Genomic DNA, 109301 nt, shown 5'->3' with positions numbered 1-109301 from the left:
CGGAAATCTTGCGTTGTCCACCGCACACCATTTCCGTGCACTTTCGGAGCCTTTGTAACTGTTGCACGTCCTAAAAGCAACGTATTGCCCGAGTATTTGGCCTATTGGATGTCCAATCCCATATTCAAATCTTGGTGTTACAAGGCATCATCCAATACAACGAATATCTCCAATCTCCGCGTATCAGAGCTTGAGGAAGTCGGTTTCCCATTGCCTGATTTCCATGAGCAAAAACGGATCACTGGGATATTGGCGGAAGCTGACCGCCTCCGCCGCACCCGCCGCTTTGCGCTTGAACTCAGCGACACTTTCCTCCCAGCCGCCTTCCTCAAATTCTTCGGAGACTCAAATCAATCGGCAAAGCGTTGGGGCCTGGAAGAGCTTGAAAACCTTGGGGAGCTTGACCGGGGGAGGTCAAGGCATAGACCAAGGAATGCCGCGCATTTATATGGGGGGCCATATCCGTTTATTCAGACCGGTGACGTCACGAATGCAAACCTTTACGTTAGGAAGCACTCACAAACCTATTCCGAAGAGGGATTGAAGCAGAGCAAGCTGTGGCCGACGGGAACATTGTGCATTACCATCGCCGCGAACATTGCGGAGACTGCCATCCTTACCTACCCCGCGTGTTTTCCCGATAGCATTGTTGGATTTACCCCTGGGAATCGCGTTCGAGTTGAATATATCCAGTTCTGGCTACGGTTCCAGCAAGAAATGCTTGAACGAACGGCCCCTGAGTCCGCGCAAAAAAACATTAATCTTGAGATTCTGCGGGAACTCCGATGTCCGGCTCCACCCCTTGCCAAGCAAAACCAATTCGCCGCCCTGGTAGCGGGACATGAGCGGCTGAGAGCCCAACAACGCGAAGCCCTCCGTCAAGCTGAACATTTGTTTTCCACCCTTCTTCATAATGCCTTTTCTCAATCATAAACCATGAGCTCTCAAAAGATTGTCGTGCCTGACAATCAGGGCCTTTGGGACGGACTAAGTTTCGTTAAATCACTATGGGAGCTGCCTGTTGCCGATGAATATTTAGTGGATTTTGAAAGGGTGAAATTCATTAAACCGCTTGCGATGATCCACTGGGCAAGTGAACTAGAGCGGTTTGCCAAAGAGCGGCGAGGTGCTCGGCTATTGTGCAATAACTTCAAGCATCTCACGTATCCGGCACACATGGGTTTTTTTAAAGCGTTTGGGCTTGATTTCGGGAAAATGGCAGGGGAAGCGGGGGGAAATCAGAACTATATCCCCGTGACAAAAAAAGATTGCCGCGAGATCGAACACGCGGCCAGCCAGGCACGGCGGACTGACGTAGAGGTATTGACTGACTTTTCTAAGGGCCTCGCGGGTGTTCTATGCAGGGCGAAAACAGGCCCATTATTTGATGCAATCGTTTATTCCCTCGTTGAGGTGTTTAGGAATGTTTTGGAGCATAGCCGGTCTTCGGATTTCTGGTATTGCGCTCAATATTGGCAACATACTGGAAAAGTTGAGATCGTTATTTTAGATCGGGGTAGGGGCGTGAAGGAATCCCTATCCGCGAACCCGAATCTCAAGATTTCCTCGGATGACGATGCCTTGCGGCTGGCGATATTGCCGGGTGTTTCTGGCGTTGCATATCGGGGGCGAAGTCAAGCATTGAAGGCAACGCCAAATTCTGGTTATGGCCTATACATGATGCATCGCCTCTGTCGAACCGGAGGATCATTTTTCGTTGGGAGTCGGTCTTCAGCAATCTTTCTGGCAGGGGACAGGATCATCCAATATCCAGCTTGGTTTGCTGGGACAGGGCTTCGCTTGATTTTAAATGAAAAGTCACTGGATGAACTCAGGAAGATGTTGGATCGCTTTCGGGGAGAGGGACAAGCTTGTGCTACTAAGTTTGGAAACGCTGACAAGCTTTCGACATCAACTACAGCGAGTTATTTGCAGGGATTCGGGGGCCCCGTTAATAAATGAATGAGGCCAATAGCAGACCATTTTTCTGCTCGGAACTCCTTCGGAACTTTCCAAATTCCCCTCAGTTATGAGTTGGGACGATCTAGATTTAGGACTTGCTTGGCGAAGATCGAAAGCAGATCAGAAAGATCGGTCGTTTGTAAGTCATCCTTTTCTTAATTTGTGGTTAGAGTCTAACTTAGATGGCTGGATTGGCAGTATCCGATCTAAGCTCGAGAAAGGATACTCTCCCCACGACAATCGGATTTGTTACGTGCCCAAACCCGGATGGATGGTGCGACCTGGGTCTGTTCTGGACTATAGAGACGAGGTGATTTTTAATGCACTTCTTGGCGCTATTTCTAGCCAATTTTGGGAGATACTAAAGGGCTCACAGGGTGTAACGGATATGGCGTACCAGATGAATCCTCCTACGGACGCCGTGGAGTGGATGCAGCCAGCATTCCTGGGCTGGAAACAGTGGACTAAAAAATCGCTGGAAATGTTGCAATCTGGAGCGACTTATGTAGTGGTTGCTGATATTGCAGGATTTTACGACAACATAAACCTACCGCTCTTTTCTCAAAGTTAAATGCTCTTGGAATTCCGGGGCCAGTATTTGAACTATTGAGAAAATGTCTTTACCGATGGTCCCGTGCCCCCGGGAAAGGAATCCCGCAGGGCTATTCAGCAAGCGATTTGCTTGCGAAACTTTATTTCGCCTCAGCAGACCAAAGTCTTGTTAATTTAGGATATGCGCATGTGCGTTACGTCGACGATATTCGAATCTTTTGTCGGACTCATCTGGAGGCCCGGTGTTCTCTTATTGACCTGACCGATATTTTGCACAATCTTGGACTTACGTTGCAGGCAGCCAAGACACAAATCCTTACTGCAGAAAAGGCAAGACTTAGATTTGACGGGATTCAACCAACTATCACAAAATTCAATCAACTCAAAGACCAATTTGAGGAGCATCTAATAGACCGCGATCCTTATATATCTGCTGATAAAATCGAGGAACTTCTCGAAGAACATGCCGACGAGATCTCCGCTGAAACATTTGAGCAAGTTTTTCGAGACCGATTTTTAAACGATGCCTCCGACAAATTTGATAAGACGCTCTTTCATTACTTGCTGTCTAGACTTGGCAAGGTAAATTCAAAAATCGCTTCAGACTATTGTATTGACACAATTTCACGGCGACCCGAAGAGATGAAATACATCTTAAAGTATCTTGGAACCATTGATGTGCGCGCAGAGGAAGAAAATAGGATGCTAAATTATATTGATTCTCCCGAAGGTATCTATGATCATCAAACATTCGAGATTCTGCGATGGTTCTTCGAAAGGGCTTCATTCCCTGAAAGACTCATTACTTTTTGTCGTCATTCTTGCTTTGATGCGAATCGTGCGCCATGGCTAAGAGCGTATGGCCTCGCAATTCTTGGGTCGGCTGGTTCCCCAGCAGATATTGATAGGATATTGTCAGCATATACAACTGCTGAAAGTGACTTAGAGAAGGCGCAGATTGTTGAAGCGCTAAAAAGAATGGAGCTTTCAAGAAGAAATTCCTTTTACGGTAAAATTCGAGATGATTCTGACCTTGTAAGACGGGCTGTAATCAGGGCCCAATCTGCCGGAACAGCACAACCTAAATAAATGAAAAGGAAATCGGATTCCAGCGGACCATATTTAATTCGTGTAGGAGGTTCTTCATGGCTGACGGGGGGTTTGTGGTTAAATTCGACGGGAAGGTTGTGAAGCGGTGTTATTCGGTGGCGTTTGATTACGACAAAGGCGAAGTTAAATACAATTTTGACGATCCGGTTCCCTTCCCGGTTAAACTAAAGATGATTACCGTTGAGTTGGAAAAGAACGGGCGCTGAGTGGGGGGGCATTCCCGTGGCGCAACCCCTTAAATCAGCGGCACCCCCCGCCAGAATCCACCGGCACCCCCCACCTGTATCCTCCCCCTCAAGGGGGGAGGAACAAGATTTAGGAGATGGAAAAGTACGGGCGATGAACGGGGGGCATTCGCGTGGCGCAACTTCTAACCTCACCGGCACCCCCCACCTCTATCCTCCGGCACCCCCCTCTAGTGAAATCCCAGTGGGGGAGGCCATTCAGGCCTCGCCCCTACCTCACGGGGAGGAGGCAGATAATAAGCGATGATTTTTAGATGAGGATTAGATTTTGGGTTGCGATGTTGGTGTTGAATCAAATATCCCCGCCGTTATTCGCCTACCGGGGGGAGGTGGAGAACATTCCGCCGCGGGCCTATTTTGAAACCGCGCAACGGGAAATGGCGCGGGCCAAGAAATCGATTTCGCTGTATATGTATTTGCTGTCCTTCCGACCGAACGACTCCCAATCCCACGTATTTCAATTGCTGAAAACCCTGAAGGACGCCCACGACCGGGGGGTGAAGGTGGAGGTGGTGCTGGACAAGAACTACAACTTTGCCGGGGAAGAGGGGGCGGCGGGGGAGGGGAAGAATTTGGCGGCGTACGCGTTTTTGAAAGCCAGCGGGATCTCGGTGTATTTTGACGAGGCGGGGACCTACACCCACGCGAAGGCGCTGATCATTGACGGGGAAACGGTGGTCACGGGCTCCTCCAACTGGACGCGGGCGGCGCTGGAGTTGAACGAAGAGGCCAACGTGTTGATACGGTCCAAAGAAGTGGCCCGGGACATGTTGAAAACCCTGGAGGGCATTAAACGGGAAGGGCCGGCCGAGGCGGGCCCGGCGGCGAAGGTGTCGGCGGCGTTTCTGCTGGACCCGAACCTATTGGGGCGGATGGCGAGCCAGCCGGACGAGAGGGCCTTTGACGTTTATTTGTATTTGGTTTGGCGGGCGGGGCCCCGAATTGTTTTGGATTACCAACAGCTGGCGGAGCACCTGGGCATAGCCTCCATGGGGAAGCACGCTTATGGGCGGCAGATCAACAAGACCCTGGGCAAGTTGGAAGAGCGGTATGGGCTGATAGGGGCAACGACCACTTACGGGAAGGAGGCGGAGGTGACGTTGCTGCCGCTTGATGGTAGAAGCCACCCCCCACCTCGGTCCTCCCCCTCAAGGGGGGAGGATGAAAGGCCTCAAGATTTGGGAAATGATGGGGCCAAAGGGGGGGAGGAAGTGCTTCAGGTGCCGGTGGGCTATTGGGCGTGGGGGTGGAACAGGCGGCTGGGGTTTGCGGGGAAGGTTTTTTATTTGATCAACCTGCGGGAGGGGGCGGTGTCTCCCATACAGCCGCGGTGGTCGCAACACATCCAGACCCTGGCGGGGCGGTATGGGGTGTCGCCCTGGTTCATCACCCGGGGGGTGACGGAGTTGCGGCGGGCGAACCTATTGGAAGTGGAATACGACGCGGTGGGCCCCACGGGGCCCAGCGGGCGGGCGCCCAATGTGTATAGCCTGAACCCCCTATACGACCCCGGGGCCTTCGACCGGGCGCTGGAGGAACTGAAAAAGCGGGTGGGGGCGGACAAGGTGGATAGGGCCCGGCGGGCGGCGGCCCTGGTGTATGAGGACAGCTATTTGCATGGGATAGAACAGCTGATTGAGCTGGAAGACCAATACGGCCCCGCCCGAATCCAAGAGGCCGAGAGGATTTTGGGCGCCAAGAGCCCGGACAACCCTAAAAGGAAGATTGGGTATCTTATCCGCACGATTCAAGGTTTGAAATGAGAACATTCGTTATTTTAAAATGCGGAATAGCGACCCTATGGCAGAAATAGAAATTAATCGAAAGAAGTTTAAGTTTGAAGACAAGGGGTCTTGGGAGACTCCTCTACAAAATGCGATGAGCTTGAAGTCATTTGACGTTGTTGCCCACACGGAGAATGATTCATTCTTCTTCCAAATGTTCAGGGATGGGGGAAAGGACTGCCTTCTCCAATGTCGAGCTGACGGTTACCAACTGGAGGCGGCCCTGCCGGAGATCACGGGCTCGCAGGCAAAGAGGTGGATTGATCTCTATTGCTCGAATGACATGCGGTTTGAAAAGGTTGTCGATTGGAAAAAAACAAAAACTTCTAAATTAGCGGATAGGGAGAAGGCATTCTACAAGAAGCTCTCATGGGGAAAATCAGTGATATTGACCTTCGGGGGTCTTTTGTTAGGCATGGGGTCATTTTTTCTCATGGGCAAATGGGACCTTCTAACGCGAATGCCTGAGCTTAAACCGCTTGTTCCCATTGGATTCCTGACCGCCGTTGCTATTCTTTCCTACGACTTCAGATGGCAAAGAATTCACAATAAGAAGCTGGGGATTCCCTTCTCGGCGCAGGAATTAAAGGGGATCATGGTGATCGTGGTTTTCCTTATTTTTGCGATCTTTTCGTTGTTGCCTGATCCGGACTGGTTCTGGCAACATCGCATTAACGAAAGACGACGCAGCCGCGGACAAACAATTATAAAATTCCAGTGAATTCAGCGGATGCCACACGTTATTCGGGTGAGGAAGAGGCCAATAACGTTGGGGACTCTCTGAACTATTAAACTATCCGAGATTCAAGTGTAAGGCCCTCCATTAACCGCCTCGCCAATTGACTTCCCTCGGAAACCTGTTAAAATATCGATACTTCTTTAGTTAATTCCGCACCAAAAGGCTTCTATGCGCCGGGTTTGTGGTTTTGACACCTTGTCCGCGCACCTCGTCCGAAAAAGCCTTTCCCTGTCCCTGAGCGTTGCGCTCGGGGTTTTTCCCATGGGCACGGCCTTTGGTCGGGAGGATGAGCGATATTCCTACAGCGCCAACAACCGATACCAGGATTACCAAAACCAATACAAGCCGGAGAAGAACTACTCCGCCTCGTCCCAACTGGACCGACAAATCAGAATGCAGAACACGGCCCTGGCGTTGCGGTTCCAGGCGCCGACGGCGACGTCCCTGGGGCGGATGGATGCGCCAAAGCCCACGTTTCAAACCCCCACGATAAAATTCGACTTCCTGGGGAAAAACGCCCCAAAATTCCCAACGCCCTGCGGGCGACGCCGGAGGCCCTGACGGCGCCCATCAAGCCGGGCCTGTTGAACACCATCGGCAATGCCTTAAAAGCGGTGGGGCACGTTATGGCCTACCCCTTCCAAAAGATTGGGCAGGGGATTGCGGGCTTGATACAGCGGGCCTTTGGATCTGGCAACCGGGCGACGACCCTGACCGACAGCCAACGGGCGACCTTGAGCGCCTACCGCAACATTCAGCCCACAGGCGATGGGACTTTCAAGGCCACGGGGCAAACCGTGGCCTTTGGGCGGACCTGGGAAGAGGGGGCGACCTTTAAGGTGGAGGGGGATCAACTGCGGTTGATCCAGGGCACGAGCTTTGAAAAGGCCTTCGGCGGGATGGAGCGGAAAGACGGCGGGCTGATGCCTCTAAAGATGGCGGAGGTAAACGGGCATATTCAACCAACGGGCCTGGACTTTGACCGCCTGGCCCCCAACACGGCCCTGACGATCAAGTCGCCCATGACCATTGAGGGGTTTGGGGAGCTGAAGGCGGGGGAGATGACCTACCAGGGGGCTTGGAAATCCCCGGACGGGCAGACGACGGGGGGGCGATTCAAATTTGAAAACACGCTCTTGGACCTGAACAAAGATCTGGCGCACGGGATGGACATGAACAACCCCGTGTCGCTCCGGCAAGCGACCTTCGCCCTGCAGGCGGGGCTGATGCGGCTAAACAGCGCGGTGGTTGAGAAAGGCGCGGGCAGATATTTTGTGAGCCAAGAGGAAGGCCCCGTGGACATCGCCCGCCTGGAAAAAACCGCCGGGGAGTTGGACAAGGGGAGCGAAGCCAGCCTGCGCGCCATTGAAACCACAAAGCAGGACATGGCCCACCGGACGGAGGCCCTGGGGGCGTCCGCCAAAGCCCTGGCGGAGAGGACGGGCCAGGGCGGGGCGGTTAACATAGACATGAATGGCCGTTTAGGCGATTTGGAAAAGGAAGCCCTGGCGGTGCGGGGGGAAGCCAACCGAATCGGCCAGGCCCTAAAGGCCGGCGACTACGCCGGGCTGGACACAGCGACCAAAGACCTGGCCCACCGCCAGGAAGCCCTGACGAAAAAGACCGAAGCCCTGGCCGACCAGGCCGCAGCGATAAAGGAATTGCAAAAGGGCTATCGAGGGATGGAGTTGGGGCCAAGGCGTTGTCCCAAAAGACCGAAGGCCCGGTCGCGGCCCAGGAGAGCGAAAGCATTGAAGCCTCCGCCCAGATCGCCATTGCGGCCGCCAAGGTGTTGGTGGGCCAAGGCGCCATAACCCCCGAGCAAGGCGCCCAATTGGGAATGCAGATCAACGCCCTTCGGAACCAAGTGCAGGGCGCAGACCCAATCAATATATCATCGGAAAAAATGAATGGCACAGAGGGGGCAACAAAGGTACTAGAAAATAATATCCCTCAAGTCGAATATATTGGATGGGGAATGCGGACCGCAAAAAGCCACTTAGAAGTCGGGAAATTGTTAAGGACAATCTTACCTGATGGGAATTCGGATTCGAAGCCTCTTAAGATGGACCAATCAGATGGACATTTCAATAACAAAGAAGATTCGAAAAAATTTCAGATCGGCGGAATTGTTCCATCCTCCCATAAAATGCAACAAATGACTATCGGTTTGATTCCTGGCGGGAAAGCAGCTGAGTCCTTGAGTAGTTCTTTTCAAAAGTCTGTTTCTTGGGTAAAAAATATTTCGCTGCGGGCGAGCAATAATGCAAAAGAGGCTATTGTCGCGCGTGTCAACCAGGCAAAAATGATCGCCGAATTTGGCGCTGAAAAAGTTCTAGACATGGGGCATGGAGTTTATAAGGGCTTCCAATTTGCCGCTCAACAGCCCGTGTCGGAAAATGTTTCTGATTTAGGCACTTCGTTGATCCGCTCTTTTGTGACTAATAAGGATCCAGCCCAAGCCATAAAGATTATTGTTGGTGTTCCTTTTAGTGTCCTTTCGGGGGATATTTTTGACAAACAAGTGCCAGCCGCGTTTGATCGAGATCCGGGGTCGCCAGCGGTAGTTGTCATCACTGGGATGGCCTGTCGGCCCGCAGACCTTTACAACATGGATAAGATTGCAAGCGATGCTCTTGGAATAAGACGCTGCGCACAAGTGACAAACTTTACTCACATCAACCTTCCGCGCATGGGAAATACAATAATTGATCCTGGGTTTGGAGACATATTTTCCCAGATGATCGGCACTGAATATTTCAATACAGTGGATATTACAGTGGTCCATGCAGCCGAGGCCATGCGACGAGGAATTGCGGAAAAGGGTTTTGTCTTGGCAATTGGCCACAGCCAGGGAACAGCGATTGCAAGGCGTGCGTTGAGCTTATTGACAGCGGAAGAACGAAAAAAGGTTCACATTTATGGGGCCGGGTCCGAATGGTACATTGATGAGAAGAGAATCGGTGTCGGTAGTGCTTGGAACGCGCGCAATGTGGAGGATCCAGTTCCGATCTTGGGAATGATGACAGGCATGGCGAGTAATGTTTTGCCTTGGAATTGGGACAGAATTGCAGATGCGGGGCGCGGATGGCGCGTTTTTAATTCAACGCAAAATCAAACTCCGAAAGGTGAAAAGGGAAACAAGCACGATTTCGGAATTTATTATTTAGAATCACTCAGGGATTGGGCTACAGAAATGCGGAGGAGGGGAATATTAAAGTGAAAAAGTTTTCAGTGGCTTTAATTTTTGTTGGGACTTTTTTTCTCGCGTGCTCGGCGCAGAGAACCGAGACGGATGTCTCGAGTGATCCAACCTTTTCTTCTGTGGTGGGACGCGAGTTTAAAACAAAAGGTGACTTCGTTTTATTTAAATTTCGTAAGAACGATAAAGAGATTCAATTGGATGAGCCGGGTGTTTCACGTGTTCCATATCTGGAAGAGATCGGTCGCCAAAAATTCCCCTTCGAATATCAAGGCAATTGGATATTGGGAGTTCTTCCTACTGGGAGCCAATTCAAAGTGAATCGGGCAATTCTTGTTCAAGGTTCTCCTTCTAGCTATGTTTTTTTCGATGCCGAAATTACAGTTGGCAAAGGTTTTGAAGGATGGCAGATTATTCCGAGTTGGCTTGGCGGTGGTGGCCTTAATCCGAAAATGAAACCCGAGTTGGTTCAAGATGTGACTGAATGGGTTGGAAAAAACAAATAAACTGTTTTTAGTGCTTTTCAATTTAAAAATTGCCCAATAGGCGTTGTTAATCAATAATTCGGAATTGTTTTTAGAGAAGCCCCTCCTGATACTTCGAAACTTCTGGATTTTCTTTCTCTTGACCCTGATTGGCGGGGCGGCGGTTTGCGCCCAGGCGGACCGATCGCGAGAGGAGGAACTTTCCTATCTTCGGGTTGCGGTGGCGCCGGATTTGCTTCCTTACGCGCACATTGAAATCCCCGCCATGGAGAACGTCAAGATCTACGAGGACGGGGAGGGGCGTTCCCTTGGCCTGAGGACCTACCACGGCCAGAAGCTTAAGAACAACGGCATTCGGGCGGAGGTCACGGTTGACGCTCCGACGCGGGAAGGAGAAACCGTCACCTACTCTTGGCGGTTTATGATCGGCAAGGATTTTCCGTCCGACGCGCCGGAAAATCGTTGGTGGTTGTTCAGCAATTGGCACGACCAGCCCAACCGGGATCGGGGGGAAAGCTGGGAGGGCTTTCCGTCCCACAGCCCGCCCATCGCCATCGGCTACGGCGTATTGAACGGCGTGGACCAACTGGCTTTGACTTACGGCTCGCCGGATTCGTCCACGGTGGGGTTGGTGCCTTTCACGCGCGGGGTGTGGCACAAGGTGACGGTTCGCATTGTCTGGTCCCGGGGGGCGAAGGGCCGGGCGGAGTTGCGCTTGGACGACTCGCCCAAGGCGGTTGTTGCGGCGCGCGGCCCGAACATGCACAACGACTTCCAACATTATTTGAAAGTGGGCATGTACCGGCACCCCGGAATCGGGGGGGACAACTGGATTTACCTGAGGGACATCGCCATCAAGAAAACGGTGATAAAATGAAATTAATGGATTTGTTTTCCAATGGAGCAAACCGGGTATTCCGTGGGCTGTCAGCGGATTGGAAAACATCGGCGGAGGCGCGGCGACGTTGGTCGCGTCGGCAAAGTCGTTCGCGTGGCGAGGGGGGCGAGCGGTGGCCCATGAACTCTCTTTCCACAAATCCCAAAAGATGAGGCATTAGAAAACATGAATGCAACCCTCGCATTTACGGCCGAAAGAGTGCGCATGGAGGTGGAGGAAGGCCTGGAGGCCGTCGAGTTTGAAAACGAGGCGGAAGGGTCGTCCTTCGCTTTTACCACGGAGACCCAAGACAAGGTCCGTAAGAAAAACCCCCATTTGGTCCGCGCCTGGTGGCGCCAGGCCGGCCGAGGGGCGGACGAGTTCATTATCGCCTTCACGGATATTCGGATCGGGCTGGGGCGATTCAAAGCGAAATTTACCGTTTCGCCCGCCTCCCGGGCGGCCGTCCCCTTTGACGACGTCGACATTTCCTACCCGGAGATCGACGCCCAGGAGACGGCGGGCCTTATTGCGATTTTTCGGTCGATGTTCCGGGATAAGACGGACCTCATTGCCTTGGATATCCCGGGCATGCCGGAGAAGTTGCCGAAATTGCCGCGATAAGGCGGAACCCCTCTTAAATTAACCGGGGACGGTTGTCCGATTTGCCATCCTCCTCCTGGCCCCGATCTCCCGAGTATCACCGCGCCATTGACCCGCCCATACCCCGTTTCACCAATCGAATCGCTTTGACCGGTAAATTCGCCTCCCGCGCGTAACCCTCGGGACGACCCTGCTGTCCTACCAACGGGAGGAATGTCGTTCCAATTTTTCCCAAGGACGGAAGGGGCCGCGAAGGGGTGGTCGGTCGATGCGGGACCGGGGAACATTCCCGAGATCTTGCCCACTGTCCTCGCCGGTTTCAAAACCACGAGCTAGACGTTCAATAAAACATTTGGAGGTTTGGTGAAAAACAATATTGGTCACGAGGCGCCGGTGAATCTTGCCTTTCCCCCGACGGCCTATTTTGTTTCAACGTCCAAAATTCGCGGCTGGTTTCTGTGGGCCGCCACGGCGGGGTTTTTGGCAGGGTGGGTGATGGGGTCCATGGGCGGGTCGCCGGCGGCGGTGAACCGGGAGACAAAGTGGGGCAAGGCTCCGCCCATGGCGCTTGGCCCGCCATTGGTGGCCCCGCGGTGAGGAATGAATCCTTTTGTGCGCGAGATATTGCTGAGGGGACCCCCTTTGGCTGTGGGTGAAGGGGAACCCCGCCGACCCGGAAATCAACGTCCTGGCGATTAAGTCGATCGCGAGCCCCCTCTGGAACACCATCGCCAACGTCTTTCGACTGCCGAAGACGCTTGTGCAAGAGTTGACGGGGAAAAAATGAGGCGGGGTTCCGGTGCCGCTGGTGATAGGGAGCAGCAAACGTCGGTCATTTTTCGGTGGGATTGGCGAACCCTTTAAAGAGTCCCCCAGGGTTTCGGTGGAATCAACGTCGAGAATGGCGTTAATCGAATTTCTTCGCTATTTGCCTCTGTTTTCTTCCTCGATATCCTTCAGCAGCATGTCCAAAGTCCCGACCGATATGAATATCTCGACAAGGGAAAACACCAGAGAAACAATCATTAAAATCAGGGCCAGGGCGAAAACAAACTGGCCGGCGACTTGCATGCCCTTGAAGAGAAAAAACATGCAGAGCGTGCACAAAAGAAGGCTGGCGATGCCAAAGAATTGCATGGCGCGAACGAGTTGAATCCGATGGCGCAAATGGTTGATCTGGGCCAGGTGAATGGGGGTCGGGTGGGCGCGATAATCGGCGTGCAAACGACGAATAACCGCCGCCAAGCCCAGGAATTTGTTGGTGTAGGCCAGCATCAACAGCGAAACGGCCGGGAACAACAATGCCGGAATGTTGAGCGTCATTTCCATGAACTCCTCCGTCGATCGGCCCGATCACCGCTGGGCATGAACGAACCGCGGACCCGGTACAGAAAAGCCGGCGCGGACAGGAATGTTGAAGAGGCCCATGGAATGGACAGGGAACCGTCCGGCCGGGATTTCACGTCTTTGGCCCCGGGAACCGGGCGTTGTCTATGCGGGCGAGGCTCTGTTCTTTGTGCGACCGTTCGTCCACGCCGATTTGCCGGAAAAGATCGGCCAGGTTCGCGAAATTTCCGTAATCCGCTGTGAATTCGCTCACGAAAGGTTCGGTTTCCAGGGCCGGGTTTTCCCGGACGAATTCCATGTATTCGTGCTCCGCGTGGTCTTCGAAATCGGCGTTCAGCCCGTAACTCCGGGCCGGTTTGATCACGTAGAGAAGCCAACTGATATGGTAGTAGGCGAAAGCCATGAACTGGGGAAGAACGCGCGCGAAGAAAAAGGATTCACGCACCCCCTTTCGCTGGACCAACTCTTCCAATAACAGAAGGTGCCATTGCTCGTTGTCCTGCTGATGGCGGCTCTCCTGAATAAAATCGAAAATTCGACGGGCGAAATGGGGTTGGGCGTAGGTGTGGGTCATGGCGATGTAGGCCACGTGCTCCCAGGCTTGGTAGGGCACCCGGGCGATGATTTCCAGTACTTTGAATTTGCTCAAGGTCCGGCGGCGGCCGTAAACCAGGTCCATGGTCAGAAACAACAGGCGCGCCAGCAGGCCATACGTTCGGCGGGGGGTGGAGAGGGTTTTGGCTTGTTCAACGGCGAGATCGTTCATGGGGCCATTTTACCATTTGGCTGCGGGCGGGCCGGGAATCCAATGGGCGGCGGGCCGCGTATAGGTATCTGAGGGGGCGCGTTGCCCCCGGGGAACGGATGACATAAACTGGAGGGGACTAATGAAAACCCAATGGAATTTCGGCGTTTGGGCGCGGGGCGCTCGCGGGGGCCTGTTGGCCGCGGCGGCGGTTTTGGCGGTCCCCGCCATTTACGGAGGCGAAAAGATGACGGCGAACCCGGCCACTAAGACGGAAACCGCCCTGGCGACCTTTGCCGGCGGGTGCTTTTGGTGCATGCAACCCCCCTTCGAAAAACTGAAGGGCGTGGAAAAGGTGGTGGTGGGCTACACCGGCGGCAAGAAGGCCAACCCGACCTACGACGACGTCTGTACCGGGACCACCGGCCACGCCGAGGCCGTGCAGGTGACTTACCGCCCCTCGGAAATTTCCTACCAGGAACTGTTGGACGTCTTTTGGGTGAACATCGACCCCACGGACTTTGACGGGCAGTTCGCCGACAAGGGCAGCCAATACCGCACCGCCATCTTTTACCACGACGAAACCCAGAAAAAGCTGGCCGCGGTTTCCAAGGATAAGCTGGTCAAGTCCAAAAAGTTCGACTCGCCGATCGCCACGCGGATTGACCCCGCCGAAACCTTTTACGCGGCGGAGGAATACCACCAGGACTATTACAAGAAGGACCCCTGGCGGTACAAGGCCTACCGGGCCGGCTCCGGCCGGGCGGGCTTTCTGCAAAAGACCTGGGGCGCGGATCACTGATTTAAGGGCCCTTTTTTTCCGTCGGGAGTCTCCGGCCATTACGGTCGCGGTCATGTGTTGCATTTTTTTTATTCGAACCTATGCTTAAAGTATGAGGGGATCGTCCTGTTGTGGGCGAGGGTTTACCTTGACCTGCTGGGGCCACGCCGCGCCACCCGGCCGGCGGCCCCCCCCCCCTCCCGCCCCCCCCCGCCTGCGCAAGCCCCCCGGGTTACCCGATCGAACTCATGCTCGTTGTGGCCATCATCGGGCTGCTGGCGGCCATCGCTTTGCCCAAATTCGCCAATTTGGTGATCAAAGCCCGGGAGGCCCAGGACCGGGGTTCCCTTGGGGGAATTCGAAGCGCCATTTCCATTTACTACGCCGACAACGCCGTCATGCCGCAAAATTTCGCCTGGTTGGAAGATTTCTTGGTTCCCAAATACCTCGATCGCATTCCCTCCGCCGACTTAAAGCATATTGATTCCCACGGACGCTCCTCCGGTAGTTACAGCACCGCCGCGGTGCCTCAGGACAACAAATGGACCGGGAACAGCACTCCCTGGGCCGAGGAAGTCAACGGCGGTGTTTTGGTGGAGGTTCGAATTTCCTGCACCCACACGGATTCCAAAAACGTGGCCTGGACGGTCTATTAGTTAAAAACTGCTTTTTCGGCCGCCCCGGACTGTGGGACCCCCCTCTTCCCTTGAAATTGAATTGAAGAAATGGTAATTTCTCGCCTATTCGCATCAGTCGGTGGGCAAAACCGAATCAGCGCGGACGCCCGCGCTGTTTTTTTTCCCATGATCCAATGGCTTTTGCTGGGATAGCTCAGTTGGTAGAGCACACCCTTGGTAAGGGTGAGGTCGTCGGTTCAATCCCGATTCCCAGCTGATTTTTTTTAACCAAATTCATCAAACGCACACAAGGAGATCTCACACCATGGCGAAACCCAAATTTGAGCGCACGAAACCGCACGTGAACGTGGGGACGATCGGACACGTGGACCACGGGAAAACGACCTTGACGGCGTCGATTCTCCAGGTGTTGTCGAAGCAGGGCAAAGCGCAGATCAAGTCGTACCAAGACATCGCCAAGGGCGGCACGGTGCGGACGATTCAAAGATCGTGACGATCGCGGTGTCGCACGTGGAGCGAGTCGGACAAGCGGCACTACGCGCACATCGACTGCCCGGGCCACGCGGACTACATCAAGAACATGATCACGGGCGCGGCGCAGATGGACGGAGCGATTTTGGTGGTGTCGGCGGCGGACGGGCCGATGCCGCAAACGCGGGAACACGTGCTGTTGGCGCGCCAGGTGAACGTGCCGAACCTGGTGGTGTTCTTGAACAAAGTGGATTTGGTGGACGACCCGGAACTGTTGGACTTGGTGGAGATCGAAGTCCGGGACTTGTTGAAGAAATACGAATTTCCCGGGGACAAAGTGCCCGTGATTCGCGGCAGCAGCATGAAGGCGATGCAGGGGGACCAGAGCGAGATCGGCGAGAAGTCGATCCTGAAGCTGATGGAAGCCCTGGACAGCGCGATTCCGGACCCGAAACGGGAACTGGACAAGCCGTGCCTGATGTCGGTGGAAGACGTGTTTACGATCACGGGGCGCGGAACGGTGGCGACGGGACGGATCGAGCGGGGTCGCATGAAAGTGGGCGACAACGTGGAGATCGTTGGGATCCAGGACACGAAGAAGACGGTCGTGACGGGGATCGAAATGTTCCGGAAGGTGATGGACGAGGCGCAGGCCGGGGACAACGTGGGCGTGCTGTTGCGGGGGATTGAAAAGGACCAGATCGAGCGCGGGCAGGTGATTTGCGCGCCGGGGTCGATCCAGCCGCACAAGAAGTTCAAGGGGCAGGTTTATATTTTGACGAAGGAAGAAGGCGGGCGGCACACGCCGTTCTTCAACGGTGCACGGCCGCAGTTCTACGTGCGGACGACGGACGTGACGGGGAGTTTGAAGTTGAAGCCCGGGGTGGAGATGGTGATGCCGGGGGACAACGTGGAAGTGGAAGTGGAGTTGATGGTGCCGGTGGCGCTGGAGAAGAACGTGCGGTTCGCGATCCGCGAAGGCGGCCACACCGTGGGCGCCGGCGTCGTCACCGAAATTTTGGCGTAAAAGGGGTAACGTGCCGCCCCAACGCCGACGGGTTGAACGTTTCGTTCTGCTCGCCGCGGCGCTCCTGGGCGGCGCCTCGCTGATGGCCAAGGAAAAGAAAGCTGCGAAGGGGTTCCATCTCGGGAAGGACGTTCGGTCCGTCGTCGTGACCCGCTATGAGAAACTGACGGATTCCCGGGATTTCCCCGAGAAGAAGAAAGTGGCGGTCATCCGAAAAGCCGACACGGTCGCCCGCCTGGTGGCCCTGGTCAACTCGCTGCCCGCCCACGGGACGGCCATGATCAAAATGGGGGACGTGGAGTTCATCCACGCCGATTTCCACGGCCATTACGACAAGCCGCCCGTGGCCATCGAGCTGTTTCACGGGTGGGTCCAGGCGCCGGACACCTCGTTTTACGAAGGGCTTCCCGCGGAAAAAGAAATTCACGAGATCCTCTCCCGGGCCAAGCCCCAGCCCAAAAGCGGGCTACGCCTGGAACGTGCCAAGTCCGTGCGGGTGGAGGAATACGACCACGCCGCCTACGCCAACGGGGACAGCGGCCCGAACCGATCGGTGGAAATCACCGACGCCGAAACGGTGTCGGCCCTGTTGGAACTGCTGAACCGGTTTCCCTTGAAGGGCGAAATCTTCGCGTCGTTCTCGGCCATGATGCCGTTGACGCAGGTGTTCTTTGTGGAAGACAACGGCGACGAGACCGTGGTCAATTATTACGGAACCGGGGTGTCCACCACCGACGGGTCTTTTTTCGCCGGCGGAGAGGGCGGGAAGCTTCAAACCGAGTTTCGGAAAATTTTCATGGCGGCGCTGGCGCGGACCGCCCCGGAGCGACGCTACGCCTTTGACGCGGTCAACGCCCAGAGCGCTTCCCTGGAGCTTCGGACGAAGCTAACCGATGAACGGATCGAGGCCTCGGAACAAGTCACGGACGCTAAGATTTTGAAAAAGATTCAAGTCTCCCTGGCCAAGCTTCCCGTTCGGGGCGAAAAAATGAAAAGTTGGTCCGACGACACCGAACTTTTGTCCGTGACCTTCAGCCGGCCGGGCGCGCCGAAGACGTACATCGAATTTTACGACGGGCACCTCAAAGCGCCCGACACCGCCTTTTACGCCGGGACCAACCCGGAAAAGGCGCTTTACCAGTTATTGAAAACACAGCTGCAAAAAGGAAAGTAAAGTCATGGCCAACGATCGCTTCGTGTTTATGCTCGCTTGCACCGAGTGCGACAACCGCAATTACCACTACGTGCGGGGTCGTCGTCGGGAGAAAAAGCTGGAACTGAAAAAGTTCTGCCAAACTTGCGGCAAGCACACGCCCCACAAAGAAACCAAATAACCCCTTCGGGAGGACACCCCATGCGCAAATCCGCGAGTTTCTTCGCCGCTCTGTTGACGGCGGCGGCGGTTTCGGCCGCGCCGGTCAAAACCACCGGCAACAAAGCCGTTCTGCAGAAGATATACGACGCGTTGAATAGCAACGACGCCACGGCGCTGGAGCAGGTGGTGTCCGTGAACGCCGTCACTCACGATCTGCCCGCGGGCATGACCGCCGGCGTCCGGGGCGTCGAGGAATTGCTCGTCGTGCTCAACCGGGCCTTCCCGGACTTTAAAATCGTCGTCCAGGATATGATTGGCGAAGGGGACCGGGTGGCCGCGCGGGTTCTTTTCACCGGCACCCACGAGGGCGAGTTCCTGGGCATCCCCCGCACGGGCCGCCAAGTGGCCTACACGGGGATCCAATATTTTCAGTTCGCCAACGGCAAAGCCGTCGAAATGTGGTCCTTCATGGACCACGAGCGTCTGAAACGGCAATTGGCCCCTGCCGCCAAACCGGGCGAAGCCGTTCCGGCGAAACGCCTCCGGCGAATTAAATTTAGAAAGACTTCGGGCCCAAAGGGCCCGAACCCCTTGGCCCTTTCCCAGGGCTCTAGGACCATCGGCACTGAAAACTATTTAACTCTTCGGGCACCCACGCAGAGCTTTGGGTGCCAGCGGCGGGCCCAAAGGGCCCGAAACCCCGCTGGGGGCGTCGGTTAACTGGCAAACCACCGGTCTCCAAAACCGGGACTGAAGGTTCGAGTCCTTCCGCCCCTGCCATTTAAAATAAAAGTGATTCTTTGGGTCCCTTCCGACTAACCGGGACGTTGGCTAACGCCAACGTTGGACGAGAACCTTCACGGTTCGCGGTCGCCCCGCTTGCCCAAGGCAAGCGGTTGAATCGAGGCGGGAATCCTCCCGACCTAGGGCTGTGCCCGTTGTCCTTCCGCCCCTGCCATTTAAAATAAATAGTGATTCTTTGGGTCCCTTCCGACTAACCGGGACGTTGGCTAACGCCAACCTTGGACGAGAACCTTCACCGTTCCCGGTCGCCCCGCTTGCCCCAAGGCAATTGGTTGAATCGAGGCGGGAATCCTCCCGCCCTAAGGATGGGCCCGTTGTCCTTCCGCCCCTGCCGTGCAGGTTCATGGGCCACAAGAACAACGGAATACGCGTTTTAAGGCGCCCATCCCAACGCCCCAGGCCCAAATGGCCTAAGCCCAAAAGAAATTCGATTTCAACGGAAACGCCAGAGCCCCAAGCGCTTGGCGGGATGTATTTCTTAATTAATTTGGGGCTTTCCGGGGGGGCCCGGAGGAGGGGAAAGGGTCAGTTCGTGACGCGCAGATCGGCCACGCTGGGCTGTTCCGGCAATCCGGCCGGCAGGTTGCTTCTTAATCCGGTGTCGATTTTTATGTCGAATTCGCTGTTGTCGCTCGTCGTTATCCCCGCGTGGGCGATTCCCAGGATCACCGATCCCCGTGCGGTCACCTTATTCCCCGCATCGATGACCCGCAGGGCGTCCGATACGTAATAGAGACCGACCACGTCGTGGTTGTTGTTTCCTTTAAAAACGAGATCTCCGTCGGAAAGAACGGCCAAAACCTCCCCGCTGGAAGATTTTGTGGCGTTGGAGTGGTACGCCAATGCCCCGTTCACCGTGACCGAACTTCCCCCAACGGTGACGATCAGGACCTTCCGGTAAATCCCCGTTCCGTTTTGGATGTACAACGGCGCGCCATTCCCCAGAATGGTGGCCCCCTGCGTCGGGTCGATTGCGAAAGGCACGTTGCCAGCCCCGCTGTTGATGTCTACCCCCGCGCGGTAAACGTGATCGTGGCCGGAACCACGGTGGACGTGGCGAAGTGGGATTGGTAGTAGGTTAAATCTTGAAAGGGGTCGACGAAGGCCATCCCCCCGGTGGGGGGGAGTTTCCCCGGAGTGAGTTCGGGGGGGATGTAGTTGATGTTCTCGTTTGCCGAAGGGGTGAATCCCGCGTCGAAATTGGCGGCTCCGGAATGGTAGACCCGGGCGTTGTTGTCCATTTTAAGGCGGCTGTCGCTGATGTTTCCGTTGACGACGATGACCCCGGAAGTGACAAATTGGGAGAACGCGTAGGGCCCGTTGATTTTGAAGTCAACCGCCGAGGGGAATGAAAGATTGCCCCGAATCCAAACGGATTCGAGGGTTCTCCCATCCAGGGGGTCGTTGGTGTTGATGGCCAGCGAGTTGAAGGCGATCAATTCAAACCGCGCCAAATCGGATTTGAATTGGATGGCGCCGCCTTGGGATTTCTTGAGATCTTCTCGGCTTTGAAAGTAGCCGATGTTCCGGAAAACGAAAACGCGGTTTTTTCGGACTTCGGAGGTGCTTAAAGCGACCGGGTCGATACGGTAATTGTAGGTGGTGCTGGAAAGGCCCACGCCCGAATAGGACAACGAACTGTAATTCCAATTCCGGCGGAGTTTGTAATCTTGATAAAAATCCGCCCGATAATCCTCGGAAAACTGGCGCATGTAGTCCGTCAAGGCGTTGGAGGCGAGGCCCCGGGAGCCTCGATAGGCTTTGTCGCGGAAACTGAAGGTGTTGTGCAGGACCATTTTCTTGACCAGAAGCAAGATCAACGGAAGCAGGATGATGAAAATAAGCATCACGGGAAGAAGCGCCGTTCCCCGGGTTAAACACTCGCGATCGGGCCGGCGGACGGTCATGGAATCCTCCGTTTCAGCGGCACCAAAGGCAGTACGATTTCCGTGGTGGCGGTCGATATGTCCACGCTGGTCTTCGAATGCCGGATCCCGAGGGTGACACGAAGGATCGATAGCTTGTCCCTTTCACTCTGCAGGTCCAGGGTCCCGCTGTTGTTGCCGCCCACCGTTCCGCTGTCGATTTCCACCGCGGTGACCACGCCATCGGCGTTGTCGTCGTGCGGCGGGGACAGATAGGCCAATCCCCCGTAATAGGTCAAAGCGAAAGTGCTCACGTTCACGGCGATGGTTCTCTGGTTGCTGAAGGTCAGGGAGTCCCAATCCCCGGCGATCGCCGGGTCGGGTTGATTGAGAATGTCCTTCTGAACCAGTTTATCGCCGATCAACTTCAGAGACGAACGGAAATCGACCCGGGTGTCCCCGTTGTCGGATTCATCGTCAAGGTCGTAGCCGGTGAACCGGGCGTTGAAGGGGCTGGTGGCGATGTTCATGGCGTCGTTGTCCTGGTCGGTCTTGAGGTAATTGTACGCTCCCCCCGGCACGCGATGGGAATTGCACGCGAAAACGATGGTCTGGGGATCGGCTTGAAGGACGTCGGTGATGTCGCCGAAATCCCGGGTGAAAATATCGAGGACGTGGCGGAGGCTGTCCTCGGCCTCGGTTTTGCGCCCCGATTTGAAAATGTCTTTCAGGGTGATTTTAAGGAAGCCTCCAATCACCGACAGTAAAATGCCCAAAATCGCCAACACCACGACGATTTCAATCACGGAAAAGCCGCCGACCGTTCGCGTCGACTTCATGGGATCTCGAAGGACCACGTGGCGGGGAAGACAGAGAAGTCGTTGGGGATCCCCGCGTGGTCCGCGATCATGATTTGAACGCCGTAGGTTCCGGTGGAAACCAGGGTGGTGGTCGTGTAGTTGACGTCGAAGGCGCCGTCTTTGGTGTAGGACGAAAGGGGAATGAAAGCCCCTGGGACCGCGTAAATCATCGTGCTGAAGAAAAGCTGGAAAACGGGCGCCACGGAAGGCGTTGAAATAAAAATTTGAAGGCTATAGGGGTCGGCGCCGCTGCCCCCCACGCCTCCGTCTGAAACATGAAATTGGATCGCCGGGTTCGTGCCCGTGACTCCCAACGGCGAAATCGGCGTGACGACGGGGGTGGACGCGTCCAGAAGATAAGCTCCTTCGTCGATGACAAAACTCCACGTGTGGCTGGACTTGTAGGTGGCCGCGTCGCCGAATTCGGCTCGCATGTTGACCTTGCCGTTGCCAGCGTTGCTTAGGAGGTGGGGCAACATCGTGGTGGTGTCGACGAAAATCATCTTGACGACGGCCGGATTTCCGGCGTTGCCTTTGGGGGTGGTCGCCTGCGTTTCGGTCTTGAATTGATTGTATTGAATGTTCCCCACCACGGCGGGAACCGCCACCGTCATGGTCGCCATGCTCATGACCGAGGGGACCAGACCGGCGGCGGCATACCCCCCGGGGGAAGGGGTGTCGATCACCACGGCGAAGGGGGGAAAGGTTCGGGTGTAGATGGTTTCGTTGGCGGCCGGTTGAAGGATGTCCGCGCCCGCGGCGGGGCAGGGGGCGCCCGCCGTGCATAGACGCGGCGGGGTGGCGTCGGTGTAGAGGGGAACGACGTTCCAGGGGGAATATTGCCCCCCCTGGTTCGCCCGGCCGAAAAGAACTTGGTTGCGCTCCAGCATCAACAGGTCTCGGAGGAGGTCGTTGGCATTGGAGGTTACCGGATCGATGGGGACTCGGTTCGTGCCGTTGGCGGCGACGATGTTGGCCCCTAGCCCCTGGGGAATGATGCCGCCCAGGAAGGTTCGGTTGGCCGGGTCCGGGTCCGGGAATCGGGTGGAATAACCGATTTCATATTGGGCCCCGGATTGGGAATACACCGACAGGGTCAAGTTTGACCCAGTGTCCACGCGCCGTGCGCCGTCCTTCCAGGTTTTGGCCGCGGGGATGGCCGTGTAGTCCCAGTAACGGAAAAAATCGGGGGCCACGGGCGGCGTGTCCAAATACAACTGGGTGGCGGCCGTTCGGGTGTAAATCCGGCAACCGCCCCAGGGATCGTCAACGTTGAATTTGAGGGGGCTCTCCCCCGAGATCCCTTGATTGCCCGTGAGTTTTTCCTGTGACAAAAGGAACCCGAGGCGGGAATATTGCTTCGATCCTTTGTAAAGAAACACATCGACCTGCTTCATGTGGGAGTCCGGGAACTCGGGCACACTCCCGCACACGTCGTTAAAATCGTTGTCCCCGTTGCAACCCTGGAACACCAATTGATTGTCGTATTCGTCGTGGGAATCTCGGTTGGCGTCGGAGAAGGGGATGAAATCAACGTAAGAGGCGTCGTTGTCGGTGTCGGAGGAGTCCCGGCGGACGGCTTGAACCTGCATTCTCCAGCGGGTAAACCCCGCGGCAATCACTTGGGCATCGATGTCGTTAAGAGTTCCCAGCATGGGCGAGGTGGCCCATTGGACCAGGTAATTCGTCGGATAGGCGGCGCCCCCGGAGACGAAGGCGGACGTCGAGGCGCAGTTCCCGGCCTTGGTGCTCGAATCGGCTCCCAAAACGTGGTAATAGTTTGCCGATTGCATGCGGTTGATGATTAATTCCGAAAGGCGGGCCGCCTCCATTTGATCGGTCGCGTTGACCGACAATCGATGGGTGTTGAAAAAAGACTTGGCGATGATCAGGGCCAAAATCCCAAAAACGGCGGCCGTGATCAAAACTTCGACCATGGTCAGTCCTTCGGTTGAACGAATCTTTTTGAGAATATTCATGTTATCCCTTTTGGTTCGTTCGCATGGACGTTTCACCCAAGTATAGTGCCGCGGATCGTTGAACGCAAGCCCCAACCCCTTTCACAAATCCACCGCGTTTTCGATGGGAAACAATATTATTCCTCCCAAAAAAAACAGGGCCTCAAAGATTCCCATTTGCCAGCGCCCCTTTCCCTGATTTCATGCGCCAAAATGGCCAATTCTGGGATTACGCGTGTTGGTTGGACCACGCGTCCTTTTCACAGAACCGCCGAAAATCAGGCCGCGTGGAGGAACCATTTCGCCGGTCCCCGGTCGACGCCCCGATTGCCCCCCCCCGGTCACTCCCACCGGAGGGGGGAACGGAACGTAGGGAAGCTGGGCCGGCTCCCGGTGCTAAGTTTCACGCGGGAAAGAACCCACTCCCTCAAAGCCCGTATTCGAGGTTGAAGGAGTAGGTGCCGCTTTTAAATCGTTGGGTTTGGACGTGGCGGTACATCAAACGGACGGCCACGCCCCAGCCGGTGAACACCCGAGCCCCGCCGCCGACCTCGTAGGTGTTGGCCGGCGCGCGCGGGGCTTCGTTGTGGTAAGTCACCCCGGGGGGATCGGACAACAAGCGGCTTTCCCACTGGACGTGATTTCGCTTCAATTCCCGGGTCCAGCCGCCGCTCACGACCAAAAGAACCGTTTCGGGAACGATGTAGTACCCAGCGTCCAAGCCCAGGGTTCCCTTTCGAAACCGCTGATGATAGGGCAACACGGCGTAGTCGGTGGCGGGGGTGGTTCCGCGCAGGGCGTAGCCGTCCACTTTGTCGTCCCGGTCCGTCAGCCGGGCCCAGGGAGCCAGCACCGTGCGGCCCGCGTCGTTTAAGGATGGGTAGACCCGGTCCACGTCGGCCCGAGGGCCGCCCTCCAAGTCCCGCAGGGTTCGGCGGGGTCGGACGGGAAATCGCGCCGACAACTTGTAGATTCGGGGGAAGGTGGGATAGACCGCTGAGCCGAAATTGTATTGCACGTAAACCGCCTGCTGGTAAGAGCGCAGGGTTTGCGCCCGCGCGTCGGTAAAAACCCCGCCGGGGCCGTCCAGCGCTTGTTCCACGTTGCTTCGGTAGGTCATGACCGAACTGGTGAGGGAGGCCAAAAAGCGGCCGCGGTCGTAATACAACCGCGCGGCGGGTTGCAGTCCCCGGGCGTGGGTGTCCACCCGCGTGTCGGGGTATTCGAAATGGTCGTTGTGCCGGGCCAGGGACAGGCCGCCGATCCAATGGGTCAAGAATCGCTGATTGTAACCGGCGGTAAACCCGTAGTTGTGGAAGTGGAAAGCCGGCTGGATTTCAAAAGGACGCTGGTCGCCTTCGTTAACGTAGGATTGGGCCCACAGGCCGCCGGCGGAGGGCCGGGTCGTCAACGGGCCGCCGGCCACGGGGCGGGCGACGCCCGCGAGAAAAACGGCGCACCACGCGAAACGGGAGGAGACGGTCATGGGTTCGGTCCTTTTTTGAAGCGACGATGGAAAAGATATCCTAACATTTCCGACGGAAAAAGGACCTCCCCGCGCGCGGGGGTAAAAGGCGGCCGGAACGTATTGACGCCCTCTTCCGAATTGTTTAATATTCTCTCGCTTTCCTAGTCAACCCCCATCCAATTTAAAAGCGGTTGCGGTTCGGGACGAAGGGTTTTCTTCGTTTATTGGCTTGGATCAAGGAGCGGACGTTCAATGCGCGAGCTGATTAAGTTTTTGAAGGAAGCCTGGAACGAGTTGAAGCTGGTTTCCTGGTTGTCGCGGAATCAAATGATCGCGTCGACTTGGCTGGTGGTGTTGTTCGTGGTGGTGTTTGCGATTTACGTGGGCCTCTTGGACATTATCGTCGCCAAGGCCTTCTCGTTGTTCGTCTAGCCCCGACGCAGAGCTTTCGGGACAACGGCGGGCCAGAGGCCCGACTTCTCCGTTAGAAAGGATCAATGTGGCGCGAGCTTGGTACGTCATTCACACTTACTCCGGACACGAAGACAAGGTCAAAGCGTCCTTGGAAAAGACGGCGGCCCAAAACGGCCTGGCCGACAAATTTCACAAACTGCTGATCCCCACCGAAGACGTGGTGGAGCTGCGGCGCAACAAGCGCCAGGTCAAAAAACGCAAATTTTTCCCCGGCTACGTCCTGGTGGACATGGACGTGGACAACCAGACGTACTGGATGGTTCGGAACACGGCGGGCGTCACCGGCTTTTTGGGCGGCGTCAAACCCACGCCCCTGCCCGAATCGGAAATTTCGTCCCTGCTGCAGCTCACGGAAGCCCCCGCGGACCACAAGCCCCGGCCGGCGGTCCTGTTCGACAAGGGCGAGAACATCCGCATCAAGGAAGGTCCGTTCCGGCACTTTATCGGCGTGGTCGAGGAAGTGAACGAAGACCGCGCGAAGTTGAAGGTCACCGTGTCCATCTTCGGTCGGGCGACGCCCGTCGAGTTGGATTACCTGCAGGTTGAAAAACTTTAACGAGGCCCCCCATGCCCCCACAGAAAAAAGTCAAAACACAAATCAAACTCCAAATCCCGGCCGGCGGGGCGAACCCGGCGCCGCCCGTGGGCCCCGCGTTGGGCCAGCACGGCGTCAACATCATGGATTTCTGCAAGCAGTTCAACGAACGCACCAAGACCATGGAAGCCGGGATGACCATTCCCGCCGTGATCACGGTGTTCGAAGACCGTTCCTTTTCCTTCATCACCAAGATGCCGCCGGTCTCCGCCCTCATCAAGAAGGCCGCCGGACTGGCCAAAGCGAGCGCGGAACCCAACAAAACCAAGGTGGGGAAACTCTCCCGGGCCCAGTTGGAAGACATCGCCAAGCAGAAGATGCCGGATTTGAACGCCCCGAACCTCGAAGCCGCCATTCAAATGGTCAAGGGCACCGCCCGCAGCATGGGCGTCGAAACCGCCGACTGATTTAAATCCAAACCCTCCCCGACACCTCGCCCCGCCGCCGTTCGACGGGGAGGAGGGAGCGTTCCGCGCGGGGGAGAAGAGAGAAAACCATGAGCCGTCGCCTGACCGAGTTGCAGAAGAAAATCGTTCCCTCCAAAAAGTACCCCCTCGAAGAAGCCGTGGCGTTGATCAAGCAGACCGCCAAAGCCAAATTCGACGAAACCGTGGAGATCCACGTGCGCCTGGGCGTCGACCCGACCAAGGGCGAGCAGAAAGTCCGCGGCACGGTGGCCCTGCCCCACGGCACGGGAAAATCCAAGAAAGTCGTCGTCATCGCCAAGGGCGAGAAAATCAAGGAAGCCCAGACCGCCGGCGCCGACGAAGCCGGGGACGCCGACGTCATTGAAAAGATTTCCAAAGGCTGGCTGGATTTCGACGTGCTCGTCTGTACGCCGGACGCCATGAAGGACCTCACCAAACTGGCCAAAATCCTCGGCCCCAAGGGCTTGATGCCCAACCCCAAATCCGGCACGGTCACCTTCGATCTGGCGCGAACGGTCAAGGAACTGAAAGCCGGCCGCATCGAATTCAAGATGGACGACTACGCCATCATCCATTCGATTCTGGGCAAGGCCTCCTTCCCCGAAAACAAATTGGTGGAAAACGCCCGGGCGCTCCTGGACGCGATCGCCGCGGCCCGCCCCTCGGCCGCCAAAGGGACCTACGTCCGCACCGTCAACCTGGCGTCCACCATGGGCCCCAGCGTGTCGGTCGTCACCGAGTCGGCCTCGAAGTAAGAGAACCTCTTAAAAGCAAAAAGGCCCATCCCCTCCGGGGGATGGGCCTTTTTTATGAAAGCGCTATTTGAGTTTGGACGACCCTTCGTAGATCCGGCGGATGATGTTTTGGTGTTGCACCGCCTCGGACAACGGCGTCAGGGGTTGACCGGCCAGGGACCGCATGAAGGAATATTTGACCAGGTCGGTGCGAAGGGCGTAACGGAAGGGAAAGGCGTAATTTTTGCCTTCGATGCCGCGGGTGAATTCCCCGGTTTGGGGGTTGGTGGTGCCGGTGACGTGGAAATCGTATTCCCGGTCCCCTTTGGCGTAGACCAACTTGAGGCTTTTGAGTTTCCGGCGGTAGCCCAGGACCAACTTCACCGGCGTCTGGCCGAAGCGCAATTCGTATTCCACGAGGTTCAAAAAGATGTTGTCGCCTTCCCGGGTAACTTTTTCCACCTTGACGGGTTCCCGCCAGAGGGCCGGGGGCAGGAAGTCCAGGGCGTGAATCCCGAGGTCTTCCAAAATGATCAGTTCGCCGATGTTACCGAAGCGGCGCCAGGGCCGGGTGCCGTGGGTGATGAAGGTGATCTCGGCCGCCTGGGCGCCTTCGAACACTTCGCCGAAGGTGGGGCTCTGGGGCTCCGCGGCGTTCAAGCGGAGGTCCTTTAAAAAGTTCGGCAGGGAGGCGTATTGCTGATTGACTCCGAAGGTGACGCCGTTCTCCTTGACCAGGGTTTCGAGGCCGGGCAGGCTGTCGGAATCGTTGACCGGGGTGAGCGGCGTTTCGCACAGGATGTTTTTCACGCCAAAACCGGTGATGAGCTCGCGGCAGATGGGGATGTGGGTTTCGGTCGGGGAGCAGACCACGACCAAATCGGGTTTTTCCTTCTCCACCATTTCCCGCCAGCGTTCGTAGCCCCGCACGTGGCGGCTGATTTCCTCGGTCGTGACGTTTTCCAGGCCGGGCATTTGGTGCAAATCGTTTTGCAGCACCTCCAGCACCAGGGCGGTGTTGCGCCGGTCGGTGTTGGAATAGCTGATGGAGGCGATGGGGGGAAACGTCAGATTTTCCCGGTTGGAATTGGGGTCGCGCAGCAATTGGTAGGCCCATTTGACGAGAAACACGCCGTAGGCCGACCCGGCGCCGAGAACGCTGACGTGCAGGGGACGTTGGCTCATAGCGCTATTTTATCACATTTGATTTTCGGGTCGAACCCCGGGCCGCCCGGGACGCGGCCAGGAATCGACGGGCTTTGTCCCCTTCGGCGCATTTGTTGCACGCGCCGCAGGGCCGGAGGCCCCGGGGGTTCAAGCAGGAAAACGCCAAATCGTAGCGCGCGCCGGGAAAGCGCGAGAGGACCTGGATTTTGCTCCAACCGCGGAAAGGGGCCACCGCCCGAAAGGGGGCGCCGAGGGCCAGGGAGACCGCCCGGGAGATGGCGCGCAGAAACGGGGGCCGGCTGTCCGCGAAGGGATTGCCTTTCAAGGCGCCGAAATACGCGACGGGGATTTTTTGACGCGCGCAATACACGCCGGCCAATCCGAGAAGCAGCAGATTGCGACCGGGCAAATACACCGAGGCGTCGGCGGAGCGGTAACCGGGCACCGGGCCCTTGGACAGACTCCAGTGGTCGCCGTACAAGGGGGCGGCCGGGGCCTCGAGGACGGTCAGGGGGCGGAGGCCCGGGCGGCGGAGGGCCGTCCACTGTCGGCGAAGCGCGGCGAGTTCGGCCTTCTCCCAGCCGAGGCCGAAACGCACGTAGACGGGATGGACCGGCGCGTGGCGCTCCAGGGCCCAAACGAGAAGGGCCGCGCTGTCGAGGCCGCCGCTCACCAGAACCGCCGCGGGATTTTTTCGCATGGCCGAGAATTTACCAAATCCGTCAACAATCAAAGTGCTAAAATTTTTCCATGCCCGCTATGGAATTGGACCGTGCGACCCGCCGCATGGGCGAGGACCTCGTGCTGGACGAATTGTTCGATCTTCGTCTCTACGAGCGTTTTCGGGACCACGCCCGGGGCCCCCTGCGCCAAATGCTCGAAAACCTCGTCGTCGTCGAGGCCGGCCATTACAAATTTTGGAAGGATTTCTTCGGCATCGACCTTCAACGGCTGGACGTGGCGCGGCGCGTAAAATTGGCCGTTCTCTCGGCCATCTGCCGGGTGGCGGGGCCCGCGGCGGTGTCCCTGGTCTTGGAGGGCATCGAGATTTACGGCATCCGCAAATACCTGGAACTCTGGGACCGATACCGGGACAAGCCCCTCGGAAACGCGGTGCGGCAGATTTTAAACGACGAGATGGAGCACGAGGACGTGATCGTTTCCCAATTCGTCAGCAAGAAGATCAGCCCCGAGCGGGTGCGCACTATTTTCATGGGTTTTAACGACGGCTTGGTGGAAATCCTGGGGGCCGTGAGCGGATTTTTCGCCGCCCTTCGGGAACCCCGCCTGGTGTTGGCCGCGAGCGTGTCGGTGGCCGCGGCCGGCGCCTTTTCCATGGCGGCGGGCGCCTACGCGGCGACCGGGTCCGAGCGGGAAATCGAGCGGACCCAGCGGCGGAAAGAGGCGTTTCTCGGGCGACCCGCCGAGTCGGACGACGGCGCCTCGCCCCGTTCGGCCGCGGCCCTGGTGGGCTTGAGCTACTTTTTGGGCGCGTCCCTTCCGGTGCTGCCCGTTTTCTTCGGCGCCACGGGCGTGGCAATCTCGGCCGTGGCCGCCGGCGCGGCGGTGACGGTTGTTTCGGCCGCGTTGGCGTTCTTGTCCGGCATGGACCTGGGCCGGCGCGTGTTGCTCAATTTGGCCATCGTGGCCGGGGCCGTCGCGATGACGTCCTTCCTCGGCTCTTTGGCCCATCGGTGGTTGGGGGTCTCCTTGTGAGCGCGCCGGTTTTGGAAAAACGGTTGGAGCGGTTTTCCCGGGCGGCCGAGGGCATCCGCCGGGAGTTGGCCAAGGCGGTCGTCGGCCAGGAGGACGTGGTCGAGCAACTGTTGATCGCGTTGTTCGCCCGGGGCCATTGCCTGCTGGTGGGCGTTCCGGGATTGGCGAAGACGCTCTTGGTATCGTCCTTGGCGTCCATCCTGGACCTGCAATTCAAACGGATTCAATTCACCCCGGACCTGATGCCCTCGGACATCACGGGGACCGACATCTTGCAGGAAGACGCCGGCACGCGCCAGCGCGCCTTCGTCTTCGCGCCGGGCCCGCTGTTCGCCAACTTGGTGCTGGCCGACGAGATCAATCGCACGCCCCCCAAAACCCAATCCGCCCTTCTCCAGGCCATGCAGGAGCACCGGGTGACCGTGCTGGGTCGCACCTACCCGTTGCCCGATCCGTTTTTCGTGCTCGCCACCCAGAACCCCATCGAGCAGGAGGGCACCTACCCCCTGCCCGAAGCCCAGTTGGACCGATTTCTCTTCCAGGTGAACATGGGCTACCCCTCCGCCGCCGAAGAAACGGACGTCCTCCGCCGGACCACCGGCGGCGCCGTGGACGCGCCGGCCAAAACGGTGAACGCCGCGGACTTGCTCGATTTTCAATCCCTCGTGCGGGACGTCCCCGTGGCCGACACGCCGCTGGCCTCCGTGGTCCGCTTGGTGCGCTCCACGCGCCCCGACGACCCCAAAGCGCCGGAGGTTGTCAAATCCTACGTGGCCTGGGGCGCCGGGCCCCGGGCGGGGCAGGCGTTGATTCTGGGCGCCAAGGTTCGGTGCCTGTTGCGCGGCCGCCTCACCGTTTCCTGGGAGGACGTGGCCGCCCTGGCCGCGCCCGTCCTTCGGCACCGGTTGCTGTTGTCCTACCGGGCGGAAGCCGAGGGCGTGCGCGTCGACGACGTCGTCCGCCGCCTCGTGGACGGCGCCGGGGGGGAATGAGCCTCGACCCGCGCTGGTGGGCGCGCCTGGCGCCCCTGGCGCTGCGGGCCCGGTCGCGCGTCGACGGCGCGTTCGCCGGGCGGCACCGCGGGCGGGCCTCGGGCGTGTCGGGCGATTTCGTCGGCCACCGGGCCTACACCCCGAGCGACGATTGGCGGCACGTGGATTGGTCCGTCTACGCCCGCACCGACCGCTGGACCGTCCGCGAAACCCAGGCCGACGCCCCCTTGCGGGCCGCCCTCCTCCTCGACACCTCCGGGTCCATGGCCTTCGCCGCCGACGGACGCCTTCCCAAAATCAACCACGCCGCCCAACTTCTTTCCGCCCTCGCCCACGTCGTCCTTCGCCAGGGGGACGCCTGCGCCCTGGGCCTTTTGGGCGACGGGCGGACGTCCTTTCTCCCGGCCCGGTCCGGCGCGGCCGCGCGCCCCCGGCTGTTGTCCCTTTTGGAATCCCCGCCAGCGGCGGGGCCGTCCGACCTGGGGCGGGCCCTGCGGGAGGCCTCCCCGCGCCTGCCCCGGCGGGGCCTGGCGATTCTCGCGTCCGATTTTTTCCCGCCGATCGAGGGGTGGATGCCCGTCCTCCGGGAATGGGCGGCCCGGGGACGGGAAATTATTGCCTTTCAGATTTTGGACCCCGTGGAGCTTTCCCTGGCCGGCCGCGGCCGGTTTGATTTTCAAGACCTCGAAACCGACGCCCGCCTGTCCGTCGATATGGAGGCCGTCGCGGGCCGCTACGGCCGCCTGGCCGCGGACCGCCAACGGCAATTGGCGGCGGCCTTCGCCGCCCTGGGCGCCGATTTCCGGACTTTCCTCACGGACCGGCCCTTGGACGCGGCCCTGGCGAATTACCTCCGTCAACGGGACGCGCGCGCGTGACGTTCCTCTCCCCCGGATTTTTGTGGACGGCGCCCGCGGCGCTGATTCCCCTGGCCCTCCACTATTGGGGCCGCCGCGGCGCGCCCCGGCGCCCCTTCAGCGACGTGGCGCTTCTTCGCGCGGCGGCGGGGTCCTGGTACCACCCCGATCGTTGGCGCGATCCGCTGCTGCTGTTGATTCGAACGGCCCTGATCGCCGCCCTGATTTTGTTTTTCGCCGGACCGGTGTGGCGTCCGGCGGGCGGCGCGGCCGCGGGCGGGGGGCGATCGCTGATCCTTCTGGACGCGTCCTATTCCATGGGCGCGGTGGAGGTGGGGCGAACGGTGTTCGACGCGGCCCGGGCCCGGGCCCTGGAAATTCTGGACGGGCTTCCGCCCGGAGAATCGGCGGGGGCGATGATATTCTCGGACCGCCTGGAGAGCGCGGCGGCGCCGGCCATGGACCGGACCGCGGCCCGGCGTTTGTTGGAGCGGGCCCGCCCGACCCACCGCCCCACCGATCTGGGCGCGGCGTTGGCGGCCGTCCAAAAAGAGTCGTCGGAAGCGCCCGGTCCCTGGACCGTCTACCTTGTTTCCGATTTGGCGGCCCACGGTTGGCGGTCCCCGCCCCCGGCCGGGCTCCCGTCGCTGGACGCCCGGTGGGCTCTGTGCGAAACGGGGAGCGACTATTCCAACGGCGCGCTGTTTCGCGCCCGGAGCGATTGGGATCCCTCCACAAGCCGCGTGCGGGGGAATCTGGAGCTTCGGTCCTGGGGTCCCGCCGGAAAACCGGAGCGGGGATGGTCGGTGACCGTGGCGGACGGGCCGCCGGTCCTGGGCCGGGCGGCCCTTCTGGGCGGCCGGGGCGAGGCCGTTTTCGCCTCCCCGTTCGTTCGTTCGCCGGTCTTGAACGTGGTCGCCCGGTTGGAGCCCGACGCGTTGCCCGAGGACGATGTTTTTTACGCCGTGGTTCCCCGGCGGGACCCGCCGTCTTTTCTAATCGTCAACGGGGCCCCCAATTTGTCCCCCGTGAGCGACGAAGCCCACTACCTGCAACCCGTCCTGGACGCTTGGGAAAGGGACGGCGCCCGGGTTCGCGCCGTTTGGCCCGGCGAGATTTCCGCCGCGTCCTTGACGGGCATCGATGCCGTGGCACTGCTCAACGTCGGGTCTTTGACCTCCGAGGCGTCGGCGGCCTTGGGGGCCTTTGTCCGCCAGGGGGGCGGGCTCTGGATCACGGCGGGGGACCAATGGTCCGAATCCGCGGCGCCGTCCTTCGCCCCTTTCCGCGCCACGGCCCCGATGGAGGTGGAGGACGTCGCGGCGCCCGCGCGATCCGATGCGGCCTTCGGAATTTTCAGAGACGGGCGGGACGTCGATTGGTCGGGGATTCGTCTTCAACGGCTGGGCGGGCTCGTTCCGGGCCCCGGCGCTTCCGTGTTGTTGCGGGGACGCGCCTCGGGCCGTCCGTTGCTCGTTTGGGGAAAAGTCGGCGGCGGACGGGTGGCGGCGTGGTCGGCGTCCATTGATCGGGATTGGACCAACGCGCCCGCCTCGCCCCTTTATCCCATCCTCTGCCGGGACGTCCTGGCCTTTTTGGCCCGACCCGACGCCGCGCCCCCGTCCGATCCGGAAATCCTGGGCGGCGCCTGGGTCGGGCGCCGTCCCGGCGCGGCGACGGCCGTTCTTCGCCGCCCCGACGGAAGTATTGAACGATGGACGGGCCGGGGGGGCGAATTCCGCGTGGAGCCCTTGGAAACGCCCGGTTTTTACCGCCTCGACTTTTCGTCGGGGGAGGGGACGGTGTTCGCGGTCAACGCGTCGCGGACCGACGAGGAGGGAAACCCCGCGCGCGTTTCCCGGGACACCGTCGGCCGTTGGCTGGGCCCCGGGCGGTTCGTGTGGATCGGGCCGAGGGACGATTGGGCCCGGAAACTCGCCGGCCGTCCGCTCCGCCCCGCCTTGATTCAAGGCCTGTTGGTTTTGTTCGCGCTGGAGACTTTGCTGCTTGTTCCACGGCGGTCCCGGTGAAACGCCGCCTGGCGGTTCTCTCGGCTCTGTTCGGCCTGGTCGGCGTCCTTCGGGCGGACGGCGACTGGCCGGGGGATCGTTTGGTTTTCGCCCAAATTCGCCACCCGGGCGAGTGGGATCCGTACCCCGAGGTTTGGCCTTCGGCGGCGTCTTTCCTTCGGGAGGCCACGAGCCTCGACCCCTGGCCCGCCCGACGGGTGGTGACCCTGGACAGCGCGGCGTTGGCCGACGAACCGTTTTTGGTTTTGGCGGGGCGGGGCGATCCCGGGATCACCGACGGGGACGTCGCCCGCCTTCGGGAGCATCTTCGGGCCGGGGGCTTTCTTTGGATCGACAACACGGCGGGCGGATCGTCCAACCCGCTGGACCGCGCCGTCTGGGCCCTTCCGTCGCGCCTTTTTCCCGGCGAATCCTGGCGTCCCGTTCCGTTGACACACGCGCTCTTCCGATCGTTCTTTCTACTTCCCCGCGCCGCCGGACGGCGGCAAACCGAAGACCGTTTGTGGGGCCTCTGGGCCGGGGACCGGTTGGTGGCCGTTTATGACCGCAACGACGTGTTGGGGGCCCTGGCGCGGGACCGGGTGGGCCAGCCCCTCTACCCCTGCGACCCCGGCGGGGAAAGCCAGCGGCGGGAGGGTCAAAAAACCTTCGCGAACATCGTCCTCTTCGCCCTCACGGGAACTTACAAAACCGACGCCGTCCATCAACCCTTTCTGGAGCGGCGATTTCGGGGGCGGCCGTGACGCGTTCCGCCGTTTTTCCGGCGGAGACCGTCGCGCTTCTGGGGGCCGTCGCCGGGGCGCTCCTCTTTTTGGCGCGCCGACGTCCGCCGCGGTGGGTGGGGATCCTTCGGGGCCTTTCCGCGGCCGTCCTGGCGTTGCTCGTTTTTCGTTGGGTGAACGGGGCCCGGGGGCCGCGTTCCATCGCCGTCGTCTTCGATTATTCGGCCAGCATGGGGACGCCCGCGGCCGCGGAGGGGGAGACCCGATGGTCCCGTTCCCGGCGGGCGTGGTCCGACGCGGCGCCCCCGGTCGGGGATTCCATTTCCGCGTTTGTTCTCGGCGACGGGCTTTTCCGTCGAACGGACGACGCCCTGGCCCGGGAAACGCCCGCGGCTCTCCGCAGCGCTTTTTCCCGATTGGGGGAATTGAAATCCCTCGCGCCCGACCTCGACGGGGTGGTTTTCTTTTCGGACGGCCGGGGCGAGCCCGGGGCGGAGGACGCCTGGCGGTCCCTGGGGATTCCCGTGCTGGCGGTGGCGCCGCCTCCGGACCGCTCGCCGGACATCGCTGTGGAATCCGTCCAGGCCCCCGCGACGGCGATCGCCGGGGCCGAAACCCCCGTGACGGTCCGGTGGCGGAAATCGACGGTCCCCCCGGGCCCCCTCCGGTGGACGTTGTGGAGTGGGGAGCGGCGGCTGGCCGAACGCTCGGTGACGGCGTCGACGGAAACCGAGGGCGAGAGCGTCCTTTCCTTCCGCCCGTCGGGCGCGGGCGCGACGCGTTTCCGGGTGGAAGTCGACGGGGCGTCCGGCGAAAAATATTTCGGCAACAACGCGCGGACCTTCTTCATGGAAATTCAGCGCGACCGCCTGCGCGTGTTGTATTTGTGCGGCCGCCCCGGCCCCCACTACGCGTTTCTCCGGGCGCAGCTCAAAACGGACCCCGCGGTGGATCTGGTCTCCTTCGTGATTCTGCGGGACCCGGAAGACGCGGTGGGACTCCCCGAAACGGATTTGTCGCTGATCCCCTTTCCCACGGCGGAAACGCTGATGGCCCAGTTGAAAACCTTCAACGTCGTGATCCTGGAAAACTTTCCCTTGACCGGCTTCGGCCTGGGCCCCCGGTTCGCCGCGGCGGTCGGCGATTACGTGGAAAAAGGAGGGGGCTTGTTGTTGGCGGGGGAGGGACGTTACTGGGCGAACGGCGGCCCCGGGCGGGGGAACGCTTTGGAAGCGTGGCTGCCGCCCGATCGTTTCCGCCCGGGGCCGGAGGGCCGCTGGTCGGCCAAAATTCTCCCCGCCGCCAAGTCCGTCCTTTTTCTGGACGGCGCCCGGTGGAGCGAGCTGCCTCCGTTGGAATCCGCGGCGGGTTCGCTGTGGCCGGACCTGTCGGGGGGCGTCCCCTTGATTGAAGCGCCGGGCGGCGCGTCCCACGCCTCGGCCCGGGCCCAGGGGCGCGGGCGGTTGATGGTCCTTTCGAGTTTGACGGACTGGCGCTGGGCCCTGGGCGCCAACACCCCGGGCCCTTGGTTGTACCAGCGGTTTTGGGAAAACGTCGTCCGCTGGCTGGGGGAATCTCCGGACCGACGCACGTTGCGAATCGACCGCCCGGAGGGACCGGTCACCGTCGGCGCTCCCTGGCCCGTCGCGGTCCGCTTCACGGGGGTTCAGCCCCCGTCGTCGGTGATTTTGACGTGGCGCTCGGCCGACGGTTCGGAGCGCCACGACGTCCGTTTGAAGCCCGAATCCGACGGAGTGTACACCGGAGCGCTGTCGTTACCGCGCTCGGGGATGTACGACGTGTCCGTTCGGTCGCCCCGGGGCGGGGACCGTCTGTGGGTGGAGGCGGCCTCGGGGTGGGACGAATTCCGGGACGTTCGACCGGCCCCGGCCGCCCTGACCCGCCTGGCCGCGGCCACCGGGGGGGAAGTGGTGGACGTCGAGTCCTTTACGGCCCGCCGGTTCCGCCGTTGGCGGAGAGGCCTGGGGCGCGCGGGCGGGCGGTTCGACCCGCCGGGGCCGGGTTGGTGGTGGGCGGTCCTGGCCCTTTGGGTTTTCGAATGGGCGCTCCGGAAACGGCGGGGGGAGCGATGAGCCCGGCCTCGGCGGAGCGTGACGTGCGTCGACGACTGGAGCGGGCATTGGCCCAAGCGCGTCTTTTGGCCTGGATCGGCGGCGCGGCGGCGGCCCTGGGCCCGGCGCTCGCGGTTTTCGCGGGAACCCTCGGGAGCCTCCGCGTCCTGGACGCCCTGGGAATTTTGTCGACGGGGGCGCGCCGATCCCTGTGGGGAGCGGGGGCCGCCGTCGCCGTCGGACTGATTGTCCGGGTCGCCCGGCGCGTTCCCTGGAGCGCCCCGGCTACGGCGCGCCGATTGGCGCGACCCGGGGCTCCGGGCGACGAGTTCTTGACGGCGTGGGAACTGTGCCGCCGGGAACCGGGCGGGGGGCTGGCGGAGATTCTCCTGGCGTCCTGGCCCGCCCCCGGGCTCCCGGAAATGACGCGAAACCTCTGGACGCCCGCCTGGCGTCGGCAATGGCTCGTCGGGATCGCCGGCTTGTCGTTCCTTTTGGCTCTCGCGCGTTTGGCGCCCGGGACGGAAAATTCGTGGTGGCCCTTCGGAGCGGACGCGGTCCCCGGGGTGCTTTCCCTCCGGCCCGGGGACGCTTTTTTTCCCCGGGGCGACACCGTGTCCATCGAGGTCCAATTGGCCGGTCCCGAGACCTCGATTCCGGAACCCTGGGTTCAAGGCGAGGGGAGCCCCTGGGCCCGGCGGGTGTGGAGCGCGGTCGACGGCGATCGATGCGTTCTTTCCTTGGAAAATTTGCGGGGAAAAACGCGCTACCGCCTGGAAGGCGGGGGCCATCGAAGCCGCGCGTACACCCTGACGCCGACCGATCCGCCGCGCCTCAAGGTTTTTTCAGCCGAGGTGCGCCCCCCGGCGGGGAGCGCGGGCGCGTCCGAGCGCGCGGCGAATCCCTTTGCCCCGGAGGCTCTTCGGGGGGGCGCGATCGTTTTCTCCGGAGAGTGGGAGGAGGACGTCGCGGAGTTTCGGGTGGGGGACGCCGGCGGGACCTATCGGTCCGTCAATCCCCCGGGCCCGCGTTTTCAATGGAGCCGGGTCGTGGACGGGCCCGCCGTGATCGGCCTCTGGGCGGCGCGGCGCGGGGACCCGGGAGCCCCGGTCCACGTGGCCGACGTGTCCGTGGCCCTGCGGGCGGACGCGCCCCCGCAAATTCGCTGGGTGGAACCCGCGGAGGATCTTCGGGTGTCCGTGGGGGAGGAGGCGCCGTTGTCGTATGAGGCCTCCGACGACCGCGGGATCGCGGCGGTGTTTCTGGAGTGGGCGCTGAACGACGGACCTTCGCAGCGCGCCTTGGAAAAATCCTTCGCCCCCGGCGCGGGCGCGGGGGGCGATCCGCTCCGGGGGGAGGTGGTTTGGCCGTTGTCCGCGATCAAACTTTCGCCGGGGGACCGCTTCGCGCTCCGCTGGCGCGTCCGGGACGGTTCGTCGGGGGTCGGCGTTTCCGAACCCCGGCGATTCTGGGTGGTCGACGACGCGGCGGAACACGCGGCGCTGCTTCAGTCGTTGGCGGAATGGGGGGACGCCTTGACTCAACGACGGGCCCAACAGGCCCGCCTGGTGGAATCCCTGCGCGGGCCCGGGGTGGATTGGTCCTCCGCCGCGGAGCGCCAGGCGGCTCTGGGGTCTTCGCTTCGGGGCGACGCGGCCCGGCTCGGGGCCCTGGCCGACGCGCTCGACCGCGATCCGCTGTCCGGCCCGATGGCCGGGGAGGCGCGGCGCGCCCTCGCCGAGGAATTGAGCGGGGTGGCCGAGACGGCGATCCCGTCGGCCGCGGCGGATTTGCAGCGGGGACAGCCGGGCGGCGCCGAGTCGGTCCAGGCCGCGCTGGACCGTTTGGCCGCGCTCAACGACGACGCCCGCCGCCAAGAGGATTTTCAGCGTTGGGCCGACGACGCGTCGGAATTGAAGCGGGCCGCGGGGGCTTTGGCCGAGACGTTGGCGGGACGGGCGGGGGCGCTGACGGAGGCCCAGCGGGCGGAACTCGCGAAAACCCTGGCCGGGTTGGAGAGGTCTTTGGCCCGGCTCAAGAAGTCGATCCAGGAAGCGCTTCCGCCCGAATCGGGGGAAAATCCCCAGGGCGGCGATCGGCGATTTCTCCGGCTGGACGACGTTCAAAAAGATTTCGCGGATCTGATGGCCGCCTTGGCCTTGGGGGACGCGTCGGCCGCCCTCTCGGCCGCCCGCCGGGCCATGGAAAAATTGGACGCGGCGGAGTCCGCTCTTCGCTCCGCGGGCGGGACGGGGGTCGACGGGGCGTTCTCCGAGGCGGCGGAGGCCTGGCGCCAACGGGTCCTGGCGTTGGCGGAGCGGCAGGAAGCGCTGATGGCCGATTCCCGGGAGGTCGCGGACCGTCGCACCGCGCGCCGTTTGGCGGAGCAGGACCAAGCCCTCGCGGCGCTGCCGACCCGGGCGGCGGAATGGCGGGAAGCCGCCGGGGCGCTTGAAAAGGAATGGCGGGGCGGGGACATTGATCGCTCCCTGTGGGAGGGGCTGTGGATCGTACGGACCCAGGTGGCCGCGTTGGAACGGGCGGGATCCTCGCCCGCCCAGGCGGTGCCGCGATTGACCGAGACCGTGGAGTCCCTGCGCCGGGTCGCCGGCGAATGGGAGCGGGCCAACGCGGCGGTCCCGCCGCCCGGTCCGGCCGCCCCCGGGGACGAGGAAAAAAAATACAATGACCGAAAGCGCTGGGGAGAGACGTTGCGCCGTATGGTCGACGAATCTTCCCGGACCCTGGCGGCCTTCGGCGCCCTGGACCGGCCGGCCTCGGACTTGGACCCGGCGGACCGGATCCGGACGCTTCGTCAATCCACGACCGAGGCCGCGTTGGCCGGCGACACGGACGCGGCCGCGGCGTCGTTGTCCGCGCCGGGGACCCCCTTGGCCGGCGCCGTCGGCCCGGCGCGCCGGGCGGGCGAGGCCGCCGTCTCCATGCGCGCCGCCGCGGAGGCCCTGGGCGAAATCCGCCTGACCGACGCCGTTCAACGCCAGGAAAACGCTTTGTCGCTCCTCCGGGAGGCGGCGGAGAGTTTGGCGCGGGCGGGCGCGCGGGCCTCGGCCCGCGCGGCGGGGTCGCGGGGGCGGTTTCGAACGGCGGGAAGGCCCGGGGCCGTGTCCTCCCCGGCGGTGCGGCTTCCGGGGAAAAGCCCGGCGGAGGCGTCGGAGGAATTTCGCCGGGCGCTCCGCCAATCCATGAAGGATCGTTACCCAAAAAACTATGAAAAAATCGTTCAAGACTATTACCGTCATTGGTCAAAATAAACGCGTCGGCGGTCTGGCGCTGGCGGCGTTTCTCGCCGCCGCGCCCGCGGCGGCGGGGCCGGCCAAGTCCGAGGCGCCGCCCACCGCCGCCCAGGCGTTGGCGCGTTCGGCCACGCCTCTCAACGTGGTGGAAACCCTGTTGGAGTCGGGAAGCGGGGACGCGGTCCAAACCTATTATGAAGAATTGCTGGCCGCGGGCAAGGCGGACGCGGCGAACCGGGTGCGATGCCTTCAGGAACTTTACGCGGGCAACGACGCGGGGGCGCAGCAGGCCTTGGAAATTCTCGACGCGAAGGACAGCTGGGCCCAATCCCGGGCGAATTATTTGTCGGGGCTTGTTTCGATTCAAAGCGGTTTCGTCGAAAGCCGGTCGGACCACTTCGTCCTGCGGGTCCCGGCGGAGGACGCGTTCCTCGGCGATTACGCCCTGCCGGCGTTGGAAAACGCCCACGCCAAATTCGCGGATCTCTTGGGCGTGCCGTCCTCCGGAACGATGGTGGTGGAGATATATCCCACCGTGGAAAGTTTTTCCTTCGCGTCGACCCTGTCGCCGGACGCCATGGCGCGGACCGGCGCGATCTCCGTTTTTAAATTTGGACGGCTTATGATTTTGTCGCCGCGGGCGACCGCCCGGGGCTACCGCTGGTTGGACGCCCTGGTGCACGAATACGCCCGAGCCGCGGTTCATCGCCTGTCGGGGTCCCGGTGTCCCGTCTGGTTGGAGGAGGGGATCTCCCGCTATCTCGCCGTCGTCTGGCGCCGTTCGGATGAATTTGTTCTGCCGCCCTACGACGAAGGTTTGCTCGCGGCGGCCGCGTCGACCGCCCCCGCGGCGGGCGCGCTCCCCTTGATTCCTTTCGCCAAAATGGAACCGTCCTTCGTCCACCTGCCGGACCCCGCCAACGCGGCCCTGGCGCAGGCCGAGACGTCCGACGCGGTGGCCTATTTGGTGGACGAGCACGGACTGAACGGTTTGCGGTCGCTTCTTTCCGCCTTGAAAGATCGCGCCCGCGAAGACGCCTTCGCCGCGGCCCTGGGGTCGAGCGAAGAGGAGTTGGAGGCCGGGTGGCGGGAATCCCTTCCGGAGGAAACCTTGGAAGGGTCGGCCGGCGCGCTATCGGGGGCGGTTCAACTAAAGCCTCTGGACGATGCCCATTGGGCGGGACCCGACCTGGAACCCTTCTTGCGCGCGGGCGATCGATTGCGCCAGCTGAACCAATGGACCGCGGCCTCCGCCCAATACCGGAAAGGGCTGGAAGCGGCGCCGAACAACGGGCTCCTGTTGGTCCGCCTGGCCCGGGGGCTTGTCGCGGCGGGGCAAACCGAGGCGGCGGTGCCCCTCCTTCGCCTCGCGATGGAGAAAAACCCGGCTTTTGCCGAGCCCTTCGTGTTGCTGGGCGATCTGTTTTTCGACGACGGACGGTACGAGGAGGCCCAAGCGGTGTTGCAGAGCGCCTTGGAAATCAACCCCTTTGATTCCAAAATCCATGAAATCCTGGGCCTGATCGCCGTGGACGTCGGCAATTTCACGGTGGCCCGCCACTCCCTTCAGTTGGCACTCCGTTTCGATCCGGAAAACGACGCCGTGACCCAGGCCCTGAAGCGCATGCCCAAACGCCGGTGACGCGGCCGCCCGACGTTCCGCTGTGGGACCGCCTGCCCCCCTTGTGGGCCGGGCGACTGGCGCGGGTGGGCGACGCGGCCGCTTCGCGCGGCCAGGCGGCCGTGCTGGTCGGCGGAAGCGTCCGGGATCTCTTGTTGAACCGCCCGCCCAAGGATTGGGACGTGGTGGTCGAAGGGGCGGCGGGGCCCGTTGTTAAGGCGTTCGCCGCGGCGGAAGACGCCCGGGTCGAATCCCATCCCGCTTTTTTAACCTTCACGGTGCATTTTAAGGACGGAACGGCTCTGGACGTGGCCACGGCCCGTACGGAAACCTACGCCCGGCCGGGGGCCTTGCCCACGGTTCGCCCCGCTCCTTTGGCCGAGGATTTTGCCCGGCGGGATTTTACGGTCAACGCCATGGCCTGCCGGGCCACCCCCGAAAACCGCGGCCGCCTCGAGGATCCCTTGGACGGCCGGGGGGATCTGGCCGGGGGTTTGGTCCGCGCGCTTCACCCCCGAAGTTTTGAGGACGATCCCACCCGGATCTTTCGGGCGGCCCGTTACGCGGGCCGCTACGGGTGGTCGGTGGAAGCCGCCACGGCCGGGTGGATCGACCGGGCCGTCAAGGAAAACCGGCCCGGGGTCCTCAGCCCCGTCCGTCGGCGGAACGAATTGTTCCACTTGTTGGAGGAAGACCGGCCGTTGCCCGCGCTCCGTTTGTTGGCGGAGTGGGGCCTGGGGCCCTTCGCGGTCCCCGCTTACGATTTGGACCGCGTTCCCGCCGCCGTCTGGGCCGAGGAACCGTCGGCGGACCGGTTCGCCCGGCGTTTGGCCGGACTCCTGGGGCCCGATCCCGCGGCGGCCGAAAACGCCCTGAAGGCCGCCCAAACGCCCGTGGCGCTTCGGCGGCGCGTCGTCGATTGGCTCCGGGACCGCCGCTTCGTCGTTGACACCTTTGGTCGGAAAAATTAATATGCCCCCGCCCACTTCGGCCACCCTTCGCCCATGACCTCTCCCTCCACCGTTATTTTGTCCGGCATGCGTCCCACCGGGAAATTGCACCTGGGCAACTATTGGGGCGCCCTCTCGCCCTGGCTGGATCTGCAAAAAGACCCCGCCAAAAAATGTTTTTTCATGGTCGCGGACCTGCACGCCCTGACGACGGGCTACGAGGAAACCGCCGGTATTAAAGGCAACATCGAGGACATGGTGTTGGACTGGTTGGCGGCGGGGCTGGACCCTTCCAAAAGCGTCCTGTTCATCCAGTCCAAAGTGCCCGAACACGCGGAATTGGCCCTGCTGTTGTCCATGATCACGCCCTTGGGCTGGCTGGAACGCATTCCGACCTACAAAGACCAATTGCGGGAGCTCGCCGGCCGGGAAATCGCGACCCACGGGTTTTTGGGGTATCCCGTCCTTCAATCCGCCGACATCATGATTTACAAAGCGACGGCCGTCCCCGTCGGGGAAGACCAGTTGTCCCATTTGGAACTGTGCCAGGAGATCGTCCGGCGGTTCAACCGGCTTTTCGGCCCCGTGTTCCCGGAGCCCAAGGCCATTCTTGGCCGAGCCCCCAAAGTGCCGGGGTTGGACGGGCGCAAAATGTCGAAATCCTACGGCAACGCGGTGGAATTGTCGGACACCCCCGAGATCTTGTGGTCCAAAATTCAAAAAATGTACACGGACCCCAAAAAGGCAAGGGCCAACGACCCCGGGCACCCCGAGGGATGCGTTGTGTTCGCCCTTCATAAAATTTATAATCCTTCCGTCGAGGAACGCGCGGCCGAATGCCGCGATGGGAGGATCGGCTGCGTGGCGTGTAAAAAGCATTTGCTGTCCCTCATGGAACCCCTGAAGGAGATCCAGGCGCGTCGGGCCGTTTTGGCCCAAAAACCCGGCCGGGTGCGCGAGATCTTGGACGAAGGCACCCGGGTCGCCCGCGCCGTGGCCCGGGAAACTTTGGACCAGGCCAAAGCCGCCATGGGGCTCCCGTGACGACCGCCGGAAACAACGTCAAGCTGGACGTGTTCGAAGGTCCCCTGGACCTTCTCTTGTATCTCATCAAGAAGAACGATCTGAACATCCACGACATCCCTTTGTCTCAAATCACCAACGATTTCCTCCAATACCTGGGGTTGTTGAAGGATCTGAATTTGAACATCGCGGGGGAATTCCTGGTGATGGCGGCCACGCTCATGCAGATCAAAGCGCGGACCCTTCTTCCCGCCCCGTCCCGCGACGAAGAGGAAACCGTCGATCCCCGGGCCGACCTGGTCCACCGTCTTTTGGAATACCAGCGGTTCAAAGAGGCCTCCCGCCACCTGGAAGGCCGCCTGCACGCGACCAAGGACATCCATTTCCGCGGAGCGCCGACCTTCGGCGAGACCGATTACACCATGGACGCGTCCCTGTTCGATTTGTTGGACGCCTTTCGGGACGTGCTCAAAAACCTGCGCCCCCGGGTGCGGGAAATCGAATCCGAGGACGTGCCGATCGAAGTCAAGATCAAGGACGTTCTCGCGTTTTTGGCCGGCCGCCCGTACGCGACCTTCCGCGAAATTCTGGAGCGGGAAACCACGCGGCGGGGCTTGATCATCACCTTTTTGGCCATTTTGGAATTGATCCGGCTCAAGGAAATCGCCGCCCGTCAGAGCGAAGCCTTCGCCGAGATCCGCGTCTACCGGCGGGAGGCCCTGCCGGAAAATCTGGAAACCGAAGGCGCCGCGACGGAGCCCGAACCCGCGCCCGCGGCGCCCTTGCCCGAGGGGGAATAGATGGATTTGTTGGAACGACGAAAAGTCCTGGAACTGCTGCTGTGGCTCACGGACAAACCGCTCAAAACCACGGAACTGATCGCCGTGCTGGGCGCCGACGCCCCCACGGAATTGGAACTGCGCGAGGAATTGAACGGCCTCGCCCGGGAATTGGACGAGCGCGCGGCCCCGTACCATTTGATGGAAATCGCCCAGGGGTTTCAGTTCGCCTCCCGCCCGGCCTTCAGTCAATGGGTGCGCCGCCTCTACAAGGAAAAAACGGCCCTGCGGTTGACGCCGTCGGCCCTGGAAACCTTGTCCATCGTCGCCTACAAACAGCCGCTCACCCGGGGCGAGATCGAAGAAATTCGCGGCGTGGACGTGTCGGGCGTGTTGGAAACCCTTTTGGAACGCAAGTTGGTAAAAATCGTCGGACGAAAAGAAGCCCTGGGCCGGCCGCTGCTCTACGGCACGACCCTCGACTTCATGAAGCAATTCGGCCTGCGCTCCCTGGACGAACTGCCGCGCCTGGAGGAATTGGTTCCCCCCGAGGAACCGCCGGCGGTGAACGCCGAGCCGGCCCCCGAGGCCGCCGGACCCGTCGAAAGCGCGGCCGCGTCCTCGGCCCCGGAGGCTCCCCATGCCTGAACTTCGACGCGACCCCGTCATCGGCCGGTGGGTCATCATTTCCACCGAACGCAGCCGCCGTCCCGGCGGATTCAGCACCCAGCGCGAAACCCAGGGGTCCGTCCCCTGCCCCTTTTGCGCGGGCAACGAGGAGAAAACGCCGCCCGAGATTTTGGCGTTCGCCCCCAAAAACCGCGCGGCCAACGCCCCCGGTTGGTGGGTGCGCGTGATCCCCAACAAATACCCGGCCCTCCAGATCGAAGGCGACCTCCACCGCACCGGCGAAGATTTGTTCGATAAAATGGACGGGCTCGGCGCCCACGAAGTGATCGTGGAAACCGAGGACCACAATCGCCAATTGGAAGACCTGGACCCGAGCCGCGTGAAGGACGTGCTTTGGGCCTACCGGGACCGCATTTTGGATTTGAAAAAGGACCCGCGTTTCGAATACATCCTGGTGTTCAAGAACCGGGGCTCGGCCGCGGGGGCGTCCCTGGCCCACGCCCATTCCCAGCTGATCGCCACCCCCATGGTGCCCATCCGCGTGAAGCAGGAGTTGCGCGGGGCGGAGGAATACTTCGAACAAAAGGGGCGGTGCATTTTTTGCCAAATCCTCCAAGCCGAGGTGGAAAAAGGCGAACGGGTCATCGAGGCCAACGAGGATTTTGTGGCGTTGGCCCCCTTCGCCAGCCGGTTCCCTTTCGAGATGTGGATTCTCCCGAAAGTGCACAGCTCCGATTTTGAATCCATGTCGGAGGCGCAATTCGCTTCGCTCAGCGTCCTTTTGAAAAGCGTGCTGGGGCGGTTGAACGCCGTGCTGGATTTCCCGCCGTACAATTTCATCGTTCACACCTCGCCCTTGAAAACGAAGGGGCTGGCCCACTACCATTGGCACATCGAGCTGATGCCCAAAATCGTGCACACCGCCGGTTTTGAGTGGGGCGCCGGCTTCTACATCAACCCCACCCCGCCGGAACAGGCGGCGCGCTATCTCCGGGAAGCCCCGAACGGAACGTCGACCGCGGGATGAAAATCCTCTTCGCGGCCAGCGAAGCGGTTCCCTTCTGTAAGACCGGCGGTTTGGGCGACGTGGTCGGCGCCCTGGCCGAAGCCCTGAAAACCCGGGGCCACGACGTTCGGCTGGTCCTCCCCCATTATTGCCCCCCGGGCAGCGACGACGAGCCCCCCGGCTCCGGCCCCCTCTCCCTGACGATTCCCGTCGACGGCCGGGACCACCCCGTCCGCGTGTGGGAAACCCGCTTCGGCCCCGACGTCCCCGCCTATTTGATCGACAGCCCGGGTCATTTCGCTCGGGAGGGCCTTTACCGCGATTCCCGGGGCGTCGACTACGCCGACAACGACCGTCGATACATCCTGTTCTGCCGCGCCGCCCTGGAAACCGCCCGGGCCGTCGGATTCGCGCCCGACGTGGTCCACGCCCACGACTGGCAGACGGGACTGCTTCCGACCTATTTGGCGACGTTGTACCGGGACGATCCTTTTTTTAAAAACACCGCGACGGTCTTCAGCATTCACAACATCGCCTACCAGGGGCATTTTCCGAAAGAGACGCTGCTGGCGGCGGGATTGGATTGGTCGTGGTTTACCGCGGACCGGCTGGAATATTTCGATGGGTTTAACTTTTTGAAGGCCGCCCTGGTGACGGCCGACGTCCTCTCCACCGTGAGCCCGACCTACGCCGCCGAGGTGCAGTCGGGGGAGGAATTCGGGCGGGGGATGGAGGGGGTTCTTCAAACGCGTTCCCGGGATTTTTTCGGCGTGTTGAACGGCATCGACAACGCGCTGTGGAACCCGGCCGTCGACGCGATGATCGCCCGGCCCTTCACGGCCCGAGCCCTCCGCGGGCGCGCGGAATGCAAGCGGGATCTCCAGCGCCAAACGGGGTTGACCGAGGACGAGAAGGCGCCCCTCCTCGGCATGGTGTCGCGGCTGGACCCGCAAAAGGGATTCGACATCCTGCTCGACGTCTTGGAACCTTTTGTGGAAGAAGGCGCCCAAGCGGTTTTCCTGGGCCAAGGGAGCCCGGTCTACCAGGCGACGTTGCGCACCCTCTCCCGCAAGCACCCGGGGCGGGTCGCGAGTTCGACCGACTTCAACGAAACCCTGGCCCACAAAATTTACGCCGGCGCCGATATTTTTCTGATGCCGTCCCGATTCGAACCCTGCGGCCTGGGCCAAATGATCGCGCTCCGCTACGGAGCCGTGCCCGTGGTGACCCCCACGGGGGGACTCAAAGACACGGTGATCCCGGTGTCCCGGGACGGAAAGAAAGGCGACGGGTTCGTGGCGGCCGCCACGGAGACCGCGGCCTACCGACGGGCGCTGGAAACCGCCGTTGATCGCTTTCGCCGGGACCCGGCCGGGTGGAAGCGGATTCTCAAACGGGGCATGGCCCGGGCCTTCGACTGGGCCGACTCCGTCCCCAAATACGAGGATCTCTATCGCCGGGCTCTGGCCCATCGCACGGAAAGGGTCGAGGCGCCGTGACGCCCTGGGCGCGGGGGCGACGATGGGCCCGGCGGTGGACGCGCCCCCAGGTGGGCGCCGCCCTCCTCGGCCTGGCGCTCGGGCTCTTCGGGGTCCACGCGCTGGTGTCCCGCCTGCAATGGGAACGCGACCGCGTGGTCGAAATCGCCGTCGACGGCGAAGAGGTCCGTTCCCTGTCCGACGCGGACGACGAGCGCACCAACGCGGCCCTGTCGGATTTGGCGGACGCGGGGGTGTCGGGGGTCGCGATCTATTGGGACCCGTCCTATCCCTTGCCGGGCGTTTTGCGCGAATGGGAAACCCGGGTGCCGGACGGGTTGACCGTGACGCTCCGGCCGGAGGCCTCCCCTTTTTCGGATTGGCGGCACCGTTGGCCCCGGGCGGCGCGCCTCAACCGCGTGTCGTTTCCGCCCGTGACCCACGCGCTCTTTTCCGGCCCGTCTGTGTTGGGATTTCCCGATAGGACGCCCGTCGAGGCTTGGATCGCCTCCTCCACCCTCACCTTGCCCTGGTTGGAATTCTCCCGCCAGCGCGGCACCTCGGGGTTGCTGGCCACGTTTCCCCGGCGCGCGATCCGCGCCCACACGTTGAGCGAGGAGGAGATGGCGCAGGCGGGGCCGGACCTCGTCGTGGCCCGCTACGTGCGGGCCGTTCGGGAGCGCGGCGCCCGATTTCTTTACGTGCGTCTTTTCCCGGGCCTTTCTTCCGATGACAACCTGGCTTTCGTGCGGCGGTTGGCCGACGCGCTGCGGGAAGAAGGGTTTGAATTGGGCCCCGCCCGTCCCCGCTACGCCGATTTTGCCCCGCCGCTTTGGCGTCTGCCCTCGGCGTTGCGCCAGCTCCTGGCGTTCCTCCTCGCGGTCGCCGGTCCGTTCTTCGCCTTCCGCTGGGCGTGCGAGCGGCCCGTGACCTGGGAATCGCCGGCCCAATTGACGGGCGTTTCCTTGGCCGTCGCCTTCGCGATCGCCGCCCTGTTTTCGACCCCCGATTTCACCTTGGGGTTTGTCGGTTTTCGAGGGGTGAAGCTCGCGCTGCTGCTGCCCCTGGCCGCCTCGGTGTTTTATTTCTACCGCGCTCGGGAAATACGCCATTTCCTTCAAGAGCCCGTGAACGTGGAACGACTCGTGCTGGGGGGAATTCTGGTGGGTTGCGTCGGCTATTACGTCCTTCGAAGCGGGCACGGGACGGCCCTGGACGCCGGCGGCACCGAGCTCCAAATCCGCGGGTGGCTCGAACGCGTGTTGGGCGTACGTCCGCGCTTTAAGGAGTTTTTCATCGGCCACCCGGCGCTGATATTCGGGCTCTATTTGCGGGCGCGGTTTCCAACGGGCGGCGACGTTTTCCCCGATCGCCCGGGCCCCTGGGCCCAGGCCTTGCATTTTGTTTTCCACGACCCGCGCCCTTTTTTGCTGGTGGGGTTCGTCGGGCAGTTGTCCATCGTTAACACCTTTTGCCACGCCCACACGCCCCTGGGCGTTTCCGCTCTCCGCACCTTCCACGGGTTGTGGCTGGGAGGCCTGCTTGGGGCCTCGCTCATCGGGGCGTTCCGGTGGGGGCACGCGCGTTGGTCGAACCCCCCGGCGTAGGATCCCCCGCGAAGGCATTGCTGATCGGCTATTTCGGTCACGGCAACGCGGGGGACGAATGGATTTTGGGCTCTCTTCTCGCGGCGCTGGGCGACCGGTCGTGCGCGGTGGTCGTCGGCCCGCGTCCGAGCGATTTGGGGGCCGCCGAAGCGATTCCCCGCGATAATTTTTTTCGCCTCTGTCGATGCCTCCGATCTTTTGGCGCGGTGGTGCTGGGGGGCGGGGAATTGTTTCAAAACCGCACCAGCCGCCGAAGCCTTCTTTACTACCTTTTTTTTCCTTTTTGGGCGCGCCTGCGCGGACGGCCCGCGGCCGCCCTGGGCGTGTCGGTCGACCCGGCCCTTCCCCAACGTTGGATTCGAGCGGTTCGCGGTTTTCTGCGCGGCGCCCGCGTGTGGGCCCGGGACGCGGCCTCCGCCGCCGCGCTGACCGTTTCCGGCGCGGAAACGCCGGTCGGCGTCGATTCCGTCTGGGGCCGCGGCCTTCAAATCGCCACCCCGCCGCCCGCCTTGAAGCGCGTTCTCTGGGTGTTGCGGGCGCCCGCGTCCCCGGAGGCGCTGGCCGCGGTCGTCAATGGACTTCAAGCGCGCGAGCCCTGGGACCACGGATTTCTCCTGTTTCATCCCGCCGCGGACCGTCCCGTCGTCGCCGCCCTGCGGGCCCGCCTGACTTTTCCGCACCGCTTGGAAACTTGGGAAAAACCGGACGACGTTTTCGCGGTGTTGGGGCGGTACGACCTGGTGGTCTCCATGCGGTACCACGGGTTGGTGGCCGCGGCGCTGACGTCCCGTCCGTCGGTCGCCTTGGCCGCCCACGGCAAAGTCGAGTCCTTGGCCCGGGAATTGAACGTGCCGGTGGTTTCCGGAGAGGCCTCGGTCGACGACTGGCGGAAGGAACTGCGGGCCGGTTTCGAACGCGGGCCCGTTTCCCCGGGGGAACGCCCGGCGGTCGCCCGTCGGAACCTGGCGGCGCTGGCCCGATGGCTTTCCGACGCCGGAATCCCGATTCCCGCTCGAAATTTGTAAAATGACGCCGTGAAATTCCACGTTCGGCCCGGTCGATGAGCGCCCCCGCTGTATCGACGGCCCCTCGACGCCCCCCCTCCGCCTGGCGCCTTCACTGGCCGTGGCGTTGGCCCCTTCCCCTCGCGCTCGGTTTGCTGTCCGCCGCGCTCGGTTTTTCCATTTCCTTGCTGATGCAGGAGCAGCGCCTGTTGTCGGTTTTCTCGGCCGCCGAATCGAACTCGTTTCGTTGGGTGGTCTTTTTGAAAAGCGGCGCCGATCGTCCGTCTCTGGAAGAACGGCTGAGATCCTTGCCGGGCGTCCAACGGCTCGAATTCACGACAAAAGAGCAGGCCCTCGAAACGGCCCAACGGGACCCCGCCTTGGCCGACGCCCTGAAACTCACGGTGCGAAACCCGTTTCCCGAATCTTTCGACGCCGAGTGGAACCCCGATTTCCTGCGTCCGGAATATCTCGGTCCTCTGTCGGAGCAAATCACGACCTGGGACGGCGTCGACCGCGTGGGATACGACGCGCCCCGGTTGGACCGCATCGCGTTGTTGGCCCGCTTGCGGTCGCAGCGGCGCGCGGGGATTTCCGTGGCGGTCTGGGGCGCGTTGGCGGTCGGGGTCCTTCTGGCGGGCCGATGGCTCTTTTTTGGACGCCGCTGGCGCGTGGGCGAGACGCTGTCGACGGCCGCCGTGGGCGCCGTGGGCGGCGCCGCCGGGGCCGTGGCCGTCGCGGGGTGGTTGGGCGAATTTTTAATTCACGGAGCGGCCGCGGGGCTGGCCTTGGGCGTGTTGACGGCCCTGGGCCGCGCGGTGGCCGACGAGTGATGGGCTGGAGACGTTCCGCGGCGGCGGCCCTCGCGGTCGTCGCGGGGCTGGCCGCGTCGCCGGCCGTTTCGGAAAACCGGATCACGAAGGGTCGGGAAGAGTTGGAAAGAATCCAATCCAAACTTTCCGATAAGCGGAAGGAAAAAGAAAAAACGGAAAAGCGGTCCCGGGAGCTTCGGGCCGAAGTGGAGCGGATTTCCCGGGAATTGACCGGGGCCCGGCGGGCGCTGGGCCAAACCAACGCGCGCTTGGCGGCGTCCGAAGAAAACCGATCGGCGGCGGAGGCCCGTTTGTGGGCGTCCCGTCAGAGTTTGGGCCAATGGCAGGAGCGCCTGGCGGCGGCGATGGGCGCCTATTACCGCCGGTCCCGGCTCGGTGCGGAGGGGGAATTCGTGTCCGTTTCCTACGAACGGGTTCTCGTGGCGGACCAAGCCTCCAGCTTGAACTTCGCGCTGGAGCGGCATCAGGACGTGGTCGTGTTGCGGGACAATTTGCTGGCGATTGAGGAGCAACTGCGGGATTTGAAATTGGACCGCGAGCGGGACGAGCGGCGCATCGAGGCGGCCGGCCAGCGCATGCGGGAGCTTCAAAAAACCACCGAAGGGCGCCGCGCGGTGCTGGAAAGCGACATTCGCGCGCTGAACGCGTCGGCCCAAAAATTCGAACGGCTGATTTTGGATTTGATTGCCAAACAAAAGGCGGACGACGCCCGCCGGGCCGCCCGGGCCCAGCGGGCGGCGCCGGCGCCCGTCGCGCAGGAGGAAATCGCGCGACGATGGCGCGGACGCCTGCCCCGTCCGGTGGAAGGCGCCCTTGTGGAAAAATTCGGGCGGACGCGGAACGCCGAGGTCAACGCCGACGTCTTTTCCAACGGGGTGAAGTGGCGGACGGCTCCCGACGCGAACGTCGCCGCCGTGGCCGACGGCGACGTGCTCTACGCGGGCCCGTTCATGAATTACGGTTTGATGGTGTTGGTCGGGCACGCCGACGGCCTTCATTCAATATACGCCCATTTGAGCGAAACGCCGGTCGCGCGCGGTCAAAAGATCGCGGCGGGCGCTTCGGTGGGGCGGAGCGGCCGCGACGAGCAGGGGCGGCCGCTGGTCTATTTTGAGCTTCGCGTGCGCGGCACGCCGGTGAACCCCCAGGACTGGGTTCGCTGAGGGCAACACCACGATAAGGAGAGGGATATGAAAACGCGCAATCGGATTTTAATTCTCGGGGCCGCGGCCGTGGCGGGGGTTTTCGGCATGCCGTCGGTTCGGTCGGCCGTCGATACCACCTACGAGCAAATCAAACTCCTGGTCGACGTGCTCCAGTATATCCGCGAGCAGTACGTGGAATCCGTGGATCAAAAAGCCATCGTGTACGGGGCCGCGGCCGGCATGACGCGGGCCTTGGATCCCTTCAGCCAATTCATGGAACCGGACGCGCACAAGGAAATGAAAACCGAAACCCAGGGCCAGTTCGGCGGGTTGGGCATTCGGATCGCCGTTCGGGACGGCTGGCTTACCGTCATCACCCCGATGCCGAACACGCCGGCGTACCGTCTGGGCATTTTGCCCGGCGATAAGATCGTCAAAATCGAAGACGAGGTGACGCAGGGTTTGAGCGTCGAAGACGCCGTTTCCCGCCTTCGGGGCAAGCCCGGCACCAAGGTCTCCCTGTCCATCGCGCGCGAGGGGGACAAGGAACCGCGGGTCTTCTCGATCACCCGCGAAGTGATCAAGATTCAAAGCGTCAAATCGGCCCTGCTGGACGGCGGCATCGGCTACCTGCGCTTGAGCGAGTTCATCGAAACCTCGAACGCCGATCTCTTGAAGTCGGCCAAGGAACTCAAGGACAAGGGAATGAATTCCCTCATATTGGACCTCCGGAACAATCCCGGCGGCCTGCTCACCTCGGCCGTCGACGTGTCCAAATTGTTCCTGGGGGACAACAAGCTCATCGTCTACACCCAGGGCCGCGCCCAGCCCCGGGCCGACTATCTGGCGGACGCCAAGGCGCCCTACGGGAATTTGCCCCTGGCCATCCTGGTCAACGGGGGGTCGGCGTCGGCCTCCGAAATCGTGACGGGGGCCCTGCAGGACCAGCGGCGGGCCATCATCGTGGGGTCGGAGACCTTCGGCAAGGGCAGCGTGCAGTCCGTGATCCCCTTGGAGGACGGTTCCGCCTTGCGCCTGACCGTGGCCAAATATTACACCCCGTCGGGCCGTTCCATTCACCGCGATGAAAAAACGAAAAAAGGCGGCATCACCCCCGACATCGTGATCGCCGTGCCCCGGGAAACCGAGGCCAAACTTCAATCCCAGTCCGAGGAAATTTACGCCAAGGACAAGGCCCCGCAATCCACCGTGAAATCCGAGGAGCGCGTGAAAGACGAGGTGCTGGAGCGCGCCATTGAGATCTTGAAAGCCGAAGCCGTCTTCAAGGGGATGAACCGTTAGCCGCCGCGCGGTCCGCAACGAACGGGGGGGCGTCCTCCTCGACTTGTTTCTCATTCTCGTGCTGACGGCGGCCGGCGTGGCCGTTTGGCGGGCCCGGGACGCCTGGCGGCCCCTGTGGGATCGCGCCACCGGCGGAACGGGCGCCCCTCCGACCGCGGCGTTGGCGGATTTGTCGAGCCAGAGCGTGTGGCTCCAATCCCGCGTGCGGGACGCGCTGTCGGCGGCCGGCGTCAGGGAGGCCGACGTGCTTAAGTCGGTGAACGAGGAGCGGGCGGACGCCACGGGCCGCTGGGTGGAATCGACGTTGGAAGTCCGTCCGCGGGAGCCTTTTCACTCCGGCCGATTTTTGCAGCGACTGGCGCCCGTGATTCACGAAGGCGGGCTCGCCATCCAAAAAGATCAAAAGGACGGCGACCGGTGGGTCCTCGAATTGGGCGACCGGGAGCGGGTGTTTCAGCGGCTGGTGGTGCATCCATCGCCGGCGCCGCGTGGCGGCCCATCGATAAAGGGGAAATTTCATGTCTAAAATTATTCGGGTGTTGGGAATCGAAACGTCGTGCGACGAAACGGCCGCGGCGGTCGTGGAAAACGGACGCCACATTTTGTCGAACGTCGTGGCGAGCCAGGTGTCGCTCCATCAGCCGTACGGCGGCGTTGTGCCGGAGATCGCCAGTCGCGCCCACGTGGAGAGCGCCCAGGCCGTGGTCGAAGCCGCCCTCAAGGGGCAGGCGCCCCGGGGCCAGGCGCCCTTTCCGAAAAACCTTCCCGTGGACGTCATCGCCGTGACCGTCGGGCCCGGCCTCATGGGGTCTCTGCTGGTCGGCAAAGTGGTGGCCGAAATGCTGGCGTGGATTTACCAGAAGCCCCTGGTGCCGGTCAATCATTTGGAAGGGCATTTGTTGTCCATTCTTCCGGGCAATCCGGAATTGGAACCGCCCTTTTTGGCGCTGGTTGTTTCCGGCGGGCACACGGAACTGGTGCACGTCCTGGATTACGGCCGCTACCACATCCTCGGCCGCACCCGGGACGACGCCGCCGGCGAAGCCTTCGACAAGGTGTCCAAATTGCTGGGCCTGGGCTATCCCGGCGGCCCCGCCATCGACCGTTTGGCCGCCAAGGGCAATCCGAAGGCCGTGGCCTTTCCCCGGGCCTTTCTTCCCGAAGGGTGGGATTTCTCTTTTTCGGGATTGAAAACCTCCGTGGTGTACCATTTGCGCGACCATCCCGAGATTTTGGCGACCAAGAAAAAGGTCGCCGACGTGTGCGCGTCGTTTCAGGCGGCGGTGGTCGAGGTGTTGGTCAAAAAAACCATCGCGGCCGCCGAAAAATTGAATTTGCGGCACATCGTCGTCTGTGGCGGCGTGTCGGCCAACACGGGCCTTCGCGAAGCCTTCGCCGAACACCACAAAAAGCACCGCGTGCACACCGCCGCCCCCGCCCTCTGCACCGACAACGGCGTCATGATCGGCGTCGCGGGCTACTACAAATATCTTCGGTCGGCCAAAAAACGGTTTTCCCCCGACGCCCTGTCGGTGGATTCCACGCTCGCCCTCAAGAACTGGTAACCGCCGTTCCGCGTCCATGACGTCCGCCGCGCCCTTGCCCCGTCCGACCATCGGGGCCCTGCGGTTGGACAACCCCTTCGTGCTCGCCCCCATGGCCGGGATCGGCGACCCGCCGTATCGGCGCCTTTGCCGACGGGGCGGCGCCGGACTGGTGTGCGCCGAAATGGTGTCGGCCAACGCTCTCCATTACGGGGACGAAAAATCCCGCCGGATGCTCCAAACCTATCCCGACGAACACCCGGTGAGCCTTCAAGTCTTCGGCAACGATCCCGATCGGTTGGCCCACGCGGCCCGGGCGGCGGAGGAAGCCGGGGCCGACATCGTGGATTTGAACTGCGGTTGCCCCGTGCCCAAAATCGCGAACAACGGCGCCGGCATCAGCCTGCTGAAAGACGAATCGCTCTTTGCCCGGTGCCTGGAAGCCATGGTGAAGGCGGTGAAGATCCCCGTGACCTTCAAAACGCGCTTGGGATTTCGGCGGGGGGAAAACGTCGCCCGGCGGTTCGTTCAATTGGCGGAGTCCGTCGGGGTGGCCGCGGTGGCCATTCACGCCCGGTCCAAGGAGGATTACCACGTGGGTCCGCCGAACAACGCCGCCCTTCGGGAAATCGTCCAGTCGGTCAAGATCCCCGTGTTCGGCAACGGCGGCGTCAAAACCTTTGCCGACGCCAAACGAATGATGGACGAATCCGGGTGCGCCGGCGTGTTGATCGGCCAGGCGGCGGTGGGCAACCCCTTTCTTTTTTCGGAGCTTTCCCAAGCGGCCCGCGCGGGCGTCGACGCGCCCTTGCCCGTGACTCATCGGCTGGCCCTCTTTCGGGAGCACGCGCGCCTCATCGCCGATTTTTACGGCGAAGACCTGGGGGTCCGCCGCTTCCGCAAGTACATTCCATCCTACGTTCACGGGCTTCGAGGCTCGGCCGCTTTTCGTTCCCGGGCCAACGTCACGGGCACGCTCGATTCCCTGCTCCGGTTGATCGACGAATTTGACGCCTCCCTGCGGGATTTCGCCGCCCCCACCGTCGAGATTGACACGCCATGGCCCGTGTGCTAACATGGGCCCGATTCTAAAACGTCTCTAAAAATAAGGGTTTTTATTCAATGAGCATCAAGTTCGGCACCTCGGGCTGGCGCGCCATCATGGCGGACGAATTCACCTTTGCCAACGTCCGCATCGCGGTACAATCCATCGCCGATTACCTTCGCGAAGAGCGCCTCCACAACAAGCCGATCGTGATCGGCTACGACACCCGGTTTCTCTCGGAAGATTTCGCCCGAACCGCGGCGGGGGTCCTCGCGGCCAACGGCATGGAATCCCTGCTGTGCGGGCGGGACACCCCCACGCCGGTGGTGGCCTTCGAAGTCCTGCGCAACAAGGCCGCGGGCGGCATCATCATCACCGCGAGCCACAACCCGGCGACGTACTCGGGCCTCAAATTCAACTCCTCCTGGGGCGGACCCGCCCTGCCCCAAATCACCCAAAAAATCGAAGCCGGCGCGGAGCCCTATTTGTCCGGCGAGGCGATTCCCAAGACCAGCCGCGAAGCCGTGGGGCTCAAGAAGCGTCTCATCGTCCCCCACGACCCGATGCCCGCCTATTTCAAGCAATTGGACGAATTGGTGGACCGATCCCTTTTGAAGCGCGGAAAAATCCGGGTCGTGACCGACGCCCTCTGGGGCGCGGGACGCGGTTACCTGGACGAATACCTCCGCAAGGCGGGGGTCGAGGTGACCGCCCTTCACACGAACCGCGACGTCCTTTACAACGGCCACGGCCCGTCGCCGGACCCCGAAACCCTGACCGAACTCCAGGCCACGGTGAAGAAACAAAAGGCCCATCTGGGCCTCGCCACCGACGGCGACGCCGATCGCTTCGGCATCATGGACGTGGACGGGACGATGCTGTCGCCCAACGAATTTTTGCCGCTGTTGCTGGACCACCTGGTGAAGACCCGGGGCTGGACCGGCGTCGCGGCGCGGAGCGTCATGACCTCCCACTTTTTGGACGCGGTCGCGAAACGCCGCGGGCTCACCGTTCAGGAAACGCCGGTCGGCTTCAAGTTCATCGGCGACGTGATGGCCCACGAAAATTCCGTCTATCCTTCCCGGCAGGGGCACTTCGTTCTGGGCGGCGAGGAATCGGGCGGCCTGTCCATCCGGGGCCACGTGCCCGAAAAGGACGGCGTGCTCGGGTGCCTCCTGGCGGCCGAAATCGTCGCCGTCACGAAGCGCCCGCTTCGAAAATCCCTGGAACTCCTTCAAAGCGAAGTCGGAACTTTTTACACCGACCGCTTGAATTTCCATCTGACCCTGGAGAAAATGAACGATTTGAAGGGGCGGCTCAGTCACAACCCGCCGACCCGCTTCGGGGATTTCGCCGTCCGCCGCATCGTGGAGACGGACGGCTTCAAATTTATTTTGACCGACGGAAGCTGGATCGGCATCCGGTTGTCCGGCACCGAACCCGTCGTGCGCGTGTATTTAGAAACCCAGGACCGGGCCAAATTGAAGGCCCTCGAAAAGGCGGGCCGCATTTTGGCCGGCGTTTCGACCGGGAAATAGGGAGAGGTTCCATGGCCAAGAAATCCGTGAAGAAAGCGAAGTCGCCCTCGACGAACGGTTCCAAATCGTCGTCCGGCGTTAAAATTTCGGCGGTGCGCGCCCGGGAGATTTTGGATTCCCGCGGCAACCCGACGGTGGAAGTCGACGTGCTCTTGTCCGACGGCGCCCGCGGGCGCGCCTCCGTGCCCTCCGGGGCGTCCACCGGCGCCCACGAGGCGGTGGAGTTGCGGGACGGCGACAAATCCCGCTTTTTGGGCCGGGGCGTCTTGAAAGCCGTCAACAACGTCAACAGCGTTTTGGCCCCCGCCCTAAAGGGGAAAGACGCCCGGGACCAGAAAGCCGTGGACGCGTTGATGCTCGCCTTGGACGGCACGGAAAACAAATCCAAACTCGGGGCCAACGCGATCCTCGGGGTCTCCATGGCCGTGGCCCGCGCGGCGGCCGATTCGAAAAAGACGCCGCTTCACACCCATTTGCGGCAGGTGTTCGGGATTCGTTCCAAGGATTATATTTTCCCCGTGCCCTTGATGAACATTTTGAACGGCGGCGCCCACGCCGACAACAACGTCGACATGCAGGAATTCATGATCCTGCCGGTTTGCGGCACGCGCTTCCGGGACGCCCTGCGCGCCGGAGCCGAAGTGTTCCACGCCCTGAAGGCCGTGTTGAAGAAAAACGGCCAAAACACGGGCGTGGGCGACGAAGGCGGGTTCGCCCCCAACTTGAAGTCCAACGAAGAGGCGATCCAGGTCATTCTCCAGGCCATTCAAAACGCCGGCTACAAGGCGGGCAAGGACATTTACCTGGGGTTGGATTGCGCCTCGAACGAATTTCACAGCAACGGCCAATACCGGTTGGAAGGGGAAATCGCCATTCGGGACCGTTCCGCCGATGAAATGATCGAGTTCTACGCCGACTGGGCGGCCAAATACCCCATCGTTTCCATCGAAGACGGCCTGGCCGAGGACGATTGGGCCGGTTGGAAAAAATTGACCGACCGCATCGGTAAAAAAGTCCAGCTGGTCGGGGACGATCTCTTCGTGACGAACACGAAACGGCTGGAGGAAGGCATCCACCGGGGCGTGGCCAACGCGATTCTCGTCAAGGTCAATCAGATCGGGAGCCTCACGGAAACCGTGGACGCGGTGCAAAAAGCCCAGGCCGCGGGGTACGGCACCATCATTTCCCATCGCTCGGGCGAAACGGAAGACGCCTTCATCGCCGATTTGGCCGTGGCCCTGAACGCCGGCCAGATCAAAACCGGATCGGCGTCGCGCTCCGAGCGGATCGCGAAATACAATCAATTGCTGCGCCTCGAAGAATCCCTGGGCGCCGCCGCCCGATTCCCCGGCGCGAAAGCCTTTTTGAGGGGCTGATCCCGCTCGTGCGCCGCCTGTTTCAGCGCCGGGGTTTTTGGGTCGCCCTCGCGGCGGCCGGCGTCGCGGTCGGCATCAGCGGCGAGAGCGTCCGCGGTTACCTCGCCCAACGGCGCGAGATTCGCCGATTGGAAACGCGGTTGGACGAAGCGCGGCGCCGGGCGAGCGAACAGGAATCCCGCGTCGCTCGTTCCACCAGCGACGCCTACATCGAGACCTCGGCCCGTCGGGAGCTCGGCCTTCTGCGACCCGAGGAAATCGAATTTCGTTTTGTGGCGGCGGACGACGTCGAACCCGCCCAGGAGAAATGACATGTCCGATACCCTCTGCCCCAAATGCAACGCCAAAGGCGCCGTGGCCGTCAAGCAGTCCCGCACGGACAAAGGCAAAGACTTCAAGTATTACGAATGCGGTCGTTGCCACAGCCTCTGGACCAACTCCATCGACATCGCGCCCCTTCCGGTGGAGTGACGCCGGTCCCGGCGCCCTTCCTTCCCGGATTCCTTCCGCCCCGTTGATCCGCCGTCCCGCCCTGACCCGCCGCGACCGGGACGCCCTGCGTCGGCGGGGGATGTCGCCGGGCGACGCGGCCCTCCACCATCGGCTTCTCCGGGGCCCGGCGGCCCCGCTTCGCCTCGACCGCCCTTGCCGGGTGGGCGACGGCATTGAACGCTGGTCGCCGGCCCGCCGGGGCGAATTGGAGCGCCGCGCCCGTCAGGGCGCCCGCCGGGGTCTTTTCTCCGTTTTTGTTCCCGCCTCGGGGGCCGCCTCCCGCCTCTTTCAGAATCTGGAAACCCTTCGCCGTCGCCGCGCCGCCACCGGCCGGTCCGTTCGTTCCCTGGTCCGCGAAAAGGAATTCAACGACGCGCGAACTTTTTTCAACCGTCTTCCGCGCTTGGCCTTGGCCGGCCTTTTGGACTCCGCCTGCCGCCAACGGGGCGCCCCGCTGGCGGGCCTTCTTCGCGCCGGCCGTTGGGACGAGGTGCTGGAGGCGCTCTTTGAATCGGGAGCGACGGCGCTGCCCAAGGGGCTCCTGCCGTTCCACGGCCGCGGTGCCGCGGCGCGCACCGCCTTTGAAGATCACCTTCGGGGCGCCGTGGGGATCGCCGGCGACGCGGCCGGGCGTTGCCGGGCCCATTTCACCGTGGGGCCGGACCACCGAACGGCTTTCGCCCGTCTGGCCGCGCGCCTTCAAAAAAAATGGGGAAAACGTCTCGGCGTCCGATGGCGAATCCACTGGTCGATCCAGTCGCCGGCGACGGACACCTTGGCCCTGGAAAAGGACGGTTCCTGGGCCCGGGAAGAAACGGGAGGGCTTCATTTTCGTCCGGGAGGTCACGGCGCTCTTTTGCAAAATCTGGAGAAATCCCGGGAACGGTTTGTTTTCCTCCGGAACATCGACAACGTGTCGGGGACGCCGACCGGGTCCCGGGCCGCGTCCTGGCGTCGGGCGTTGGCGGGGCGGTTGTTGGAGGTGTGGGAGGAGGGCGGCCGCTGGCTGCGCGCCCTGGAGGCCGGCGCCCCGGCGGACGGGGCCCGATCCTTTGTCGAGTCGACGCTGGGGTTGCGGGCGCCTTCCAAGAATCCCCGGGCGTGGCTGCGGCGCGTTCTGAACCGGCCCTGGCGCGTCTGCGGCATGATCGCCAAACGGGGCGACCCCGGGGGCGGACCTTTTTGGGTGCGGGAGTCGGATCCCCGGGCGGGGGGCCCCGGCAAGCAAATCGTCGAAGAATCCCAAGTGGCGCCCCGCCAACGGAATTTTCTGCGCCGCTCCACCCATTTCAACCCCGTCGACCTGGTGGTGGCCCTCCGGGACCATCGGGACCGGCCGTTTCGGCTCGGCGACTTCGCGGACGACCGGGCGGTGCTCGTCACGGTCAAAACGTTCCGCGGCCGCCCCGTCCGGGTGTGGGAAAGGCCGGGCCTTTGGAACGGCGGCATGCACCGTTGGAACACGGTGTTCGTTGAAATCCCGTCCGCGCTGTTCACCCCGGTCAAAAGCGTGGCGGACCTCTGGCGTCCGGGACATCGGCGCGCCCATTGATGTATCATTTCCTCCCATGAAGGGCATCGTTCTGGCCGGCGGTTCCGGCACCCGCCTCTATCCGCTCACCCGGGGCATCAGCAAACAGCTGGTGCCCGTCTACGACAAACCCATGATTTATTACCCGCTGTCGGTCCTGATGTTGGCCGGCGTCCGGGACATCCTGATCATCACGACCCCGCACCAACAACCGGATTTCAAACGCTTGCTGGACGACGGCCGTTGGCTGGGGCTGAAGCTCTCTTACGCCGTTCAGCCCGAGCCCGGCGGGTTGGCCCAGGCCTTCACCATCGGCCGCGATTTTGTGGGCCACGACCGCGTGGCTTTAATATTGGGGGACAATATTTTCTACGGGCACGCGCTCACCGGCCTCCTGCGCCGCGCCGCCCAGCGCCCCGCCGGCGCCACGGTTTTCGCCTACCCGGTCCGCAACCCGTCGGCCTACGGCGTGGTGACCTTCGACCGGAAGGGAAAGGCGTTAAAGATCGAGGAAAAACCCACCCGCCCCAAATCCAGTCACGCTGTCACGGGCCTCTATTTCTACGACAACCGCGTCCTGGACATCGCGGCCAAGCTGCGACCGTCGGCCCGGGGGGAAGTGGAGATCACGGACGTGAACAACGCCTACCTTCGGCGGGGAGCGTTGCACGTGGAGAAGTTGAGCCGCGGGATCGCCTGGCTGGACACGGGCACCCACGAAACGCTCCTGCAAGCGGCCGTTTTTATTCAAACGCTCCAGGAGCGGCAGGGCCTCAAAGTGGCGTGCCTGGAAGAAATCGCCTACGACCGGGGCTACATCTCCGCCGAGTCCCTCCGCCGTCTGGCCGAACCCATGCGTCAAAACGAATACGGCCAATACCTGCTGGGCCTGTTGAATCCGCGTTCCTGACCCTTCCCCGCCGTGCGCCGCGCCGCGCTTCTTTTTTTCGCGCTGATCCCCTCCACCCTTTCCGCCGCCGACGCCTGGGAACGGGCCCGGAGCACCGGCGAAATTCGATGGGGAGCGGACGCCACCGGCGGGGCGCCCTACCTTTATCGCGATCCGGCCGATCCCGGGCGGTTTTTGGGGTTTGAGGTCGACATCCTGGACGCCCTGGCCCGGCGGATGAACCTGCGGCCCGTCCTGGTTCTCGTCCCTTGGGAAGAGCTGGTTCCCGCCCTCCTGCGCGACAATTTTGACCTCGCCTTCAACGGTCTGGAAATCACCGAAGACCGCCGGACCAAAATCGATTTTTCCATCCCCTATTACATTTTCGCCGAGCAAATCACCGTTCGCCGTGGGGACGAGCGGTTTTCCACCTTCGAAAGTTTGCGGGGCCATCGGGTGGGAACGTTGACGGCGTCCCTGGCGCAGACCCTCATGGAACGGGATGGGCGCGTAACCCCCGTGGCGTACCCGTCGCCGGTGGAGATCTACAAAGATTTGGAATTGGGCCGCACGGACGCCGTTCTTTTGGACGTGCCCATCGCGGCCTGGTACGCGGGCCCCAACCCGAAACTGGCCGCCGTCGGCGATCCCGTGGGCCGCGGCCTCTACGCGGGGGGGATCCGGAAGGATTCGCCCGAGTTTCGGCGGCGCGTGGACGAGGCCCTGGCGGCCCTCATCCAAGACGGCACGCTGGAATCGATTTACCGCAAATGGAACCTGTGGACGCGGGACCAAAGGGGATTGAAGGACGCCCTGACCTCGGCGCCTTCCATCCCCGAACGGGGATCGGTCCGACGGTATTTGGGGCTCGTTTTTCGGGGGGCGGGGACGACGATTTTGATTTCCGTCCTTTCGATGGCGCTGGCCGTCGGCGTGGGATTCCTTATTTGCCTGGGCCGCCTGTACGGCGGCCGAGGACTGCGGTCCCTCTGCGCGGTATACGTGGAAATCACCCGGGGGACGCCGCTGCTCATCCAGCTCTACGTGCTTTACTACGGGCTGCCGAACCTGGGTTTGCAGTTGAACGCCCTGGTGGCGGCGGTGTTGGGCGTCGGGTTCAATTACGCCGCCTACGAGTCCGAGATTTACCGGGCGGGCCTTTTGTCCGTTCCCCGGGGCCAGGAGGAGGCGGCCCGTTCCCTGGGTTTGACGACCTGGCAGACCCTTCGCCACGTGATCCTGCCCCAGGCCGTTCGAACCGTTCTTCCACCGTCGACGAACGATTTTATCGCCCTCTTTAAAGACACCTCCCTCGTATCCATCATCACGGTGATGGAGCTCACCCGCGCCTATTCCCAAGCGGCCACGGCGACCTTTCGGTTTCTGGAGCTGGGGTTGCTCACCGCAGGGCTTTACTTGATGATGAGCCTGCCGCTCTCGTATTTGTCCCGTCGACTGGAGGCCCAACGTCGTGTTGTGCATTGACGTTCAACATCTTTCGAAGTCCTTCGGCGATCACACGGTGATCAAGGACCTCTCTCTGCGCGTGGAGGAGGGGGAAGTGGTGGTCGTTCAAGGCCCGTCGGGGGTGGGGAAGAGCACTTTCCTCCGTTGTTTGACCTATCTTGAGCCTTTTCAGCACGGCACGGTGCGGGTGGGGGACATCGAAATTCGGGCCGGCATCGACGAAAAGCATCACCACGATTTGATTCGGCGTTTGCGGGAACAAATGGGCTTTGTGTTTCAGTTTTTCAATCTCTTCCCGCACCTGACCGTTCTTCAAAACCTGGCCCTGGCGCCGGTTCGTGTCCAGGGCCGGCCGCTCGGGGAGGTCGAAAAGGAATCCATGGCCCTTTTGGAGCGCGTGGGGCTTGGCGGAAAGGCGAAGGCTTACCCGGATTCGCTTTCGGGAGGTCAAAAACAGCGCGTGGGCATCGCCCGCGCCTTGGCCATGCGCCCCCGGGCCGTTCTTTTCGACGAGCCGACCTCCAGCCTCGACCCGGAGATGAAGGAAGACGTCGTGGAAGTGATGGCCGGTTTCGCCCGGGATGGCCTGACGATGTTGATTGTCACCCACGAACCCGCCGTGGTGAACCGAATTGCCACCCGGATTCTTCGGTTCGGCCCGGGGGGGAAGGTGGAGGAGGATCGTCCCGGACTGGCCCGCCGTTGAGCCTAAACCGCCCCTAAAAAGACCCTCCCCGCCGTCATTTTCGGTTCCTGTTGTCCGCATCGGTTTTTCCCTTCCCTTCGTCCCCTCGGATTCCCATTTAATCGCCTGTCCCCTTCGGCTTTCTTTCCGCGGGCAAACAATTTCTTTGGTCCTTTCCGGGGAATTCCCATTTAGTCTGTTCAATGGCGATTTAAATCGCACCCCATGGGTTTTTGATCGACGGGAAAAGGCTTTCATCGTCTGGGGGGGGGCAAGGCGGGGGCCGATGGGCCTATCGACCGTCAACCGGCGATCCTGTCGGGGCGGATTGTCGGTGGGGGTGTTCAATCCCCGGCTTGGACTGGTCGTTTCGATTCCTGACGCGCTTGGGGCGGGGCGGTTCCCCGGGTGGCGGGTGGAGAAAACACTTCGAGAAAGCCCCTTGGAAGTGGTGGCTTTCTTGGCTTCGGGGGGGTGGACCCCCGGATCGTTGACCGGCCGCTGTCGGTCAGCGGTTGAATTTTAGGCCGTTTCTATTCGGCGGCTTCCGTCCGGCGTTTAATCTTGTCTTTGTTTTCATCGTAGAATTTTCGAATGTCATCGATGTGGTCCAATATCAATTTCGCCTTGGTCAAACCGAAGGTCAATCCGTAACGATCCGACTCGTTCTGCTTCAAGCTGATGACCATGTTGCCCTTGAATTCGCCGATGGTGAACACGCGGAGCCTCCTGAATTTTTATGCGTTTATGCCAAAACCAGTTGAAATAATACAATTTAAGAGTGCTAAGTCAAAACAAATACAAAACATATTTAGAATCACATCAAAAAACGTTGTTCAACAACAGTTTTAAATAATAATTTAACGTTATTTCTAAGACAACACACCCGGAGGCCTCTTGGTGTATATTTAACATAATATATATTATCAGAAGCTATAACCGTGTGGGGACCGATCCGGGTTTTTGCGTCGTTGATCCAGTTCTTTTTGGTCGTTAGACGGCGGATTGTCGGGCGAGTATGGCGGCCGCGTTGAGGCCCGGCTCCGTGAGGCGATAGCTGGTGCCTTTGCCGCGTCCCGCCCGAACGGCGAGCCCTTCGCTTTGGAGCCGATGGTAGGAGCGGGCGAGTTTTGCCAGGTCGCTGTGTCCGGATTCTCGCAAATCCCGGGCAATGCGGGTGGCTTCCACTTCGGTTTTGCCTTGAAGTTCACGGTAGCCGTGAAGCAATAATAGGAGAGCGTCGGCCAATTTGCGGCCTTTCGGGCCCGTTCCGGGGCCTTTCCGGATCGTCAGTCCGTTGCGTCCGGCGTCGAAATAGTAGGCGCTGGAGACGGCGGTGGGCGAATTTGGCCGGTCGGCGCCGGCCACCTCGCGGCGCCATTTTTCGATGTGTTTTTCGACTTCGGCGCTGGGGCCTTCGGCCTCGATTTCGTTGTTGCCGACTTTAATTCGAATTTTGATGTTGTCCACAGGAATTCACCGTGTTAAGACCCAGAAATGGTTAGAAAAACGATTTACCAGACAGATTCTTTCCTTTTATTGGGTAAAAGTCAATCGGGCGGTGGGTGGTTTGGTTTCTGCGTCGGAATATGGGGCTTTTCGGGGAGCTGGCGGAGGGTTATGGAACGGGGCAGCAGCTTTCCAATCGACGTTTTCGGGCGATTTTGACCTCCTTGAGTTTGGCGAATCGGAGCCTTTGGTCCGGAGTTAAAATCTTATGGATGGCGTCGATTTCCTTCAATTCCAGCGCGCAGGGATGGGGGTGGCCGGCGGGAATGTTTAATATCTCCCGCACCGCGTCCTGTTGCTCCGGGCGGAGATCCAGCTTCTTGGTCAGGCGCTGGAGGGTATTGGCGGCGTTGAATTGGCCCGCCAGGGCTTCGGGAGTCGTGGAGAGCCACAGGACCGTTAGGGAGAGCAGTCCGATAGTTGTTCGTTTCACTTGAAGGCTCCTTTTAGCCGAATTTCCCCCCTCGGTTTCTCTTGGAAAGGGAATTCAGGGTCCAGGGCCAGTAAAACGGCCTGGGCGGACCGGGAGAACTGGGCCCCTCGGCGGGTTACAATGCCCTGGGCGTCGTGGCCGAAAAGCGGGCTGGCGTCCCGGACGGCGAGCCGCCGCCGATCCGCCGGGCGGAGGCAGATGTCGGGGACGACGGCGACGCCGAGCCCCGCCGCGGCGTAGGTTTTGATCGCTTCCCACCCCCCGGCCTCCAAACCCACGCGGTAGGCCAGCCCCGCGCGGCTTAGGGCCCCTTCCATCAGGATTCGGGTGATGGACTGGGAGCCGGGAAAAAGGATCGGATGCTCGGCCATTTGTTTCAAAGTCACGGGGCCCCGGTGGCGGCCGAAGGGGTGCTTCGGAGCGCACACGACAAGGCGCTTGTAGGAGCGAAGGGGGCGGTAATCGGCCCATTCGGGCACCGTGGTGAGGGGGCGGACGCCGAAATCCAGCTCCCCCGACCGGATCATGCGAAGGGTTTCGTCGGCCCGTTGGTGATGAATGACCAGGCGGACGTGGGGATGTTTTCGTTGAAAGGCGCCCAGGAGGGCGGGAAGAACGTAGAGCGTGGCGGATTCCCCGGCCCCGATGCGCAATTCCCCCCGAAAGTCCCCCTCCAGTCGCTCGGTCAAACGGTCGGAGACTTTTTCCCATTGGTCCAGCAACGGGCCGGCTTCGGCCAGAAGAGCGCGACCCGCCGGGCTCAGAACCGCTCGGCGGCCCCGTCGTTCCAGCAGGGGTCGGCGAAGTTCCTTTTCCAGCGACTGGACCGCCGCCGTCACGGCCGGCTGGGTTCGATGCAGGGCCTCGGCGGCCTTGGCGTAGCCGCCGCCGCGGGCCACGGCCAGAAAGGATCGGAGGTGTTGAAGTTCCACGGAAATATATTAACAATTTTTATATTAAATATATAAATAATCAATTTGATTTATATTTAAACCGGCGGTAAAGTGGGGGAGCGGAACGACAAAATTGACGCACGGAGGATTCCATGCAAACGCTCACCCCGCGGCTTCGCCGCTACGATTACCACGATTCGGCCAAGGACGGCGCGCTCTATTGCCCTTGCGGCACCGTGGCCCCCGCCGAGATCACGGAGTATTATCGCCACTATCACGTCCTGGGTTGCGCCCGGTGCCGGACCCCGCTCGCGCTGGTCGACCACCCCCTTTCCCAGGAATTTGAATGGATGGAGGGTTTTCCCCTCTCCGGGGTCAACAACCCCTTGGCGGCGTAACCCGCCCTGGGTCGGTTTGACTTTTGGGTTCAATCCCCCTATACTCCCCTCCATATGACGAAGGGGCGATTTCAAGCCGGCTTAAGGTGGGGCGTTGTCCTTCTGGCGGCGGGAGCGGTGGGGGCGGGGGCCGACGGTCCGGTCCCGAGCCCCGTTCCCGCCTGGCGGACCGTGGAAAACCGCGCCTTCGGCGTGGGCGAGCGACTGGTTTACCAAGTCCATTTCGGGGGGCTGTCGGGGGGCACGTTCACCCAGGAAATCGTCGCCCTGGAGTCCGTGTCGGCGCGCCTGGCCTATCGTGTGGTTTTTGAGGCGCGGACGAATAAAATGTTTGATCATTTCCATCGCACCCGGGACCGCAACGAATCTTGGCTGGACACCCAAAGCCTTTCCTCCTTGAAATACGTCGAATCCATCGAAGAAGGGTCCTATCGAAAACGGGCCGAAACGCTGGTGGATTTTTCCCGGGGAAAGCTCCACCACGTTTACAAAACGGCGAAACACGAAGGGCAGACGTCGGTGGACGTTCCCCCCTTTCCGCAGGACGCGGTATCGATCGTTTATTTTTTGCGCGCGTGCCCGTTGACGCCTGGAGACGCGTTCGAGCTTCCCACCTATTCCGGCGGGGAGGTCTATCGGTCGACGGTTCGGGTCAAGGCGATGCAGAGGGTCAAAGTGCCGGCGGGGGTTTTTCAGTGCTACCACGTGGTGCCGTCCCTGGACGGCGACGAAAAACAGAAAACTCAAATCGAGGTTTGGTTGTCCACGGGGCCCGAACGGTGGCCGGTGCTGTTGAAGTCGAAACTTTCGTTCGGCTCCTTTACGGCGCGGTTGTCGGAGCGGGTTCCTGGGAAACCCGTGGAATCCACCCCCCCGCCGGTCAATAAAGAAACGACGACGGTTTTTCCTTGATCTCGCGAATTTGACCCAGGATCCCGTCGATTTTCTCCGGATCCGATGGGTTTCTCATTTCCTCCAGCCGCTTTTCAATCAACGACAGCCGGTCGAACACGAATTCCCGATCGCCCCGGGCTTTTTGCCGCAAAACGCCCAACACTTCGTCAAAATCCTTCGCCAAATCCTGAAATTCATCGAACCGCCGCAACCGGACGCTGAGCGTCAGATCTCCCTGTTTCATTCGGCCCAGCACGTGCCCAAACCGGTAAATGGGCCCCGCGATCAAATGGGAATAAAAGAGGGCGACCCCAAAAGCCAAGATCCAAGTGAACATCACACTGCGGATGATCACGTGCGTCAACGTATGGACGTGGGTCACGGCGTCGGTTTTTTGGATCAAACCGGCGTCCACCATGTGAACGATGAATTGGTTCCCCGACCACCAGATGGCCCCGATCATCAGACTCAGCAGGGCGAAAATGGCCAGGCTGAATTTAATTTGAAACCGAGGCTTGATGATTCGGCGGCCGAACAAGCGGCTTCGTTGCGGGGCGGGGGCGTTCGGTGTTTCGGAAGCGTTCATGACGGGGTCCTCGTTTCGTTATTCGTAGGAAGGGTAGATGCGATCTTTTAACAGCGACTGGTCGAAGGTTTCCACGCCCTCATCGGCGAAGGAGCGCAATTGCTCCACCCGGTCGTCGGGCAACAGCACCGTGCCGGATTCCCCCAGGGTGTCGAAGAGATTGGGGATCGATTTAAAAAAGATGTGTTCGTTTTTATTTTTGAGCGTTTGATAATCCAAAGTGGTGCCGGCTGGGTAGTGGGACAGGAACGCTTCGGGCCCCACGTCGTAGGCGTATTCGTCGCCCATCCGAAGGTTCCAGCGGGCGTCCTGAACCATAAAGGCAAAACGGGGGTGGACGTCGTCCCGGAACACGCTGGTGCCCAAGAACGCGTTGGTGGGGTGGAGACCGAGAAGGTCGAGAACCGACGGGGTCAGATCCACGTGGCTGCTCACGCCCTCAATGACGCGGGGTTTGAGAAGGTGGGGCGACCAGAGGAGTCCCGGAACCCGAAAGAAAATTTCCTGCCGAAGGGCCCGGCCCGCGTAGCGGTCGCCGTCCGGATAGACCCAAATGCCGTGGTCTCCGGTGATGATGAAAATCGTGTTCTTGGCCAAGGGGCTCCGTTGCGCCTTCTGGAGAAATTCCCCCAAGGCGAAATCCGTGTAGTAAAGCGCGCGGCAATACTTTTGATAGAGCGCGGATCCCTTCACGGGCGGCGCCTGCCCGTCCGTGGGATAGTCGTTGAACGGGAAATGACCGCTCAAGGTCATGATCTCGGCGAAAACGGGGCCTTTTTCCTTGGTCAAAATATTCAAGGCGTAATCGAAAAGGTCGCGGTCCGGCGCCCCCCAGCCCAATTTACGTCCTTCCGCGGGAACGTCGTAGCGGAAATTGTCGACGCCGTGGCGGGAGAGAAACTCGATTTTTTTATCGAACGTCGGCGGGTGGGAGCCGATCCAGAACGTGGAATAGCCGTTCTTTTTAAGAACCATCGGAAGGGTCAAAATATTGAGTTTGGGCTGGTTGAGGTAGACGGGCGCTCCCCGCATGTTCGGAACGTAGGAGGCGTGAATGGCGAATTCCCCTCGAATCGTTTGCGCCCCGTTGGCGTAAAAATTCCGAAGCAGCACCCCTTCTTTGGCCAGTCGATCGATGTTCGGCGTGAACGACGGGGAGGCCCCGTAAGCGCCGGACTCAAAAGCCCGAAAAGATTCCAGAAGAATGACGACCACGTTGGGTTTTGAATCGAGGGCGAAGGGCAGGGGTTTCGCGTCCGGGAGCGGGGTTTTAAGAAACGGGAACGCCGCGTTCTTGGCGTGCTTGTAAAGGGATTCGTTGACGGCCACAAAGGCGTCGTTTTTCCACCGCCGGGGCCCCCGTCGGGGATTCAACAAATATCCGTAAGACAGCTGCAGTTGGGCGATTTTTTGTCGAAAGACGTAAAACACGGGGTTTTGCTCCGAATAGCGATTCTCCCCGATGGTCAATTTGTAATGGCACGAGGCCAACAGAATGGCCATTAGGAAGAAGGGGCGGCGAATCGAAAGACCCATCCGCCGGTCTGAAAGCATGCTCAACTGCCAGAGGAGCAGGGGAATCAGGAGGCCGATGAGAAGATCGAAGGGGTGGAGCAGGACCATGATGCCGCTCCAAATGGCGAACACATCGTCCCACTGCTTGAGGGCGTCCATTTGTCCCCAGGAATGAAAGAATCGAAAGTTGAGAACGATAAAAAGAAAAAACGTGGTGAGCACCATGACGAAGGCGAAGCTGAGCATCATCCGTCGGAACAAGCTCCGGATCATCAGCAATCGGCTGTAAATGAGAAAAAACAAAATGACGAACATGACGTGGTCCACCAGTCCCGCCGCCTGGGTGCGGGCGCCCATGGACCAGAGGGCGTAGCACACGACGACGACCGGAATGCTGATTTGAAGAAGGATGGACCGAAGGGTGCGCCCGTGGCTTTGCTGGGGAGAGTGCACGTAGTCCAAGGGGTGCAACAGATGCATGAAAAAACGGACCAGGGGTCGAAGGGAAAAGCGGGAGAAATTCACTCTGAAACTATAGGGCGCGGAAGACGATTTTTCAATGCCCATGAGGGGCAAACGAATTCAAAAAACGCGGGGGTTCCCGATCCGTGGATCGGCCCGCGGGGGAAGACGATTGGTCCCCGTCATTTTGAGATGCCTTCCATTAAGTCTTGGAGGTTGTCGCGGGTGTCGTTCATGGAATTTTCGATTTCGTTGCGGTGGCTTTCCATGTAGGTTTCGTTCATTTCGCGAACCGCGTCCATGTCGGACCGGAGCTCGTCCATGTGGGCGGCAAAGAGCTCGGCCACGCTGTCTCGGTAATCGGCCATGTCGGCGGACAAACCGCGAACCACCGGGACCCCGCCGGACAAGGCCACGTCGGTTTGTTGGTTCGGTCCGAGGTCGGCCGCGGGCCCCCCCGCGGAGCCCGCCTGAACGTTGCCGTCGTACACGGCCACCGTGGCGGCGGCGGTCGACGCGTCCGTGACGAAGACCGTTCCCCGAACGGCCGCCACGGCGACCGGGGTGCGGACTTTGAACCGGGCCCGGGCGCCCCGATTCCATTTGGGGATGTTGCTTAACAGGCGTCCGTCCACCAGTTGAACCAAAAATTGACGAAAACGGCCCACGCGGGTTGCTTCCTGCACACGCAGAAGGGTGTTGGCCTCCAGTCGGAGCGCCGTCCCGTCGTCAAAGAGGATTTCCGCCCGGCCGTCGGCGCCGGTGCGGAGGACCGCCCCGGGTTCGGCCCGCCAGCCGATTTCCCCCTCCCGGGCCGGCGCCCGGGTCCCGGTACTGACCGAGACGTCGCCCTCGACGCGGGTGAGCGTTCCGGGGATGTTCCGGGTTTCCGCCGGCGCCGCCGCGACCGTCAAAGCCAGGCCCAAAAAGACGAAGGCGGCCGGGGCGCGGCGAATCGCGGGGTGAAACAAAGGGAGGGCGTTCATCGGGGGTCCTTTCGTGAGGGAGATGGCACCGGGTTTGATTATATCCAATTCGACGACGGCGAGCCGCGTCGGCCGTCGGACCTCCCCCAAAAGAAAAACCCGATCCGGTGTCGGATCGGGTTTTTCGGCAAAACTAGCGGGGGACGGACTTGAACCGTCGACCCTGCGCTTATGAAGCGCATGCTCTAACCAGCTGAGCTACCCCGCCAAAACGAAGGTGCGCGTCGGCGTGCCCGTCGACGCCGCATTATACCATTCCCGCCGATTATTTAAAAAGGTCGGCCAGAAAGGCCGTCAGAGAATCCCAGGATTGGCGGTCCGCGTCGGCGTTGTAGGCCATGCCGGTCGAGGGGTCGTTCCCGGCTTCTTTGACCGTGAAACTGTGGACGGCGCCCGGATAGGACCGCAACGTCCAGTCCGCTTGGGCCGCCTTCATTTCGGCTTCGAATTCGGGGATTCCCCCCGCGGTCCATTGGTCGTCCGCCCCTTGGAAAACGATGATTTTGGTTTTGATCGTACCGGGTTTGGCCGGCGTGGGCGTGGTCAAATTGCCGTGAAAACAGGCCACCCCTTTCAAGGGCATTCCCGCCCGGGCCATTTCCAGCACCGTGGTTCCGCCGAAGCAATACCCGACCGCCGCCAAACGATGGGGATCCACGCGGGCCTGCGTTTGCAAAACTTTTAGCCCCGACCCGGCCCGCCGGCGCATTCGCTCGCGGTCTTTGAAATAAACGCCGGATAATTTGGCCGCTTCCTCGTGGTCCTTGGCGAACACCCCTTTTCCGTACATGTCCAAAGCGAAAACCACATAGCCCTGGGCGGCCAATTGATCGGCCCGTCGACGAACATAGTCCCCGCGGCCCTTCCATTCGTGAACCACGAGGACCCCCGGACGGGAACCGGCGAGGGCGTCGTCGTACGCCAGATAACCCTGGAGCGGGGTCTTTCCGTCCGCGTAATCGACCACGCGGGTTTTTATTTCCCCGTGAACGGTCGCGCCCAAAGCCAGACATCCCCAAAACCAAAGTGTTTTTTTCATGAAGCCTCCCGAGGGTCCCTCAGCCGGTCATGCGGACCAATTGGCCGGTCACCCGGCCCCGTTCCAACATGCGGGCGCAAAAAAGCGTAAAAAGCGTTGTGTAAACCGCGTTGAGTCCCAAGGACCAAAGGAACGATCGCCAATCAAAACGTCCGGTCAACACGACTCCCCGCATGCCCTCCATGACCCAGGTACTCGGCAACAGAAGGCAGAAGGGTTTCAGCCAACGGGGATACACCGACAGCGGGTAGAAGATGGCCGAGAAGGGCTGGATCAAAAATGGAATCCCCCAAATCAACGCCTCCGCGGCGTGGCCCCAGCGGAGCAAAAGGCCCGTGGTGAACAACCCCATTCCGTAGCCGAACACGAGAAGGTTGAAGGCCAAGGGGACAAAATAGAAGCCGAGGGCGCCCAATTGAAAGGCGTAGAGAAGCGTGGCCAAAGCGAGCAATACCCCGACGATGATGCCGGTTTTAATGAGCCCGTAGAGGGAGGCCCCCGTCACCCATTCGATGGCGCGCAGGGGCGATATCAAGAGGTTTAAGACATTGCGGGTCCACAATTCCTCCATAAACGCGAGACTCAGGGCCTGCTGGGAGCGAAAGAGTATGTCCCAAAACACCAACCCGTTGATCAAAACGAGCATGACACGTCCGGCCCCGTCCAGGGCGTTCTGCCGGAGGTACACCGTGAAAAAGCCCCACACGAAAAGTTCCATGACAGGCCAAAAAAACAGGTCCAGGAGCCGGGCCGGGCTTCGCAAATGGATCAACACGTAGCGCCGAACCACCGTGGCGATTCGAAACATCATGGGGCGACCCCCCCGGCGGCGTCCACCACATCGCCGGAACGCGCCAAATGGATGAATACCTTTTCCAGGGATTCTTTTTGGAATTGATCCCGGACGTGCCCGGGCGTTCCTTCAATGATTTTTTTCCCCCGGTGAATAAACAGAACCCGGTCGCAGAGAGATTCCACTTCCGCCATGTTGTGGGACGTGTAGACGATCGTCAGGCCGGTTTTTTCCTGCATCTCTTTGAGGGTTCGGCGCACCAGGTCTGAAATGTCGGGGTCAAGGCTCGCCGTCGGCTCGTCCAAAAACAACAGCTCGGGATCGTTGAGAAGGCTTTTGCAGATGTTTAATCGCGTTTGTTCCCCCGCGGACAATTGACCGGTGCGGTTGTCGGCCCGGTCGAGGAGGTGGAATTTTTCCAGCAGGCCGTTGATCCTCGCCCGCCGGTCCTTCACCCCGTACAAGCGGGCGTAGATGTCGAGGTTTTGGCGGGCGGTCAAATTAAAGGGCATCTGAACATAGGCCGAGGAAAAATTGATCCGGGGGTAAAGAAAGGCGCGGTCCGTGGACGGGGATCGACCAAACAGCGTCGCCCGGCCTTCGGTCGGAGTGAGCACGCCAAGGAGGATGTGAAGCGCGGTGGTTTTCCCGGCGCCGTTGGGGCCCAGGAGGCCGAAAATTTCTCCCCGGTGGACGTCAAAGGAGACTCCGCTCAGGGCCGCCACGTCGCCGTAGCGTTTGACGAGTCCTTCGACGCGAATGACCGGCTCGGTCATCGGGGGCCGACCACGCGATCGGTGGATCGGTTGAGGTCGGTGACGACGGCGTTTCCGGGCCATCGGCGATAATCGTCGAGCGAATGGGGACAAAGAACCGACCAGTTGTGAGGACCGACGCTTCCGGGATAGTTGATCCGGTAGTCGCCGGGGCGCCCCGGCAAGGGGCGTTCCACCGAAAGCCAATCGAAGATCAGCTGGATACTGAAAACGGCCGCGGACCGGCCGGCGGTTTCCAAGGCGCTTCGAACGAGGGCGGGCGTGGCGTCCGGGGGGGTCGGGCCTCGACCGTTCAATCGACGCCAAAAGCGCTCCTTTTCATCGTGGCTGCCCAAAAACAAATCGATGAAATCCCGGGCGTCTTCTTCCCGAAGCCCCAGGGCGCGCGCCAACGTCGGGACATCCCGGACGGATTCTTTCCAACGCAGGCGGCCGCCGCCCGCGGTTTCCCCGTCAAAAAGACGGGCGCGCAGTTTTTGGGGATCCATTCGACGGGCTTCGCATTTGAGCTGGAAAAAATAGCCGTCCACGGTGCCGGCCTCCTCCTCCCACCACGCCGAAAGATTGGACATGTCGTGGGTGCTCACGACGGCGCAGGCGTTTTTTCGATTTTGAGCGGGGTCCCGGAAATCGTAGGTCTTCCCCCAGTCCCGGGCCCATCGTTGAACGTCCAGGCCCGGAATGCCCAGTCGGGCCAGAGTCGGGTTGGAGCAGGCGGGCACCACGCCCAAGTCTTCTCCACAGGGAAGCATGGAGGTGGCGTTCAACATCACGTTCAACAGGCGCGATCCGTGTTCTTCCCATTGCCGTTCGTCCGGGGGATCGAAAGACCCGTCCAACCCGCCGCGCTCCGGCGGCGCGTTCAGGGGGATCGTGTAAAGGCGGAAGACCCCGATGACGTGGTCGATTCGGTAGAGGTGGTAAAAATTTTCGGCGTAGCGAAGCTTTTGGACCAGGTAGTCGTGTCCCCGGGCCGCCATGGCGTCCCATTGATAGGGCGGCATGCCCCAGCGTTGGCCGCCCGCGAAATAGAGGTCCGGCGGAGCGCCGGAGGAAAGATGGAGCTTAAAGTAATCCGCGTGGGCCCAAACGTCGGCGCTGTCCCGGGCCACCAAAAACGGGAGGTCGCCCATGATAAAGACGCCTTGGGCGCCGGCGTGGCGCTTCACGGCCCGGAACTGTTCAAACAACTGCCATTGGAGCCATTCCTGAAACAGCAGGGATTCGGCTTCCTCCCGGGCCAATTGCTGAAGGGCCGCCGGCTCGCGGCGGCGAAACGGTTCGTCCCATTCTTCCCAGCCTTTGCCTTGAAATCGTCCCTTGAGAACTTTGTATAGGGCGTCGTCCCTAAGCCAAAAACTTTGGGACGCGCGGAACCGCTCGAAATCGGGGTGGGATTTATCGGCGAGGCGGAAGAGGTCCCACAGCAGGGAAACCTTGGCGCCTTTGATGCCGTAGTTGACCCGTTTGCCCCGGGGAAACAGGCGGGCCAGCCCATCGATGGCCCCGGAAAAGGTTTGGGCGTCGACCCCGATCAAATCCCGAAGGGACAAATACATCGGGTCCAAGGCGAAGGAACTTTTGGCGCTGTAGGGCGCGAAATCGTATCCGACGTCGTTCAGGGGGAGCAGCTGCAGAAGGCTCTGTCCCGTGAGAACGCACCAATCGATCAACAACCGCAGATCCGGAATTTCCCCGATGCCGACGCTTCGGGACGAGTGCAGGGAGAACAGCGGGGCGCAAACGCCGGCCCGCCGTTGGGCACCGAGCGCGGCCCATTGCCGGGCGGCGGGGCCCCGGGTGAACTCGGAATAGTCGAAGGGGCTCACGCGACGGTCTCCGGAACGCGCGCGGGAACCCCGGGGCGCAGGACGGTTTCGGCGGCGGTTTCACCCGAGGCCACGGCGTCCGGAAGTCCGATGCCGCCGTAGGCGTTGCCGGCCAGGACCAGGCCCGGATGGTGTTTATTAAGGCGCTCGAAAATGGCGGCCACCCGTTCCAGGTGCCCCAGGGCGTATTGGGGCATGGCGCCGGGGTAGCGTTGCAGGTGGGCGAAGATCGGTTCCCCCTCCGCGCCGAGATAATCCTTCAAGTCCCGTCGCACGCGTTTCACCAATTCGTGATCCGAGAGCTGAAGGGCCTCCCCCCCCACAAACGCCCGAAACAAGACCCGGTCGTTGGGGGCGCGGTGAGGAAATTTGACCTGGCAAAAAGTACAACCCGTCACCGCGCGTCCCTCGGCGCTCGGGACCACGAACCCAAAACCGTCCAGGGCGTGGCGAACGTTGGCGCGGGGGTAGGCCAGATTGACCGTGGCCACGGTGCCGTAGGGAATGCCGTCCAGCAAAGCGGCCAAGGCGGGGTCCACCGGCCGAAGCAGGTCGGCGGCCGCGGGCGCCGAAATGGCGAGACACACCAAAGGGGATTCCACCGTTTCTCCCGAGGACAAGGTCGCCCGCCAGCCGCCGTCGGTTTTGGCCAGGGATCGAACTTCCACCCCGGGGCGAAGAGCGTTCGCCGGCAGGGCGTTTCGCAGAGCGTAAACCAGCGTGTCGATGCCGTTTCGAAAGGTCGCGAAGAGCCCGTACCGGGGCCCGCTCGTGCCCTGGGCGGGAACGGCGCCCTGGCCCCCCGATTTTCGCCTTCGAGCGCGGAGAAGGGAGCGGATCACGCCGCCTTTCGCCTCCATGTCGAGGAATCGCGGGAAGGTGGCCCGCAGGCTCAATTTTTCGGGATCGGCGGAATAGATGCCCGCCACCATGGGCTGCGCCAATCGATCCAGCACCTGCCGCCCGAACCGCCGACGCACAAAAGACGCCAGGGATTCGTCCCGGGAGGAGCGCCGCGCCGGAATCAACAGTTCCATGGCCGCGCGGAATTTCCCCCAGAGGGTGAGAAGCGGCGTTCGAATCAGGGGCCGGAGGCGGGAGGGCGCCAACAGGTAGAAACCCTCCGGCGTCGGATGCAGCCGCCCCCGCAGAGCCACGAAACTTTTTTGAAAAGCGGGGTTTGTGCCGATGATTTGATCCGAAATGCCCAACCGTTCGGCCAGGTTCAGAAGCGCCGGTTTTTCGGTGATGAAGCTGTCGGGGCCGCTTTCCCATAAAAAACCGTCGCGCCGGCCCGTTTCGATGACGCCGCCCAATCGGGGGCGCGTATCAAAAACGGTGAGGTCCAGGGCGTCGCCCCGTCGCCCCGAAAGTTCCACGGCCCGGTGCGCGGCGGCCAGTCCCGACGCGCCCGCCCCCACCACCAGAAGGCGTCGGTCCCGAGAGGCCTCCCGGGGCTGGGCCCCGGCGCGCCGCAACCGGTCCTGGATCAACGTCGAAAGAAGGGCGACGAACCGCGGGTGGTCGCCGACCGTTTTGGCGCGCAGAAAATCCCACCCGCGCGCTTTTCCGGCTTCCCGCGCTTTCACGTCCAAATCAAAAAGGACTTCCACGTGGTCCATCAAAAAACCGATGGGAACGACCACGGCCCGACGTCCCTCCCCGGGTTCCCGGGCCAGGGTTTCGGAAATGTCCGGCTCGAGCCAGGGATCTTCGGGGCGACCGCTTCGGCTTTGGTAAACCAGGCGCGCGTCTTTCACCCCGAAACGGGCCGCCACCGCCGTGGCCAAGGCGCGCAACTGGCCCGAATAGCCCGAGGCGGCGTCCCAGGGGGTCGGAATCGAATGGGCGGTGAACCACCAGCGGTCTTTTTCCTCGGGTCCGGGGGATTCGCGGAGGGCTTCGGCCACGCGATCGGCCACGGCCTCTTGAAACGCGGGGTGGGCGTGCCACGGCTGAAGGTAATGAAGCCGAAGAGGCGTCCTTACGGCGGCGCGGTGGGCGTCGGCGGTGGATTTTAAATAGTAATTCCAACTGGGAATGGAGCGGAAGGCGGCCAAGGGGACGGCGATCAAATCGGTGACGCCGTCGGCGGCGGCCTTCTTCAACGCGTCGGCCAAGGTCGGCGTCCAGTTGCGCATTCCGGTGTAGATGGGAAGGTCGCACCCGTCCGACCGCAGGCGCGCCGCGAGGGCCCGGGACAAGGCGCCGACTAAATCGTTGTAGGGCGAACGGCCGCCGATGCGTTCGTATTGCTTAACCACTTCCTCCACGCGGTGGGGCGGCACGGGGCGGCCCTTGAGGACGATGGAGAGGAACGGACGAATGTCCTCCGGTCGGGTGGGGCCCCCAAAGCCGATCAGGAGGACGCCGGCTTTCATGGCCGCTTTTGGCCGAGGCGTTTGACCGTTTTGACAAGGTGAACGACGTTGTGGAACGGCGTGCCGGGAAGGATGCCGTGGCCCAGGTTGGCGATGAAGCCCGGGCGCCGCCCCGCGTCGGCCAGCCAGCGCCGGACTTCGCGCCCAATGATCGACGGCGGTGAAAACAGAATCGCCGGATCGAGGTTGCCCATGAGGGGGATGTCGCCCAAACGGCGCCGCGCTTCGCGGAAGGAAACGCGCCAATCGATTCCGAGAACGGTGCCGCCGGCTCTTTTCATGAGCTCCAGAAGGGTTCCCGTCTGCGTGCCGAAGTGTATGGCGGGGACGCCCCGGCGAACGCCGCGAAACACGGACCGGGTGTGAGGCAGGACAAAGGTTTCGTAGTCGCTGGGAGAGAGCACGCCCACCCAACTGTCGAAAAGTTGAATCCCCTGGACCCCCGCGTCGATTTGGGCGTTCAACAAGTCGGTGACCACGTGGGCGATTTTGGCCATGAGTTTGTGCCAGGCCCGCGGCGAGGAGTTCATGAAGGTTTTCGTGTGAACGTAGTTTCGGGTTCCCCCCCCCTCGATCATGTAGGAGGCGAGGGTGAACGGGGCGCCGGCGAATCCCAGCAGGGGAATCGCCGGGGGAAGGGCGGCCCGGGTTCGCCGCACGGATTCCATGACATACCCCAAAGCCTTCTCGACATCGACGGGGCGCAGGCGGTCGACGTGGGCCGGCGTTCGGAGGGGCGGGCCGATCCGGGGTCCGTCGCCTTCGGCGTATTCCAGGGAAAGGCCCATGGGTTCCACCGGAAGCAACAGATCGGAAAAAAGGATGGCGGCGTCAACGCCCAACTGCTGGACGGCGTCCACGGTGACCCGGGCGACGAGGTCGGGGTTTTTGCAGAGTTCGAGCATGGACACCCGGGCCCGAATGGCCCGGTACGACGACTGGTAACGGCCCGCCTGCCGCATGAGCCATATCGGCGGTCGAGCGACCGAACGTCCTTGGCAGGCGCGAAGAAAAAGGCTGTTTTCCAAGAGAGAGGTCGGGCCCCCGGGGACGCTCACCAATCCCCCAGAGCGTCGACCAGAACGGCGCGCAGAGCGGCGGGCGAAACGGGCTTGAGCAACACGCCGAAGGCCCCGAGATGTTTGGCTTCCGTTTCGTGAAGTTTGGCGTCCGCGGAAAGGAAAACGACGGGGATGTCTTTGGTGGCGGGGTCGGCCTTTAATCGTTTAATGACGTCGAGGCCCGTCATGTCCGGCAATCGGTGGTCCACGGTGATGGCGTCGGGCTTTTCCGCCGAGGCCTTGGCCAAGCCCTCCCCGCCGGTCTCCGCGGGCAGGGGGGCGCAGTCGATGATCTCGCAATAGTCGAGCATCAGCTCCATGAGCGCCGGGTCGTCCTCGATGACCAAGAGTCTTTTTTTTGTGTCGCCCATGGAGCCTCCTAGGATCCGACGCCGGTGAAGAACGAAGGATGCGTGAGTGCCAGCCCGTCGCGAACGGCCGCCGCCACGACGACCGCGGCCGCCAACCAAATCAACGTAAAAAGGGGATCGGCGCGCCGTTTGACCATCCCTCGCCAAAAGGAGAGAACGGTGAAAACGATCAGAACCCAGAAACCCAGGAATTGATGATGGGTTCCTTCCAGGGGGGTCCCGGCCGGAGACCACAGCAAAAACCCGCTGGCCACGGCCAGGGCGACCCCGCCGGTTCCGGTCCAAAGCAACCAGCTCGCGGAGGGGTAAAGCCAGCGGCGGTGGCTTGGCGAAAAATAGTGGGCGATTTCCATGGCCAGAGCCGCCAAAAGGAACCCCAGCGGCAGAGCGCCCGCCAACCAATGCAAGAGGGAAATGGAGATCACAGGGTGAAATTATGCCAGTTTTCGTGCGGGTCGAACCGGCGAGTCTGACGCGGGGTTACCGCTTGGGTTTAAGGTTCTTTTCGATTTCCCGCAATTTTTGGAGGGCCAAATCCGCGTAGCTTCGGTCCCGCGCGTTGTCCAGAATGTCGAGAAAAATTTCGGCCGCGCGCCGGTCGTTCCCTGTTTTTCGGTACATGTTGGCCAGAATGTTTTTCAACATGGTCGGACACTCCGGGTCTTTGATGCTCTCTTCCAGCCAGGGGATGACCTTGGCCAATTCGTCGGATTGCCGGTAAGCCAAGGCCCCCAGGTAGAGCGAATAACGGGGAAACCCGGGGTCTTGCACGGAGGCCCGGTGGAGGACTTCGATGGCTTCGTCGGCCCGGTTTAAATTGAATCCGAGAGCGCTTCCCGCAAAAAGGTAGGCGTAATGGAAAAAAGGATCCAGGGAACCCACCCGAAGCCCGTGTTCCATCAATTCGGGAAACTCGCCCAATGTCGCGGCGCCGACGGCGCCGCCTTCCCTCCCCAGGTGGAGGTGACCGGCGTGTTCGCCGGGATCTTCGCGGGTCCGATGTCCGTGTTTTTCCCGGGTTTCGGCGGAGCCGTAATAAAGCAGGAGCTGAATAAAGGCCAAGTCGGACCCCAAGCGGCGCGCCCCGGTCAGGACGGCGGCCGTGTCTTGAACCACGTAATCCTCCAACACCGGATGGTCAAAAGGCGGAAACCCCGCGTGACGGTACGGCAACCCGTTGGCGGCCGCGAGCAAAGCAACGGCGACGGCCCAGACCCAAAGGCCGGAGCGGGGTTCCATCGAAGCGGAGCGGCTCATCAGAATTCTTTTCGGGAAAAGAGGGCGATGGAGAGCGCCAAAGCGGCGCCGGTGTATAGGACCGCGTAGAGCGCGGCGGAGAACATTTGGGACATAGGAAAACCGGGGATTTCGATGTGGTCCCGAAGATTCAGCAAGGTGAGGTTGGGCAAAATCCATAACAGTCCCTTGACCAGGCCCAAGGCCAACGGTTGCCCGGATTTTTTGGCCAGGAAGCGGATCTCTTCGCCGAAGTGTCCGAGGACCCAAAAGAAAAGGGAGAACACGGTGGCCGTGGGCGCGGAGGTGAATGTCAACGAACACAGCAGGGCCAGGGCGGTCATAATCATGACCTTGAGGGCCATCGCCGGCAAGGCGGCGAAAGCCAGAGGCTGCGCCGCCCACCCTTTGAAGAAAAGCAGGGCGAAGTGCATGGCCTCCATCATCGCCATGCCGGTCCACACCGCCACCACCAAGCCAAGGAAGCGGCCCAGTATGTAAGTGGATCGCGGTTGCGGGCGGGTGAGGATCAGGTAGATGGTTTTGGATTCCATCTCTTCCAAAACGAGCGTGACCGCGCCAAAAAGAGCCATGGCCAAACCGAAGAATTCCGTCGTGGCGAATCCCAGGTCCAAGATGACGCGGACTTCCTGGTCGGCGGCGACCGCCCCGAAAAGAACGGAGGCCCCGATCATCAGCACGCCGAACAAGATGACCACGAGATACAAGCGATTCCTCAATTGCTGGGTGAGGGTGTAGCGGGCGATGGAAAAAATGGAATTCATCAGCGGATGTGGGTGTGGTCGGGGGCCACGGTTTGAACGAACACCTCTTCCAAGTGGCCGGGCTCGGCCACCCATTCCTTTTGTTCGACCACCCGAACGAGCTTGCCTTTCACCAAGATGCCCACCCGATGGCACAATTTTTCAACTTCGGAAATGCTGTGCGAAGAAAAGAAAACGGTTTTTCCTTTTTGATTCAACCCTTGGATGATTTCCCGCATTTCCCGCAAGCCAAGGGGATCCAGCCCCGTCACGGGTTCATCGTAAATCAAAATTTTAGGGTCGTGCAAAAAGGATTGGGCCAATCCGATTCGTTGGAGCATCCCCTTGGAATACTCCCGCATGGCGCGCCGTGCGTGGTCTTTCATTCGAACGGTTTCCAGGGCGGCGTCGACGCGTTCCGTCAGGGTCTTCCCCGTGAGCCCGGACAATTGGCCGTAAAAGGTGAGCACTTCGCGGCCGGAAAGGTACTTGTAAAAATAGGGGATCTCCGGCAGATAGCCGATGGCCGCCTTGGCCTCCCGGGACCCGGCCGGAGCGCCCAAAACGTCCACCCGACCGCCCGTCGGAAACAAAAGCCCCAGAAGGAGTTTAATGGTGGTGGTTTTACCGGACCCGTTGAGCCCCAAAAGGCCAAAAACTTCCCCGGTGCGGACGGAAACGGTGATCTTTTCGACGCCGAGCGTCGACTTCGTCCGCCCCAGGTGGGAACGGCGGTAAATCTTGGTGAGTTCGGTGGCCGCGAGGGCCGGGCAGTCTTCGGTCATGTCTGAGAATTTCAAAAACTCAACGCTATAACTGTACCATTTTCACCGAAAGAATGGGCGCGAAGGACTTGACCTTGGCCAAAACGTCGGCCGGAACCGGGCTGTCCACGCTCCAGAGGGAAACGGCCACGCCTCCCGGGCGGTTGCGCGCGATGTCCATGCCGGCGATGTTGATGCCCGCCGCCGAAAGCACCGTGCCCGTGTGCCCCACGACGCCGGGGCGGTCTTCGTTGGTCATGACCAAGAGGTATTTGTGCGGGGTGACGTCCACCGCCAGGCCGTCGATGCGCACAAAACGGGTGTCGCCCCGCCCGTACACCGTGCCCGCCAGTTGGTGCGTGCCCTCGGGCGTCTCGGCCTCCATTTCCAGGAGGGACGCGTAATCTTTGGCCTCGGGTTGGACTTGTTCCTGAACCCGGAGGCCCCGTTGTTGGGCCAAGAGCAAGGCGTTGACCGGCGTGGCTTTTTCCCCCAGCGCCGATAGGAATCCGGCCACGGCCGTGGCGGTGTAGAGGGACGGGTTGACCCGCGCCAGTTCGCCGGAATAACGGAGCGTGAGCGACGTGGCCGCCGCGCCGGCAAATTGCGCCAGGAAGGCCCCCTGCTTGTGGGCCAGGCCGATAAAGGAAAGCAATTGGTTTTGCCCCGCCACGTCCAAGGGCGGCAAATTGACGGCCTGCCTGGCGAACCCGTTCTCAAAGAATTCGACCAACGATTGGGAAAGCTCCACCGCCACTTTGACCTGGGCTTCTTCGGTCGACGCGCCCAGGTGCGGCGTCACGATGATTTCCGGCCGCTTCAACAGGGGCGATTGCGGGTCGAGGGGTTCTTTCTCGAAGACGTCCAGGGCCGCGCCTTTGACATGGCCGTTTTCCACGAATTCCAGAAGGGCCTTTTCGTCGATGATGCCCCCCCGGGCGCAATTGATCACGCGAACGCCTTTTTTCGTTTTGGCGAAGGTCTCGCGGTTGAGCAACCCGCGGGTCTGGTCGGACAGGGGCACGTGCACCGTGATGAAATCCGATTGGGCCAACAATTCGTCCAAGGAAACAAAGGCGATCCCCGCGCGGCGGCACCAGGACTCATCGCCCATGGGGTCGAAGGCGACCACGCGCATGGAAAGCCCGATGGCCCGGGTGGCGACTTCGCGCCCGATGCGTCCCAGGCCCACCACGCCGAGGGTTTTCCCGGTGATCTCGGTTCCGACAAATTTGGATCGCTCCCATTTCCCGGCCCGGGTGGAGGCGTCGGCGCGGGGAATGTTGCGCGCCATGGCGAAAAGAAGCGCCAAGGTTTGCTCCGCGGCGGAAATGGTGTTTCCCCCCGGGACGTTCGCGACCACGATGCCTTGCCGGGAGGCGGCGCCCAGGTCGATGTTGTCGACCCCGGTGCCGGCCCGACCGATGAATCGCAGGCCCGCGGCGGCGCCGATGACCTCGGCGTTGACTTTGGTCTCGGAACGCACAAGCAGGGCGTCGCACCCGGACACTTCGCGCAAGAGATCGGCGCCCTTCAGTCCCGTCTTGACCTGGACGGAGAATCCGGGGTTTTGTTGCAGCGGGGCAAGCCCCTCTTCGGAAATGGCATCGGCGACGAGAACGCGAATGTTCATGGGAGTCCCTTCAGAACGAAATCAAGGTCGGTCCGTCGCTGTTACGCGAGGGCCAACGCTTCCTGGGCGACCTGCACGGCTTTGCCCGGGGTGACGGGGTGGCCGAATTTCTTGAGCGCCCATTCCAAGGCCGTCAAACCGATGATCAGGTCGAAGTGGTCCATGTAGCCCATGTGGGCCAGGCGGACGATTTTGCCGGCCAGTTGTTCCTGGCCGCCGGCCACGGAGACCCCGTGTTCGTCCCGGAGCCAGTTGATCAACTTTTTGCCGTCCACGGAGGCGGGCAACTTGGCGGAGGTGAGCACCGCGCAGGGGCGGTCGGCCAGGAGGTCCAACCCCAGGGCCTGCATGCCGGCCCGGGCCATGGTGGCCAATCGCCGATGCCGGGCCCAGACGTTCTCGATGCCGTCTTTTTTGATCATTTCGAGGGCGGTCACCAGGCTCGCGACCAAGGTCACGGCGGGGGTCCAGGGCGTTTCCTTGTCCCCGACCGATTTCTTGATTTGCTTGTAGTCAAAATAGAATTTGGGATTCCGGGACTTCTCGACCACGGGCCAAGCCCGGGGGCCGACGGCCGCGAAGGCCAAGCCGGGCGCCACCATCAAGCCCTTTTGGGAGCCGGTCAGCACGACGTCCAGTTTCCAGTCGTCCATCCGCAATTCCTCGCCGCCCAGGCCGGAAATCGCGTCCACGACGGACACGGCGCCGGTTTCGGAGATCATCTGACCGAGGGTCTTCAAATCGTTCACGACGCCGGTCGAGGTTTCCGTGTGCTGCATGAACACCGCTTTGGCGTCCGGGTTCGCGCGCAGGGCCTCCAGGGCTTTCTGCGGGTCGATGGCTTTGCCCCACTCCTGGCGGACCGCCACGACTTTCGTGCCGAAGGCCTCGTTGATTTTCACCCAGCGCTCGCCGAAGGAGCCCGAGGAGAGAACGATCACTTTGTCCCCGGGGGAAGTCAGGTTGGCCACCGCGGATTCCATGGCGCCGGTGCCGGAGCCCGTGATCATCAAGACGTCGTGGGCGGTTTGATAAACGTATTTCATGCCCAGGATGGCTTTTTCAAACAAGGCGCCGAATTCGTTGGTGCGGTGGTGCAAAACCGGCAGGGCGCTTTGGGCGGCGACTTCGGGCGGAACGGGCGTCGGGCCCGGGGTGATGAGATAGTATTTTTTCATGGACAATCCTCCAGGGTTAAAAAATCAGGCTGTTTTTTTAATGCTTTCGTAGACGCGGACGGGTTCCTTTTTCTTCGCCACCACGTCCCCGTCGATCACCACCCGCTGAAGCCCCGTCTGTTCGGGCAATTCATACATGGTGCCCAGCAGGATCTCTTCGAGGATCGACCGCAAACCGCGGGCGCCGGATCCCCGTTTGATGGCCAAACGGGCGATGGCTTTGAGGCTGTCTTCGTTAAAAGAAAGTTCCACGCCTTCGAGGGTGAACATTTTCTGGTACTGCTTGACGAGGGCGTTCTTGGGTCGGGTGAGCACCTCGACCAAAGCGGCCTCGTCCAGATTTTCCAAATTCGCCAAAACGGGCAGCCGGCCCACGAGTTCGGGGATGAGCCCGTATTGGATCAAGTCTTCGGGTTGGACGTGTTTGAGAATATCGCCCATGTCCTCGCGCTTTTTGGGTTTCGGATCGACGCCGAACCCCATGCCGAACTTGCCCAGCCGCTGCTCGATCACTTTTTCCAGGCCTTCGAAAGCGCCGCCGCAAATGAAGAGGATGTTCGTCGTGTTGACCTGGATGTATTCCTGCTGGGGGTGTTTTCGACCGCCTTGGGGCGGCACGGCCGCCACGGTCCCTTCCAGGATTTTAAGAAGGGCCTGCTGCACCCCTTCCCCGGAAACGTCCCGCGTGATGGAGGGCGAATCGGCCTTGCGGGAGGTTTTGTCGATTTCGTCGATGTAAACGATGCCCCGTTCCGCCCGCTTGACGTCGTAATTGGCGTTTTGGAGGAGGCGGAGGATGATGTTTTCGACGTCTTCGCCCACGTACCCGGCTTCGGTCAAGGTGGTGGCGTCGGCGATGGCGAAGGGCACGTGCAGGAGGCGCGCCAGCGTTTGAGCCATGAGGGTTTTCCCCGTTCCGGTGGGCCCCACGAAGAGGATGTTGGATTTCTGAAGCTCGACGTCGGGCGAGGATTCCTTGGCCAGCGTCTCCACCCGCCGGTAGTGATTGTAGACGGCGACCGAAAGAATGCGTTTGGCTTGCTCCTGCCCCACCACAAAGTCGTCCAACACCTTCTTGATTTGCGAAGGTTTGGGCAACGCCCGCTGGGCCCGCCGGTCTTCCTCTTCGGTCAAGCGGGTCAGCAAGGCGTGGGAATTCCGCACGCAATCTTCGCAGACGTAGATGCCCTGGCCGCCGATGAGCCGAAGGCCCTCGCGTTTCCCTTTCCCGCAGAAAATGCACTGCAGGGCGTCTTTGTTTTCTTTGCCGGTGGGGGTCGTCACGTCGATGGGAGGGCCTTATTTGTGCCGCGGCACAAAAACTTCGTCGATCAGGCCGTAGGCTTTGGCCTCGTCCGAGGACATGTAATAGTTCCGTTCGCAGTCGGCCTTGACTTTGGCCAGGGGTTGACCCGTGTGCCGCGCCAAAATGTCCGTGAGGCGGTCTTTGGTGTGGTCCAGTTCCTTGGCTTCGATGGCGATGTCGGTCACCTGCCCCGAAAGGCCTTCGCCGTAAATCAGGGGCTGGTGAATCATGATGCGCGCGTTGGGCAGGGCGTAGCGCTTTCCTTTGCGTCCGGCCGCCAGAAGCAGGGCCCCGAAGGACATCGCCATGCCGAGGCAGATGGTGGTGATGGGCGCTTTGATGTACTGAATGGTGTCGTACACCGCCAAGCCCGCCGTCACCATGCCGCCGGGAGAATTGATGTAGAGATTGATGTCCCGCTCCGGGTCTTCGGCGTCCAGGTAGAGCAATTGGGCGATGATGGCGTTGGCCGAGTCCGTGTCGATGGCCCCGCCGTAGCCGCCGATGAAAATGATTCGATCCTTCAGGAGCCGGGAGTAGATATCGTACCCCACGGCCGCGCCTTGGTTCCAGCGTTCGATGATGGTTGGGATGATGCCGGGCATAGCGATTCCCCCTTCTTGGGTGTGTGTTAAGCCGCCGGAACTTCGGTGACTTTGGCCTGTTGAATCAAAAAGTCGAAAAGGCGTTCCTCGCGCAACTGCGCGCGAAGCGTGTCGCGTCGCCCCTTCATCCAATTTTCCACATCCGTCCGTTGTTCCGGGCGGGCGCCGTCCACAATTTTCCGAATTTGCGCGTCCACGTCGGTTTCCTCGACATTGATTTTTTCCATTTCGGCGATTCGGGACAACAAATAGGACAATCGCACCTGGCGCTCGGCCTCGGGACGGTTTTTCTCCAACATTTTCGGTTCGGCGGATTTCCAATCCGCCTCCGAGGCGCCCTGCTGAGCCAAGTAGTCCTTCACCTGGGCGGTGAGATGACGGGCCCGCTCCTCAATCTGGGAGGGCGGCACGTCGAAGACATTGTGTTGGAGAAGCCCGTCAATGACTTGCTTCTCCAGGTCCTGCCGGAGCGCCCGTTCCGCGCCGGTTTCCAAATCTTTGCGCAGGCGGTCTTTGAGCGCGGCCAGGCTTTCAACGCCGAGGTCTTTGGCGAATTCGTCGTCCAAGACCGGCATTTCCTTCTCTTTGATCGCCGTCACGGTGACTTTGAATTGAACCGTTTTTCCGGCCAACTCTTTTTGCGGGTGGACGTCGGGAAAGCGCACCGGCACTTCCCGGGTGTCGCCGTCTTTGGCGCCCAGAAGCCCCTCGGTGAATCCGTCGACGTTTTGGGGCGCCGCCATCTCGATGAGTTGATTCTTGGCGGATCCGTTGGCGACGGGTTGACCTTCCAAAAAGCTGTCGTAATCGGCGACCACGAAATGTTTTTTATCCACCGCGGCGTCTTTGGAAAGCACGAGTTTGGCGTTGGATTCCCGAAGGTCGTTGAGACGTTTATCGGTGTCCGCGTCCGTCACGGGGCGGGCTTTTTTTTGAAGAGGCAACCCTTTGTAGTCCTTGGGTTCCACCGTGGGGGCGCATTCGACCTTCACTTCGAATCGGAGGGCTTTGGTCGGGTCGCCGTCGATTTTGTCCACGACGGGGGTCGTGATGGGAACGACGTTCTCCTGGGTGACCGCGCTGTAGACGGATTCCCGCAAAAGGCGGTCCAGCGCGTCTTCCCAGGCGGCGTCCTGGAAATTCTTTTTGACCATTTCGATCGGGGCCTTGCCGGGCCGGAACCCGGGCATTTTGGCCCGGGACTGAACGCGCCGGAAAGACTCTTCCGTCGCTTTTTTAACTTGGTCCGCCGGCACTTCCACCGCCAGCAGAACGGCGCAATTCTTCCGGTCCTTCACCTTGACCTTCACTTCGGCCAGAGGCGCCTCCCCCTCTTTGTCCGCCACCGCACCGTCTTTTCCCTTTTTTTTCCAACCGAACATAAATCAATCTCCGTGCCGCTTTATTTTCCCCATCCGCTTGACGGGCGCGCCCGGTCAAGTCCGTCGTTCAAATCTGCGAGGAGAGGGACTTGAACCCACACGCCTTTCGGCATACGGTCCTAAGCCGTACGCGTCTGCCAATTCCGCCATCCTCGCGAAGACCCGCCGGGTCCAGGACCACGGCGTTTCCACAATCGCCAAAGGGATAGGGCGTAAAAAAACTGGGCCAGGAGAGACTCGAACTCTCAGCCTTGCGCTTAAGAGGCGCTTGCTCCACCGTTGAGCTACTGGCCCGCTGCCGCCGAACAACGCCCCGCCGTACCGGGGGACGATTAAATTGAACCGATGCCGTGTGGCGCGAGGGTGAAAAACCAAATCGCGCGCCCGGAGGGACTTGAACCCCCAGCCCTCTGCTCCGAAGGCAGATGCTCTATCCAATTGAGCTACGGGCGCAAATCCAGCAAGAGGTTCTATCTGGTTTCTGGCCTAGCGGCCTCCAACCATTTCCTCGGCCCCCGGCCTCGGTCACAATTGAGCTACGGGCGCAAAATCGAACGGGCGTTCTATCCTCTTCGATTCGCGGCGTGACGGATAGAAAAACCCCCCGGAGGGTGCGACGGCGCGGGGGGTCGAGACCGAGAACGAAGTATAACAAAAACGCGGAAGGGGCGAAACGAGGATTTAATCGGCGAAACGAAGGCGGCGCGCCAAGGCCGCCAAAGCCCGTCGGTCGGTCGCCGGTTTTTTCCAAAGGGTGAAAAATAAATTTTCGGCTTCCCAGAGGGTGGCCGAGAGGTCCAGTTCTTCGGCGAAATCCAAGAGAAAGAGGGCTTTGTCGGCGTCCTCCGACTTTTGGGATTGAACCAAGGCGCGGATCCGGCCCAGGAAATGGCATTCCAGTTCCTGGGTCACGCTGGACCACTGAAGTTGGACGTGAAACGCCGCGGCGTCCCGGCGAACGCGCCGCAACGGTTCGGCGGTCGATGCTTCCCCCGTGAAACCGGCCAAGGCCGCGGAGAGATCGCGCCCCAGGACGGATTCCAAGGCCAATCGGAACGCGTGCGGCATGGGGTGGTCGGCTTTTTGAAGGTAATCGATCAAGGCGCGATTCTCCGTCACGAGTCGTCGGTGGGCCCCGTCGAATTCGCCCAAGATCCGTTCGATCACGGTGGAGAGCATTCGCCGTCGTTCCTCGAGAAGCAAATCCTGAAGGGTGTAAACGTGCGGGCCGAAATGGGGTCGCATTTCGTCGAAAAAATCGTCCCCGCCTTGTTTGTTGAAACGGTCCGCAAAGGTTTGGCGCAAAGGGTCGAAAGACCCGGCGTCGCCTCCCGGGCGGAGCAGGCAGCGGAAATCGTGCCCCCCGAGATGCAGGACGGCGTAGTCGGCCGCGTAACGTTCCTCCGTCACCCGGGAGCGCACCGACAGAATCCCGGTGGTGAGAGTTTTCCCCCCGGACCGGTCCGTTCGCTGGCCGCTCAAGTCGAAATCGTAGGCGTAGACGCGACCTCCCTCCGCCGCCCCGTTGGCGGTCCGAAGGGCTTGGTGGGCGGCCATGCGGGGCAAATCGGTCACCACCGGCTGCACGAAACGGCGGTAGATCTCCCGCCCGTTGCCGAATTCGGCGATGTTGCTTTTGGCCTTGGCCAACTGTAATAAAAAGGATTCCTCGAGGCCCGCCCCCCCGGGAAAACCGGCGGCCAGTTGGAGGGCCCGGGCCGTCGACAGCAGGACCGTCGTGCTTTCCAAACCCGAAATTTCATCGAAAAACCAGGCGCAGCTCGTGAACATCAAAAGGCGGTGCCGCTCCATTTCCAACAATTTGAGCGCGTCCGTCCGCTCCGCGGGGGACAAAGGCCGGCGGGCCTGGCTTTTCCAAAAGGCGTCGAGCGTTTCGGGGGCCCGGTGGAGGATCACGTCGATGTAGGCGTTTCGGGCGCGCCAGGGGTCGAGAAAAAAATCCGCGCCGCGGGTTTCGAACAGGCGGTCGATGTCTTCCGCCAAATGGTTCAAGGAATCGCGGAGCGGCGTCCGCCACTCCTGATTCCAATGGGCGTGGGAGCCCATGCGGCAGCCGCAATTGGACCGCCACCGTTCGACGCCGTGGGGGCAGCTCCAGGACGAGGCTTCGTGAATTTCAACTTCCCAGGTGGGCGGGTGGTGGTCCAGGAATTCCCCGTAGTTGGTGAGGGAGAGGCGCCGGTCCTGCTCCAGCTTTTGGAGGGCGTAGGCCAGGGCCATGTCGCCGAAGCGGTGGTGGTGGCCGTAGGATTCGCCGTCGGTGGCGATGTGGACCAGTTGCGGTTCCTGCCGGTCGTTCGAAAACCCGTCGGTCAGGCGAGCGGCGAAAGTTTCGCCGTTGTTTAAAATGCCTTCAAAGGCGACCGCGCGGGAAATGGGGGCGTCGTAGAAAAAGAGAACGATGGAGCCGCCGGCGGGCGAACGCCACAGGTAGGGTCGGCTGGGGTCGATGCGTCCGCCGGAGACGTCCCGCCAGGCGGACTCGGCCCCCTCGTTGGCATCGGCGGAACGGCGCGCGGGACGCACCGCCCGGGCTTGTTGCGGGGAGAGCAGCGTAAACCGGATTCCGTGTTCGATCAAAACGTTCAGCGTTTCGGTGTCCACGGCCGTTTCCGCCAGCCACATGCCTTCCGGTTTCCGACCGAACCGCCAAACAAAGTCGTGAATCCCCCAGGCGACCTGGGTTTCCTTGTCCCGGCGGGAGGCCAGGGGCAGGATGGCGTGGTTGTACACCTGGGCCCAGGCGTTTCCGTGGCCCGAGCGCTCCCGAACGCTGGCGCGGTCGGCCGCGCGGAGGCCTTCGTAAGCTTCCGGCGCGTGCCGTTCCATCCAGCTCAACAGCGTGGGTCCGAAATTGAAGGAGATCCGACGATAATTGTCGATGAGTTCGACGAGGCGCCCCTCGGCGTCCAACACCCGGGAGGCGGCGTTCGGGGCGTAGCATTCGCGGGTGATGCGCTCGTTCCAGTCGTGGTAGGGGTGGGCGGAATCCTGGACTTCGATGTCTTCCAGCCAGGGGTTTTCACGCGGCGGCTGGTAAAAATGCCCATGGACGCAGACGCACCGTTGGCCGATCATGGGGAGGGAGGGGCTAGCGTTTCAAGTGCGCCCACTTGCTGCGACCGCGGGCGATCGAAACAATGCCGGATTTATCAACGTGGTAGCCCGCGGACTGGTCCTTTTCGGGATCGTGACCGATGACGGTGTCCGGCGGAAAAACGTTAAAGCGATCCGCCACGACCCGCCGGAACCGGCAGTTGGGGCCCACTTCGCAAAAATCCATGAGCACGCTGTCTTCGATGACCGCGCCGGGGTGGATGACCACGCCGCGACCGATGACGCTGTGTTTAACAAAAGCGCCGTTGACCACCACGCCTTCGCTTAAAATCGAATCCTCCACCTGGCGCCCCAAAACGCGCGCGGGGGGGCCGTTGTAGCGCCCGGCGGAAATCGGCCATTCCTCGTTGTTTAAATCCAGGCGGGGTTTTTCCCCGAGAAGGTCCATGTGCGCGGACCAATACGATTCCAAATTGCCCACGTCCCGCCAGTAGCCGGCTTCTTCGTAATCCTTCTGGCCGGGAAGCGGGGCCGCTTGAAAATTGTAGGCGTAAACGCGGTGTTTCTCGAGGAGCGTCGGCAGGATGTTTTTGCCGAAATCGTGAGCGGAATCTTTTCCGATGTCGTCGGTGAGAACTTCCTCCAAAACGTCCCGGTTGAAAATATAGTTCCCCATGGAGGAATAGGCCATCTCGGGATTGCCCGGCATCGCTTTCGGGTTCTTGGGTTTTTCTTCAAAATCGGTGAGGCGTCCGGATTTGCTGACCCCGAGGATGCCGAAGCCCTTGGCTTCGGCCAGGGGCACCGGGAGGGCCGAGATCGTGACGTGGGCCTGTTTCTCCACGTGGTAGGCGAGCATTTGGCTGATGTCCATGCGGTAAATGTGGTCGGCGCCGAACACGGCGACGTAGTCGGGATCGAAATCCCGGATGAGATTGAGGTTTTGAGAGACGGCGTCCGCCGTTCCGCGATACCACAGTTCCCCCATCCGCATTTGGGGCGGAACGACGGTGATAAAGTGGTCGGGGGTGATGCCCCGGTTGGACCAACCCACCCGCAAGTAGTCGATCAAGGATTGCGACATGTATTGAACCAGAACGTAAACGGAGAAAATGCCGGAATTCACAAAATTGGATAGCACGAAATCCACGATGCGGTATTTGCCGCCGAAGGGGACGGCGGGTTTTCCGCGTTCGATGGTCAGGGGTTTCAGCCGTTCGCCTTTCCCCCCCGCCATGACGATGCCCAAAACTTTGGAACGTATCATGATTGGTTTTTAAGATAGCTAATTTCGGTGGCCCCCACAATCCGAAGGGCGTCGAGAAAATCCTCCGGCGCGGGGCATTCGACGGCCAGGGTCCCTCCGTTTCCGGGCGACCGAAAAGCGATTCGGGCGGCGTGCAGCAGAAGCCGAACCGCCCCCCCCACGGGTCGGGGCGGCGGCCCGTAAAGGCGATCGCCCAGGACGGGGTGTCCCGCGTGGTTTAAGTGAACGCGGATCTGGTGGCGCCGTCCCGACAACGGTTTCACCCGCAACAGGGCGCCCGTGGTCCAGTTGTCCAAGGTTTCAAAATGGGTTTCCGAAGGTTTTCCCTCGGGGTCCACCCCCATCCGGCCCGACCCGAATTGACGCAGCGGTTCTCGGAATATTCCCCGGGGGACGTCCACGGGCCCCCGCACCGCCGCCAGATATTCCTTTTCCATCCGGCGGTTTTCGAACTCCAGAGACAGGAACCGGTGGGCGTCGGCGTTCTTGGCAAAAAGGACGACGCCGCTGGTGTCTCGGTCCAGCCGGTGGACCACCCACACCGGGCGCCCGGCGGCCCGCGCCAGTTCGTCGCGCAGGCAGGGGGCCGGTACGGGGCCCCGACCCGGGACGACGTCTTGACCGGCCGGTTTGTCCAGGGCCCAAAGGTCCGAGTTCTCCCACAGGACGCGAAGGGTCACGAATCAGCGGGGGACGGAAACGAAAGCGCCGGGTTTCGGTTCGCCCAGGAGCGACAAGTCGACGGGTTCGGGAAATCCGGGAAGGGCCACCGCGGGGCGGCCTTCCAAATGGAAAAAGGCCGCGACCCGTTTGGCGGTTTCGGGGCCGAGCACAATTTCCCCGGGCCCGGCGACTTTTTCGATGCGGGCCGCGAGATTGACGGCGGACCCGATCACGCTGTATTCGCTCCGGCCGCGGGCGCCCAGGCACCCGGCCAAGACTTCGCCGGTGTTGAGGGCGAACCCCACGTGAAGGCCGTCCGCGTCCGGCGCCTGCCCCATGGCGAAACGCAACATGGCGCGGGCTTTGGTGGCCGCCCGGGCCGCGGCGGCCGCGTGGTCGTCCAAGGTTTGCGGAGCGCCGAAAACGCCCATGACGCCGTCCCCCAGAAATTTATTCACCACCCCGCCCTGGTCCTGAATGGCGCCCACCAGCACGTCGAAAATCTGGTTCAGGGATTCCACCGCCTTTTCGGGGGGCACCATTCGGGCGTACGGCGTGAATCCGCGAACGTCGGCGAACAGAATCGTGACGTCCCGGCGCTCCCCCCGTTTCCAGAAATCATCGGGATGCTCCAGGACAAAACGGGCGACTTCGGGGGTTGTGAATTGCCCGAACAAATCCCGGACCTTTTGCATTTGGGACAATTCGATGTAGGCGCGGTTCAATTCCTCCCGCAGGGTTTTTTCCCGCTCCAGCTCCTTCGACAGGTGGCGTTTGGCGGCGCAGCGGTCGACGGCCATTTTGAGCGTGTCGGGCGAAAAGGGTTTAACCAGGTAATCGTAGGCGCCTTCCCGCACCGCGTGGATGGCGGAGGTTAAATCGGGGTAGCCGGTCATGATGATGACGTCGGCGTTGGTCCGGGCGCGGGCCCGCTTCGTCAGTTCCGTGCCGTTGGTGGCCCCGGGCATGTCCAAATCCGTCAGGATGAGTTCAAAACCGCCGTCCAGGCGCTCGAGCGCCTCGTCCCCCGTCGAGGCGGTGGCCACGTCGTGGCCGGCGCTGCGGAGAACGTTGGAGGCCATGTCGCGCATGACCTTTTCGTCGTCCACCACGAGGATTTTGAGGGGTTTGGAGGTCATTTCTTGTCCCCGCCCGCCACGGGCGCCCCGTCCAGCGTCTCGCGAACCCGCTGGACCAAATCCCGCGGCCGGAAGGGTTTTCCCAGAAAAGACGAGGCGACGCCTTTGAGGATGTCGTTGCGCATGTCGGACTCCATGTAACCCGACAGATAGAGAATTTTCACCCCGGGCAATCGTTGATTGACGCGCTTGGCCAGTTCCGGGCCCGAAATACCGTTCATGACCACGTCCGTCACCAAAAGGTCGATGGGGGTGGCGGTTTCCTCCATCAGACGGAGGGCCTCTTCGCCGCTGGACGCTTCCATCACTCGGTAACCGCTCTGCCTTAAAATGCGAACGGCCAAGGTTCGGACGGTGCGGTCGTCCTCGGCCAGCAGGACGGTTTCGTTGCCCTTGAAAAATTCATCGGTCTCCGGCGATTTGTCCGCCGGAACGACGGGTTCCTCCACCCGGGGAAGGTAGATCCAAAAAGTGGTCCCCTCGCCCGGGGCGCTTTGGACCCGGATGTGGCCCGCGGACTGTTGGACGATGCCGTAGACGGTGGAGAGCCCCAAGCCGGTCCCGTGGCCTTTTTCTTTGGTGGTGAAAAAAGGTTCAAACAGGTGGTTTAGAATTTTCGGGTCCATGCCGCACCCCGTGTCGGTGACGGAAATCACGGCGTATTGGCCCGGGGGGATGTCCCGGGCGTTTTTCGCCCCGGAACGGATTTCCACGTTGGAGGTTTCAATGGCCAATTTTCCCCCTTCGGGCATGGCGTCGCGGGAATTGACCCCCAGATTGATAATGATTTGTTCCATCTGCCCCAAATCGGCCCGAACCCGATGGATGTTCGGCGCCAACACCGTTTTCAATTGAATGTCCTCCCCGATTAAACGCCGGAGCATTTTTTCCAAGTTGGACACCACGTGGTTTAAATCCAACACCGTCGGTTGGGTGATTTGCCGCCGGCTGAACGCCAAAAGCTGCTGGGTCAATGTGGCCGCCCGGGCCGCGGTCTCTTTAATCTCCTCGACGTCGGCCCGGCGGGGGTCCATCCGGTCCAGGGACCGAAGCAGGAGGTCCGAATACCCCGTGATGGCGGTGAGCAAGTTATTGAAATCGTGGGCGACGCCGCCGGCCAGCCGTCCGACGGCCTCCATCTTTTGCGCCTGGCGGACCTGCTCTTCCAGGCGTTTTCGATCGTCGATGTCCCGGGAAACGATCACGGCCTTGTTCGGAACCCCTTTGTCGTCAAAGGCCCAACTGACGACCGATTCAAACAACACCCAGGCGCCGGTTTTTGTTTTGCATCGATAGGGCACGGTCCGTCCGGTGCGGCTTTCCAGGGCCTCCTGAAACGCCTTCCGGGCCCCGATTTTATCGTCCGGGTGAAGAAGGGAAAACGCTTTCTTGCCGATCAATTCCTCCGGGGCATACCCCAAGGTCTTTTGAAAGGAGGGGCTGAGATAGGTGAATTGACCCTTGGGGTCCAATAAATAAATCAAATCCCGCGTGTGCTCGGCGATGAGTCGGTACTGTTCTTCTTGGGCGCGAAGGTCTTCTTCGGCTTTTTCTTTTTGATGTTCGGTTTCCCTTTTTTTGAGAGCGTTTAAGACCGCGGACGGCAATCGTTTCAAGGTGGATTTTAAAATGTAGTCGTCCGCTCCGCGTTTCATGCATTCCACGGCGACTTCTTCCGATTGGGCGCCGGTGACCAGCAGGAACGGCACGCCGGGTTGGTAATGGCGAAGGATGGAGAGCGCTTCCAGCGCGTCGAATTGGGGGAGCGCAAAATCGGAGATCACGACGTCGGGCTTGAATTCCTTCAACGCCGCGAGGTATTCGTCGCGGCGTTCCGCCGCCCGGGATTCAAAAAGGACTTTCCCCTTGGTCAGTTCGTGCTCGATCAGCTCCCGGTCCTCGGGACGGTCTTCCACGATCAGAAGGCGCCATTTCACGGCGGGCGTGGGGCTCACGGTTTTCCCCCTTCGGCGGGAGGGGCGGCGGGCAACGTGAAAAAGAACGTCGCTCCCTCGCCGGGGAGACTTTCCGCCCACACCCGTCCCCCGTGTTTTTGAACGATGCGTTGAACGATGGCCAGCCCGACGCCGGTTCCTTCGAATTCCGAGGAAGAGTGGAGTCGTTGAAACACCTGAAAAAGGCGGTGGGCGTATTTGGGGTCGAACCCCACGCCGTTGTCCTTGATCCAGTAAGTGTTTTGCCCGGGGCCGGTTTTGGACCCCACGGTGATGAAAACGTTGGCCATGTTCGATGTGAATTTCAGAGCGTTGCTCAATAGGTTGATCCAGATTTGCTGGATCATGGCCGGGTCGCCCAGGGCCGCGGGCAAAGCTTCGATTTCGACCGTCGTCCGGCGGTGCCGTTCCGCCACCAGAAGCTCGTCCGCGATCTCCCGGGCGAGAGCGCCCATGCGCACGGAAGCGGCGTGGGGTTCTTGACGCCCCAGGCGCGCGAACGTCAATAAATTTTCGATCAGGTGGCTCATCTGTTGGGTGTTCTTGACCACCACGGTCAATAAACGCTTGCCTTCGGGGGTCAGATTGTCGGCGTGTTCGTTGAGGAGGATTTGAGAAAATCCGTCAATGGCCCGGAGCGGGGCCCGAAGATCGTGGGACACCGAATAGCTGAAGGCCTCCAATTGTTCGTTGGAGGAGCGCAGTTCCTGCGTGCGCTCGGCCACCTGGCGCTCCAGGTTCGCGTGGGTGTGGCGGAGTTCCTCGTCGCGTTTCTGCAGCGCGTCGGCCAGATGATCCACGGCGGCCGCCATTTGACCCAACTCCCCGGGCGCGCCCGCAATGCCGGTCCGGGCGTTCGTGTCGCCGGCGGCCAATCGCCGCGTGGCGTTCAGGAGGGCCGTGACGTGGCGGGTGATGAACACGTGCCCCGCCGCCCGCCCCAAAACGATGACAAAAAAGGCGGACAAAAGGAGCAGGCTCAGGTTGAGAAACAGGCGAACGCGGGCTTTGCGGTAAGCCGCCTGTTGAGATATTTCATAAACGACCCGAAGGCCCGAGCCGGTCGGCAGTCGCACGGGAGACACGGTGCGCAAATGCTCGGCGTCCTCCACGAGCCGCCGACCGCCGGTCCGAAGGGCCGCGTTATCGTCCGTCAAGGTGAGATCGCCGAAGTGCGCGTAGTCCTCGCCGATTTTGGCCGACGTGGGCGGCGTCACGGCCAGGACGGCGCCTTCGCGGTCCAGCAGCAAAAGGCGGGCGTCCGCCGGAATCGGCACTTCCCCCGCCATGCTGTTCAGCCATTTCAAATCCAGCGCCGCGAAAACGATGCCGCGGGGACGGCCGGCGGTGTCCCGAACCGGAAAACCGCAATTGAGGCTCGGCCGGTGGGTGATGGCCCCCACTTGAAATTTTCCGACCGAAAAATCATTGTTTGCCATGGAGAATTTAAAATAGGGTCGTTCCGAGAGGTCGACCCCGGGATTGAACGGCACGGCGCTCGCGAAGAGACGGCCTCTTCCGTCAATAACGCCGATGTTGAGAAAATGCGGGTAACGCGTGAGGAAATTTCGAAGAATTTTGTCGGCGGCTCGCGGGTCCGACCCTTGAAGGCTTTCCATCTGGGCAAAGGCCATCAAGACGTGGCGTGTTCCCTCGAGAAGCCGTTCGTAGCCGGCGGCGGCGAGTCGCGCGCTCAGCATGGCGTCGTCCGAGATCCCCCGGTGGTCTTGCTGCTCCCATTGAAAGTGGTCCCGAACGATCAGCGCAAACGCGGGGGCAAACGCCAGCAACAAAACCCACAGCAGGCGGGTCCGAAGGCCGATCAGGGAAGCGATGTGGCGTCCAAGGGGGCGGACGGATCGTCGAAGGAAGGGCGGCACCCAACGTGCCCGCGTGAACGGGGTCGCGGGAGCGGGGGGAACGGCGGCGGTCGTGTTGTCGGGGGGGGAAGGGGGCATGCGGTCGTTCGGTTGTTGGGAACCGGCACCTCGGTCTGCGTCCGGAATCGATGACGTCTTCCCTTATATAGCCCCCGAACGGGGCGGTGTCAAGACGACGATTTAGGCGGGCCGAACGACGCGGAAACGGGGAATTTGAGCGAGCCAACCGGCGGATCGGGCCCGTTGGTAGATTAAACGAAGCGCTTTTTCCCCTTGGGGGCCGAGATCGAGAGTGTCCCGATTGACATACATCTTTACGAATTTCTCCCCCACCGCCGCCCCGATGCCCCGGCCGTAGCGGAGCGCGTAGGCCACCGACGCTTTTTTGTCCCGGTAAGCGAGGCGGATGCTTTGCGTTAGGGCGGCGGCCAATTTCCGGGCCAGGCGGATCCCAAGGTCCTTTCGAACCACGTCGAGACCGAGCGGCAGCGGCAACCCGGTTTCCCGGTGCCACCATTGGCCCAGATCCAGGACTTTTTCCAATCCGTGAGCGCGGTACGTCAGCTGCCCTTCGTGAATGATCAGGCCCGCGTCCACCCGCCCCGAACGGACGGCATCGATGATTTTGTCGAACGGTTTGTCCACGGCGGTGAACCCGGGACGCGCGAGGCGCAGCGTCAACAGGGCGGTGGTTTCCGGCCCCGGCGTGGCGATCCGAAGGCCGGACCAATCCTTGGCGCGGAGGCGGTTCCGGCGGTCCGGGCGGCAAACGACGAGCGGTCCGTAACGGCGGCCCACGGAGGCACCCACGGAAAGAACCCAATAGCGGTCCGCCACCGACGGGAAGGCGGCGGCCGAGATGGCGGTGATGTGGTGGCGTGATTTCCGGGCGTCCCGGTTCAACGATTGGATGTCTTTTAAGACGTGCCGGATTCGCCAGCCGGGCAGGGGCACTTTGCCTTTGGCGATCCCGTAAAACATGAAAGCGTCGTCGGGGTCCGGGCTGTGGGCGACGGAAAGAATTCGCGGGCGGGTCACGCGTCGGCCTTGGAGGAAAGATAAACGCATCCGTCCCGAACCGCCACGGGATACGTGGTCTGACGGGTTTCCGGATTGACCACCAAAGACCCGGTGGAGACGTCGAACTGCCAGCCGTGCCAGGGGCACGTCACCGTTTTTCCCTCCAGGCGGCCGTCGCTCAAGGGCGCGCCCCGGTGGGGACAGGCATTGTCCATGGCGTGAAAAGCCCCCCCGACGTTGAAGACGGCCACTTCTTTTTCGTTCACGGGGACGACGCGGGCGTCCCCGGGCGCCAAATCGGCCACGGCGCAAACTTTGAGGCGGGGCACGGGCTCAGCGGGCGGCCGGGACACGGGCCATTTGGGCAATCAATTCCCGGCAGAAGGCGGGCAAATCGTCCGGCGTGCGGGCGGTGATCAGGCAGCCGTCGACGGCCACGGCTTGGTCCACCCAACGAGCCCCGGCGTTCACGACGTCGTCTTTAATGGCGGAGAAGGACGTCACCGTTTTCCCCCTCAGGAGGCCCGCGGAAGCCAGGACCCAACCGGCGTGGCAGATGGCCGCCACGGGCTTTCCGGCCCGGTGCATGTCCCGGACGAAGGACAAAACGGTTTCGTGCCGCCGCAGGAAATCGGGCGCCCAGCCCCCCGGAACGACCACGGCGTCGAATTCCGCCGGCCGAATTTGCCCCACCAAGACGTCGGCCGTCGCCGGGTAGCCAAATTTTCCTTTGTAATCCTTGACGGTTGTTCCGACGAAGACGACGGTCGCGCCCTCTTCCTTCAAACGCAGGGCCGGGTACCAGACTTCCAAGTCTTGAAAGTCCTTCTCCAGCAAGATGGCCACTTTTTTGCCTGTGAGCGTCACGCCGTCGCCTCCCTCCGTTGGCCCAGATGAAGAGACCAAAGGTAATTTAAAAATGTTCGCACCACCGCGCCGGTGGCGCCGGGAGCGCTGGTGGGCGTCCCGGCGGCGTTCCACCCCACGCCCGCCATGTCGATGTGGGCCCAGGGTTTTCCCGCCACAAATTCCTCCAGAAAAAGACCGCCGATGATGGTGCCGGCTTCCCCCGGGTTCCCGATGTTCTTCAAATCCGCCACCTTGCTGCGAAGGTGCTCCCGGTAGGTGGTTTCCAAGGGCAGCGGCCACAGCTTCTCGCCCGCGGCGTCGGCCGCGGCCCGAAGCCGCTCCGTCAGCCGGGGGGTGTTGGAAAGGCACGCGGCGATGTTTTTCCCCAGAGCCACCGTGGCCGCGCCGGTCAAGGTGGCGACGTCCACGATCTCCTCCACGTCCAGTCGGGTCGCAAACGTCAGCGCGTCGGCCAACACCACGCGCCCCTCGGCGTCGGTGTTGAGGACTTCGATGGTCTTGCCGTTCAGGGCCGTGACCACGTCGCCCGGCTTGTACGCGTCGGGGCCGGGCATGTTTTCCGTCACGGGGGCCACCCCGTGCACCTCGATGTCCGGCGCCAACCGGGGCAGAATTTTGAAAAGCGAAAAGACGGTGGCGGCCCCGGCCATGTCGTATTTCATCGTCATCATGCCGTCGGCGGGTTTAAGCGACAAGCCGCCGGAATCGAAGGTGATCCCTTTTCCGACGAAGGCGATCCGGCGCTTGGGTTTTCCGGCGGGGGTGTAGCGAAGATGGACCAGGACCGGCGGATGGGCGCTCCCCCGGTTCACCCCGAGCAAAGCTCCCGCGCCCATTTTTTGAAGGGCTCGCTTATCGTAGACCCGGACCCGAAGTCGCCCTCCCGCCAATTGTTGAGCCCAGCGGCCCAGCGTGACCGGTGTTTTGTGGCTGGGCGGTTCGTTGATCAGATCCCGGGCGCAGGCCACCGCCTCGGCCCAGAGGGTTCCCAGGCGCACGCCCTCCATCGCCTCGCGGAGGTCGGGGGTCGGCGCGTCAAAAACGATTTCTTTCAGGAGGTCGCCGCCGGTTTTCTCGGATTGGTGTTTATCGAAACGGTAAGCGGCCAGTCCCACGCCCTCGGCGACCGCCCGGGCGGCTTCGGCCGCGGGAATTACGTCGTCGGCGATCAGAAAACGGGCGGTGGTCCATCGGGTGGACCGCAGGCGCCGATAAGCCCCCGCCCCGAAGAGGCGGAGGGACTGTCCGTCGGCGGACTCTTTTTTCCCGAGTCCGACCAAGAGGATTTTTTCGGAGGCCTGGGCGTTCGGGCCCGAGATCAAATGGGTTTCGCCGATTTTGCCGGTGAATCCGTCGTCCCGGGCGCCGGTGAGAAGGGATTTCGGCCACGCCGCGGCCCGCCGGGGCCAAACCGGGTCGCCCGGGGTCTGAAAAACGGGGAGGACGACGGGGCGGCCGCCGGCTTTGGAATCGACGCGCAGGCGGGGGATCACGATTTTTGAATGCGGGCGACGAAAGAGGCGGCGGGGGCGTCGCCGAACCCCAGAAACCGGTGGCCGGATTCGACGCACCACGCCGGGAGGTCCCGACGGGTGCTGGGATCGTCGCCGTGAAGTTCCAGGATGTCGCCGGGCCGCATTTTCTCCAGGGTCAACGCCGCCAACAACGTCGGCATGGGACAAAAACGGCCCCGGGCGTCCACGGTGTGCGCCGCGGGCGCGGGACGTTCCACGACGTCAGCTCCGTGGGGAGTCGAAACGGGATTGACAGTGAATGCAGTAGCGCGCGTGGGGGATCGCTTTTAGGCGCGGAACGGCGATCTTCGTCCGGCAGGATTCGCAGAGCCCGTACGCCCCCGTGTTGATTTTGCGGAGCGCGGCTTCGACCGCGTCCAAGGACTGGCGTTCGTTGTCCGACAACTCGAACAAGAGCTCGCGTTCCGCGGATTTGGTGGCGGCGTCGGCTTCGTCCCCCACCTCGTTTTCGGTTTCGTTGTCCTGGTTTTCGCGGACCAAATGAATGATGTCTTCCCGCATTTGCAGCAGGCGTTTTTCATAGGCCTGGGTGCCGGGTTGCTTTTGGACCCGCTTTTTTGCCGGAGGGTTCGGAGCCCCTGTTTTTTTCTTCGCCATGGTCGTCTCTCTTTCTGGAAGGCGCCGCCGAGGTCAGCGGACGGCCACCACTTTCACGGTCCGGAGGGCGTCGCCTTCCTGGCCGACGACGCGGATATCTTTCTCGGCCAAATCCGTCAGGTAGTTTACAATTTCCGGAGTGATTCGTTCGCCCGGGATCAACACGGGGATGCCGGGCGGGTACGGCGTCAACGTTTGCGCCGAAATCTGGCCGATGGAGCGGGACAGGGGCACGCGCTTGGCCTTGTGGTGCAGAAACACGTCCCGGGGATTCATGACCATTTCGGTGGTGAGTTCCGGAATGGGGAGCACCCAGTTCTGCGCCTCGCCCCGGTATTTGCGGTCGATGTCGGCCAGGGCGTCCACCAGGCGGTCCACGTCGGATTTTTCGGACCCGATGCCCATGATGGCGATTAAATTGAACAGATCGGCGGCGTCGACCTGCACTTTGTATTCCCGGGCCAAAATGTCTTCGATCTCGTGTCCCGAAAGGCCGGTGCGGGTGACGTTGACCGTCAGTTTCGTCGGGTCCATGTCGTAGCCCCGGGCCTGAATGTCTTTGCGCGTGATGCAAAAAATGTTTTTGAGCGTGTTGAGCCGTTTGCGTCCCGCTTCGGCGGCCCGGATCACTTTCTCGAGGCGTTTTTCCCCCTCCATCACGGCTTGCCGCCGCGCCAAATCCAGGCTGGCGAGAATGACGTAATTGGGGCTCGTGGTTTGAAGGAGGGAGACGACCCGTCGCACCCGGGTGATGTCCACCAAGTCCGATTGAACGTGGACCACGGATCCCTGGGACAGGGCCGAGAGGATTTTATGGGTGGATTGAACGCACATGTCGGCCCCCGCTTCCACGGCCGAGATCGGCAGGTCTTCGTGGAATTTGAGGTGGGGACCGTGGGCCTCGTCCACCAACAGGATTTTCCCTCGGGAGTGGCAAATTTCGGCGATCTTCACGAGATCCGCCGTCACGCCGTTGTAGGTCGGGCTCGTGACGACGACGGCCTTGGCCTCCGGGTAAAGCCGAAGGGCCTCTTCGATTTGTTCGGGGCTGGAGTCGAAAAGGATGTCGAGGTTTTGGTCGACCTTGGGTTGAATCCAAATGGGCCAAACGCCCGAGAGGATGACGCCGGCCATGGTCGATTTGTGGGCGTTTCGCGAGATGATGACGGAATCGCCCGGCCCGCAGGCGGACATGAGCATGATCATGTTCCCGACGGAGGATCCGTTCACCAGGAAGAACGAGTGCTCGACGCCGTAGGCCATGGCCATCAGCTGTTGGGCTTTTTTGATGGGGCCCACCGGGTCGTGGAGCGAGTCCACCTCCGGGAAAACCGTGACGTCCATGTAATACAGGTTCCGCCCGGTGAAGTCGCGGAGGCGGGCGTCGATGCCCCGGCCGTTTTTATGGCCCGGCGTGTGGAAGGAGACCACGCGGTTTTTGGCGTGGCCCAGCAAGGTGTCGAACAGCGGGGCTTTGTTTTGCCTCATGGGATTTTGGCCGGCCGAAGCGCCGGGCCCACATTTAAGGGCATTTCTCCCCCCTTGTCAAGAAAATTTCCGACGGAAAAGGGCGGGTCTCGATCGACGGAGAAAATCTAAAATCGCGCGCCGATCAGGAGGCCGAAATCATACGCGTCTCGGGTCAATCCGAAGAGCAAGGCGCCCTGAAGCGCCAAAGGCGCGTTGGGCGGGTTCCAGAACCCGCCGGGCGCCAGGTAGACCTCGGTCGTTTTGTCCGGCGAACGCACGCCGTTGATTTTGTCCCGGCCGTGGTCCACCAGGCGAAGGTCGGCCGACGCCGTCCACTCCGAATCGATTCGGCGTTCGCCGCCGACGTTGAAAGAGAGGGTTCGCCCCCAACGGGTGTCGGAACCTTCCGTGTGGAAGCCGACTTCCCCGCGGGCGTACCCGGTCAGGGAGGCGATGGGGTAGCTGAATCCGCCGCCGGCCAGGAAGCCGAACCCGCCGGCGCCCAGCCCTTTGTCGGGGTCGCCGGTCGGCAGGGAGAGTCCGAATTCCGCCACGGCCGCGGCCGGCTTGGGCACGGCGGCGGTCGGCCAGCGGTATTTGGCGGCCAGGGTCAAATCGTTGAGGCCCGAATCGCTTCGGGAACCGGTCCCGTCCAAGGAGGCGTAACCCCATTGCCCGCCCACCTCCCAGTTGTCCCCGGACGGAAGGCTCAAGGCGTAGGACAATTCGGTCAGGTCCGTCCCCCGGGCGCCCCGGCCCACGCGGACGTTCACCGCGTGGTTCCATCGGCGGGTCGGAAGATCCGTGTCAAACCCGGGCGCCCAGGGTTCCACCGTGTTGAGGCGGGCCCGCAGGGGCACCGGCGCCGTTCCCAAAATAAGCAAAGACATCCAGACTTGTCGTGCGTTCATCGGTCGTTCCCTTCGGGTGGATTTGGCCTAGTCGGCCAGGTCGTCCGGCGTGAGGGCCGGTGACGGTTCGTCGGGGCGTTTGTCGCCCAGGGTGGAGTGGACGAAATAACTGAAGACGATGGCGCTTCGCCGCGCCGGCAGGTCGATCATGGTGTGGCGCACGGCGGGCGACATGTTGTCGACCGCCCGCAGGAAGACGGCCTTCTTGGGATTGGCGCGGATTTCGGCGGCGGCGGCCTCGAGCATGGGATAGGAATCCGTGGTCAATTGGTCGGTCATGGGCAGAAAAATGCGGTTCATGTAGAGCACGACTTCGATTTCGTTCCTCTTGTCGTCGAGCCACACGGGACTTTCCTTCCCCAGCACTTTCCGCCGGTAATCTTCCACCAGGGCGTCGCGTTGGGCCAGGATGTCTTTGGCGGTGGGTTTGTCGGCGGCCACCGTCGTGGTCGGCTTCTTGCCTTTGCCCTTGGCGGTTCCCGCCGTCCGGGGACCGGGGCGAAACTGCGGTCGGAAGGTTCGAATGGAGCGGGGCGCGCCCGGTGTCGGGGCGGCGCCGGGCGCGCGCAGTCCGGGCCCCGGCAGATTGGGGACTTTGGAGGGTTTCTCCACGCGGACGCCCAATTCGCCCTCCACAATTTTGTCCATGCACCGGTTCCGGTATTCCTTGGCGTCGGCGTTGTTGGGGTCGGCGTTGATGACGTTCAAAAACAGGCGCATGGCCTTTTTGTAGTTGCCCTGATCGTAAAGCTTTATGGCGCTGTCCATCATTTGAGCGACGTCGTCGGCGGCGCGCGCCGGAATCGTTGCCGATCCCAGGCAGAGGCCCAGGAAGGCCAGGGGCAGGACCCAACCAAACGCGGAGCGGGGCGCGGCGGTCATAGTTTGGCCGAGAAAACGATTTCGCTGATTTCGCCCCGTTCGACGGCGGGGGCCGCCTCGAAGACGAAGGCGGTGGAATCGAGCATGAGCGACTGTTCCAGCAGGGATTGGAGGGTTTTGAGCCGGGCGCGGGCCAGGGACAATTCGTTCGGTGTGTAATAGACCGTCACGTGGTAGACCGTTCCGACGGTGCGCCTCATTTGGCTCAAGAGGGATTTAAAGGGCGGCGCCATTTCCGGGAAAATGTCGGCCGAGCCGGTCCCGAAAAGGCTTTCGTTTAGGAACTCCGTGCGCCGGATGTCCCCCTGGGTGTATTGCATGACGTCAAAGAGAACCGGTTCGCCGTAGAAACGGTCGATTTTTCCGCTTTTGCCCGTCAAAATCAGGAGGGGCGTGTACACCTGGCCGGTGCGGATTTTCATCAACCCTTTGTCCTGTCCGTCCCACACAATCAGGTCTTTGGGGATTTGGTCCCCCTCCACGCGGTAGATCATTTGATTCGCCTCGTCCAGAACGCGGAAATCCCAATGGGCGGCTTCCATGCCGGGCGCCAATTCCATTTGGATAAAGGGCGGCGTGGGAATGTTGACCGGGAGCGACCCCATGACCTGGCGCGGTGCCAAGAGGGCGAGGGACAGGAGTTCCCCGCCGCCGATGTGTTCCATGGGGCCGTTCAACACCCGGTCGGTTTGTCCGTCGCGGGAAAGCCCCGCGATGTCTTTGAACGGCAAATCCAACGGCGGCGGGTCCAGCACCACGGGGATTTCGTCCCGGGCTTCGCCCGTGATCGTGACGTCCATGGATTCCTCGTCGTCCCCCTTTTTAAGTCCCACGTCTTCCGGAAGGGCCTCCGCCGACCCTTTGGCGGTCACTTCGGCCTTGGGACCCGATTCGGATTTAATGAGGGACTTCCCCGCGGGGCGTGCGCGTTCCTCCTTCGGCGGTTCCTTGGTTTTTCGCGCGGCCTGCAACGGGACGGCGAGGAGGCCCGCCAGACCCACCGCCCACAACCGGGTTGTGTTTTTCATCGGAGGGAGAACGTCATGATGATGGTGCCTTCCTGATCTTCAAAGTGGTCGAGCGGAACAAAGGACCATTTGCGAATGGCCCGCACGGCGGACCGGTCCATGTCGGGGTATCCGGATGTCCGGACGATGCTCACGTCTTTGACATTCCCCTCCGCCGTGACGACGAATCGAAGATGAACGGCGGACTCGATGCCTTTGGCCCGGAGAATGGCCGGGTATTCCGGTTTTTCCTGATAAATCACTTGGCGGCCGGTCAAGGGCCCCGTGATGGTAAACGCCGGTCGTTGGGCGCGCGCGACGTTCCCGGTGGCCAAACCGGCGGCTCCGCCGGCCAACCCGTTCCCGGTTCCCCCGGGCACTCCGGCGTGGGCCGCGCCGCCGGACAGGGTTCCGCCGGTCCCGTCGCCGCCCAAACTTCCAAAACGTCCTTTGTCCTGAACGGGGATGGGGTCCAACACCGCGGCGTCCACCGACCCGGTTTTGGTGGTTTTAATCGCGATCGCTCCGCCGCCCCCCGCGCCGACTTTGATGCCATCGCCGGAGCCGATGGAGCCGATTTGGCCCGATCGAACGGAAAAACTGCCCTTGTTGCCCAGGAGCGCGGGGCCGGCCGGCCCGCCGCCGATGTCGCCCAGGGGCCGTCCCGTGGCCGCGGGCCCCGCGGCGGCGGAACCGCCTTTGAGACCGGCGGGACCGCTTCCCAATTGGGGGGCGGTCACGTGGTTGAAGACGCCTTTGTTGTTCAACGCCGATTCGGGCAACTTAATGGGGCCGGTGGCCAAACCGCCCTTGGGGATGGCGGGGGGGACCACGTGCGGCTTGACCGCGGGAAGTAGGTCGCCCTTCAAGCGAGCTTCCTGAATACGTTTGATTAAATCCTTGTATTGGGGCATGTCGATGGGGTTTTTAATGACGGGGCCCGTGGTCGGCCGGACGGAAATGGGATTGGAAAAGACTTGGGCGTTTAGATTTTCGAGCAACTCCACCTTCACCACCCGGGGTTCGGCCCGGTGGGTGTGGGGCGCGGCTTTGAATTGTAGGAAAAGCAACGGGGCGTGCAGAAGGAGGGCGACCCCAAAAAGGGCCGCGTCCAACCCCAAGGGGGGCCGATCGTAGAGCATCTCCCAATCGCGCATCAGTCCGCCTCCGGGGACGAATTCCCCGTTGGATACGACACCGTCCGGGTCCGAAAGTTCCTCACGAGCCGGCCTTGTCCTGGATCAGCTGCGTGCCCACCGCGATGTTCTTCGCGCCGGCGTCTTTGATTTCCTTCAAAACGTCCGTTAAATCGCCGTAACTCACGTTTTCGTCGGAGCGTACGATGACCAACACGTTTTCCCCCTGGAGCCGCAGGAGAGCCCGGACCGACGCCGTTAAATCCTTGCGCTCCACCAAATCCGTGTTCAGGGCGATTTTGCCGTCCGGGGAGATCGTTACCGACAGGCTGTTCTCTTTTTCTTCGTGGGCGTGGGCCTTGGGCAAATTCACCTCCACGGGCACTTTTTCCAAAAGCGGAGAAATGATCAGCAAAATGACCAGGAGCACCAGGCAAAGGTCGATGACCGGGACGATGTTGATCCCGGCGATGGCGCCGTCCCCGGTGATCCGTCGACGGACATCGTCGGTCATTTCTTCCCCCCGGGAAGGTCTTCGCCCGATTTAACGAGCGACACGCTTTCCGCGCCGACGCCCTTGGCCAAGTCCAGCACTTCCACCACGCGGCCCACCGGAATGCTCTTGGCCGCGGTGACGAGCACCGGGCGCTTGGCGTTCTCCTTCAACCGGGCGTCCAGAGCCACCATCAAAGCGTCGAAATTTTCCACCTTCGCGTTGTTCAACGTGTAGCCGTCGCCGGAAATGGCGATCAACAGCGGCTCCGGCGGTGTTTCGGCCGGGTTTTCCTTCGGCGTGTCCCCCGCCCCTTCGTTTTTAATGGTCGGCACCGCCACGTGGATCATGGACTGGCTGATCATGGGCGAAAGCACCATGAGCACGATGAGAAGCACCAACGTCAAGTCCGCCAACGGGACGACGTTGATTTTCTCGGTTTCTTCCAGCTCCCCTTCTTGGGACGGGTCGTGCATAAAGAGTCTTTAGAGGTCCTTTCCGGACGTGACGATGATGGCGATTTCCTGCCCGAAAATATTCAGGCTGTTGAGCAGATGCCGCATGCGGAAATTGAAATAATTGTAAATGAGCGCGGCGGACACGGCCACCGCGATGCCGGAGGCCGTGGCGATCAGAGCTTCGGAAATACCGGCCGCGACCACCGTCGGTCCCCCCTGGCCGGAAACGGCCAAATCACGGAAGGCCGTCATGACGCCCAACACGGTTCCCAACAGTCCCAGGAGCGGGGAAATGAAGCTCAAGGTCCCGAAGAGGCCCAGG

At 61.7% G+C, this 109301-nt stretch carries 106 protein-coding genes, 6 tRNA genes and 1 pseudogene (1 of these 113 only partly in view); 57 read left to right on the top strand and 56 right to left on the bottom strand.

All coding sequences use genetic code 11. The annotated features are described in order from the left end of the window. The first annotated feature begins 165 nt into the window (after positions 1-165). From IPP68_09945 to IPP68_09885, 13 genes are all read left to right on the top strand, one after another. Complete coding sequence (locus IPP68_09945; GenBank protein ID MBL0350676.1) at positions 166-933, top strand: restriction endonuclease subunit S; 768 nt, start codon at positions 166-168, stop codon at positions 931-933. A 24-nt stretch (positions 934-957) separates the two neighbouring features. Further along, on the top strand, positions 958-1962 hold the full coding sequence (locus IPP68_09940) for a hypothetical protein (protein ID MBL0350675.1): 1005 nt from the start codon (positions 958-960) through the stop codon (positions 1960-1962). A 253-nt stretch (positions 1963-2215) separates the two neighbouring features. Then, positions 2216-2533 (top strand): hypothetical protein, encoded by a 318-nt coding sequence (locus IPP68_09935; GenBank protein ID MBL0350674.1) that lies wholly within the window; start codon positions 2216-2218, stop codon positions 2531-2533. Continuing rightward, complete coding sequence (locus tag IPP68_09930; protein MBL0350673.1) at positions 2491-3603, top strand: RNA-directed DNA polymerase; 1113 nt, start codon at positions 2491-2493, stop codon at positions 3601-3603. The genes IPP68_09935 and IPP68_09930 overlap by 43 nt, the downstream gene beginning before the upstream one ends. 56 nt (positions 3604-3659) lie before the next feature. Beyond that, complete coding sequence (locus IPP68_09925; protein MBL0350672.1) at positions 3660-3830, top strand: hypothetical protein; 171 nt, start codon at positions 3660-3662, stop codon at positions 3828-3830. A 293-nt stretch (positions 3831-4123) separates the two neighbouring features. Further along, positions 4124-5632 carry a hypothetical protein gene (locus tag IPP68_09920; protein ID MBL0350671.1) on the top strand — a complete coding sequence of 503 codons (1509 nt, stop codon included), beginning with the start codon at positions 4124-4126 and terminating at the stop codon, positions 5630-5632. A 37-nt stretch (positions 5633-5669) separates the two neighbouring features. Further along, positions 5670-6374 (top strand): hypothetical protein, encoded by a 705-nt coding sequence (locus IPP68_09915; GenBank protein ID MBL0350670.1) that lies wholly within the window; start codon positions 5670-5672, stop codon positions 6372-6374. Between the two features lie 186 nt (positions 6375-6560). Then, on the top strand, positions 6561-6953 hold the full coding sequence (locus tag IPP68_09910) for a hypothetical protein (GenBank protein MBL0350669.1): 393 nt from the start codon (positions 6561-6563) through the stop codon (positions 6951-6953). A gap of 65 nt (positions 6954-7018) precedes the next feature. Then, entirely contained in the window at positions 7019-8206 is a 1188-nt protein-coding gene (locus IPP68_09905) for a hypothetical protein (protein ID MBL0350668.1), read from the top strand. Beyond that, positions 8095-9615, top strand: coding sequence for a hypothetical protein (locus tag IPP68_09900; protein MBL0350667.1), 1521 nt, complete (start codon positions 8095-8097; stop codon positions 9613-9615). The genes IPP68_09905 and IPP68_09900 overlap by 112 nt, the downstream gene beginning before the upstream one ends. Continuing rightward, positions 9612-10100, top strand: coding sequence for a hypothetical protein (locus tag IPP68_09895; GenBank protein MBL0350666.1), 489 nt, complete (start codon positions 9612-9614; stop codon positions 10098-10100). The genes IPP68_09900 and IPP68_09895 overlap by 4 nt, the downstream gene beginning before the upstream one ends. A 118-nt stretch (positions 10101-10218) precedes the next feature. Continuing rightward, positions 10219-10956: a heparin lyase I family protein gene (locus tag IPP68_09890; GenBank protein MBL0350665.1), complete on the top strand. Its 738-nt coding sequence runs from the start codon at positions 10219-10221 to the stop codon at positions 10954-10956. 186 nt (positions 10957-11142) lie between these two features. Further along, entirely contained in the window at positions 11143-11580 is a 438-nt protein-coding gene (locus IPP68_09885; protein MBL0350664.1) for a hypothetical protein, read from the top strand. A 903-nt stretch (positions 11581-12483) separates the two neighbouring features. Here IPP68_09885 and IPP68_09880 read toward each other — a convergent pair. Then, the gene (locus tag IPP68_09880) at positions 12484-12888 is read right to left on the bottom strand and encodes a DUF2721 domain-containing protein (protein ID MBL0350663.1); all 405 of its coding nucleotides are present in this window, start codon (positions 12886-12888) and stop codon (positions 12484-12486) included. 130 nt (positions 12889-13018) lie between these two features. Further along, positions 13019-13672 (bottom strand): hypothetical protein, encoded by a 654-nt coding sequence (locus IPP68_09875; protein ID MBL0350662.1) that lies wholly within the window; start codon positions 13670-13672, stop codon positions 13019-13021. A 226-nt stretch (positions 13673-13898) separates the two neighbouring features. Between IPP68_09875 and msrA the strand changes: the two genes are divergently transcribed. From msrA to IPP68_09835, 8 genes and pseudogenes are all read left to right on the top strand, one after another. Beyond that, positions 13899-14453 carry a peptide-methionine (S)-S-oxide reductase MsrA gene (msrA, locus tag IPP68_09870; protein ID MBL0350661.1) on the top strand — a complete coding sequence of 185 codons (555 nt, stop codon included), beginning with the start codon at positions 13899-13901 and terminating at the stop codon, positions 14451-14453. Between the two features lie 227 nt (positions 14454-14680). Continuing rightward, positions 14681-15088, top strand: a complete 408-nt coding sequence (locus tag IPP68_09865; protein MBL0350660.1) for a hypothetical protein — start codon at positions 14681-14683, stop codon at positions 15086-15088. 164 nt (positions 15089-15252) lie between these two features. Then, positions 15253-15325 (top strand) — tRNA-Thr (locus IPP68_09860). A gap of 49 nt (positions 15326-15374) precedes the next feature. After that, a pseudogene (gene tuf / locus IPP68_09855) lies at positions 15375-16568 on the top strand (elongation factor Tu). 10 nt (positions 16569-16578) lie between these two features. Then, a complete protein-coding gene (locus IPP68_09850) occupies positions 16579-17742 on the top strand; it encodes a hypothetical protein (GenBank protein ID MBL0350659.1) in 1164 nt (387 codons plus the stop codon). Positions 17743-17746: 4 nt separating this feature from the next. Further along, complete coding sequence (gene rpmG, locus IPP68_09845; protein MBL0350658.1) at positions 17747-17902, top strand: 50S ribosomal protein L33; 156 nt, start codon at positions 17747-17749, stop codon at positions 17900-17902. 20 nt (positions 17903-17922) lie between these two features. Further along, positions 17923-18603: an ester cyclase gene (locus IPP68_09840; protein ID MBL0350657.1), complete on the top strand. Its 681-nt coding sequence runs from the start codon at positions 17923-17925 to the stop codon at positions 18601-18603. Continuing rightward, positions 18589-18663: transfer RNA gene (locus IPP68_09835), tRNA-Trp, on the top strand. The genes IPP68_09840 and IPP68_09835 overlap by 15 nt, the downstream gene beginning before the upstream one ends. A gap of 549 nt (positions 18664-19212) precedes the next feature. On the opposite strand, the gene IPP68_09830 is transcribed toward IPP68_09835, so the two are convergent. From IPP68_09830 to IPP68_09810, 5 genes are all read right to left on the bottom strand, one after another. Next, the gene (locus IPP68_09830; protein MBL0350656.1) at positions 19213-19671 is read right to left on the bottom strand and encodes a hypothetical protein; all 459 of its coding nucleotides are present in this window, start codon (positions 19669-19671) and stop codon (positions 19213-19215) included. A 23-nt stretch (positions 19672-19694) separates the two neighbouring features. Continuing rightward, on the bottom strand, positions 19695-20594 hold the full coding sequence (locus IPP68_09825) for a hypothetical protein (protein MBL0350655.1): 900 nt from the start codon (positions 20592-20594) through the stop codon (positions 19695-19697). Then, a complete protein-coding gene (locus IPP68_09820; GenBank protein ID MBL0350654.1) occupies positions 20591-21391 on the bottom strand; it encodes a type II secretion system protein in 801 nt (266 codons plus the stop codon). The genes IPP68_09825 and IPP68_09820 overlap by 4 nt, the downstream gene beginning before the upstream one ends. Continuing rightward, on the bottom strand, positions 21388-23391 hold the full coding sequence (locus IPP68_09815; GenBank protein MBL0350653.1) for a type II secretion system protein: 2004 nt from the start codon (positions 23389-23391) through the stop codon (positions 21388-21390). The genes IPP68_09820 and IPP68_09815 overlap by 4 nt, the downstream gene beginning before the upstream one ends. Positions 23392-23797: 406 nt before the next feature. Further along, a complete protein-coding gene (locus IPP68_09810; protein MBL0350652.1) occupies positions 23798-24856 on the bottom strand; it encodes a hypothetical protein in 1059 nt (352 codons plus the stop codon). Positions 24857-25090: 234 nt separating this feature from the next. On the opposite strand from IPP68_09810, the gene secE reads away from it, so the two are divergent. From secE to IPP68_09790, 4 genes are all read left to right on the top strand, one after another. Continuing rightward, on the top strand, positions 25091-25270 hold the full coding sequence (gene secE, locus IPP68_09805; GenBank protein ID MBL0350651.1) for a preprotein translocase subunit SecE: 180 nt from the start codon (positions 25091-25093) through the stop codon (positions 25268-25270). A gap of 67 nt (positions 25271-25337) precedes the next feature. After that, the gene (gene nusG / locus IPP68_09800) at positions 25338-25868 is read left to right on the top strand and encodes a transcription termination/antitermination protein NusG (GenBank protein MBL0350650.1); all 531 of its coding nucleotides are present in this window, start codon (positions 25338-25340) and stop codon (positions 25866-25868) included. A gap of 11 nt (positions 25869-25879) precedes the next feature. Then, positions 25880-26314: a 50S ribosomal protein L11 gene (rplK, locus tag IPP68_09795; GenBank protein MBL0350649.1), complete on the top strand. Its 435-nt coding sequence runs from the start codon at positions 25880-25882 to the stop codon at positions 26312-26314. An 89-nt stretch (positions 26315-26403) separates the two neighbouring features. Then, a complete protein-coding gene (locus IPP68_09790; GenBank protein ID MBL0350648.1) occupies positions 26404-27090 on the top strand; it encodes a 50S ribosomal protein L1 in 687 nt (228 codons plus the stop codon). A gap of 63 nt (positions 27091-27153) precedes the next feature. Here IPP68_09790 and IPP68_09785 read toward each other — a convergent pair whose 3' ends face one another. Together IPP68_09785 and IPP68_09780 are read right to left on the bottom strand one after the other, a co-directional pair. Then, positions 27154-28254: a Gfo/Idh/MocA family oxidoreductase gene (locus tag IPP68_09785; GenBank protein MBL0350647.1), complete on the bottom strand. Its 1101-nt coding sequence runs from the start codon at positions 28252-28254 to the stop codon at positions 27154-27156. A gap of 4 nt (positions 28255-28258) precedes the next feature. After that, the gene (locus IPP68_09780; protein MBL0350646.1) at positions 28259-28936 is read right to left on the bottom strand and encodes a 7-cyano-7-deazaguanine synthase; all 678 of its coding nucleotides are present in this window, start codon (positions 28934-28936) and stop codon (positions 28259-28261) included. 50 nt (positions 28937-28986) lie between these two features. Here IPP68_09780 and IPP68_09775 point away from each other — a divergent pair, with 50 nt between their 5' ends. From IPP68_09775 to IPP68_09630, 30 genes are read left to right on the top strand one after another with little or no spacing between them, the layout of a single operon-like run. After that, on the top strand, positions 28987-29952 hold the full coding sequence (locus IPP68_09775; GenBank protein MBL0350645.1) for a VIT1/CCC1 transporter family protein: 966 nt from the start codon (positions 28987-28989) through the stop codon (positions 29950-29952). Then, positions 29949-30944: a MoxR family ATPase gene (locus IPP68_09770; protein ID MBL0350644.1), complete on the top strand. Its 996-nt coding sequence runs from the start codon at positions 29949-29951 to the stop codon at positions 30942-30944. The genes IPP68_09775 and IPP68_09770 overlap by 4 nt, the downstream gene beginning before the upstream one ends. Further along, a complete protein-coding gene (locus tag IPP68_09765) occupies positions 30941-31822 on the top strand; it encodes a DUF58 domain-containing protein (GenBank protein ID MBL0350643.1) in 882 nt (293 codons plus the stop codon). Before IPP68_09770 ends, IPP68_09765 begins: the two co-directional genes overlap by 4 nt. After that, positions 31819-33831, top strand: a complete 2013-nt coding sequence (locus tag IPP68_09760) for a BatA domain-containing protein (GenBank protein ID MBL0350642.1) — start codon at positions 31819-31821, stop codon at positions 33829-33831. The genes IPP68_09765 and IPP68_09760 overlap by 4 nt, the downstream gene beginning before the upstream one ends. Beyond that, positions 33828-34574 (top strand): DUF4159 domain-containing protein, encoded by a 747-nt coding sequence (locus IPP68_09755; GenBank protein MBL0350641.1) that lies wholly within the window; start codon positions 33828-33830, stop codon positions 34572-34574. The genes IPP68_09760 and IPP68_09755 overlap by 4 nt, the downstream gene beginning before the upstream one ends. Continuing rightward, entirely contained in the window at positions 34571-36646 is a 2076-nt protein-coding gene (locus IPP68_09750) for a hypothetical protein (GenBank protein ID MBL0350640.1), read from the top strand. The genes IPP68_09755 and IPP68_09750 overlap by 4 nt, the downstream gene beginning before the upstream one ends. A gap of 23 nt (positions 36647-36669) precedes the next feature. Next, positions 36670-39897, top strand: coding sequence for a hypothetical protein (locus tag IPP68_09745; GenBank protein MBL0350639.1), 3228 nt, complete (start codon positions 36670-36672; stop codon positions 39895-39897). Beyond that, positions 39854-41521, top strand: coding sequence for a tetratricopeptide repeat protein (locus tag IPP68_09740; GenBank protein ID MBL0350638.1), 1668 nt, complete (start codon positions 39854-39856; stop codon positions 41519-41521). The genes IPP68_09745 and IPP68_09740 overlap by 44 nt, the downstream gene beginning before the upstream one ends. Further along, a complete protein-coding gene (locus IPP68_09735; protein MBL0350637.1) occupies positions 41518-42471 on the top strand; it encodes a CCA tRNA nucleotidyltransferase in 954 nt (317 codons plus the stop codon). Before IPP68_09740 ends, IPP68_09735 begins: the two co-directional genes overlap by 4 nt. Positions 42472-42504: 33 nt before the next feature. Continuing rightward, positions 42505-43494, top strand: a complete 990-nt coding sequence (trpS, locus tag IPP68_09730; protein ID MBL0350636.1) for a tryptophan--tRNA ligase — start codon at positions 42505-42507, stop codon at positions 43492-43494. Then, positions 43491-44273, top strand: coding sequence for a segregation/condensation protein A (locus tag IPP68_09725; GenBank protein ID MBL0350635.1), 783 nt, complete (start codon positions 43491-43493; stop codon positions 44271-44273). Before trpS ends, IPP68_09725 begins: the two co-directional genes overlap by 4 nt. Further along, complete coding sequence (gene scpB / locus IPP68_09720) at positions 44274-44900, top strand: SMC-Scp complex subunit ScpB (protein MBL0350634.1); 627 nt, start codon at positions 44274-44276, stop codon at positions 44898-44900. It begins immediately after the preceding gene. Next, complete coding sequence (galT, locus tag IPP68_09715) at positions 44893-45909, top strand: galactose-1-phosphate uridylyltransferase (protein MBL0350633.1); 1017 nt, start codon at positions 44893-44895, stop codon at positions 45907-45909. The genes scpB and galT overlap by 8 nt, the downstream gene beginning before the upstream one ends. Next, positions 45906-47387, top strand: a complete 1482-nt coding sequence (gene glgA / locus IPP68_09710; GenBank protein MBL0350632.1) for a glycogen synthase GlgA — start codon at positions 45906-45908, stop codon at positions 47385-47387. Before galT ends, glgA begins: the two co-directional genes overlap by 4 nt. Continuing rightward, complete coding sequence (locus IPP68_09705) at positions 47384-48973, top strand: hypothetical protein (protein MBL0350631.1); 1590 nt, start codon at positions 47384-47386, stop codon at positions 48971-48973. The genes glgA and IPP68_09705 overlap by 4 nt, the downstream gene beginning before the upstream one ends. Continuing rightward, complete coding sequence (locus IPP68_09700; GenBank protein MBL0350630.1) at positions 48952-49998, top strand: polysaccharide pyruvyl transferase family protein; 1047 nt, start codon at positions 48952-48954, stop codon at positions 49996-49998. Before IPP68_09705 ends, IPP68_09700 begins: the two co-directional genes overlap by 22 nt. 35 nt (positions 49999-50033) lie before the next feature. Then, positions 50034-50810, top strand: a complete 777-nt coding sequence (locus tag IPP68_09695; GenBank protein ID MBL0350629.1) for a hypothetical protein — start codon at positions 50034-50036, stop codon at positions 50808-50810. Beyond that, complete coding sequence (locus IPP68_09690; protein MBL0350628.1) at positions 50807-51973, top strand: peptidoglycan DD-metalloendopeptidase family protein; 1167 nt, start codon at positions 50807-50809, stop codon at positions 51971-51973. The genes IPP68_09695 and IPP68_09690 overlap by 4 nt, the downstream gene beginning before the upstream one ends. A 27-nt stretch (positions 51974-52000) precedes the next feature. Then, a complete protein-coding gene (locus IPP68_09685) occupies positions 52001-53257 on the top strand; it encodes a S41 family peptidase (protein ID MBL0350627.1) in 1257 nt (418 codons plus the stop codon). 43 nt (positions 53258-53300) lie between these two features. Next, entirely contained in the window at positions 53301-53783 is a 483-nt protein-coding gene (locus tag IPP68_09680) for a hypothetical protein (GenBank protein ID MBL0350626.1), read from the top strand. After that, complete coding sequence (tsaD, locus tag IPP68_09675) at positions 53776-54822, top strand: tRNA (adenosine(37)-N6)-threonylcarbamoyltransferase complex transferase subunit TsaD (protein ID MBL0350625.1); 1047 nt, start codon at positions 53776-53778, stop codon at positions 54820-54822. Before IPP68_09680 ends, tsaD begins: the two co-directional genes overlap by 8 nt. Positions 54823-54838: 16 nt before the next feature. Continuing rightward, complete coding sequence (dusB, locus tag IPP68_09670) at positions 54839-55876, top strand: tRNA dihydrouridine synthase DusB (GenBank protein MBL0350624.1); 1038 nt, start codon at positions 54839-54841, stop codon at positions 55874-55876. A 47-nt stretch (positions 55877-55923) separates the two neighbouring features. Beyond that, positions 55924-57384 (top strand): phosphoglucomutase/phosphomannomutase family protein, encoded by a 1461-nt coding sequence (locus tag IPP68_09665; protein ID MBL0350623.1) that lies wholly within the window; start codon positions 55924-55926, stop codon positions 57382-57384. Positions 57385-57395: 11 nt separating this feature from the next. Then, a complete protein-coding gene (eno, locus tag IPP68_09660) occupies positions 57396-58760 on the top strand; it encodes a phosphopyruvate hydratase (GenBank protein ID MBL0350622.1) in 1365 nt (454 codons plus the stop codon). 8 nt (positions 58761-58768) lie between these two features. Next, entirely contained in the window at positions 58769-59071 is a 303-nt protein-coding gene (locus IPP68_09655; protein ID MBL0350621.1) for a septum formation initiator family protein, read from the top strand. A gap of 1 nt (position 59072) precedes the next feature. Next, the gene (locus tag IPP68_09650) at positions 59073-59231 is read left to right on the top strand and encodes a hypothetical protein (GenBank protein MBL0350620.1); all 159 of its coding nucleotides are present in this window, start codon (positions 59073-59075) and stop codon (positions 59229-59231) included. A 43-nt stretch (positions 59232-59274) separates the two neighbouring features. Further along, positions 59275-60804 carry a DUF4301 family protein gene (locus IPP68_09645; protein ID MBL0350619.1) on the top strand — a complete coding sequence of 510 codons (1530 nt, stop codon included), beginning with the start codon at positions 59275-59277 and terminating at the stop codon, positions 60802-60804. Between the two features lie 16 nt (positions 60805-60820). Next, on the top strand, positions 60821-61693 hold the full coding sequence (gene rfbA, locus IPP68_09640) for a glucose-1-phosphate thymidylyltransferase RfbA (protein MBL0350618.1): 873 nt from the start codon (positions 60821-60823) through the stop codon (positions 61691-61693). A gap of 42 nt (positions 61694-61735) precedes the next feature. Then, entirely contained in the window at positions 61736-63157 is a 1422-nt protein-coding gene (locus tag IPP68_09635; protein MBL0350617.1) for an ABC transporter permease subunit, read from the top strand. Beyond that, a complete protein-coding gene (locus IPP68_09630; GenBank protein ID MBL0350616.1) occupies positions 63144-63845 on the top strand; it encodes an amino acid ABC transporter ATP-binding protein in 702 nt (233 codons plus the stop codon). Before IPP68_09635 ends, IPP68_09630 begins: the two co-directional genes overlap by 14 nt. 512 nt (positions 63846-64357) lie before the next feature. Here the strand turns inward: IPP68_09630 and IPP68_09625 are convergent. The 4 genes from IPP68_09625 to IPP68_09610 form a co-directional block, all read right to left on the bottom strand. Then, positions 64358-64543: a hypothetical protein gene (locus IPP68_09625; protein MBL0350615.1), complete on the bottom strand. Its 186-nt coding sequence runs from the start codon at positions 64541-64543 to the stop codon at positions 64358-64360. Between the two features lie 274 nt (positions 64544-64817). Next, positions 64818-65294 carry a hypothetical protein gene (locus IPP68_09620; protein MBL0350614.1) on the bottom strand — a complete coding sequence of 159 codons (477 nt, stop codon included), beginning with the start codon at positions 65292-65294 and terminating at the stop codon, positions 64818-64820. A gap of 148 nt (positions 65295-65442) precedes the next feature. After that, positions 65443-65766 carry a hypothetical protein gene (locus IPP68_09615; GenBank protein MBL0350613.1) on the bottom strand — a complete coding sequence of 108 codons (324 nt, stop codon included), beginning with the start codon at positions 65764-65766 and terminating at the stop codon, positions 65443-65445. Then, entirely contained in the window at positions 65763-66698 is a 936-nt protein-coding gene (locus tag IPP68_09610) for a LysR family transcriptional regulator (GenBank protein MBL0350612.1), read from the bottom strand. Before IPP68_09610 ends, IPP68_09615 begins: the two co-directional genes overlap by 4 nt. A 113-nt stretch (positions 66699-66811) precedes the next feature. Between IPP68_09610 and IPP68_09605 the strand changes: the two genes are divergently transcribed. Beyond that, positions 66812-67057 carry a hypothetical protein gene (locus IPP68_09605; GenBank protein MBL0350611.1) on the top strand — a complete coding sequence of 82 codons (246 nt, stop codon included), beginning with the start codon at positions 66812-66814 and terminating at the stop codon, positions 67055-67057. Between the two features lie 54 nt (positions 67058-67111). Then, a complete protein-coding gene (locus IPP68_09600; protein MBL0350610.1) occupies positions 67112-67969 on the top strand; it encodes a DUF3108 domain-containing protein in 858 nt (285 codons plus the stop codon). On the opposite strand, the gene IPP68_09595 is transcribed toward IPP68_09600, so the two are convergent. The 43 genes from IPP68_09595 to IPP68_09385 form a co-directional block, all read right to left on the bottom strand. Further along, a complete protein-coding gene (locus tag IPP68_09595; GenBank protein MBL0350609.1) occupies positions 67938-68537 on the bottom strand; it encodes a methyl-accepting chemotaxis protein in 600 nt (199 codons plus the stop codon). The two genes, IPP68_09600 and IPP68_09595, sit on opposite strands and share 32 nt — an antisense overlap. Positions 68538-68555: 18 nt before the next feature. Next, on the bottom strand, positions 68556-70577 hold the full coding sequence (locus IPP68_09590) for an LTA synthase family protein (protein MBL0350608.1): 2022 nt from the start codon (positions 70575-70577) through the stop codon (positions 68556-68558). Positions 70578-70696: 119 nt separating this feature from the next. Beyond that, positions 70697-71500, bottom strand: a complete 804-nt coding sequence (locus IPP68_09585; GenBank protein MBL0350607.1) for a FecR domain-containing protein — start codon at positions 71498-71500, stop codon at positions 70697-70699. Between the two features lie 134 nt (positions 71501-71634). Beyond that, positions 71635-71708, bottom strand: a tRNA-Met gene (locus tag IPP68_09580). A gap of 57 nt (positions 71709-71765) precedes the next feature. After that, positions 71766-72539, bottom strand: a complete 774-nt coding sequence (locus IPP68_09575) for a dienelactone hydrolase family protein (GenBank protein ID MBL0350606.1) — start codon at positions 72537-72539, stop codon at positions 71766-71768. A 19-nt stretch (positions 72540-72558) separates the two neighbouring features. Continuing rightward, entirely contained in the window at positions 72559-73350 is a 792-nt protein-coding gene (locus tag IPP68_09570) for an ABC transporter permease (protein MBL0350605.1), read from the bottom strand. Then, positions 73347-74171, bottom strand: coding sequence for an ABC transporter ATP-binding protein (locus IPP68_09565; GenBank protein ID MBL0350604.1), 825 nt, complete (start codon positions 74169-74171; stop codon positions 73347-73349). Before IPP68_09565 ends, IPP68_09570 begins: the two co-directional genes overlap by 4 nt. Further along, positions 74105-75937, bottom strand: coding sequence for a 4-alpha-glucanotransferase (locus IPP68_09560; protein MBL0350603.1), 1833 nt, complete (start codon positions 75935-75937; stop codon positions 74105-74107). The genes IPP68_09565 and IPP68_09560 overlap by 67 nt, the downstream gene beginning before the upstream one ends. After that, positions 75934-78318 (bottom strand): protoporphyrinogen oxidase, encoded by a 2385-nt coding sequence (hemG, locus tag IPP68_09555; GenBank protein ID MBL0350602.1) that lies wholly within the window; start codon positions 78316-78318, stop codon positions 75934-75936. The genes IPP68_09560 and hemG overlap by 4 nt, the downstream gene beginning before the upstream one ends. Beyond that, on the bottom strand, positions 78315-79376 hold the full coding sequence (gene hemE / locus IPP68_09550) for a uroporphyrinogen decarboxylase (protein ID MBL0350601.1): 1062 nt from the start codon (positions 79374-79376) through the stop codon (positions 78315-78317). Before hemE ends, hemG begins: the two co-directional genes overlap by 4 nt. Next, positions 79373-79750, bottom strand: coding sequence for a response regulator (locus IPP68_09545; protein ID MBL0350600.1), 378 nt, complete (start codon positions 79748-79750; stop codon positions 79373-79375). Before IPP68_09545 ends, hemE begins: the two co-directional genes overlap by 4 nt. 8 nt (positions 79751-79758) lie before the next feature. Next, complete coding sequence (locus IPP68_09540) at positions 79759-80175, bottom strand: hypothetical protein (protein ID MBL0350599.1); 417 nt, start codon at positions 80173-80175, stop codon at positions 79759-79761. 55 nt (positions 80176-80230) lie between these two features. Continuing rightward, on the bottom strand, positions 80231-81007 hold the full coding sequence (locus IPP68_09535) for a hypothetical protein (GenBank protein MBL0350598.1): 777 nt from the start codon (positions 81005-81007) through the stop codon (positions 80231-80233). Further along, complete coding sequence (locus tag IPP68_09530) at positions 81007-81771, bottom strand: ABC transporter permease (GenBank protein ID MBL0350597.1); 765 nt, start codon at positions 81769-81771, stop codon at positions 81007-81009. Before IPP68_09530 ends, IPP68_09535 begins: the two co-directional genes overlap by 1 nt. Beyond that, positions 81771-82535: an ABC transporter ATP-binding protein gene (locus tag IPP68_09525; GenBank protein ID MBL0350596.1), complete on the bottom strand. Its 765-nt coding sequence runs from the start codon at positions 82533-82535 to the stop codon at positions 81771-81773. The genes IPP68_09530 and IPP68_09525 overlap by 1 nt, the downstream gene beginning before the upstream one ends. Before the next feature lie 25 nt (positions 82536-82560). Beyond that, positions 82561-84147: a phosphoglycerate dehydrogenase gene (locus IPP68_09520; protein ID MBL0350595.1), complete on the bottom strand. Its 1587-nt coding sequence runs from the start codon at positions 84145-84147 to the stop codon at positions 82561-82563. Between the two features lie 41 nt (positions 84148-84188). Continuing rightward, the gene (locus tag IPP68_09515) at positions 84189-85325 is read right to left on the bottom strand and encodes an alanine--glyoxylate aminotransferase family protein (GenBank protein ID MBL0350594.1); all 1137 of its coding nucleotides are present in this window, start codon (positions 85323-85325) and stop codon (positions 84189-84191) included. A 24-nt stretch (positions 85326-85349) separates the two neighbouring features. Next, positions 85350-86609, bottom strand: a complete 1260-nt coding sequence (clpX, locus tag IPP68_09510; protein ID MBL0350593.1) for an ATP-dependent Clp protease ATP-binding subunit ClpX — start codon at positions 86607-86609, stop codon at positions 85350-85352. A 15-nt stretch (positions 86610-86624) separates the two neighbouring features. After that, positions 86625-87227: an ATP-dependent Clp protease proteolytic subunit gene (locus IPP68_09505; protein MBL0350592.1), complete on the bottom strand. Its 603-nt coding sequence runs from the start codon at positions 87225-87227 to the stop codon at positions 86625-86627. Between the two features lie 35 nt (positions 87228-87262). Then, complete coding sequence (gene tig, locus IPP68_09500; GenBank protein MBL0350591.1) at positions 87263-88618, bottom strand: trigger factor; 1356 nt, start codon at positions 88616-88618, stop codon at positions 87263-87265. A gap of 74 nt (positions 88619-88692) precedes the next feature. Further along, positions 88693-88774, bottom strand: a tRNA-Leu gene (locus IPP68_09495). Positions 88775-88840: 66 nt separating this feature from the next. Further along, positions 88841-88912, bottom strand: a tRNA-Lys gene (locus tag IPP68_09490). A gap of 85 nt (positions 88913-88997) precedes the next feature. Next, a tRNA-Arg gene (locus IPP68_09485) sits at positions 88998-89071 on the bottom strand. Between the two features lie 228 nt (positions 89072-89299). After that, entirely contained in the window at positions 89300-91717 is a 2418-nt protein-coding gene (locus IPP68_09480) for a DUF3536 domain-containing protein (protein ID MBL0350590.1), read from the bottom strand. Between the two features lie 13 nt (positions 91718-91730). Beyond that, complete coding sequence (gene glgC / locus IPP68_09475) at positions 91731-92963, bottom strand: glucose-1-phosphate adenylyltransferase (protein ID MBL0350589.1); 1233 nt, start codon at positions 92961-92963, stop codon at positions 91731-91733. Beyond that, positions 92960-93643: an RluA family pseudouridine synthase gene (locus IPP68_09470; GenBank protein ID MBL0350588.1), complete on the bottom strand. Its 684-nt coding sequence runs from the start codon at positions 93641-93643 to the stop codon at positions 92960-92962. The genes glgC and IPP68_09470 overlap by 4 nt, the downstream gene beginning before the upstream one ends. Before the next feature lie 3 nt (positions 93644-93646). Beyond that, positions 93647-94765, bottom strand: coding sequence for a response regulator (locus IPP68_09465; protein ID MBL0350587.1), 1119 nt, complete (start codon positions 94763-94765; stop codon positions 93647-93649). After that, on the bottom strand, positions 94762-96720 hold the full coding sequence (locus IPP68_09460) for a response regulator (GenBank protein MBL0350586.1): 1959 nt from the start codon (positions 96718-96720) through the stop codon (positions 94762-94764). Before IPP68_09460 ends, IPP68_09465 begins: the two co-directional genes overlap by 4 nt. After that, positions 96717-98678, bottom strand: a complete 1962-nt coding sequence (locus tag IPP68_09455) for a HAMP domain-containing protein (GenBank protein MBL0350585.1) — start codon at positions 98676-98678, stop codon at positions 96717-96719. The genes IPP68_09460 and IPP68_09455 overlap by 4 nt, the downstream gene beginning before the upstream one ends. Before the next feature lie 102 nt (positions 98679-98780). Further along, on the bottom strand, positions 98781-99623 hold the full coding sequence (locus IPP68_09450) for an ABC transporter substrate-binding protein (GenBank protein MBL0350584.1): 843 nt from the start codon (positions 99621-99623) through the stop codon (positions 98781-98783). Positions 99624-99634: 11 nt separating this feature from the next. Continuing rightward, entirely contained in the window at positions 99635-99949 is a 315-nt protein-coding gene (locus IPP68_09445; protein ID MBL0350583.1) for a Rieske (2Fe-2S) protein, read from the bottom strand. Positions 99950-99953: 4 nt separating this feature from the next. Beyond that, positions 99954-100487 (bottom strand): type 1 glutamine amidotransferase, encoded by a 534-nt coding sequence (locus tag IPP68_09440; GenBank protein MBL0350582.1) that lies wholly within the window; start codon positions 100485-100487, stop codon positions 99954-99956. Further along, positions 100484-101983, bottom strand: a complete 1500-nt coding sequence (locus IPP68_09435) for a leucyl aminopeptidase (GenBank protein MBL0350581.1) — start codon at positions 101981-101983, stop codon at positions 100484-100486. The genes IPP68_09440 and IPP68_09435 overlap by 4 nt, the downstream gene beginning before the upstream one ends. Next, positions 101980-102165, bottom strand: a complete 186-nt coding sequence (locus tag IPP68_09430; protein MBL0350580.1) for a sulfurtransferase TusA family protein — start codon at positions 102163-102165, stop codon at positions 101980-101982. The genes IPP68_09435 and IPP68_09430 overlap by 4 nt, the downstream gene beginning before the upstream one ends. A gap of 61 nt (positions 102166-102226) precedes the next feature. Then, a complete protein-coding gene (locus tag IPP68_09425) occupies positions 102227-102622 on the bottom strand; it encodes a TraR/DksA family transcriptional regulator (protein MBL0350579.1) in 396 nt (131 codons plus the stop codon). Between the two features lie 33 nt (positions 102623-102655). Continuing rightward, positions 102656-104110: an aminotransferase class I/II-fold pyridoxal phosphate-dependent enzyme gene (locus tag IPP68_09420; GenBank protein ID MBL0350578.1), complete on the bottom strand. Its 1455-nt coding sequence runs from the start codon at positions 104108-104110 to the stop codon at positions 102656-102658. A gap of 107 nt (positions 104111-104217) precedes the next feature. Next, on the bottom strand, positions 104218-105003 hold the full coding sequence (locus IPP68_09415) for a hypothetical protein (protein ID MBL0350577.1): 786 nt from the start codon (positions 105001-105003) through the stop codon (positions 104218-104220). A gap of 27 nt (positions 105004-105030) precedes the next feature. After that, positions 105031-105885 carry a hypothetical protein gene (locus IPP68_09410; GenBank protein ID MBL0350576.1) on the bottom strand — a complete coding sequence of 285 codons (855 nt, stop codon included), beginning with the start codon at positions 105883-105885 and terminating at the stop codon, positions 105031-105033. Then, on the bottom strand, positions 105882-106913 hold the full coding sequence (locus IPP68_09405; protein MBL0350575.1) for a hypothetical protein: 1032 nt from the start codon (positions 106911-106913) through the stop codon (positions 105882-105884). Before IPP68_09405 ends, IPP68_09410 begins: the two co-directional genes overlap by 4 nt. Continuing rightward, complete coding sequence (locus tag IPP68_09400; GenBank protein MBL0350574.1) at positions 106910-108049, bottom strand: energy transducer TonB; 1140 nt, start codon at positions 108047-108049, stop codon at positions 106910-106912. The genes IPP68_09405 and IPP68_09400 overlap by 4 nt, the downstream gene beginning before the upstream one ends. A gap of 61 nt (positions 108050-108110) precedes the next feature. Continuing rightward, positions 108111-108542: a biopolymer transporter ExbD gene (locus tag IPP68_09395; GenBank protein ID MBL0350573.1), complete on the bottom strand. Its 432-nt coding sequence runs from the start codon at positions 108540-108542 to the stop codon at positions 108111-108113. Then, entirely contained in the window at positions 108539-108997 is a 459-nt protein-coding gene (locus IPP68_09390) for a biopolymer transporter ExbD (GenBank protein MBL0350572.1), read from the bottom strand. Before IPP68_09390 ends, IPP68_09395 begins: the two co-directional genes overlap by 4 nt. Positions 108998-109006: 9 nt before the next feature. Then, a protein-coding gene (locus IPP68_09385) for a MotA/TolQ/ExbB proton channel family protein (protein MBL0350571.1) crosses the window boundary here: on the bottom strand, positions 109007-109301 show its end. The gene runs 338 nt beyond the window's last position; 295 of the gene's 633 nt are visible here — the last part of the coding sequence; its start codon lies beyond the right edge, outside the window — the gene reads right to left on this strand; the stop codon is at positions 109007-109009.

This window comes from Elusimicrobiota bacterium, assembly GCA_016722575.1.
In the GTDB taxonomy this organism is placed as follows: domain Bacteria; phylum Elusimicrobiota; class Elusimicrobia; order FEN-1173; family FEN-1173; genus JADKIY01.
Note: the sequence above shows the minus strand (reverse complement) of the source record. Positions and strands in the feature narration are given on the sequence as shown.

Bases quoted from the DNA above. Each gene is read 5' to 3' on its own strand.
- IPP68_09925 (MBL0350672.1), top strand. From the start codon at position 3,660: ATGGCTGACGGGGGGTTTGTGGTTAAATTCGACGGGAAGGTTGTGAAG.
- IPP68_09920 (MBL0350671.1), top strand. From the start codon at position 4,124: ATGAGGATTAGATTTTGGGTTGCGATGTTGGTGTTGAATCAAATATCC.
- IPP68_09915 (MBL0350670.1), top strand. From the start codon at position 5,670: ATGGCAGAAATAGAAATTAATCGAAAGAAGTTTAAGTTTGAAGACAAG.
- IPP68_09910 (MBL0350669.1), top strand. From the start codon at position 6,561: ATGCGCCGGGTTTGTGGTTTTGACACCTTGTCCGCGCACCTCGTCCGA.
- IPP68_09905 (MBL0350668.1), top strand. From the start codon at position 7,019: ATGGCCTACCCCTTCCAAAAGATTGGGCAGGGGATTGCGGGCTTGATA.
- IPP68_09885 (MBL0350664.1), top strand. From the start codon at position 11,143: ATGAATGCAACCCTCGCATTTACGGCCGAAAGAGTGCGCATGGAGGTG.
- IPP68_09880 (MBL0350663.1), bottom strand. From the start codon at position 12,888: ATGGAAATGACGCTCAACATTCCGGCATTGTTGTTCCCGGCCGTTTCG.
- IPP68_09875 (MBL0350662.1), bottom strand. From the start codon at position 13,672: ATGAACGATCTCGCCGTTGAACAAGCCAAAACCCTCTCCACCCCCCGC.
- msrA (MBL0350661.1), top strand. From the start codon at position 13,899: ATGACGGCGAACCCGGCCACTAAGACGGAAACCGCCCTGGCGACCTTT.
- IPP68_09865 (MBL0350660.1), top strand. From the start codon at position 14,681: ATGCTCGTTGTGGCCATCATCGGGCTGCTGGCGGCCATCGCTTTGCCC.
- rpmG (MBL0350658.1), top strand. From the start codon at position 17,747: ATGGCCAACGATCGCTTCGTGTTTATGCTCGCTTGCACCGAGTGCGAC.
- IPP68_09840 (MBL0350657.1), top strand. From the start codon at position 17,923: ATGCGCAAATCCGCGAGTTTCTTCGCCGCTCTGTTGACGGCGGCGGCG.
- IPP68_09825 (MBL0350655.1), bottom strand. From the start codon at position 20,594: ATGACCGTCCGCCGGCCCGATCGCGAGTGTTTAACCCGGGGAACGGCG.
- IPP68_09820 (MBL0350654.1), bottom strand. From the start codon at position 21,391: ATGAAGTCGACGCGAACGGTCGGCGGCTTTTCCGTGATTGAAATCGTC.
- IPP68_09815 (MBL0350653.1), bottom strand. From the start codon at position 23,391: ATGAATATTCTCAAAAAGATTCGTTCAACCGAAGGACTGACCATGGTC.
- IPP68_09810 (MBL0350652.1), bottom strand. From the start codon at position 24,856: ATGACCGTCTCCTCCCGTTTCGCGTGGTGCGCCGTTTTTCTCGCGGGC.
- secE (MBL0350651.1), top strand. From the start codon at position 25,091: ATGCGCGAGCTGATTAAGTTTTTGAAGGAAGCCTGGAACGAGTTGAAG.
- rplK (MBL0350649.1), top strand. From the start codon at position 25,880: ATGCCCCCACAGAAAAAAGTCAAAACACAAATCAAACTCCAAATCCCG.
- IPP68_09790 (MBL0350648.1), top strand. From the start codon at position 26,404: ATGAGCCGTCGCCTGACCGAGTTGCAGAAGAAAATCGTTCCCTCCAAA.
- IPP68_09785 (MBL0350647.1), bottom strand. From the start codon at position 28,254: ATGAGCCAACGTCCCCTGCACGTCAGCGTTCTCGGCGCCGGGTCGGCC.
- IPP68_09780 (MBL0350646.1), bottom strand. From the start codon at position 28,936: ATGCGAAAAAATCCCGCGGCGGTTCTGGTGAGCGGCGGCCTCGACAGC.
- IPP68_09775 (MBL0350645.1), top strand. From the start codon at position 28,987: ATGCCCGCTATGGAATTGGACCGTGCGACCCGCCGCATGGGCGAGGAC.
- IPP68_09765 (MBL0350643.1), top strand. From the start codon at position 30,941: ATGAGCCTCGACCCGCGCTGGTGGGCGCGCCTGGCGCCCCTGGCGCTG.
- IPP68_09740 (MBL0350638.1), top strand. From the start codon at position 39,854: ATGAAAAAATCGTTCAAGACTATTACCGTCATTGGTCAAAATAAACGC.
- trpS (MBL0350636.1), top strand. From the start codon at position 42,505: ATGACCTCTCCCTCCACCGTTATTTTGTCCGGCATGCGTCCCACCGGG.
- scpB (MBL0350634.1), top strand. From the start codon at position 44,274: ATGGATTTGTTGGAACGACGAAAAGTCCTGGAACTGCTGCTGTGGCTC.
- galT (MBL0350633.1), top strand. From the start codon at position 44,893: ATGCCTGAACTTCGACGCGACCCCGTCATCGGCCGGTGGGTCATCATT.
- glgA (MBL0350632.1), top strand. From the start codon at position 45,906: ATGAAAATCCTCTTCGCGGCCAGCGAAGCGGTTCCCTTCTGTAAGACC.
- IPP68_09695 (MBL0350629.1), top strand. From the start codon at position 50,034: ATGAGCGCCCCCGCTGTATCGACGGCCCCTCGACGCCCCCCCTCCGCC.
- IPP68_09685 (MBL0350627.1), top strand. From the start codon at position 52,001: ATGAAAACGCGCAATCGGATTTTAATTCTCGGGGCCGCGGCCGTGGCG.
- tsaD (MBL0350625.1), top strand. From the start codon at position 53,776: ATGTCTAAAATTATTCGGGTGTTGGGAATCGAAACGTCGTGCGACGAA.
- dusB (MBL0350624.1), top strand. From the start codon at position 54,839: ATGACGTCCGCCGCGCCCTTGCCCCGTCCGACCATCGGGGCCCTGCGG.
- IPP68_09665 (MBL0350623.1), top strand. From the start codon at position 55,924: ATGAGCATCAAGTTCGGCACCTCGGGCTGGCGCGCCATCATGGCGGAC.
- eno (MBL0350622.1), top strand. From the start codon at position 57,396: ATGGCCAAGAAATCCGTGAAGAAAGCGAAGTCGCCCTCGACGAACGGT.
- IPP68_09650 (MBL0350620.1), top strand. From the start codon at position 59,073: ATGTCCGATACCCTCTGCCCCAAATGCAACGCCAAAGGCGCCGTGGCC.
- rfbA (MBL0350618.1), top strand. From the start codon at position 60,821: ATGAAGGGCATCGTTCTGGCCGGCGGTTCCGGCACCCGCCTCTATCCG.
- IPP68_09605 (MBL0350611.1), top strand. From the start codon at position 66,812: ATGCAAACGCTCACCCCGCGGCTTCGCCGCTACGATTACCACGATTCG.
- IPP68_09600 (MBL0350610.1), top strand. From the start codon at position 67,112: ATGACGAAGGGGCGATTTCAAGCCGGCTTAAGGTGGGGCGTTGTCCTT.
- IPP68_09595 (MBL0350609.1), bottom strand. From the start codon at position 68,537: ATGAACGCTTCCGAAACACCGAACGCCCCCGCCCCGCAACGAAGCCGC.
- IPP68_09585 (MBL0350607.1), bottom strand. From the start codon at position 71,500: ATGAACGCCCTCCCTTTGTTTCACCCCGCGATTCGCCGCGCCCCGGCC.
- IPP68_09575 (MBL0350606.1), bottom strand. From the start codon at position 72,539: ATGAAAAAAACACTTTGGTTTTGGGGATGTCTGGCTTTGGGCGCGACC.
- IPP68_09570 (MBL0350605.1), bottom strand. From the start codon at position 73,350: ATGATGTTTCGAATCGCCACGGTGGTTCGGCGCTACGTGTTGATCCAT.
- IPP68_09565 (MBL0350604.1), bottom strand. From the start codon at position 74,171: ATGGCCCGGAAACGCCGTCGTCACCGACCTCAACCGATCCACCGATCG.
- hemG (MBL0350602.1), bottom strand. From the start codon at position 78,318: ATGAAAGCCGGCGTCCTCCTGATCGGCTTTGGGGGCCCCACCCGACCG.
- IPP68_09545 (MBL0350600.1), bottom strand. From the start codon at position 79,750: ATGGGCGACACAAAAAAAAGACTCTTGGTCATCGAGGACGACCCGGCG.
- IPP68_09535 (MBL0350598.1), bottom strand. From the start codon at position 81,007: ATGAGCCGCTCCGCTTCGATGGAACCCCGCTCCGGCCTTTGGGTCTGG.
- IPP68_09530 (MBL0350597.1), bottom strand. From the start codon at position 81,771: ATGAATTCCATTTTTTCCATCGCCCGCTACACCCTCACCCAGCAATTG.
- IPP68_09525 (MBL0350596.1), bottom strand. From the start codon at position 82,535: ATGACCGAAGACTGCCCGGCCCTCGCGGCCACCGAACTCACCAAGATT.
- IPP68_09520 (MBL0350595.1), bottom strand. From the start codon at position 84,147: ATGAACATTCGCGTTCTCGTCGCCGATGCCATTTCCGAAGAGGGGCTT.
- IPP68_09515 (MBL0350594.1), bottom strand. From the start codon at position 85,325: ATGAAAAAATACTATCTCATCACCCCGGGCCCGACGCCCGTTCCGCCC.
- tig (MBL0350591.1), bottom strand. From the start codon at position 88,618: ATGTTCGGTTGGAAAAAAAAGGGAAAAGACGGTGCGGTGGCGGACAAA.
- IPP68_09480 (MBL0350590.1), bottom strand. From the start codon at position 91,717: ATGATCGGCCAACGGTGCGTCTGCGTCCATGGGCATTTTTACCAGCCG.
- glgC (MBL0350589.1), bottom strand. From the start codon at position 92,963: ATGATACGTTCCAAAGTTTTGGGCATCGTCATGGCGGGGGGGAAAGGC.
- IPP68_09465 (MBL0350587.1), bottom strand. From the start codon at position 94,765: ATGACCTCCAAACCCCTCAAAATCCTCGTGGTGGACGACGAAAAGGTC.
- IPP68_09455 (MBL0350585.1), bottom strand. From the start codon at position 98,678: ATGCCCCCTTCCCCCCCCGACAACACGACCGCCGCCGTTCCCCCCGCT.
- IPP68_09430 (MBL0350580.1), bottom strand. From the start codon at position 102,165: ATGCCGACGTTGTTGGCGGCGTTGACCCTGGAGAAAATGCGGCCCGGC.
- IPP68_09425 (MBL0350579.1), bottom strand. From the start codon at position 102,622: ATGGCGAAGAAAAAAACAGGGGCTCCGAACCCTCCGGCAAAAAAGCGG.
- IPP68_09420 (MBL0350578.1), bottom strand. From the start codon at position 104,110: ATGAGGCAAAACAAAGCCCCGCTGTTCGACACCTTGCTGGGCCACGCC.
- IPP68_09415 (MBL0350577.1), bottom strand. From the start codon at position 105,003: ATGAACGCACGACAAGTCTGGATGTCTTTGCTTATTTTGGGAACGGCG.
- IPP68_09410 (MBL0350576.1), bottom strand. From the start codon at position 105,885: ATGACCGCCGCGCCCCGCTCCGCGTTTGGTTGGGTCCTGCCCCTGGCC.
- IPP68_09405 (MBL0350575.1), bottom strand. From the start codon at position 106,913: ATGAAAAACACAACCCGGTTGTGGGCGGTGGGTCTGGCGGGCCTCCTC.
- IPP68_09400 (MBL0350574.1), bottom strand. From the start codon at position 108,049: ATGCGCGATTGGGAGATGCTCTACGATCGGCCCCCCTTGGGGTTGGAC.
- IPP68_09395 (MBL0350573.1), bottom strand. From the start codon at position 108,542: ATGACCGACGATGTCCGTCGACGGATCACCGGGGACGGCGCCATCGCC.
- IPP68_09390 (MBL0350572.1), bottom strand. From the start codon at position 108,997: ATGCACGACCCGTCCCAAGAAGGGGAGCTGGAAGAAACCGAGAAAATC.